We start from the raw sequence: 98,699 nt of genomic DNA on the forward strand, positions 1-98,699 counted from the left end.
TACAGTAACTTTTGAAAACATAGAACCAGCTCCTGAAGGAGCGACAGCTTATGTTACTAAAGTTTTTGATTTTGTTCCGGCTGTCGGACAATTTACTAATACATTGCCGGTATATAAAGAAGGTGATACACAGGAGGCTATGAATGAAAAAGTATTGGCAGCCATTGGCAATAATAAAAAAGGAATGATTTCGTTAGGGGGATTCGGAGGATATGTTGTAGTCGGTTTTGACCATACGATAACCAATGTTACCGGGAAACGTGATTTTCGGGTACTTGGCAATGCTTTTTATTCTGCGGCTAATCCAGACTCTGGCGCGCCAGAAGGAGGAAGTTGTGAACCGGGAGTTATCATGGTGGCTTATGATAAAAATCAGAATGGGAGACCGGATGATGATGAATGGTATGAAATTGCTGGTAGTGCTCATGAAGATGCTACATTAGAATTATGGTATGATAAGGCTGTCGCTGCCGGGAATGATGTGAAGACTTATCGAAATTATGAAATTACTTACTATCGGCCGGAAAAAGAACCGATAACTGCGGAAGAAAGAGAAATGTATATTCGCTGGGAAGATAACCAGGGAAAATCTGGATATAAAGTGAAGAATACATTTCATAATCAATGCTATTACCCGGAATGGATAAAGGAAGATAAAGTAACATTTAAGGGAACTTGTTTGCCTCAAAATGCTGTTGATGAGAGTGGACAAGGAAGTTATTTTGTTTTGTATAAATTCCGATATGGTTATGCTGATAATGAATTGAATAGTAAGGATGAATCTGCTATTGATATAGATTGGGCAGTAAATTCGAAAGGTCAAAAAGTACACCTGCCAGGAGTCGATTTCATAAAGATATATACTGGTGTCAATCAGGAAAACGGTTGGCTGGGTGAATGTTCTACTGAAATATCAGGGGTTGAGGATTTACATGTTTTAGGAGTTGATATTGATACTCGCAAATAAGCTAAGAAATAATTGAAAATAAAAGTAAGAATGAGAAAGTTTTTAGTATTGGCAACTGTTGCCTTGGGATTTGTTTTTACAGCGTGTGATGATGAAGATAATTTGAATTCGTCTGTATTAATCGGAAATAAGTCGGGAAGTAATGTGATAGTGCAATTAGATACCTTGTATCTGGATGCCCGGGCTGAAAATCTGTCCGGAACGATGGAGTATTTATGGACAGTAGATGGGAAAGAAGTCTCAACCGCTTCAACATATAAGTTTTCACAACCTAAGACTGGAGAGTATGTTATAGGGTTGACTGTGTCGGATGGCAATGGAGAAACTCTTCAAACGAATATAACTGCCAAGGTAGAAGGTCGGTTTGGAAAAGGAACTTTTATTTTGAATGAAGGAAATATGAGTAATGAAACCGGAACTTTGACCTTTGTGGATTCAAAAGGAACAGCGATGGATAGTGCATACTATCGGGTAAATCAAACTTTACTCGGTAATGTCTGCCAGGATTTGTTCATTAGTGATAGTAAAATTTATGTACTTTCTCAAAATGGAGCAAAGAATGGTGGCGAGGGATTACTGACTATTGCTAATGCGGATAATTTAGAGAAAGAAAGAATTTATGATAATGCTACTTTGTCTTGGCCTACTAATTTAGCGGTAATAAAAGAGGCTCTTTATATTCGTGATAATAAAGGTGTCTATATGCTAAATACTTCTACAGATGCTTTGACTTTTGTCGAGGGTACTGGCGGAGCCTTGAAAAATCGTATGGCTGTGGTTGGAGAAAAAGTTTTTGTGATGGGTAGTAAGAAGCTTTTTGTTATTCAGAATGGAACAGTTATACATACTATTCCTTTTGAAAGTGCCTTGTCTGGTATCGCGAAGGCATATGATGAAAACTTATGGGTATCATGTACAAATCCGGCAAGTATTAATAAAGTTAATCCTCTTGATTATACGGTTGAGTCTCATGCTTTAGATGTTAGTATTGGCGCCGGTTGGGGTGTTGCTCCTGCTTTTTCTGCGAAAGATGATATTGTTTATTTCAGTAATGCAGGCTTTAATCTGTATCGACATATTTTCTCTCAAAATAAGACGGAAAAAGTTGCTAATATCAAAGATTATGTAGAAGATGCCGGAACATATTACAATAGCTTAGGTGTTGATCCGGTAAGTGGAGAGGTTTATTTTGCGACTTTAAAGGGATTTTCAGAGTACAAAATAAATGATATTGCCATATTTGATTTTACTAAAACACCAGCTTTACAGGCTGACATTAAAAATAAGAATAGTTTTCCGGCAGGAGTTTTCTTTACGGAGAATTTTAAGTGATAGATTTAACTCTATAATCTATCATTTTTATTGATGAGGACTTTCTCATTCAATCAAAAAATGTCCTTTTAAAAAGAGTATGTTTTTTGATTGATGGGAAAGTCTTTTTTTTAGATTATACTGTGACCTTGTGTGATTGGAATGTAATAAGTTTTAATAAAATGAATAAAGTGATATACTTTCAGGAAAACTCCTTAAATTTACCTCCACAATTCTGACTCAATTAAAAAACAGACTTATACTGCTATTGACATGAAAACTTGTAGACTATGTGGACTACTTTTGCTGTTACTTTGCATACATACTATATTATATGCTCAACAAACAAGAACTGTCAAAGGCAGAGTGCAGACGTTGGAGCCTGGGAGTAATAAACGACAACCTTTACCTTCGGCTAGTGTTGTTGTTTTGCAAAAGAATGACTCTACTTTCATAAAAGGAATAACAAGCGATAAAAATGGTCGTTTTACTCTTAGTTACCAGCCGCAGAAGAAAAAACAGTATCTGTTGAAAGTCTCTTTTATGGGAATGCAATCCGTATATCATGTATTGGGGGATTCGGCATTAGTGAATGTTGGTACACTTACATTGAAGGATGATGATATTCAGATTGGGGAAGTGATAGTGACCGGGAAATTGCAAGAGGTAGTGATGGAAGGAGATACTACCGTTATTAATGCTGCAGCTTATAAAACTCCCGATGGAGCTTATTTGGAGGATTTGGTGAAGCGTGTTCCTGGATTGGTGTATAATAAGAAAGATCAATCGCTGACATATAATGGGCAACCTATCAGTGAAATCAATGTGAATGGTGAATCCTTTTTCTCCGGAGATAAAAAGACGGCACTCGAAAATCTGCCGGCAGATTTGATTAGTAAGTTGAAAGTGTACGATAAAAAATCAAAAGAAGAAGAATTTACCGGAATTAGTTCAGGAGAAAAGAAATATGTACTTGACTTGCAGACTAAGGATGAATTGAATAAAACCTGGCTGACGAATGCCACTGTGGGATATGGAAACAATCAAAAGAAGGATTTGGAAGGGCAGGTGAATTATTTTAGCAAAGACGGGGAAAATCTTTCTTTCATAGGACGTTCCACCAACCGATATCAGAATAGCACTTACAAGGATAATATTAATAATTCGGTGGGAATGAATATGACTCATAAATTCGGAAAGAAGTTTTCTTTGACCGGAAGCATGAACTATAATCTCAATCGGAACGGAAATATTTCTTCCATGTATCAGGAGCAATATTTAACTGCTGGTAACCAATATTCTGCGTCCACTAATGAAGGTAACTCTAAAAGCCGGTCGTTCAATTCTAATATCATGGGTAGTTGGGAAGTGGATAAACGTACACGCATACATTTTAACGGTGGTTTCAGCTTTTCTCCTAACCGGAATGAAAGTAATAGCCAGAATGCTTCTTTTGACGCTCCTCCTAACGTCAATCATGAAAGCTTGTTCGATGATTTTGAATCGATTTCCCAAGATATCAAAGTAAATCGTAGTGAAAACCGGTCGCGTTCGGAAGGACAATCGAACCGTTATAATTGGATGATGGGGATTATGAGGCGGCTGAATGAAAAAGGTACAACTTTAGGATTGAACATTCAAAGTTCGGATTCTTGGGGGGATAATGAAAGTTTTTCGCTTTCAAAAACTACTTATTTCCGTCTCAAAGATGAGCAAGGCAACGATTCATTGCTTTATCGTAACCAGTATTTGAAGTCACCCCAGAAAAATAATTCGTGGCGGGTAGGGATTAACTTCACCCAACCTATCGGTAAGAAAATGCATTTTCGTGCAGCGTATAACTGGAACACTCATTATGAACGCGATAACCGCGACACTTATGAATTGTCTTCTTTGGCGAAGTCGGATGTTTTTGGTGAGTTGCCTCCTGACTATGAAACGGGGTATGTAGATAGTTTGAGTAATCGAAGTCATAGTCGTACTAATGGACATGATCTGAATGTAGGCTTCAATTACTCTGATGATACATGGATGGTGAATGCATCATTAGGGATTACTCCGCAAAGGCGAACCATTGAACGAAAAATGGGGAAACTGTATGCGGATACCACTGTGCATACTATCGACTTTCAGCCTATGATATGGCTAGCCTGGAAAAAGAAAGAGGCACGAATAACTTTCAATTATGACGGTAGAACCCGGCAACCTTCTTTATCGGACTTAATGCCACTTACAGATAATAGTAATCCATTATATATTACTCGAGGGAATCCGGATTTGAAGCAAATGTTTGCTCATAGTATGCGTATAAGCTTTCAACATTCTAAAAAAGGCATATCTGCGAATCTTGGAGGACAGTTGGAACAGAATAGCGTTACACAGGTAATGATATATGATGCACAGACTGGCGGACGTGAGACATATCCTGTCAATATAAACGGTAACTGGAATATGTATGGAAGTGCTAACTGGTGGAAACGTTTAGGACATTTCTCTTTACGGTTGGATATGAACGGTAATCATAGTAATCGTGTCAGCATGATTAATGAAGATAGAAGTCTTGAGCCGGTGAAAAGTACAACGCGTGACACCGGCTTGAATTGTGAAGCGAATGTTTCTTATCAGCCTGCCTGGGGAGGTCTTGACTTCTCTACTTCCTGGAATTATCAGTATTCGCTCAACTCTGTGAATGATAACAATACATACACCCGTTATTATAATTTCCGTTTGGAAGGATATGTTGATTTTCCTTTGGGCATACAATTACGGACGGATGGGGCTTATACTTTCCGTAATGGTACAAATATCCGCAAAGGAGAAGATGATGAGATGTTATGGAATGCGAGTGCTACCTGGAGATTCTTGAAAAAGAAAGAAGCAGAACTGTCTGCTTATTGGGTAGACATTTTAGGAAAGAGGAAAAGTTATAACCGTATGGCAACTTCCGACGGCTTTTATGAGTATCGTACGCAGGAAATAAAAGGGTATTTCATCGTTACTTTCAAATATAACTTTCGTTTGATGATGTGATTTTTAGAAAAAAGTTGTATGTTTGCTACAGAACCATAAAACAAAATGTACTATGAGCGGTAATTATGTTATCAACATCGGTCGGCAACTAGGTAGCGGCGGAAAAGAAATAGGAGAGAAGTTGGCAGCCCGTTTGGGGATTGACTTCTACGATAAAGAATTGATTAATCTGGCTTCTGAAGAAAGCGGGTTGTGCAAAGAATTTTTTGAAAAAGCGGATGAGAAAGCTTCGCAAGGTATTATTGGCGGATTGTTCGGCATGCGTTTTCCTTTTATCAGTGAAGGAGCTATGCCATGTAATAACTGTTTGAGTAATGATGCCCTGTTTAAAGTGCAAAGTGATGTGATTCGTCATCTGGCGGCAGAAAAATCTTGTGTCTTTGTCGGACGCTGTGCGGACTATATTCTGCGTGAACATCCCCGTTGTGCGAATGTTTTTATTTCAGCCTCTAAGGAAGATCGTATTGCGCGATTATGCGCCATGCATCATATTGATGCGGAAGCTGCAGAAGAAATGATAGAAAAAGCGGATAAGAGACGTTCGGAGTATTATAATTATTATAGTTATAAAACGTGGGGAGCAGCTGCTACTTATCACTTATGTGTCGATTCTTCTTCTTTGGGAGTTGAAGAGACAGTTCGGTTTATAGAAGAATTTGTGGTGAAGAAACTACAGCTTATATAATAGGCGTAGAAGAAGTCTATAAGAAAAAGAAATAAAGCCGGTATATTCCATTGAAGGATATGACCGGCTTTATTATTTATAAATAAAACATGATTTACATCATCGTTAATAATATCATCTGCCCCGTCAGAATACGGAGGAACATGGATAATGGGTAAACTGTAGAATACCCTACTGCCGGAGCATCTCCGGATGTTGTTTGATTGGCATAAGCCAATGCGGGCGGGTCGGTATTACTACCGGCTATCAATCCCATCAGGGTGAAGTAGTTTACCTTATAATATAATCTTGCGATAGCACCGATTATAAGCAATGGGATAACGGTGATAAGGAAACCACAACCTACGTATAGTAATCCGTCACCTTCGACTACCGTTTGCACAAAGTTGGCTCCGGCATCTATACCGACACTAGCAAGGAAGAGCACGATACCGATTTCGCGAAGCATCAGGTTAGCGCTCATGGTTGTATAAGTCACTAAATGGAGCTTATGACCGAAACGTCCGATAAGAATAGCTACTACCAGCGGTCCGCCTGCCAAACCTAATTTCAGAGGAGTCGGCATACCGGGGAATGCTATAGGAAGGCTACCCAGAAGAATTCCTAAGAAGATACCAACGAAAATAGTCACAATGTTCGGTGTGTCCAGACGTTTTAACTGATTACCCAAAACACCTGCCACACGTTCAACTGCATCTTGCTGACCTACCACCATTACACGGTCACCTACCTGAAGTACCAGATTTGGATCGGCAAACAAGTCCATACCGGAACGGTTGATGCGGGTAACGTTCACTCCGTACATACTGCGAAAATGCATAGATCCTAAAGTCTTTCCGTTGATTTCCGGTTTAGTCACCAGAATACGGCGGGAAACCATGGGAAGGTCTTGTTTCTCCCAGTCGAGTTCCACTTCTTTACCGATAAATACGGTAATTGCAGGAGCATCTTCTTCTGAACAGACAATGAATAATTGATCCCCCATATTGAATATGGTTTCATGGTTGGGGATACTTACATGACCCTCATGACGAATACGGGAACAAACGAACTGACGGCCTAAAAACTCTTTGATTTCAATCAAAGTTTTTCCGCTGATTGATTCATTGCGTACTTCCAGACTCATCATGTGAGGTTTGTGATGTGCATCTCCACTTTGGATTTTCAGACTTTCTTCCTCTTTAGCCATATTGACACGGAAGATGTAGCGGATAGCAATGATTGAACCGATAATACCTACTACCCCTAGCGGATAAGCACACGCATATCCCAGTGCGATTTGTGGACCAGTGTAATTAAGCTGGTTCAATGCTTCATTGGCGGCACCAAGTCCCGGAGTGTTTGTGACAGCTCCATAGAGGATACCTACCATCATCGGCAGTTCTACCCGGCCATTCCAGAGGTAGTAAAGCCCCAGTGCAACGGCAATATTTAACACTACGATGCCTACAGCCAACAGGTTCAATGTCATTCCTCCTTTTTTGAAAGAAGAGAAGAAAGATGGCCCCACCTGAAGACCGATACAGAATACGAACAAGATCAATCCGAATTCACGGATGAAATGTAGGATGTGTGTATCGGCTGTGAAGCCGAAATGTCCCATTAGGATGCCGGCAAACAAAACAAATGTGACGCCCAAAGATACTCCGAATATCTTTATCTTGCCCAAATACACTCCGGCTGCCACTACAAATGCGTAGAGAAGTACGATGTGAGCTACGGAGCTGGGGTCCCACAATAAACTTTGTAACCAATCCATAATATAGCAGTTTTTATAATGTTTTTCTAAAAACGGGTGCAAAATTACTCATAACATTGGAGCAAATCAAATAAATGGAGAACTAAAAAAATAAAGAATGAAGAATTTCTATGCAGATTCTATGCGAGAGTGAGAGGTGTGCGAATTTTCTATAAAAAGAAGTTTTGTTTTAACTTATTGGTTATATTTGCATGTCGAACAACAGACAATTAGAAAGAGATAGATAAAAATAAAGACAATATTAATCTTGTTTTAATTTTAGATAAACTATGGCAGACAAAAAAGAAAAACTCTTCTCAGACTTTTCTCCTGTCTCTACCGAACAATGGATGGAGAAGGTTACAGCCGACTTGAAAGGTGCTGATTTTGAGAAGAAGCTCGTTTGGAAAACAAACGAAGGGTTTAAAGTGAAACCTTTCTACCGGATGGAAGATCTGGAGGGTTTAAAAACTACTGATGCGCTTCCCGGAGAGTTCCCTTATCTGAGAGGAACTAAAAAAGACAACAATGAGTGGTTGGTTCGCCAGGAAATCAGGGTAGAATGCCCCAAAGAGGCCAATGCAAAAGCACTGGACATCTTAAATAAGGGTGTTGATTCACTATCTTTCCATGTAAAAGCAAAAGAACTCAATGCGGAATATATCGAGACGCTGTTGAATGATATTCAGGCAGAGTGCGTTGAATTAAATTTCTCAACTTGCCAGGGGCATGTTGTGGAGTTGGCTAATTTGCTGGTGGCTTATTTCCAGAAGAAAGACTATGATGTGAAGAAGCTGAAAGGCTCTATCAATTATGATTTCTTCAATAAGATGCTGACTCGCGGTAAGGAAAAAGGGGATATGGTACAGACAGCGAAAGCGTTGATCGAAGCTATCCAGCCGCTTCCTTTTTATCGTGTATTGAATGTAAATGCAATCTCATTAAACAATGCCGGAGCTTATATCTCTCAAGAGTTGGGTTATGCATTGGCTTGGGGTAATGAATACATGAATCAGTTGACTGATGCCGGTATTCCTGCTGCCGTAGTAGCTAAAAAGATAAAATTCAACTTCGGTATCAGTTCCAATTACTTCCTTGAAATTGCGAAGTTCCGTGCCGCACGTCTGTTGTGGGCAAATATCGTAGCTTCTTATAAACCTGAATGTCTGCGTGATTGTGATAATAAGGGAGCTAACGGCGAATGTCGTTGTGCAGCAAAAATGGCGGTTCATGCTGAAACTTCTACTTTTAATCTAACTTTGTTTGACGCACACGTGAATTTGCTTCGTACACAGACTGAAGCAATGAGTGCCGCTTTGGGTGGGGTCGATTCGATGACAGTCGTTCCGTTTGATAAGACTTATGGGACTCCGGATGAGTTATCAGAACGTCTGGCTCGCAATCAACAACTATTGCTGAAAGAAGAATCTCATTTCGATAAAGTAATTGATCCGGCTGCCGGTTCTTATTATATTGAGAACCTGACTGTATCTATTGCTAAACAAGCGTGGGAACTTTTCCTTGCTACCGAAGAAGCAGGTGGTTTCTATGCCGCATTAAAGGCTGGTACAGTTCAGGCAGCAGTAAACGAAAGCAATAAAGCTCGTCATAAAGCAGTGGCACAGCGTCGTGAAATTCTGTTGGGTACTAACCAATTCCCGAATTTTAACGAAAAAGCCGGTGACAAGAAACCTGTGGAAGGAAAATGCTGCTGTGGAGGTGACTCTCATACTTGTGAGAAAGATGTGGATACATTGGTATTCGATCGTGCAGCCAGTGAGTTTGAAGCGTTACGTCTTGAAACGGAAGCATCGGGCAAACGTCCAAAAGCGTTTATGCTGACAATCGGTAATTTGGCGATGCGTCAGGCACGTGCGCAATATTCTTGTAACTTCCTGGCTTGTGCCGGTTATGAAGTAGTCGATAATCTAGGATTTGAAACAGTAGAGGCAGGAGTAGAGGCAGCGATGGCTGCGAAAGCTGATATTGTTGTCATCTGTTCCAGCGATGATGAATATGCTGAATATGCAGTTCCTGCTTTCAAGGCCTTGAATGGTCGCGCTATGTTTATCGTAGCCGGTGCTCCGGCTTGTATGGATGACTTGAAAGCCGCAGGCATCGAAAACTTCATCCATGTTCGTGTCAACGTATTGGATACCTTGAAAGAGTTTAACGCTAAACTATTGAAGTAAGATGAGAAAAGATTTTAAAAACATTGATATATATGCCGCATTTCAGCCTGCTAATGGTGCTGAATGGCAAAAGGCTAACGGTATCTCCGCTGACTGGAAAACACCGGAACACATTGAAGTGAAGCCTGTTTATACAAAAGAAGACCTCGAAGGAATGGAACATCTCGGCTATGCTGCCGGACTTCCTCCTTATTTGCGTGGTCCGTATTCAGTAATGTACACCCTTCGTCCCTGGACCATCCGTCAGTATGCCGGATTCTCTACTGCCGAAGAATCCAATGCTTTCTATCGCCGTAATCTGGCTTCCGGTCAGAAAGGTTTGTCAGTAGCATTTGACTTGGCTACTCACCGCGGTTATGACCCCGACCACGAACGTGTAGTGGGTGACGTAGGTAAAGCAGGTGTATCTATCTGTTCATTGGAAAACATGAAGGTTTTGTTCGATGGTATTCCTTTGAATAAGATGTCTGTATCCATGACGATGAATGGTGCTGTACTTCCGATTATGGCATTCTATATCAATGCCGGTTTGGAACAAGGTGCTAAACTCGAAGAAATGGCAGGTACTATCCAGAACGATATTTTGAAAGAATTCATGGTGCGTAATACCTATATTTATCCGCCTGCATTCTCTATGAAGATTATTTCTGATATTTTCGAATACACTTCACAGAAGATGCCGAAGTTCAACTCTATTTCTATCTCCGGTTATCACATGCAGGAAGCAGGTGCTACCGCAGATATTGAGTTGGCTTATACATTGGCTGACGGTTTGGAATATCTCCGTGCCGGAACAGCAGCAGGTATTGATATTGATGCATTTGCTCCGCGTCTTTCTTTCTTCTGGGCAATCGGAACCAATCACTTCATGGAAATTGCCAAGATGCGTGCCGCACGTATGCTGTGGGCGAAGATTGTGAAACAGTTTAATCCGAAGAACCCGAAATCACTGGCCTTGCGTACTCACTCACAGACTTCCGGATGGTCATTGACGGAGCAAGATCCGTTCAACAATGTAGGACGTACCTGTATTGAGGCTATGGCTGCAGCTTTGGGACATACCCAATCTTTGCATACCAATGCATTGGATGAGGCTATTGCTCTTCCGACAGATTTCTCTGCACGTATCGCACGTAACACACAGATTTATATTCAGGAAGAAACTTACATCTGCAAGAACGTTGACCCATGGGGCGGCTCTTACTATGTAGAATCTCTGACGAACGAACTGGCACACAAGGCTTGGGAACATATTCAGGAAATTGAAAAACTGGGTGGTATGGCGAAAGCTATCGAAACAGGTATTCCTAAAATGCGTATCGAAGAAGCGGCTGCACGTACACAGGCTCGTATCGACAGCGGTCAGCAGACCATTGTGGGTGTGAACAAGTATCGTTTGGAAAAAGAAGCTCCGATTGATATCCTTGAAATTGATAATACGGCAGTTCGTCTTGAACAGATTGAAAACCTGAAACGTTTGAAAGAAGGACGTAATCAGGCTGAAGTGGACAAGGCATTAGCAGCTATCACTGAATGTGTGAAGACCGGCAAGGGTAACTTGCTTGAACTGGCAGTTGAAGCAGCTCGTGTTCGTGCTACTTTGGGCGAAATTTCTTATGCGTGCGAACAGGTTGTAGGACGTTATAAAGCAATAATTAGAACTATATCAGGCGTGTATTCATCAGAAAGTAAAAACGATAGCGACTTCAAGCGTGCTTGTGAACTGGCAGAGAAGTTTGCGAAAAAAGAGGGACGTCAACCTCGTATCATGGTTGCAAAGATGGGACAGGACGGTCATGACCGTGGCGCCAAGGTAGTAGCAACGGGTTATGCGGACTGTGGTTTCGACGTGGATATGGGACCGTTGTTCCAGACTCCGGCAGAAGCTGCTCGTGAAGCGGTAGAAAACGATGTTCATGTAGTAGGTGTTTCTTCACTGGCTGCCGGTCATAAGACATTGGTTCCGCAGATTATTGAAGAACTGAAGAAACTGGGACGTGAAGACATTGTGGTGATTGCCGGTGGTGTTATTCCTGCACAGGATTATGACTTCCTGTATAAGGCAGGTGTAGCTGCTATCTTTGGTCCGGGTACTCCGGTGGCGAAGGCTGCTTGTCAGATTTTGGAAATTCTGATGGATGAAGAATAACTTCTGAGATTCTTTAGAATCTTATAATATTCCCACCTTTTAGACTTGTTTTGGTTTAAAAGGTGGGATGTTTTTTTGTTTGCATCCATTGCCTGAAATTAATTTTGCCTATATTTGCCCCGGGTTTCATAGTAAAAGACTCGACAGATGAACGAAACGATAGCAGAATTGGATATCCGTTTTGAGCAGTTTTATGCCGCTAACTTCCCTCGTGTGAAGAACTTTGCGAAGTTGTTGACCAAGTCGGAGGAGGATGCGGAAGACATTGCCCAGAATATATTTCTTAAGTTATGGACACGTCCTGCACTTTGGCAAGATCAGGAAACCATGACTGGTTATCTCTATACTGTGACTCGGAATGAAATATTCAACCTGTTCAAGCATCAGAAGGTAGAGCAGGAATATGAAGACAAAGTTTTGAAAGCCCAGTTGTTGGGTGAACTTTGTGACGAAGATTCCTCCCTGTTAGAAAATCTATACTATAAAGAAGTATTAATGCTTATTAGGATGACACTCAGTCAGTTGCCTGATCGCCGTAGACGGGTTTTTGAGATGAGCCGTTTTGAAGGACTTTCTCATAAAGAAATAGCAGATAAACTGCAAATCCCCTTGCGTACCGTAGAAGATCACATCTATAAAACATTGACGGAACTCCGCAAAGTGTTAATGTTTGTTATTCTATTCCGTCTCTTCCCGTAGTTGCCCTTGCTGAGTAGTGATATTTACGTAAGCGTTTCTAAACAGAACAATAAATATCACCTTATGAAGAATTATATTCGCGATGTAATCGACCGTTATATCAATCACGACTATCCGAAAGAAGTCGATCAGGATTTCCGTACATGGCTGACCGACGAAGAACGTGCCGATGAAAAAGATCATGAACTCAATCAACTTTGGGAAGCTACCGAATCGGCAACGACTTCCGGCTACCGTCATTCTTTGGAACGGATGCGTGAACTGACAGGCATCGGAACGAGGCGCAGGATACATTCTTTACGTACTCATCTGGTAGTGTGGCGCGTAGCGGCAGCTTTGTTGATTGCAGTTTCTTCCGTTTCTATCTATCTGGCTTTGCAGAACCGGCAGGCACCGGATTTGTTGCAAGCATATATTCCTACCGCCGAGATGCGGAACATCACTTTGCCGGATGGTACGCAGGTATTGATTAATTCCCAAAGCACTTTACTTTATCCACAGCAATTTACGGGTGATACCCGTTGTGTGTATCTTGTGGGAGAAGCCGGCTTCAAGGTGAAACGTGACGAAGAGCATCCTTTTATCGTGAAGTCTTCGGACTTTCAGGTGACGGCACTCGGAACGGAATTCAACGTGACAGCCTACCCCGACGAAGAGGAAGTGACAGCTACCCTGATTTCCGGAAAAGTGTTGGTAGAGTACAATAATCAGCAGGGGCAGGAGATCTTGAAGCCGAACGAGCAACTGGCTTATAACAAACGTACCCGCTCCGGAAACGTACTTCATCCTGATATGCAGGATGTCACTGCTTGGCAACGTGGCGAAATCGTTTTCCGCAGTATGACATTGGAAGAAATCTTCACCCGTCTCGAACGCAAATACCCTTACACCTTTGTTTATAGTTTCCGTAGTCTAAAAGAAGACCGGTTCAATCTTACTTTCGGGCAAAATGCTTCTATGGAAGAAGTGATGGATATTATCGTTCGTGTGACGGGAAATCTGGACTATAAAATAGTGGGAGACAAGTGCTATATTTCAGGCACCGGGGAAGGGCGTCTCCGGCACCGATGAAGATAGACTCCGGTACCGGGGAAGACATGCTTCGGCACCGGGGAACAAAATAGAACTTGTAAACACTGAATATTAACCTTAAAATACATTGAGCCTATGCGGAAAAAATATCCGGGAGAAGCTGCAACCTTCCCCCGGATGTGAAATCGAAATTCTTACTATTAGCGTTAACCAGACGCTACTAAATTCGAGAATCTAACTTTATCTGTATAAACTAATACTAAGAAGATGCAGCAAATTTATGAATTTATAGCCAATAAGCAGGCAATCAGTCGAGTATTTATGCTTTTTTTGTGCTGTCTGCTCCTTTCTACCCCTACTTTTGCTCAAAGTAGTAATGCCCGGATTACGATCCATAAGAAAAACATATCGGTCATCGAGGCATTGAAAGAAGTGGAAAAACAAACGAAACTGTCCGTTGGTTACAACGAGTCGCAGTTGAAAAACAAACCCTCCATCAATTTGGCGTTGGAAAAAGCCACGTTGGAGAACTCTCTCACGGAAATCCTAAAAGGTACAGGATATACGTATCAGCTCAAAGGAAAATATGTCATCATCGTTCCACAAGAACAGAAAGCAACCGAAACTGCTTCCACCAAACGTATCACCGGACGCGTACTGGATGATAGCGGAGAACCGTTGATTGGTGTCAATGTACGTTTGGAAGGTACAAGCATTGGAACTATCACAAACATAGACGGTAACTTTTCGCTCGAAGCTCCTGCAGGAAGTGTGTTGAGTATCAGTTATGTAGGTTACACTCCACAGACGGTAAAAGTAACCGGACAGAATACATATAGCGTGCAACTGGCTTCGGATACAAAACTGCTGAGTGAAGTCGTTGTAACGGCACTTGGCATCAAACGCGAGCAGAAAGCATTGAGCTACAACGTACAGCAAGTAAAGTCCGACGAACTGACCCAGATTAAGGATGCTAATTTTGTAAACAGCCTGAATGGTAAAGTTGCGGGTGTTACTATCAATACGAGCTCTTCCGGTGTCGGTGGGGCAAGTAGAGTGGTGATGCGTGGAACAAAGTCTATTGAACAGAGTAGTAACGCTTTGTACGTGATTGACGGCATTCCGATGTATAATTTCGGTGGCGGAGGAGATACGGAATTTGGTTCAAAGGGAGCTACCGAGGCCATTGCTGATATTAATCCGGAAGATATAGAAAGCATTTCCGTACTGACTGGAGCGGCAGCTGCCGCCCTTTATGGTAGTAATGCGGCAAACGGTGCGATTGTGATTACTACAAAAAAAGGACAGGTAGGTAAGCTGCAAGTAGGTGTATCAAGTGGCATCGAATGGTTGAATGCTTTTAAGATGCCCAAGTTCCAGGACCGTTATGGTACAGGTAGTAATGGTAAAACAGGAAATTCCAATATTTATAGCTGGGGACCGAAGTTGAACTCGGCTGCTCAGACAGGATATGAGCCGGATGATTTTTTTGATACGGGTGCAGTATATACAAATTCCGTTACGTTGTCTACCGGAACGGATAAAAATCAGACTTTCTTTTCTGCAGCTGCCGTCAATTCGGCAGGGATGGTTCCCAACAATAGGTATAACAGATATAATTTCACTTTCCGCAATACGACCAGTTTCTTGAATGACAAGATGAAACTGGATGTAAGTGCAAGCTATATTCTTCAGAACGACCGTAATATGACCAATCAGGGGCAGTACTCCAATCCGTTGGTTTCTGCTTATCTTTTCCCTCGTGGGGATGATTTCTCTATAGTGAAGAATTTCGAGCGTTGGGATGAAGCCCGGAAAATTAGCGTACAGTTTTGGCCGCAGGGCGAAGGTGACCTTCGTATGCAGAATCCTTATTGGATTGCTTACCGTAATCTCCGTCTCAACAATAAGAAACGCTATATGGCTTCAGCAGGTTTGAGTTACCAGATTCTTGACTGGCTGAATGTGGCAGGGCGTGTTCGCATCGACAATACTCATAGCGAATATGAAGGCAAGCTTTATGCAAGCAGTAGCAACACGCTGACTGACGGTAGTTCACAAGGCCATTATACAGTAAATAACGGACAATATTCGCAGACTTATGCCGATGTGTTGGTGAATATTAATAAACGTATTCAGGATTTTACGATTGTAGCCAATATCGGTGCCAGTTATAGTGGAGTGACTAGTAAGGAATTGGGCTATGCGGGGCCTATACGAGAAACTGGTATTCCTAATCTGTTCAATGTTTACGACCTTGACAACGCAAAAAAACGTGCTACGCAGGTGGGTTGGCGCGAAGCGACCGAATCTATTTTTGCCAGTGCCGAAGTAGGGTGGAAAAGTATGCTTTATCTCACCGTTACAGGACGTAACGACTGGGCTTCGCAGCTGACACATTCTCCGCAGGCTTCATTCTTCTATCCTTCCGTAGGGCTTTCGGCTGTCATCACTGAAATATTGAAACTGCCTGATTGGGTGGATTATCTTAAAGTACGTGGATCGTTCAGTTCCGTAGGTAATCCTTATCCTCGTTTTCTTACCTATCCTACTTACTCGTATGATGCCAATAAGCAGGACTGGAAATCGCAGACGAATTATCCCATTGGTAAACTATACCCTGAGCGTACTGACTCATGGGAAGTAGGTCTGGATGCAACCCTGTTTAAAGATTTCAAATTGAGCGGATCTTTCTATTACGCCAATACTTATAATCAGACATTTGATCCTCGGCTTCCTGTTTCGTCAGGATATGACAAATTGTATGTACAGACCGGATATGTACGCAACTATGGTTTCGAGGCTATGTTGTCTTATGGGCATCGTTGGGGAGATTTCGGCTGGGACAGCAGCTTTACTTTCTCGGCCAACAAGAATGAAATCGTCGAACTAGTGAAGGATTATGTTCACCCGGAAACGGGCAAAACTTACAACGTCGATAAACTGGAACTCAAAACCGATGAAGGTCGCGGATTCGGAAAGGCGAAATTTATCCTGAAGGAAGGTGGTACGCTGGGCGATCTTTATACCCATGCCGATTTAAAGCGTGATATTAACGGTAATGTCCTGATTGACGATAGCGGCAATGTGACAGCCATCGACAATGCCGGTGACATAAAGTTGGGAAGCGTACTTCCTAAGGCAAATTTAGCCTGGAATAATAGCTTCTCTTATAAAGGTATCAATGCCGGTTTCTTGTTGACAGCCCGTTTGGGCGGAATCGTTTATTCGGCAACACAGGCTTATCTTGATCTCTACGGAGTATCTGAAACATCTGCTGCCGCGCGTGATGCCGGAGGAGTATGGATAAACGGCCGTAGCCGCGTGAATCCGCAAAGCTTCTATGAAGTGGTAGCATCGCAGAGCGGATTGCCTACCTACTATACTTATAGTGCTACCAACCTGCGTCTGCAGGAGGCACATATCGGTTACACCGTTCCGCGCCGCTGGCTGGGCAATGTTTGTGATATCAATGTATCCCTTGTGGGCAGAAATCTCTGGATGATCTACTGTAAAGCTCCTTTCGATCCTGAAGCAGTAGCTACTACGAACAACTATTATCAGGGAATCGACTACTTCATGATGCCGAGTACCCGGAATATAGGATTTAACATAAAGATTAACTTCTAAATACTATGATGGACATGAAACGAATATATAACATTCTTCTGATAATGATCCTTTCATTATTTCTGCTTCCGTTGGGCGGTTGTTTCGACAGCGACATCAACCGGAGTATGTACGAAGCGGACGGAGAAGAAATGCAGCGTGAGAATCATATTGTAGGTGCTACGCTCAAAGGAATGCAGGGATTGGTGATTCCTACACGTGAACACCTTTACCAGTTTATGGATGCCATGGCAGGAGGAGCATACGGTGGTTATCTGGAAGGAATTGTAGACACTTGGGTGATGAAATTCTCTACTTTCAATCCCGAACAGGGATGGCTCAAATCCCCGTTTGCCGATCCGATTAAAGACATGTACCCGCAGTACCGCGATATGATGAACAAGACGGATGACCCTGTGGCTTTAGCTTTTGGTAAAATTCTCCGGGTGTGTATCATGCATCGTGTGACGGACATTTATGGTCCGATTCCTTATTCGAAGATGATGGATAATGATAATTCGGGTGAAGACCTGGCTGTCCCTTACGATTCGCAGGAGCAGGTATATACACAGATGCTGAAAGAACTGGAAGAAGCGGATAAAGTGTTGGAGGAAAACAAAGACCTGTCGTCCGAGGCTTTCCGCAAACTGGAAGACTTGTATTACGGAAATATTTCCAAATGGCGTAAGTTTGTACATTCCATGCAACTTCGTATTGCCATGCGTATGAGCTATGTCAATCCTACTGAAGCACAACGTATTGCGCAGGAGGCTGTGGAAGCCGGAGTGATTGAATCGAATGAGGACAACGCCATGCTTCATGTGGCGGAGAACCGTTCGGAGTTGCTATTTAATAACTGGAATGACTATCGTATCAGTGCCGATTTAGTTTCTATTATGAAAGGTTATGAAGATCCGCGTTTGGATAAGATGTTTGTCAAAGGTGTGCAAACAGTCGATCAGGATGGCGAGAAAGTCGATGTATACGATTATTACGGTGTACGTATCGGCATATTTACCCAGAAGAAAGACGACATGATTAACCTTTACTCAAAGCAGGTGATTTCCAGCACCGATCCTTATCTCTGGATGAATGCGGCGGAGGTGACTTTCCTTCGTGCCGAGGGCGCGTTGCGTGGTTGGAATATGGGAGGCGATGCGCAGGCATTGTATGAAAAGGCTATTGCCCTTTCATTCGAAGAGCGTGGCGGAGCCACCGGAGCGGACCAATATGTGAAGGATGCGGAGAAAAAGCCTATAGACTATGTGAACCCGATGGACGGGGCTGATATTAAGTATAGCCATCCGGCGGTAAGTACCATTACGATTGCCTGGGAACCTGGAGCGGAGTATTTCGAACGGAACCTGGAGCGTATCATTACTCAAAAATGGATTGCAATATTCCCGCTGGGGCTGGAAGCATGGGCGGAACATCGTCGTACGGGCTACCCGAAGTTGTTGCCTGCCGTGGAGAATAAAGACCCCAATAATAGTGTGAATGTAACAATCGGTCCCCGTCGTCTGCCTTTCCCTGCAGATGAATATACGGGAAATCCGAAATACATCGATCAAGCTGTAGAAATGCTGAATGGTCCCGATGCCGCAGGAACTAAACTTTGGTGGGATAAGAAAGACCATTCCATTGAGAATAGTCAATCTTCAAACTAGAACGAACCTTTAAATCAATGAGATTATGAAATATAAATCAATTTTTAAGTTATGCCTACTGACTACTTTCCTGTCGGTTGCCACCATCAGTTGCGACGACTGGACGGAAATGGAAATACACGATAGTCAGGTGAATGGGTTTAAGGAACAGAATCCGCAAGAATATGCGGCATATACGCAGAATCTTCGTGCATATAAAGCAACGAAACACGCTGTCGTTTATGCCCGGTTGGATAATGCTCCGGAAGTATCTACTAGTGAGAAGGACTTTCTCCGTGCGTTGCCGGACAGTATCGATATAGTGACGATGCGTAATGCCGACCGTCTGTCCGAATATGACCGGGAGGATATGAAGTTGGTACGTGAGGATTATGGTACGAAAGTGCTTTACTATATAGATTGCACGGCTAAAGATAAACTGAATACCTCTATTACTTCTGCTGTTGAGGCAGTGCGTACAGGGACATTTGACGGGCTTGCCCTCGGTTCGGAAGGCTCTGCGGTAGACGTCTCGGCGTTAAAGTCGCTACTGGATGCTTTGGGACAGACACCGTGTCTGTTAGTTTTTGAAGGTACCCCTTCCTTGTTGCCGGAAGCGCAGCGCAGCCTTTTCAACTATTTCGTACTTGATATTTCCGGTGCATCCGATGAATATGATATAGAAACCTCCGTATTTTATGCCACCGGATATGGCAAGGCCGCTCCGGACCGTCTGTTGTTGGCTGTCACTCCTGACGGTACATTGACCGACTATAACGGAGTGACGCGCAATGCCATCGCCGGTGCTGCTTACGGTGCTCTCAATATGGAAACACCATTGGGAGGTATTGCTATTTACAATATCTCTGCCGATTACTACGATACTGATATTATTTATAAACAGACCCGTGGAGGTATTCAATTCCTGAATCCTGCTTCGGCTCACTAAACGATGTAAGCTATGAGAATACATAAACTTTATCAGTGCTTTGCAGCCGCAGTTTTGTTATTTCTGCCGGTTGCCTGTGATAATACGGATTACAGCGAAAAGTCACCGTTCGATAATTCGGCATACTTGAATGTGGCTGCCAGTAAAAATACGGAGGCTTTCACTTTTAACCGTAAGGTGACAAGCCAAACGAAGACTTTTGCGGTGAAATTGTCTTATCCGGCGGGGGATGATGTGAAGGTCAGCTTGAAGGTAGACGCTTCGTTGACTAGTGAATATAATGCAAAGAACGACACGCATTATGAAGTGCTGCCTGAAACATATTATCAGCTGTTGAAAACAGAAGTGGTGATTCCTGCCGGAAAGACTACTTCCGAAGAAGTAGGCATTAAATTCTCCAAACTCGATGAGTTGGAGATTGACGTAACTTACCTCTGCCCGCTTTCCATTGGAGGAGCCGATGGAGTGGGAGTAATGGACGGTTCGCGCACGATGTATTATTTGGTACGCCGTTCCAGTGCCATTACTACGGCAATGAACTTAAAGAATATTTATGTTGCTGTGCCTGGGTTCGATAAAGGAAGTTCGACGTCAGATGTGGTGAATAACTTGAGTGCGGTAACAATGGAAGCTATTATACGAGTGAACAGTTTCCAGCAAGAAATATCCTCTATAATGGGCATTGAACAGTATTTTCTGATGCGTATTGGGGATAAAGAATTTCCGAACCGACAGTTACAAACACAGACTACGTTTGGTAAATTCCCCGAAATCAATAACCAGAAATTACTGTTGGCAGGTGAGTGGTATCATGTGGCATTGACATGGGATATAGCTACTGCGACTATTGCTTTCTATGTAAACGGACAATTACAAAGTATAAGTACCAGTCATGGTAAAAGTGACTTGACTAGTATCAGTTTGGGAGATAAGTTACCTGATGATGAATTTGGGAATGGGGGTGATTTTAACTTCTATTTTGGGCGTTCTTATGGAGAGTCGCACGATATAAGCCGCCAGTTTGATGGTGAGATATGTGAAGCTCGCATTTGGAATGTAGCCCGTACACAAGAACAGATTTATCAGAATATGTATGAAATCTCTAACCCGACAACCGAACCGGCTTTGTGTGCTTATTGGAAGTTCGACGAAGGGACAGGCACTGTCATGGCAGACCGAACCGGGCATGGGAACGATGCGAAGGTAGTACCTTACTGGAAAGGTAGTGACCATCTCGAAATGTACAGTAAAACCGATGCGGAATTGTGGCCGAGCGGAATCGAAGTACCGAAAGTGAATCAGGAATAAGTGTGTAGAACTTTTTAAATAATCTATATATGAAACGAATAATACGAAATATATCTTTGTGTGCGTTGCTAGCAGTGGCAATGGGAGCCTGCGAGGAAGAGGCTGCATTGGTGAACCCAAGCGTTGCGCATGACAAATCTACACAGTCACCGGAAGAAGTTGTTGAAGCCGCTTCCTTGCAAAGTGCTTCAGCACCGGGAAGTGGACTTATCTTCCGTGACTTTGTGGTACAGACAGGTGATGAACTATATGTGGAATTGGCGAAACCGGCGGAGCACGACATGACTTTTACCATAGGTTTGAATATTCCTTTAAGTAACGAGGAGTTGAAAGCTTTGCCAGCAAAGTATTATAATATATTTATAGAAAACGTGATAGAAGAACCGGGAGATAAGTTAACTATTACCAACGAGGGAAAAGTAACGATAGCTAAAGGCGAACGGAAATCGACGCGGGTAAGCTTTGCCTTATCAAGAATGACTGTTGATGCTTCAATGGCTGGGTCTCAATATCTGTTACCATTGGTAGCGATGGACGAGGATGGCAATCAATATAAGCTTTTCTATTCTATCACGGAACGAGATGAGGAATATCAGGATAGAACTAAAAAAGATTATAAAGTAGTAGCGTATATTGATACGGAAGTGATGAATCCTTTGATAGCTGACAAAACTACAGCTAAACTAGAGTATCTGAGATCTCGTAGAGACAGAGAAACGATTTATGAAAATGTACCTGTTGTTGATATTGTAAATGTGCGCAAAGCCCTTTTGGGATATGATGCTTCCTCTCGGAGAGTAATTTTGAAGTATACACCAGATATGGAATATGTGCTGAAGCACAATGTTCAGTACATTCAACCGTTGAGGCGGAATGGTCTGAAAGTGTGTCTTTCTATCGAAGGAGGTGGAACGGGAATAGGCTTCGCTAATTTGACAGATCCTCAAATAATTGATTTTGTGGCTCAAGTTAAGGTAGCTGTAGAACTGTTTCAGTTGGATGGTATTCATTTGCGTGATGAGGGAGCCGGATATGACAAGGCCGAAGCACCGACTGTCAATGAAACTTCGTATCCGAAATTAATCAAGGCTCTGCGTGAAGCAATGCCGGATATAATGCTCACTCTTGCAGATGATGGCGGTACTACAGCCACAATGAATAAAGAACAAGAGGGCATTGTAGTGGGCGATTATATTGACTTGGCTTGGAATGTAATCTGGGATTCTCCGGTAAATCCTTGGGCGGATGGTTCGGAACGCAAACCCATTGCAGGGATGACGAAAGAACGTTATGGTGGAATTGCGCTTTATATTAAAGAACGGACCCCAGAAGACATGGGATTTTTTGAAGAATTGCAGGCAAAAGCTAGAGTAATCACTATAGACGAAGGACTTGGAAAAGTTGCGGTTGTAGAAAACATTCCTTATAGGCAGTATAATTTAGAAACGATGGTTGTTGATGGATTTAAGAATCTTTTGATGTGCTTCCATGACAATAATGATGGGAATTATCCTAAATATAGTGCAGCTGTACAAGAAGCTCGAGTTGCGACGCAATTTTATGCTTTCCGCAAAGACTGGTAAGGGAATAAAATAAGGAAGAGGTTGCCCTGTAAGTCTGATAAGTATATCATTCTGTCATTCAGAATGTAGTAAAGAATCTTTTCTTTGTATATTCGAAAGAGTAGATTCTTCGCTTAGCTCTGAATGACAGAGTTAAATGATAGCAAACAATATCTTTTCGGACTGCCTCAATCCGGTAAACTTTTTATTGATATTCTTTATTTTTTCGTTTAATAATATTCATAAAACCAAGTAGAAACAACATCATAATGAAGAATGTATTGAAAATCTGGTTAGTCGACAACACTGTAACCGTCGACAACAAAGACGATAAGATCGGTCAGCTCGAATCGTCCGGTAATCTTTCGTTGCAGGATATACTCGATGAGATGCACAAGGAAGACACCGGGCTCCGTCCCGAAACCATCGAGCACGTCGTGAAGCTCTACAACCGTGTTGTGAGCGATCTCATCCTTAGCGGATATAGTGTCAACACCGGTCTTTACCACGCCGTAGCGCAACTCCGCGGTGTTATCGATGGCGGAAAATGGAATCCCGAGAAGAACTCCGTCTACGTCTCCTTCACCCAAGACAAAGAACTGCGTGAAGCTATCGCCCAAACCTCTATCAGTATTTTGGGCGAACGCCAAAGCGTGATGTACGTTGCCGGATTCTCACCTGCCACCGCCATTGCAGGCCGTCCGTTCACAGTCAATGGCCGTATGTTGAAAATTGCAGGTACGGATTCTTCCGTCGGCATCACTATCACCGACAGCAAAGAACAAACCACACCTGTCGACCTCAATATGTTGGCCGTCAACAACCCGTCACAACTCACATTCATTGTTCCTGCCGGTCTGGCCGATGGCGAATATACCCTCACCGTCACTACACAGTATGCAGGAAGCACGCTCCTGAAGACACCCCGAACCGCTATCGCTACTTTCTACGTCGGCACGAAACCCGATGCAGGAGGCGGCTCCGGTTCCGGTGGTAGCGAAGGCGGCGGAGGAGAGGCGCCCGATCCTGCGGCATAAATGTTCTCTTGGCCTGGCGGAGCAATGTCCCGCCAGGTTTATGCAGAGAGGCTGCATAGCTCTATACACGCATCATGTATAGAGTTGTGCAGCCTTCGTGTATAGGGCTATACATGCTAAATGCATAACTTTGATCTTTTTCTCTGTTTTGCCCTCTTTTTCATCAAAGACTTATGTATATAGCCATAATTGAGCTTGGTATTTATTTATCTTTTTCGCATTATCTTTTTTATGGTACTAATTTATTAGTACTTTTGTCTTTACCGAAAGAAAAGATCAACGATTATGGCAAGAATAACGATTCCATACGCAGTGGCCGACTTCGCAGAAATGCGTGAACGTGGCTTTTATTATGTTGATAAGACAAATTACATTCCGGGGCTTGAAGACTATAATGCTCCCATCTTTCTCCGTCCCCGTCGTTTCGGGAAAAGTCTGCTCATCTCCATGTTGGCCCACTACTACGACCGTACGAAAGCGAATCGTTTTGAAGAACTTTTTGGCGGCACCTGGATTGGCGAACATCCTACGGAAGAACATAATCAATATTTGGTGATTCGTTATGACTTCTCGGCTATGGTGATGGCGGATGATATGGAAGGGGTGGTACAGAACTTCAATGACCTGAATTGTGGACCCGTGGAAGTTACGGTAGAACATAACCGAGACCTGTTTGGTGATTTTCAGTTTACAACTCGAGGAAATGCTGTGCAGATGTTGGAGGAACTTTTGGGTTATATCAGCTCACATGGATTGCCTAAAGCATATATATTGATTGACGAATACGATAACTTCACCAATCAACTGCTTACTTCCTATAATGACTCACTTTATGAGGAAGTAACCACTAGTGATAGTTTTCTTCTCACCTTTTTTAAAGTTATCAAAGCGGGTATCGGCGAAGGCACGATTCGCACTTGTTTCTGCACAGGCGTATTGCCTGTCATCATGGACGACCTGACCAGCGGGTACAACATTGCGGAAATCCTCACATTCAAACCCGTTTTTTTGAATATGCTCGGCTTCACCTATGAAGAAACGAAAACATACTTGCGCTATGTACTTGATAAATATGCTCCCGGTGCAAGCGAAGAACGCTTCGAGGAAATCTGGCAGCTTATTGTGAACAACTACGACGGTTATTGTTTTAGCCCTGTCGGTGAACGTCTTTTTAACTCCACTATCTTAACTTATTTTTTTAAGAAATTTGCCGCTAATGCCGGAAGTATTCCCTCCGAACTGATCGATGAGAACCTGCGTACGGACATCAACTGGATTCGCCGCCTGACTCTTTCGCAGAACAACGCCAAAGAGATGCTCGATGCCCTGGTGATAGGCGGTGAATTGTCATACAACGTCAGAGATCTGTCCGGCAAATTCAACAAGAAGAAATTTTTTGAGAAAGAATTCTATCCCGTCAGCCTGTTCTACTTAGGTATGACTACCCTGAAGAGTGCATACCGCATGGTGCTCCCCAACATGACCATGCGCAGCATCTACATGGATTATTACAACCAACTGAACAAGATCGAAGGTAACGCCAGTCGTTACGTCCCGGTTTATGAACTTTATGATTCCAATCGTAGTTTTGAACCCCTTGTGCAGAACTATTTCGAGCAATATCTGGGACAATTCCCCGCACAGGTTTTCGATAAGATCAACGAGAACTTTATCCGTTGTTCTTTCTACGAGCTTGTCTCCCGCTATTTGAGCCATTGTTACACTTTTGCCATCGAACAAAATAACTCCGTCGGTCGTTCGGATTTTGAAATGATCGGCATCCCCGGCACGGATTATTACACGGACGATCGCGTGGTGGAATTTAAATACTATCGTTCCAAAGATGCCGACCGTATGCTTGCGCTCACCGAACCGCTGGTAGAACACGTAGAGCAAGTGAAAGGTTATGCCGCAGATACAAAAAGAAAATTCCCCAATTACCATGTTCGTTCGTACATTGTGTATATCTGTGCCAACAAAGGGTGGAAGTGTTGGGAGGTTTAATATGAATCATTTGTAGATAAATATGAGGAAGAAGTAATTATACTCTCTTATTCCTCGGGTAGCCATCGACTGACATTTCGTGTGTCAGTACTGAATTCTACTCCAACCTTTTTGACTTCCCGTTCATCTGCCTGATAAGGGATAAGATACCCTTTATCTTCGATTTGCTGTAATGCTTGCTCGGCTGTGCCATTTAGTTTGAATTCGAATACATAAATATACTTCGGTGTTTTGACAACTGCATCAGCCCGTCCTTTTGCACTGCGTACTTCTGCTTGTGTGAACTGTCCCATGAGTTTGAATATCAGATAGAAAACAGTCTGGTAATGCCGCTCTGTCTGGTCATTCAGTTCGTAAGGTATATCGGCAAAGAAGGCTTGAAGGCGGGTTAGAAAAGCATTGATATTGCCACTTTCCAACTCATGGACAAATTTGCCAATATAGAAATCTTGCTCATTATCGGGAATATTAGAGTAGAATGGCAGAAGGAAATTCATAAAGCCATATCTCACTTCATCATTGGGAAAAGCAAGTTGATAAGTCTTGAAACGAGGGTCGTATTCTTTAATCGTCAGATACCCGCTTTGATAAATCAGCGGAATAGGATTCCTGCTTTCTGCCCGGTACTCGTTGAATGACGCTGCGTTTGCTTCCACTCCGTCAATGAGCGTTCGCAGGTCATAGTTGCTATCCATCAGCATCTTGACAAGGAAAGTAGGAGTGCCTGTCTGAAACCAGTAATTCTCAAATTTATATCCATCGAACACATTTAATACACTGAACGGATTGAACATGCCTTCTGCATATTCACAGAAATGATACCCGTCGTAAAGTGAGGTCATCTTATGGATTGTATCTTCTGGTGTCATCCGGTTGTATGAGGCCAGCTTATCCAATTCCGGAGTGAATGTATCTATCAGTTCCTGCTTGGTGATGCCGCAAATGGTGGCATAAGGCGGTTTCATGCTGATATCATTCAGTTGATTCAAATCACTGAATACACTGACTTGTGAGAATTTGGTAACACCTGTCAGAAATACGAAACGCAGATAGCGGTCAGCACTTTTCAATACTCCATAGAATGCTTTTAGCATTTTGCGGTATTCTTCAAACAAGGGCAGATTATCCAGAGCTTGCAAAAGAGGTTTGTCATATTCGTCTACTAATACGACTACTTGCTTTCCGGTTTGCACACATGCGCGTTCTATAATATAGGCGAATCGTTCTTCCGGTTGTCGATCTTGCTTTTCGGTTCCGTAGATTGCTTCCCATTTTTCCAGATGTTGGTTGAGCATCGCTATCAGATCTGCCGGAGAATCATACTTGCGTGCATTCAAGTCAATATGAAAAACCGGATAGACTTGCCAGTCAACTTCCATTTGTGAGATGGCTAGTCCTTCGAATAAGTCCTTGCGTCCCAAAAAGTAAGCCTCGAAAGTGGAAATCAGCAGGCTTTTTCCGAAACGTCGGGGACGGCTAAGGAAATAGGGGATGCTTGTGGACACCATTTTTCCGACAAGGGCGGTTTTATCTACATACAGATAATTTCCTTTGCGGATTTTCTCGAAAGTTTGTATTCCGATGGGCAATTTGCGGTTTAAATCAATCATACTTGTTCTTTGTTATAAGAATTCTACTCTTGCAAAGGTAACATATTTTGTGGGATATTGTTCTTTTAGACAAATATTCGTGTAACTTTGCAAATTGATAGTTTAAAAACAAGAAGAGAAAAAATGATAGTTTGCATAGCCGAAAAGCCGTCTGTAGCACGTGATATAGCCGAAGTACTCGGCGCTCATACCAGAAAAGAAGGATATATAGAAGGAAACGGATACCAGGTGACCTGGACATTCGGGCATCTTTGTACCCTGAAGGAGCCACATGAATACACCCCTAACTGGAAATCATGGAGCTTGAGCAGTCTGCCGATGATTCCGCCACGTTTCGGTATCAAGCTGATTGGGCATGATCCGGGTATTGAGAAGCAGTTTCATGTGATAGAGTGGCTGATGCAGAATGCGGATGAAATCATCAATTGCGGTGATGCCGGGCAGGAGGGAGAATTGATTCAGCGCTGGGTGATGCAAAAAGCTGGCGCACGCTGTCCGGTGAAGCGCCTGTGGATTTCTTCGTTGACGGAAGAAGCTATTCGTGAAGGATTCTCGAAACTGAAAGACCAAGCTGAATTTCAATCACTTTACGAAGCCGGTCTTTCCCGTGCGATGGGTGATTGGCTGTTGGGAATGAACGCTACCCGTCTTTATACCCTTAAATACGGTCAAAACAAACAGGTGCTCTCTATCGGTCGTGTACAGACACCGACGCTGGCATTGATTGTCAACCGTCAATTGGAGATAGCCAATTTTGAACCCAAACAATATTGGGAACTGAAAACAAACTATCGTAATACCACTTTCTCTGCACTCATTCGCAAAAGTGATGAAGAAATTGCCGCGGAAGAGGAAAAGAACGGCGGAAAAAAGAAAATAGATAACCCGGGCATCGACCCTATTGCCAACCGGGAAGAAGGCGAAGCATTGGTAGAACGTATTAAAGACCTACCTTTTGTAGTCACCAATGTCGGCAAGAAAGACGGGAAGGAATACGCTCCACGTTTGTTCGATTTGACTTCCCTTCAGGTAGAATGTAACAAGAAATTCGCTTATTCGGCCGATGAAACACTGAAACTGATCCAGTCTCTTTATGAGAAGAAAGTGGCTACCTATCCGCGTGTGGATACCACTTTCTTGAGCGATGATATTTATCCGAAATGTCCTGCTATCCTGAAAGGACTCCGTGATTACGAAGTCTTGACAGCTCCGTTAGCTGGCACTACACTTCCTAAATCAAAAAAGGTATTTGACAACTCGAAAGTGACGGATCACCATGCCATTATCCCAACCGGAGTCTATGCTCAAAACTTGACGGATATGGAACGTCGTGTCTACGACTTGATAGCCCGTCGTTTTATAGCCGTGTTCTATCCGGACTGTAAAATTTCTACTACCACCGTAATGGGAGAAGTGGATAAGATAGAGTTTCGGGTAACCGGAAAACAAATTCTGGAACCGGGATGGCGTGTCGTGTTTGCCAAGGAAGTAAAAGACCCTACTGAAGAAAAAGAGGAAGAGGATGAAAATGTACTTCCTGCTTTTGTGAAGGGTGAAAGTGGTCCTCATATTCCGGACCTGAATGAAAAATGGACACAGCCGCCCAGACCTTATACTGAAGCAACCTTGCTTCGTGCAATGGAAACAGCCGGAAAACTGGTGGACAATGATGAACTTCGCGATGCTTTGAAAGAGAATGGTATCGGCCGTCCGTCTACCCGTGCTGCAATCATTGAGACGTTGTTCAAGCGAAATTATATCCGTAAAGAAAGAAAGAACCTGATTGCCACCCCGACAGGAGTGGAGTTGGTGCAGCTTATTCACGAAGAATTATTGAAATCGGCAGAATTGACAGGTATTTGGGAAAAGAAGTTGCGTGAGATTGAAAAGAAAACATACGATGCCCGCCAGTTCCTCGAAGAACTAAAGCAGATGGTTTCAGAGATCGTAATGAGTGTACTTTCTGATAATACGAATCGACGCATAACTATTCAGGACGCAGTTGCTGCAAAAGCCGAAGAGAAAGAAAAGAAAGAACCTAAAAAGCGTGAACGAAAACCGAGTACACCGAAAGAAAAGAAACCAAAAGCGGAAAAAACGACGAATGAAGTGAAGACTGATTCGCCCGGTTCTCCTGCTCCGGTGGCCATGGCAGCTTCAACTTCTTCTGCAGCAGGTGAGGTAGATGCGTTTGTAGGTCAACCCTGTCCACTTTGTGGTAAAGGAACCATCATTAAAGGGAAGACTGCTTACGGGTGTTCGGAATGGAGAAATGGATGTACTTTCCGGAAGAATTTCTAATTTTCCGCACAGTAACAAGGTAAAGTGTATGGCTGAAATAGTTTAGTGGAAAACTACTTGATTTATAGAAAAATACACTATATTTGTACATAAATCTATATGGACTACTATGAACCGTTTTGCAAACTACTACAAGAAGATATTCTCGCAAGAGTATATAGATCGCACCATTTCGGGCGGTATCAAGTCACAGCTCACCTTGCTACTCGTTACCATTGCTACGGCGCTGGCTATCTTTTTTATTATCGCGATGCTCTTTTCCATCCAATTGCATGGACACGAGGAATGGGGAGAAAGGCTCTGGGCAGTGTACAACAACTTTGTCGATCCCGGTAACCAAATAGAAGAGACTGCCTGGCCTAACAGGATATTAGTGGGGCTTATCAGCATTTCGGGATCCGTTTTACTGGGCGGTGTGCTCATCTCTACTATCTCTAATATTATAGAGCGGCGTGTGGGAGTGGTATACGCGGGGCGAATGACCTACCGTAATATAAAAAATCATTATGTACTGATCGGATTCAACGAATTGTCTATCAATATGATACGTGAACTGTATGACGAATGTCCTTCGGCACGTATTTTGCTGATGAGCGGTATGGAGTCGGCAACGGTGCGGCATCGTATACAGTCGGCCCTGCCTGTTGAAGTTGAGCGACAAGTGCTTGTTTACTTTGGCAACATTGAGTCGATCGAAGAACTTCAGCGGTTGAACATAGAGAGTGCTATTGAAGTATATGTGCTGGGTGATGAAGAACGTTACGGGCGCGATGCTAAAAATATAGCTATTGTGCACTTGGTAAGTACTCTGCGTGGTAAATGTTATGATGGTAAGATGATGCCTGTGTATGTACAGTTTGATAGCATCCCTTCGTATTCTAACATACAGAAAATGAATCTGCCGCCCGAAGTCTTTTGTATAGAAGGCAAGCCTAATATTTTCTTTCGGCCCTTTAATCTCCATGAAAACTTGGCCCGGCAGCTATGGAGCCTTTATGGAGCTGATTGTGAAAGGCGTTATGATCCGCTGGATTATCGCCCCATAAGCATTACACAACAACCTGATGGAAGTTGGAGTGCTACCAGTCAAGACTATGTGCATCTGGTTATCGTGGGATTCAACCGAGTGGGACGTTCGTTGCTACTCGAAGCATTGCGTATCTGCCATTATGCCAATTATGATGACCGTCTGCCTGCAGATGAACGTATACGTACCCGTATCACTTTAGTGGATCGCGAGATGGAGGCACAGAAAGACTACTTCAAAGCTCAATTCCCCTATATAGAGAGCCAAATAGATGATATTGAGGTGGAATATTGCCATGACGATATTTGCAGTACTGCTATGCGTACCCGCCTGCAGCAGTGGGCACAAAATAAGCATTGTATGCTTACAGTGGCCATTTGTGTGCATGATCCTGATTTGAGTCTTTCATTAGGACTCAACTTACCACATGAAGTTTATCAGTATCAGTGTCGTGTGCTAATCCGTCAGGAGTTTAATAATGATTTGTCGTCGATGGTGGACGACGAGAAGGGACGCTATCGCTATGTCAAGGTGTTTGGTATGGTAGACAGGGGAATAAAGAAAAACATCTTGCAAGATAAACTGGCTTTGTATGTGAACTACTTATACGATTGTTGTTATGCTGATGAAAGCCTCAAACAAAAAGAGGTATTGAAGAAGATGTATGAATCCTATGGTAACCACTCTGCCGACTTTATTTTGATGAACCACCAGGCGCAGTATTTGTGGAATAAACTAAGCGAGCCGTTGCGTTGGGCTAACCGCTATCAACTAGATGCCTATAGTGTATTTTGTCGCACACTGGGCTACGGCATCAGACGGAGTGACCACTCACCGGCACACATATCCGAATCTATGTTCAATGAAGATCTGCCAGCTCAAGTTTTGTATCTGTTAGTACGCATGGAGAAGTACCGATGGAATGCCGAGCGTACGGTGGCCGGCTGGAGACGTGCTAAGGTGAAGGATAAGGTATTTTTGCAACATCCTCTTATTATGCCTTTCAGCGAATTACTACAAAAGTATCCCGAGGAGGTAGAGAAGGATGCTGATGTAATTTATAATCTGCCCTACATACTGGCATTGGGAGGATATGAGCTTTATAGATTGGCCGATTAATAAGCCGACTTAACATTTATACATAAGTTAGAGAGACACTACTAACCGCAACCCGTAATCAATATCCCACCGTTGTGGGGTCACTCCATAACGGCTGGTGACTTTACAGTATTTCTCGAAGGTGTAATAACTGCCTCCGCGTAATACTTTATGCATATCCTTTTCATTTATTTAATATCTATCGCTAGAAATGAGTTCTGCGATGATAACTATCATGCGTCGAAAACCAAAAACTTCCTCATTCACTGAATAAATTCTTTTTTTTCATTAAAATCATCTTTCTTGTAGGCAATAATCGTGGCATATTTGTTATTTATAAAATGAGAGTATCAATTATTTAAATAGAAAGAATATGAAGAAAAGATTAGTAGGAGTTGCATTGGTGTTGGCTGCCGTCTCTTTGGGGAGTATACAGCCTGTGGAAGCATGTACGCGTGCAGTATACATAGGTCCTGATCAGATGGTGATAACGGGGCGTACCATGGACTGGAAAGAAGATATCATGACGAATATCTATGTGTTTCCACGTGGTATTCAGCGTGCGGGACATAACAAGGATAAAACGGTGAACTGGACTGCCAAATACGGAAGTGTGATTGCCACAGGATATGATATTGGTACTTGCGATGGAATGAACGAGAAAGGATTGGTGGCGAGTCTGCTTTTCTTACCGGAATCCATTTACTCTCTTCCCGGTGATACCCGTCCGGCAATGGGAATCAGTATTTGGACACAGTACGTACTCGATAACTTTGCTACGGTACGCGAAGCCGTGGATGAACTGAAAAAAGAGACTTTCCGAATTGATGCTCCCCGTATGCCGAATGGAGGACCGGAATCTACCTTGCATCTGGCTATAACCGATGAAACTGGGAATACGGCTGTATTGGAATATCTGGATGGAAAATTGAGTATTCACGAAGGGAAAGAATACCGGGTGATGACAAATTCTCCCCGATATGACTATCAATTGGCTATTAATGATTATTGGAAAGAAATTGGTGGCTTACAGATGCTACCGGGAACAAATCGTGCGAGTGACCGCTTTGTTAGGGCTTCTTTCTACATTCATGCCATTCCGCAAACTGCTGATGCAAAAATTGCAGTTCCCAGTGTATTGAGTGTGATGCGTAATGTTTCTGTGCCATTTGGTATTAACACGCCGGAGAAGCCTTATATTTCTTCTACCCGTTGGCGTTCCGTTTCCGATCAGAAGAATAAAGTGTATTATTTCGAATCTACTTTGACACCGAATATGTTTTGGCTGGACTTGAAGAAAATAGATTTTAGTCCGAAAGCAGGGATTAAGAAATTGTCTCTGACAAAGGGAGAGATTTATGCAGGTGATGCAGTGAAAGATTTGAAAGACAGTCAATCATTCACTTTCCTTTTCCAGACTCCGGTCATGTAATTTGTTGGTATCTGTAAATATATAAAAAAAAACGGTGGACAGGTTTGTAATCAAACACTTGTCCATCGCTCTTTTTATATACCGTTTATAATTAGACTTTTTGTCTGTCCGCTTTATCGTCTGGCGTATTCTTGATGAAATTCAATGACTGCCTCTATCCCTTTACGGAAAATATCCAGTGAAAAGTTTTCGTTTGGTGAATGGATGGCGTCTGATTCCAAACCGAATCCCATCAATACAGTTTTGATTCCCAATACTTGTTCAAAAGTAGAAATGATAGGAATACTACCACCACGGCGTACTGCCAGCGGTTTCTTTCCGAAAGCAATTTCAAAGCCTTTTTCGGCAGCCTGATAAGCAGAAAGCGAAATCGGGCATACGTATCCTTGTCCTCCATGCATTGGAGTTACTTTCACCTGAACAGTTTCCGGAGCAATGCTTGAAATATACTCTGCAAACATCTGCGAAATCTTATGATGATCCTGATGCGGAACCAACCGGCAGGAAACTTTGGCATACGCCTTTGAAGGAAGTACGGTTTTAGAACCTTCTCCCGTATATCCGCCCCAAATGCCACATACGTCAAAAGACGGACGACAGCTGTTACGTTCCAATGTGCTGTATCCTTTTTCTCCGAAAAGCTCTTTTACGCCGATTGCTTCTTTGTATTTCTTTTCGTCAAAAGGAATATGCGCAATCATTTCCCGTTCGGCTTGCGGAACTTCTTCCACATCGTCATAGAATCCGGGAACGGTAATCCGTCCGTCAGCATCCGTCACCTTGCTGATAATCTGGCAAAGTGTGTTGATGGGATTAGCCACCGCACCGCCGAAATGTCCGGAATGTAAGTCCCGGTTCGGTCCGGTCACTTCTATTTCCCAATAAGCCAGTCCGCGAAGACCGGTTGTTAAAGACGGAAGTTCAGCTCCCAGCATACTCGTATCCGAGACAAGGATGACATCTGCTTTCAGTAACTCTTTGTGTTCTTCGCAGAAAGCCTCCAGGCTGGGTGAGCCTATTTCTTCTTCACCTTCGAAGATGAATTTTACATTATTCTTCAGCAAATCGTTTTTAAGCAGATACTCGAACGCCTTTACCTGGATGAATGATTGTCCTTTGTTGTCATCTGCTCCACGCGCCCAAATATATCCGTCCCGTATTTCCGGTTCGAACGGCTGGCTTTTCCAAAGCTCCAGCGGTTCGGCCGGCATTACATCGTAATGAGCATAAACCAATACAGTCTTTGCGTCCGGATCGACCATCTTTTGAGCGAAAACAATCGGATTACCCTTTGAGGGCATCACCAATGCTTCATCTGCTCCGGCTTCAAGTAACAACTGCGCCCAGCGTTCCGCACAAGCCAGCATATCATCGTGATGCTCCGGCAGAGCACTGATACTGGGGATGCGGATGAGGCTGAACAGGTCATTCATCATTTCCGGTTCGTGCGCTATTATGTATTTCTGAATTTCGTTCATTACAGTTGCGTCGTTTTATCCAGTAAGTAATAATCAAGTATAGTCATGGCGGCCATTGCTTCCACGATAGGCACGGCACGGGGCAGTACACAAGCGTCATGGCGTCCGCGTGCTTTCAGGGTGGTGTCGATACCATCAATGTTGACGGTTTCCTGTTCCATCAGCAACGTTGCAATCGGTTTGAATACTACACGGAAATAAATATCCTGACCATTACTCAATCCTCCCTGGATACCTCCGGAGTGGTTGGTATGTGTCTCGATGCGTCCGTTGTTATTATAGAAAACATCGTTCTGTTCGGAACCTTTCATTTTCAATCCCTTGAATCCTTCGCCGTATTCAAATGCTTTGGCAGCGTTGATACTTAACATGGCGTTGCCCAAGGCAGCGTGAAGTTTACCGAAAACAGGTTGTCCAAGTCCGATGGGGCATCCTTTGATGACGCAGGTCAGTGTGCCACCGATGGTGTCGCCTTCTCCTTTCACCTTATATATAAGGTCTGCCATTTCTTTTGCTTTTTCCGGGTCCGGACAACGTACATCGTTTGTTTCTATCAAATCAAGATCGTAATCCGAGTAAGTACCCTCCAATTTGATAGGACCTACCTGCGAAGTATAGGCAGTGATATTGATACCCAGTTGACGAAGTGCTAACTTAGCCAATGCGCCGGCTACCACGCGCGAAATCGTTTCGCGTGCGGAAGAACGTCCGCCGCCACGGTGGTCACGGATTCCGTACTTCACTGTGTACGTGTAATCAGCGTGTGAAGGACGATATACATTTTTCAGATTGTTGTAGTCATTGGAGTGTTGGTTTTCATTCCAAACGATAAAACCAATAGGGCATCCGGTGGATTTCCCTTCAAAAATACCTGAAAGAAACTCAACTTTATCAGCTTCTTTACGTGCAGTGGTAAGAATGGATTGTCCCGGACGGCGACGATTAAGTTCTTGTTGTACAAATTCTTCGTCGATGACAATTCCTGCCGGAAATCCGTCAATCACTCCTCCAACTCCTTTTCCATGAGACTCACCGAAACTTGTGAGCCGAAAGATATTGCCAAATGAATTAAACATAGTTGTGGCTTTTTTAAAATTACTATATGCAAATATAACAAAGTTTTCGATAAGAAAGTTGTGAACTCGAAATATCTTCGAAAAAGGAAGCATATTGAACCTTTTTTCTTCTTTTTAGTTTATAAGGGACGAAATTTATTATAATAACTAAACCAAAGACGTATGAAAAAGAATCTATTGTATTTATTGGCATTGGTCTGCTCTCTTACTTTCTTTGCTGCTTGTAGCAGTGACGATGACGACAGTGATAACAAGGATAATGGGAATCCTCCTGAAGAGGAAGCTGTGATAACGGCTCCGGATGTAGTCGGAACGTATTGGGGAAATCTGGATATATCCATGATACCGGATGGTTCTGACCAGGAAATTGTCATAGGAGATGGAATAGAGAAGTTTATTACCCTATCGCAGGTCAGCAATACGGAAGTGAAGATTGAACTGAAGGAGTTTGAATTGTTCATCAATCAACAGATTCTGAAGTTTGGAGATATTGTTGTTGATAAGTGTGAAGTGAAGAAAGGGGAAGGTGTGTCTACATTTACCGGACAGCAAGACCTTACGTTTGAGGGAAATGCCGCTGCTTTGGGTACTTGTCCTGTAACTGTTACAGGAACGGTAGAAGATGGAAATGCAGACATGACCATTAACGTGAAAGTGCCTACATTGCAACAGACTGTAAAGGTGACCTACTCCGGAGTGAAACAGGTGGCGGAGTCTGGTGGAAATTAATTTCTTGTTCACCACAGATTACACAGATTATTTATATTGATAGTCTATGACTTATAAATCAATCTGTGTTAATCTGTGTAATCTGTGGTGAGACTTAAAATGCGTACCCAAAACCTATATTCAAATAGATAGGATACATTGCAAAAGTGATTGTATTAAAATCGCTTTTAAATATATCGTTCAATCCCCAGGTGAGATCAGCATACACATTGAGGTGCTTGAAAGCTCGCCATCCGGCTCCCACCTGTAATCCCCACTGGAAATGTCTCAAGTCGTCCGAGAAATCGTAGGTTGCAATTTTGCCGTCGGTAAATTCTACTTTCGGACCGGTGGGATCATCTTCCCGCAAATATCCTTCGTACACATGACCTGAAAATTCTCTTGAAAGCAGATACGAGAAATAAGGTCCGGCTTTGATGTTCCATCGGTTACTTAGTTTGTAGGTAGCCATTAGAGGTATAGTCAGTCCGGCGGTATGTACTTTGGTTTTCACTCCGCCCGTCCATACTCCGCTGATTCTTTCACCTCCTTGTCCGAGAATTTCCATATTGTAATTTTTTACGGTGGCTTCGGTGATCATTGCTTTGTTTTCGAGCCGGAGTCCGACTATGATTCCGAGTTTGTTCTGAACGGCAATCCATTTGGTTACTTCGCCCCCTATGCTGATGGCCAGTGTCGGGTTATATCCGTCAATCGAACGGATTTCTACCGGAAGGGGAAGCGGGGCTGTGCCGCCAATGCTGAAACCTGCTTTAATCTCATATTCCAGTCCGTGAAGGGCGGAACGGATCAGTGTTTCATTTCGGTCTACCTGTGAATAGCCGGGGAGAGCTATTCCTATACAGGCTAGTAAACTGAATATATACGGATAGATTTTTATCATTATGATTGTTATAAAGTTATTTAATTCCGTTTGTTTGATAATGTGTACGTTTTGTATGAGTACATTGTTTGAGCGCATTATCAGCGTATTGCTATGGAAAATTCTTCTTCGAAATTCCGCTAATTTTCCGAGCGATAGATTAACTCTGCCTCGTCGATCAGTAATGTACTTCCGATTGCTCCGTTAAACTGATCTCCTTCCAGGCTTGAGGTGAACACGATGGCTATATTATATTTCCCATCCCTTAGCTTCTCCTTATCTATGAATTTTCCGGGGAGAGTGATGAAAGGAAGTTTAAAGTAAGTCCATTCGTTCGTTTCTTTGGCATTATTAATCCGTGCTGTTGAAATCAGGTTCGGACTGGTGAATGCATTCGTTCCGTCAAGAGTAGGAACAGATTCGCTGGTTTCGTACATGATGGCATATATGTCACAGATATCCCGTTTCCCGTTCACAGGTTTTCCTCCTTCTGTAAACTGATCTCCCGCTTTGTATTTATAATAACCTGCCAGATAAGTGGGTACATGCCGGAAAGGGAGGCCGAATTTAGTTGCTTTCAGAGGATTGCTCATAGCGTTATTCACATCGAAAGAGCCGATAAACAGATTTCCTGCCGCAATAGGCATTCCTGCTATCTGGCCGAAGAATCCGGTACTGCGTGTCACTAAGGAGAGGCATTTGCCGGCTTTTCCGTCTGTTATTTGGAAAGTGGGATAATCATCGGCTGTTTTAGCTACTCCGGTCATGGCATAACCCGCATTTCCGCTGGCCCATTCCATGACGACCTTATCTCCTTCGCGTTCCACAAATATGTAGTACTTCTTTCCGCCCAGTGTATCTTCGAAATTATAGTTTGTGGCAAGTTCCGTGTCGATCACTGATACGGTATACGTTTTCTTCCAAACACCATCGGCAGCTGTAACAGTATATTCCTGTGGGGTATTGAAGTTTCGCTCCGTGCCGCTAAGCGGACTGATCGCAGCTCCCGGAGTCAGTGTAAATTCAGGCTTGAGTTCTGAAATATCAGTTCCCGGACCAACAAAGATAGTTATGGAATTATTGTTAATAATAGGACTGGTTGTCATGGCTACTCCCGGTAGTATACAACTTAATATGTCTGCTTCTGCATTGAGAGCTTCTTCGCGGATACATGAAGAGGAAACAATAGCTAGTAGCAAATAAACAACTATGTGTTTTGCTTTCATTTTTCTATCAATTCTTTCTGTTAAAGTTTGGTGTATGGGAGATTTTATAACAATATGAGATTTTATTTGTTCATTATAGAATGTTGGAAAAGAAAGAATTTCTTATTTTTGTGGAACCAAAACTTATAAGTCCATGACTGAATCAGAAAGAAGGCAAATTATAGAATTGATTAAGAAGGAGGTCATTCCGGCTATCGGATGTACGGAACCTATCGCAGTAGCGCTTTGTGTAGCTAAAGCTGCCGAAACACTGGGAGCGAAACCGGAAAAGATAGAAGTCCTGTTAAGTGCTAATATATTAAAGAATGCCATGGGAGTCGGAATACCGGGAACGGGTATGGTCGGGCTTCCCATAGCGGTTGCTTTGGGGGCGTTGATTGGCAAATCAGATTATCAGTTGGAGGTGTTGAGGGATTGTACGCCGGAAGCGGTGGAACAGGGAAAACAATTCATCGCAGAAAAACGGATTTGTATTTCTCTAAAAGAAGATATTACGGAAAAGCTTTATATCGAAGTGATCTGTAAAACGGAAGATAAAACGGCTAAAGCCATCATTGCCGGTGGACATACTACCTTTATATATATAGCCAAAGATGAACAAACGTTGCTCGACAAGCAACAAACAGTCAGCGAGGAAGAGGAAGAGGCTTCGCCCGAACTAAACTTGCGTAAAGTATATGACTTTGCACTGACTGCTCCGCTGGATGAAATCCGTTTCATCCTTGACACAGCCCGTTTGAACAAAGCTGCTGCCGAGCAAGCCTTTAAAGGTAACTACGGACATTCTTTAGGGAAAATGCTTCGGGGAACTTATGAGCATAAAGTGATGGGGGATAGCGTGTTTTCTCATATCCTCTCTTATACGTCGGCTGCCTGTGACGCTCGTATGGCCGGTGCTATGATTCCTGTAATGAGTAATTCCGGCAGTGGTAATCAGGGAATATCCGCTACACTTCCTGTCGTTGTCTTTGCAGAAGAAAACGGAAAAAGTGAAGAAGAACTGATCCGTGCTTTAATACTTAGCCATCTCACTGTTATATATATCAAACAAAGTTTGGGACGTCTGTCTGCTTTGTGTGGTTGTGTGGTAGCTGCCACAGGTTCCAGTTGTGGAATCACCTGGTTAATGGGAGGAAACTACAATCAGGTTGCTTTCGCTGTTCAAAACATGATTGCCAATTTGACAGGAATGATTTGTGACGGTGCAAAACCGAGTTGTGCCTTGAAGGTAACCACCGGAGTTTCGACAGCCGTACTGTCTGCCATGATGGCAATGGAAGACCGTTGTGTGACTTCCGTAGAAGGAATTATAGATGAAGATGTAGACCAAAGTATCCGTAACCTGACAAGAATCGGCTCGCAAGCCATGAACGAAACGGATAAAATGGTACTTGACATCATGACGCACAAAGGATGCTGATTTTAAGTATTAAGTATCAAGTATTAAGTATCAAGTATTAGGCATTAAGTATTAGCCGGAATGACGGCATAAAAAAAGTATTAAGTATTAAAACTCCGGCTATATCCGCACGGAATTAATACTTAATACTTTATACTTAATACTTCAATTAATGACAGTGTCCGCCTTCGCAACCGCAGTCGTCGCCACAGCCATCACCGCAGCTGTCGCATCCGCAACCGCAACCACCTTCGCCACTCATCATTTTCACCAATTCCTGGATTTCTTCGTTGGTAGCAGGACGGCTTTCCAGTATTTCACCTTCGAAAATCAGGTCGGCACCAGCCAACGGGTGATTGAGGTCAACTACTACAACATCCGGTTTAATTTCTACTACGCTGGCATTCACGCGCTGACCGTCGCCAGTCATCAAAGGTACGATGTTACCTTCTTTAATACGTTCGCTGTCAAACTTGCCATCTATTTCAAAAATATTTTTGGGGAGGTCAATAACGTGTTGTTCATCATATTGTCCGTAAGCCTTATCTGCCGGAATGGTAAAATCAAATTTATCACCTTTAGAAAGAGCAGTTATCTGATTTTCGAAATCTTCGAGTGTTGTTCCTAATCCTGAAATGAATTGAAAGGGATGTTCTGCTTTTGCTTCTTCGAACAACTCTTTTTCACCATCTTCCATTGTATATAGTTTGTATGCAACGGTAATGTACTTGTTTTCTACTGTTTCCATCTGATCTTTTTTGTTTCTGATTAATAATTCCCGTAAATACGGGTCTACAAAGATACGAATTATTTGCTTGTACTCCGGTATAGGGAGGGTAAATTTCAGATTATTAAGTGCTTTTGTCAGAAAAAGGAAGTGAGGTGCGCAGTTAGATAATAGTTGTAAATTCAACCTTTAAGTGATAAAATAGAGAAATAATACCTCTCTTTTCTTACAATTATTCGCTTTTAAGTGATTTTTTTCTTCGATTTGTTTGGATATAATAAAAAAGCCCTTACCTTTGCAGCACGAAAATAAAGAAAAGAAGATATGAATATGTTACATACATCTATTAACCTAGCAGTCCTGCATATTATTCGCGTCGTGGTGGTCCCATCAAGAGCGTGAGAAAGGTTTTTGTGTTGTATGTGTTCGTACCATAAAAGATAGAATTTAGAGCCTTTCTCACTTGTGTGAGGAAGGCTCTTTAATTAAAAGATAGATTGAAATGAAAAAGCAATTACGCAGTTCGTTTAGTACACAAGGCCGTCGGATGGCGGGAGCCCGTGCATTGTGGGCAGCCAACGGCATGAAGAAGAATCAGATGGGTAAACCCATTATCGCTATCGTCAATTCGTTCACACAGTTTGTCCCGGGGCATGTACACCTACATGAAATCGGTCAGCTGGTGAAGGCAGAGATTGAGAAGCTGGGATGCTTCGCTGCGGAATTCAATACAATAGCTATCGACGATGGTATAGCAATGGGACATGACGGTATGCTTTATTCGCTTCCTTCACGTGACATCATTGCAGACAGCGTAGAATATATGGTCAATGCGCACAAGGCAGATGCAATGGTATGTATCAGCAATTGCGATAAGATCACTCCCGGAATGTTGATGGCGGCTATGCGTCTGAATATCCCTGCCGTATTTGTATCGGGTGGTCCAATGGAAGCGGGAGAATGGAATGGTCAGCACCTGGATTTGATCGATGCGATGATTAAATCGGCCGACGAAAGTGTTAGCGATCAGGAAGTAGCGAATATCGAGCAAAATGCTTGTCCTACTTGCGGATGCTGCTCCGGTATGTTTACCGCCAACTCGATGAACTGCCTGAATGAAGCAATCGGACTGGCTCTTCCCGGCAACGGAACCATTGTAGCGACACACGAAAACCGTACGCAACTTTTCAAAGACGCTGCGGAACTGATCGTGAAAAATGCAAAATTATATTATGAAGAAGGAGACGAAAGTGTACTTCCCCGTAGCATCGCTACCCGTCAGGCTTTCCTGAACGCCATGACGCTGGATATAGCAATGGGGGGATCTACCAATACGGTTCTTCACTTGTTGGCCGTTGCGCACGAAGCAGAGGTAGACTTCAAGATGGATGATATCGACATGCTTTCCCGCAAGGCTCCTTGTCTCTGCAAGGTGGCTCCCAATACACAGAAATATCATATTCAAGATGTAAACCGTGCCGGTGGTATCATTGCCATTATGGACGAACTGGCAAAGGGAGGTTTGATAGATACATCCGTTCGCCGGGTAGACGGAATGTCACTGGCAGAAGCCATTAACGAATATTCAATCACCAGCCCGAATGTGAGCGAAAAAGCAATTAAGAAATATTCGAGCGCAGCCGGAAATAAATTCAATCTCGTACTTGGTTCACAAGGTATGTACTATAAGGAACTGGATAAGGACCGTGCAAACGGATGTATCCGTGACTTGGAACATGCTTACAGTAAAGACGGCGGACTGGCCGTATTGAAAGGCAATATTGCTCAAGATGGTTGTGTAGTAAAAACAGCAGGTGTAGACGAAAGTATCTGGAAGTTTACCGGACCTGCCAAAGTATTTGATTCGCAAGAAGCAGCCTGTGAAGGCATCCTCGGAGGTCGAGTCGTCAGTGGCGACATCGTCGTCATCACGCACGAAGGTCCGAAGGGTGGTCCCGGTATGCAGGAAATGCTTTATCCTACCTCTTATATAAAATCCCGTCATCTCGGAAAAGAATGTGCTTTGATTACCGACGGACGTTTCAGCGGTGGAACTTCCGGATTGAGTATCGGACATATTTCTCCTGAAGCGGCAGCTGGAGGCAATATCGGAAAAATTGTAGACGGAGACATTATCGAAATCGATATTCCGGCCCGGAAGATTAACGTGCGACTGACGGATGAAGAACTGGCGGCCCGTCCGATGACTCCTGTCACTCGTGATCGTTATGTACCGAAGAGCCTGAAGGCGTATGCCAGCATGGTAAGCTCTGCCGATAAGGGAGCAGTGAGAATTATATAATATAGTTGGTGATAGTTGATAGGTAATAGTTAGCTGCGCAGCACTTAGCGCAATGATTGTAAACCATTCATTTTCAACTGTCATTTCTCAACTATCATTTATCATTTATCAACTATCAACTAATATGAAAGATTTAATAACAGGTGCAGAGGCTTTGATGCGCTCCTTGGAACATCAGGGAGTGACTACCATCTTTGGTTACCCCGGTGGTTCTATTATGCCGGTATTCGATGCCTTGTACGATCATCAAAATATATTGAACCATATCTTGGTTCGTCACGAACAGGGAGCCGCCCATGCCGCACAAGGTTATGCCCGTGTATCGGGTGATGTAGGTGTTTGCCTGGTGACGAGCGGGCCCGGAGCAACCAATACGGTAACAGGCATTGCGGATGCGATGATCGATAGTACGCCTATCGTAGTGATTGCCGGACAGGTAGGAACAGGCTTTCTTGGGACCGATGCTTTTCAGGAAGTTGACTTGGTAGGTATCACCCAGCCAATCACTAAATGGAGTTATCAGATTCGCCGTGCGGAAGATGTAGCCTGGGCGGTAGCACGTGCGTTTTACATTGCTCGTAGTGGTCGTCCGGGGCCGGTGGTACTGGACTTTGCTAAAAATGCGCAAGTAGAGAAAACGAAATACGAACCGACGAAAGTCGATTTTATCCGTAGTTATGTTCCTGTTCCCGATACGGATGAGGAGTCTGTACAGGCTGCTGCCGAACTGATTAATAACGCTGAACGTCCGCTTGTATTGGTTGGACAAGGTGTTGAACTGGGAAATGCACAGAGCGAATTGCGTGAGTTTATCGAAAAAGCGGATATGCCTGCGGGTTGTACGCTGCTCGGGCTTTCGGCTTTGCCGACAGAACATCCGTTGAATAAAGGTATGTTGGGTATGCACGGCAATCTGGGACCGAATATCAATACCAATAAATGCGATGTGCTGATTGCTGTCGGTATGCGTTTTGACGACCGTGTGACCGGTAATTTGGCTACTTACGCCAAACAGGCAAAAGTGATTCATTTTGATATCGATCCTGCGGAAGTTAATAAGAATGTAAAGGTAGATGTAGCTGTATTGGGAGATTGCAAGGAAACACTGGCTTCTGTGACGAAACTTCTGAAAAAGAACACTCATACCGAATGGATTGATAGCTTCAAAGAATATGAGAAAGTAGAGGAGGAAAAAGTAATCCGTCCTGAACTTCATCCTGCCACAAACTCTTTGAGTATGGGGGAAGTGGTACGTGCGGTAAGCAATGCCACTCAACATGAAGCAGTTTTGGTAACAGATGTAGGTCAAAATCAGATGATATCTGCACGTTACTTCAAATATACGAAAGAACGCAGTATCATCACTTCCGGAGGACTTGGAACTATGGGCTTCGGTCTTCCCGCAGCTATCGGGGCAACTTTTGGAGCACCGGAACGTACCGTATGCGTATTTATGGGAGATGGTGGACTGCAAATGAATATTCAGGAGTTGGGTACGATTATGGAGCAGAAAGCTCCGGTGAAAATTATCTGCCTGAATAATAATTACCTCGGAAACGTACGCCAGTGGCAAGCTATGTTCTTCAATCGCCGCTATTCGTTTACTCCGATGTTGAATCCGGATTATATGAAGGTTGCTTCGGCTTATGATATTCCTTCCAAACGTGCTTTCACCCGTGAAGAACTGAAAGAAGCTATTGCAGAAATGCTGGCGACAGATGGTCCGTTCCTGCTCGAAGCGTGCGTAGTGGAAGAAGGCAATGTTTTGCCAATGACTCCTCCGGGTGGTTCGGTCAATCAGATGCTGTTGGAATGCTAGGAGAAGTTGAATATTGAGAATGGAAGATTGAAAGTTCGCAATTAAAATTTAGGATTATGAGTGACAAGACATTATATACGATAATAGTTCATTCCGAAAATATAGCCGGATTGCTGAATCAGGTAACTGCTGTATTTACTCGTCGGCAAATCAACATCGAGAGTCTGAATGTATCTGCTTCTTCTATTAAAGGTGTACACAAGTATACGATTACAGCTTTGACGGATAAGGACACCATTGAGAAGGTAGTGAAACAGATCGAAAAGAAGATCGATGTGATTCAGGCACATTATTTCACCGAGGATGAAATATACTTCCATGAGATTGCACTATATAAGGTATCTACTCCTGCTTTTCAGGAAACTCCGGAAGCATCCAAGCTGATTCGTAGATACAATGCACGTATAGTGGAAGTCAATCCGGTATTTTCTATTGTCGAGAAAAATGGAATGAGCGAAGATATAACTTCGCTCTATGGTGAACTGAAGGCTTTGAATTGTGTTTTGCAGTTTGTTCGTTCGGGACGTGTAGCGATTACTACCAGCTGCTTTGAACGGGTGAATGAGTTTCTCGATGGACGGGAAGCTATGTATAACCAAAGTAAGAACCAATAAGAATAATGAGTGAAGAAAATAGAATAGGGACTTATCAGTTTGTGGCAGAACCGTTCCATGTTGACTTCAACGGACGTCTGACTATGGGGGTACTGGGAAATCATCTGCTGAATTGTGCAGGTTTTCACGCCAATGACCGTGGTTTTGGTATTGCAACGCTGAATGAGGACAATTATACATGGGTGCTTTCACGTCTGGCTATTGAGTTGGATGAAATGCCTTATCAGTATGAGAATTTCTCGGTTCAGACGTGGGTGGAAAATGTCTACCGTTTGTTTACGGACCGTAATTTTGCTATCCTCGATAAGGATGGAAAGAAGATTGGTTACGCCCGTTCCGTATGGGCAATGATTAATCTCAATACCCGCAAGCCGGCCGACTTGCTGACCTTGCACGGAGGAAGTATCGTAGACTATGTTTGTGATGAACCTTGCCCTATTGAAAAGCCTTCACGCATCAAAGTGACAAGCGATCAGCCGATAGCTACCCTGACGGCAAAATACAGTGATATAGATATTAACGGTCATGTGAACAGCATCCGTTACATCGAGCATATCCTTGATTTGTTCCCGATTGAGCTGTATAAGACCAAACGTATCCGTCGTTTTGAAATGGCGTATGTGGCGGAAAGCTATTTTGGTGATGAACTCTCTTTCTTCTGCGATGAAGTGAACGCAAGCGAGTTTCATGTAGAAGTGAAGAAGAATGGCAGCGAAGTTGTTTGCCGCTCGAAAGTGATATTTGAATAAATGTGAGAATATAAAATCAATTAATAACGGATGGCGTAAGTCATCAAAAACTAAAAACAAAAAGAAAATGGCACAGTTGAATTTTGGAGGTACTACTGAAACTGTAGTAATCCGTGACGAATTTCCATTGGAAAAAGCTCGTGAAGTATTGAAAAATGAAACAATCGCTGTAATCGGTTATGGCGTACAGGGTCCTGGACAGGCACTGAACTTGCGTGATAACGGTTTCAATGTAATCGTTGGTCAACGTGAAGGAAAAACATACGATAAAGCAGTAGCAGACGGATGGGTTCCGGGTGAAACTTTGTTCGGCATCGAAGAAGCTTGCGAGAAAGGTACTATTGTAATGTGTCTGTTGTCTGACGCAGCAGTAATGTCAGTATGGCCTACTATCAAGCCTTACCTGACTGCCGGAAAAGCTCTTTATTTCTCACACGGTTTTGCTATCACTTGGAACGACCGTACAGGTGTAGTTCCTCCTGCTGATATCGACGTTATCATGGTTGCTCCTAAAGGGTCGGGTACATCTTTGCGTACTATGTTCCTCGAAGGACGTGGCTTGAACTCTTCTTATGCTATCTATCAGGATGCTACAGGCAAGGCTTACGAAAGAACCATCGCACTGGGTATCGGTATCGGTTCTGGTTATCTGTTCGAAACAACTTTCCAACGTGAAGCTACTTCTGACTTGACAGGTGAACGTGGTTCATTGATGGGGGCTATCCAAGGTTTGTTGCTGGCACAGTACGAAGTATTGCGTGAAAACGGTCATACTCCTTCTGAAGCATTCAATGAAACAGTGGAAGAACTGACACAGTCGTTGATGCCGTTGTTCGCAAAGAACGGTATGGACTGGATGTACGCTAACTGCTCTACTACTGCTCAACGTGGTGCTCTCGATTGGATGGGCCCATTCCACGATGCTATCAAACCGGTAGTTGAAAAGTTGTATAACAGTGTGAAGACTGGTAACGAAGCACAGATTTCTATCGACAGTAATTCACAACCTGATTATCGTGAAAAATTGAACGAAGAACTCCGTCAATTACGCGAGAGCGAAATGTGGCAGACTGCTGTAACTGTTCGTAAACTTCGTCCGGAGAATAATTAAACTGGATAAATTATACAAGTTTTAAGAGGGGAGAGAGCAAATAGTTCTCTCCTTTTTTATTGGAAATACATTGTATAAAAGGAGGAGTGAATCCTTTAAATTGCTTTTTTTAGAAAAATATATCTATAATATGACTAAAATATGCAAGTTTATGTTTATATTTGCACCATCAAATAAAATAAACGAGAAGTATGATGTATTTTAACTTGCCCAAAAGAATGATTAACATTACTAAATTAGTATGTGTTATTGGTGTTGTTTCTGTTGCTTTCTCCAGCTGTTTGCAGAAAGATGTATATGATCCTGCTAATTCAGGAGATAAAGAAGAGGAGGTTACTTTAGATAACTATTTCGACTTTGCTACTACTAAAAATATTCAATTGAATATTGATTATGGAAAAGGAATGTCCTAGAGCTTATTTTGAAGTTTATGCTGAAAATCCGCTTTCTTATGTGGCAGAAGGCGGTCAGATTATAAAGAAAGCAGGGGTGTCACACATTGCAACCGGATTTACAGATATACAAGGACGTTATATCAAACCGGCTTCTTTCCCGACAGCTGTTTCAGAAGTTTATATTTATTCTCCGGATTTTGGTGTGCCGACTTTGTATAAAACTAAAGTTGTCGGTTCGGATGTCAGCGCAAAAATAACCTTCGAGAATGCTCTTGATGTTACTCCTGTGGATTCATCAACGAGAAGTGCACAAACAAGATCCTCTTTGAAATTTATTACAAATGTAATTCCGAATGTATTAGGAACTTGGAATGTAAATACTGGTAGACCTAACTATCTGGATGCTTCCAAAAAAATAAATGTGGACGCAACTCTCAAGAGTTATATAACGACATATTTTCCGGAAGGAAAGAATAATGTAGGAACTAATTTAGTCTCTGATGATGCTGATATTCTGATAAAAGAAGATGCGAATGTCGTTGTCAACTATTTCGGAGGAGATACAGGTGCGCAAAGTGTGTTTGCTTACTATTGTTATTCGGAAAATGCCAGTATTGATAAAATAAGACAAGCTGCAAAGCATGCATGTGTAATCTTCCCTAATGTACATAAAAGTAGTCTGGGTAATTATAGTGGGGTTGCGGTGAATTTGAAATATATTGATGAGACAGGCAGCTTTCCGGAAGAAGAACCGGAACGTATCCCAGCAGGTACAAAGATTGGTTTCCTAATTTGGAATGACGGTTGGAGAGGTGTTAAGGCTAATGGGAATATGTTCTACTCAACCAAATCTTTGAATAGTGACAAAATTTCTCACACTGCAATTTTTGCAGCAAAAAATAAAGCAGGTGATAGAGTGAATGTTATCACTATGGAAGACTGGAAAAACGGTGAAAATGACTATAATGATGTTGCTTTCGTTATCTCTTCTAATCCTATTGCTGCTATTGAAGTTCCGGATGTTCCTAATCCGGGTGATCGACAAGGAACAGAAAAGTATTCTGGAGTGCTTGGCTTTGAAGATAACTGGCCTGAACAAGGAGATTATGACTTGAATGATGTAGTCATGAAATATCAGTCAAGTGTTGATTATAATATAGATAATAAAGTTCTTAATATTATTGATAAGTTCACATTGGCTTGGACGGGAGCTAATTATAAAAACTCGTTTGCGTATGAGGTTCCTTTCGATTTGAGTAAAGCGTCCCAAGTAATAATCAATGGCGATGAAATTACTTCCTATTCAGGTAATGTGATAACATTATTCAAGGATGCTAAAGCTGAATTGGGAGTATCCAATGTGGATATGATTAATCAGAATATTCAAGAGAAGACATATACGGTATCCATACAATTTAATAACCCTACTCTTGATAAATCAGTGGTGGTAGCTCCTTATAACCCTTTTATAAAAGTATTCAACTCTGCCACAGAAGTCCATCTGACAGATCATAAGCCGACGACTGGTGCGAATAATCGTTTCCCTTCCGGAGCTGATATTTCTCGTGGTGATGTAGATGGTGCCTATTTCATTTGCAAAGATGGTTTTCCGTTTGCAATTCATGTAGATGCTCGTTTGGACGCTTCTATTTTGAATTTAGATCTTAAAAAGGAGAATCAGCGCATTGATAAAACATATCCTAAATTTGCAGAATGGGCAAAAACGCGCGATCCGCAAATAAAATGGTGGAAATAGTTGGAGTGCATTGGAATAATCGACTATCTTTGAGGGTGAAAAATTAAGAATAGTACTGATGTAAAATATTGTTTGTTTTGTTTGTGTTAAAAAAAGTGTGGTTTCGGGAGAAAGTGTGCTTTGTTAAAAGGAGGATTAAGTATTTAATCCTCCTTTTTAATGAATAACATCAACCTTTTATAGAAAGGATGCTTGGCAAGGGTGGAGGTATCTCCTAATATAACAAGTTTCATTCGTGCCCGCGTAATCGCTACATTCATTCTTCGCAAGTCATTTAGAAACCCGATTTGTCCGTCCTCGTTGGCACGTACGAGACTGATGAAAATAACGTCTCGCTCCTGTCCCTGAAAGCCGTCTACCGTATTCACGGTGATGAGGCTGCGGAAAGGGCGTAAAAAGCTGCTTCCTTTTATTTTTCCTCTCAAATATTGCACTTGTGCCTTGTATGGCGAAATCAGACCGAAATCAATTCTTTCATCCAGTATTCGCTCTTTGCCGATACGTTCGATGTAAGTTTCCAGTTCTTGCAGTAGTAGGTTGGCTTCCTGCTTATTGATGCGTCCGAAGCTTTCTCCTACAAAATCTTCGTGAAAGTCCATCTCTGAAGTATCGATCCAGTTCATGGGAGTGTCGAAATCAAGAATCCCCCGATAGCGTACTTCCGGAGCAGCTTCCAGTTCTCCGTGATAAAACCAGTCGGAGGGAAACTGCATGATGGTTTCATGCATTCTGTACTGTACTTTTAATAGAGAGACCGCGGAAGGTTTTTGTTGAACGACTTTTTCCATTAATGTATGATCCAATCCTCCACGGGAAGCTTCTATACATTTGATAGTCGGCGGAAGCTGACAATGATCTCCTGCAAGGATGACCCGGTCTGCTTTGCGGATAGCGATCCAGCAGGCAGCTTCGAGGGCTTGTGCAGCTTCGTCGATGAATAAAGTCGAAAAACGACGTCCGTTGAGCAGGCGGTGGTTGCTGCTGACTAGGGTAGAAGCAATCACACGGGCACTGTCGAAAAGATCGGCATTGATTTGTATTTCCAACTCCGTGGCACGGTCGCGGAGACGACTCATGCGATTACGCATTCCTTCCCGTTCAGAATAACTACCCCGGCGCATCCGGCTACCCATTTCGCGGATAGATTTACGGATTCCCCAAAGCTCCGGATAGGCAGGATGACTTTCAAACCGGCGTTCGTAGGTGGATGAAAGCATTTTGTCGTTGACTCGGGTCGGATTTCCAATGCGGAGCACGGGTACTCCCCGGTCTACCAGTTTCTCACAAATCCAGTCGACAGCCGTGTTGCTTTGTGCACAGACAAGCACTTGTGGTTCCCGGTGTAACGTTTCGTAAATCGCTTCGACAAGAGTCGTTGTCTTTCCGGTTCCCGGAGGACCGTGAACAATAGATACGTCACGCGTACATAGCACCTTGTTGACTGCTGTTTCCTGTGTACTGTTCAGCCATGGAAAGCGGACAGGATATAATTCGCGGAATCCCGGTTTTTGGGTACCCAACAAAATGTCGCGCAGTTCCGCCAGGCGGTTGTCTTTGGCGCGTATCGTGTCTTCCAGTGCCTCGAACATGGCCCGGTACGATGTTTCGTCAAAATAAAGTTGTACCCCCAGTATACCGTCAGTTTGCAGTTCCGCTAAAGCTCCCGCTCCGGGGAGTACAACGACCATTCGTTCTTCGTCGGCAAAGCTGACGGTAGCGATGAAATCCATATACTTCACTTTTCCTTCGAATGACTGGTGGAAAAAGCAAACAGGACGGCCGAACTCAAAGGAATGCTCTATTTCTTTATTTTCGGTCCGTGTAATATCTATTACAAGCTGATTCAGCGAATTGTAGTAACTTCGGCCAAGAGAGACAGGATACCAGCAGAGACCGCGCTTCACTTTACGGGCAACGCCCATTGTTTCGGTCTGCCGCTTAAATTCTTCCTTCTCATATTCATACTCCATCCGCAGGAGGAGTTGCTGCTGCTGAAGGTCTATAATGGGACTTTTCGGATTATTACTCATAATAGGCGCAAAGGTAACAAATCTTCGTTCCGGGTAGAAAAAATATTTCATTTTGTTAAACATTACTCGAACGTCGTTCGTTATTTTAATAGATAGACTAAAAAAACAAAAAGCAATATGGTATATGATGTGACTATGTTAGAAGCTTTCTACGCTGCTTATAAAGGAAAGGTAGAACACGTACGGGCTATACTGAAACGCCCTTTGACGTTGGCCGAGAAGATTTTGTATGCTCATCTGTATGATGTAGCCGATTTGAAAGATTACAAACGGGGGGAGGATTATGTGAATTTCCGTCCCGACCGTGTGGCTATGCAGGATGCAACTGCGCAGATGGCATTGCTTCAATTTATGAATGCAGGTAAGGATCAGGTGGCTGTGCCTTCAACAGTGCATTGCGATCACTTGATACAGGCGTATAAAGGTGCAAAGGCGGATATTGCTACGGCAAGACTAACCAATGAAGAAGTATACGACTTCCTCCGTGATGTATCTTCCCGTTATGGTATCGGCTTCTGGAAACCGGGAGCAGGAATTATCCATCAGGTAGTGCTCGAAAACTATGCTTTCCCCGGCGGTATGATGGTGGGAACAGACTCTCATACGCCTAATGCAGGCGGACTGGGCATGGTGGCTATCGGTGTTGGTGGTGCGGATGCCGTGGATGTGATGACAGGAATGGAATGGGAGCTGAAAATGCCGAAGATTATCGGTGTCCGTCTGACCGGAAAACTAAGCGGTTGGACCTCTCCGAAAGACGTGATTCTGAAACTGGCCGGCATCCTTACCGTAAAAGGAGGAACGAATGCTATTATCGAATATTTTGGTCCCGGAACCGAATCCCTTTCTGCTACCGGGAAAGCTACCATTTGCAATATGGGTGCCGAAGTTGGAGCTACTACCTCTTTATTCCCGTTTGACGGACGCATGGCTACTTATTTGAGAGCTACCGGAAGAGATTGTGTAGTCGATTGGGCTGAATCTGTTGGTGCAGACCTTCGTGCAGACGACATTGTGACCGACGAACCATCCAACTATTACGACCGTGTGATTGAAATTGACTTGTCAGAACTCGAACCTTATATAAACGGGCCGTTTACACCGGATGCCGCTACTCCCATCTCTGAATTTGCAGAAAAAGTGTTATTGAACGGCTACCCCCGTAAAATGGAGGTAGGCTTGATAGGTTCATGTACCAATTCTTCTTATCAGGATTTGAGCCGTGCAGCTTCTTTGGCAAAGCAGGTGACAGAAAAGAATTTGAGCGTTGCTTCTCCGCTGATCGTCAATCCGGGTTCGGAGCAAATCCGGGCTACTGCCGAAAGAGACGGTATGATTGAGGCTTTTGAACGGCTGGGAGCCACGATTATGGCAAATGCTTGTGGACCTTGTATCGGTCAGTGGAAACGTCAGACGGACGATCCGACACGAAAAAACTCAATCGTCACCTCTTTCAATCGTAATTTTGCCAAACGCGCTGACGGTAATCCCAACACATACGCGTTTGTAGCTTCTCCGGAACTAACGATGGCGTTAACAATAGCCGGTGATCTCTGTTTCAACCCGTTGAAAGACAGACTGGTGAATCATAACGGAGAAAAAGTGAAACTCTCCGAGCCTGTAGGAGATGAACTCCCTTTGAAAGGTTTTGAACAGGGAAATGAAGGGTATATTGCCCCGCACGGAGCAAAAACGGAAATCAGGGTAAAACCGGATTCCCAACGTCTCCAGCTTCTGACTCCTTTCCCGGCATGGGACGGACAAGACTTGCTGAACATGCCTTTATTGATTAAAGCACAGGGAAAATGTACTACCGACCATATCTCTATGGCAGGTCCGTGGCTCCGTTTCCGGGGACATTTGGAGAATATTTCCGACAATATGCTGATGGGAGCTGTCAATGCTTTCAATGGTGAAACGAACCGTGTTTGGAATCGTTCGACAAATACTTATGGAACAGTTTCCGGTACGGCAAAGATGTATAAATCCGAAGGTATTCCGTCTATTGTTGTTGCCGAAGAGAATTATGGAGAAGGTTCCAGCCGTGAACATGCAGCCATGGAACCACGCTTCCTCAATGTACGTGTCATTTTGGCTAAGAGTTTTGCCCGTATCCACGAAACAAATCTGAAAAAACAAGGAATGCTTGCTCTTACTTTTGTAGATAAAGTAGACTATGACAAGATTCGGGAACACGATCTTTTGTCCGTATCAGGCTTAGTCCATTTCGCACCGGGGCGCAATCTGACGATTATTCTTCATCACGAAGACGGAACGAAAGAAAGTTTTGAAGTGCAACATACCTATAATGAACAGCAGATAGCTTGGTTCCGTGCCGGTTCTGCCTTAAATACAAGATAAAAAATGAGCAAAATAACCATGCAAACAGATGGTACGCTGTTGGTACCCGATGTGCCTACCGTACCTTATATTACCGGCGATGGAGTAGGAGCCGAAGTAACTCCTGCCATGCAAGCCGTAGTGGACGCAGCTATCCGGAAAGCATACGGCGGCAAACGTCGGATCGAATGGAAAGAAGTGTTGGCGGGAGAACGTGCCTTCAACGCGACTGGTTCCTGGTTGCCGGATGAAACAATGGAAACCTTTCAGGAATACCTGGTAGGAATCAAAGGTCCGTTGACAACTCCTGTCGGAGGTGGAATCCGTTCGTTGAACGTAGCACTGCGTCAGACACTTGATTTATACGTCTGTCTTCGTCCGGTTCGTTGGTATCAGGGAGTACAGTCGCCTGTCAAATCACCGGAGAAAGTGAATATGTGTGTGTTCCGTGAAAATACGGAAGATATTTATGCAGGTATCGAATGGGAAGCCGGAACTCCGGAAGCTGAAAAGTTCTATCAATTCTTGAAAGACGAAATGGGCGTGACAAAAGTCCGTTTCCCGGAAACCTCTTCTTTCGGTGTGAAACCTGTATCACGTGAGGGCACGGAGCGTCTTGTACGTGCTGCCTGCCAGTATGCGCTCGACCATCATTTGCCTTCCGTAACACTGGTGCATAAAGGGAATATCATGAAGTTTACCGAAGGTGGTTTCAAAAAATGGGGCTACGAACTGGCGCAACGTGAATTTGGCGATGCTTTGGCAGATGGCAGACTGGTGATAAAAGATTGCATTGCAGATGCTTTCTTACAAAATACACTCCTGATTCCCGAAGAATATTCCGTAATAGCCACCTTAAACCTCAATGGAGACTACGTTTCCGACCAACTGGCGGCCATGGTAGGCGGTATCGGCATCGCTCCGGGAGCAAACATCAACTACCAGACAGGTCATGCCATCTTTGAAGCGACTCACGGAACAGCCCCCAATATTGCGGGAAAAGATGTGGTGAACCCTTGTTCTATTATCCTTTCGGCAGTAATGATGCTCGAATATTTTGACTGGAAAGAAGCGGCTGCTCTGATAGAGAAAGCCTTGGAACAAAGCTTCTTGGACGCTCGTGCTACACACGATTTAGCCCGTTTTATGCCGAATGGAACCTCCCTCTCTACTTCCGCTTTCACTCGTGAGATCGTGGAAAGAATTGAAAAACAAAAGTAACGAATAAAAAACGAAGAAAGATGAAAAAAGAGTACTTGATTTACAAGCTTTCCGAGGAAATGAAGGAAGCTACCCGGATTGATACAGAATTGTTCTCCAAGTTTGATGTGAAGCGCGGATTGCGTAATGAAGACGGCACAGGTGTATTGGTAGGTTTAACCAGAATCGGTAATGTAGTAGGATATGAACGTGTTCCGGGGGGGGGACTGAAACCCATACCGGGAAAACTGTTCTATCGCGGTTATGATGTAGAAGATATTTCTCACGCTATAATCAAAGAGAAACGCTTTGGCTTCGAAGAAGTGGCTTACCTATTGCTTTCCGGACGTCTGCCGGATAAAGAAGAATTGCTTTCTTTCCGTGAGTTGATTAATGACAATATGCCGTTGGAACAGAAAACGAAAATGAACATCATCGAGTTGGAAGGAAACAACATCATGAATATTCTTTCACGCAGCGTATTGGAAATGTATCGTTTTGACGCAAATGCGGATGATACCTCCCGGGATAACCTGATGCGTCAGAGTATTGAACTGATTTCAAAGTTCCCCACTATCATCGCTTATGCTTATAATATGCTTCGTCATGCTACTTTCGGACGTTCTCTGCATATCCGCCATCCGCAGGAAAAGCTCTCTATTGCCGAGAATTTCCTGTATATGCTGAAAAAAGACTATACCGAACTGGATGCACGTACCCTCGATTTGTTATTGATTCTTCAGGCAGAGCACGGTGGTGGTAATAACTCCACTTTCACCGTTCGCGTTACTTCTTCTACCGGAACAGATACTTATTCGGCCATCGCCGCAGGTATCGGTTCGCTGAAAGGCCCGCTTCACGGAGGTGCCAATATTCAGGTTGCTGACATGTTCCAGCACCTGAAGGAAAATATCAAAGACTGGACAAGTGTAGATGAGATAGACACTTACTACACCCGAATGTTGAACAAAGAAGTGTATAACAAAACCGGATTGATCTATGGTATCGGACATGCCGTTTATACCATCTCCGACCCTCGTGCTCTTCTATTGAAAGAACTGGCTCGCGACCTTGCCCGTGAAAAAGGCAGAGAAAGCGAATTTGCTTTCCTCGAACTGTTGGAAGAACGTGCCATCGCTACTTTCGGACGGGTTAAAAACAACGGAAAGACAGTGTCCAGCAATATCGATTTCTATTCGGGCTTCGTGTATGAAATGATCGGTTTGCCGCAGGAAATCTTCACTCCACTGTTTGCCATGGCACGTATCGTAGGCTGGTGTGCACACCGCAATGAAGAATTGACCTTCGACGGTAAACGGATTATCCGCCCGGCTTATAAAAATGTACTTGATGATTTGGCTTATATCCCAATTAAGAAACGCTGATAAGAATCAATCCTTTTATTAAATAGATAAGTAATCCCGGATGTGTGCCTGATCATTTCAGAAGCGCATCCGGGAAATTTTATATTTTCTCCTTTTTTATGTTCGTAAAAGAATGTACTTCAGATTCTTTCTATTTTTTGTATCGTCGTTTATCTCATTTTTGTTATTTTTGCGTGTTACAAAATAGATCGGTATGAGTATAGATACTTTTAATCTGTTTCTGGGGGTGATGAGCCTGATTGCTTTGTTTGTTTTTATCGCCCTTTACTTTGTGAAAGCCGGATATGGTATTTTCCGCACAGCATCGTGGGGAGTAGCTATCTCCAATAAGCTAGCCTGGATATTGATGGAAGCTCCGGTTTTTGTGGTGATGTGCGTGATGTGGATCTATTCCGAACGTCGGTTTGAACCGGTGATTTTCACTTTCTTCCTCTTCTTTCAAATTCACTATTTTCAGCGTGCTTTCATCTTCCCTTTGCTATTGAAAGGGAAAAGTAAGATGCCACTGGCAATCATGTCGATGGGAGTTCTTTTTAATTTGCTGAATGGTTATATGCAAGGGAAATGGATTTTCTATCTTGCTCCCGAAACGATGTATCAAGCCGGCTGGTTCACTTCACCGTGGTTTATTTTCGGCACACTGCTCTTTTTCGCAGGTATGCTGTTGAACTGGCAGTCGGATTATATCATCCGTCATTTGCGCAAACCGGGAGACACCCGGCATTATCTGCCTCAAAAAGGAATGTACCGTTATGTCACTTCCGCCAACTATTTCGGTGAGATAGTAGAATGGGCAGGTTGGGCGATACTCACTTGTTCACTTTCCGGTCTGGTCTTCCTTTGGTGGACGATTGCTAACCTTGTTCCCCGTGCCAACGCTATTTGGTGCCGTTACCGGGAAGAATTCGGAGACGCAGTGGGAGAACGGAAACGAGTGTTCCCTTTCCTTTATTAGGGGCGCTTTTTATCATGACTTACGTATGACTTAAATAAAATATCAACTACTATGGAATCTAAACTTTTTAGCCCGGTCACCTTTGGCCCTTTGACGCTGCGGAATCGAACGATCCGTTCGGCAGCTTTTGAGAGCATGTGTCCGGAGAATACTCCCACGCAAATGTTGCTGGATTACCATCGGTCGGTAGCTGCGGGGGGAGTGGGTATGACAACAGTGGCTTATGCTGCCGTGACACAAAGCGGACTTTCTTTCGACCGTCAGTTGTGGTTGCGTCCGTCCATTATTCCCCGTTTACACGAATTGACAAAAGCCGTGCACGATGAAGGTGCCGCAGTAGGTATACAAATCGGGCATTGTGGAAATATGTCCCATAAAAATATATGTGGTGTCACTCCTATATCCGCATCTTCAGGCTTCAACCTCTATTCTCCTACGTTTGTGCGTGGAATGGAAAAAGAGGAGCTTCCGGAAATGGCGAAAGCGTATGGAAATGCAGTCAATCTGGCGAGGAAAGCCGGGTTTGACGCCGTTGAAGTACATGCGGGGCACGGCTATTTGATTAGTCAATTCCTGTCTCCCTACACCAATCATCGGAAAGATGAATACGGCGGTTCGCTCGAAAACCGGATGCGTTTTATGGATATGGTGATGGAAGAAGTGATGAAAGCGGCGGGCAATGATATGGCAGTTTTCGTAAAAATGAATATGCGCGACGGCTTCAAAGGAGGAATGGAGATAGACGAATCCATACAAGTGGCCAAACGTCTGTTGGAACTTGGCGCTCATGGATTGGTGTTGAGTGGTGGTTTTGTCAGCAAAGCGCCGATGTATGTGATGAGAGGTGCCATGCCGATTCGTTCGATGTCTTACTATATGAATTGTTGGTGGCTGAAATACGGAGTCCGTATGTTTGGCAAATGGATGATCCCCTCTGTACCCTTCAAAGAGGCCTATTTCCTTGAAGATGCACTGAAATTCCGTGCGGCTCTTCCGGATGCGCCGTTGATTTATGTCGGTGGTCTTGTTTCCCGTCAGAAAATAGATGAAGTGCTCGATTCCGGTTTTGATGCCGTGCAGATGGCGAGAGCATTACTGAACGAACCGGGATTCGTGAACCGGATGAAACAGGAGCAACAAGCACGCTGCAACTGTGGACACAGTAATTATTGCATAGGACGTATGTATACGATAGAAATGGCTTGTCATCAACATTTGAAAGAACAATTACCTTCCTCTTTACAAAAGGAAATTGATAAACTGGAGAAAAAATGAGTGAAATGAAATGGGCAATCATCACCGGTGCGGACGGAGGAATGGGAACAGAAATAACACGTGCCGTAGCCAAAGCCGGTTATCGAATCATTATGGCTTGTTATCATCCGAAGAAAGCGGAGGTTGTTCGTGAATGTTTGAGCAAGGAAACCGGAAACCCGGATTTGGAGGTTATGGCTATTGACTTATCTTCCATGCAATCCGTAGTTGCTTTTGCCAGTCAGATCTTAGAAAGGAATCTTCCCATCTCTTTGTTGATGAATAATGCCGGAACGATGGAGACAGGTTTTCATACTACTTCCGAAGGATTCGAACGAACGGTAAGTGTGAACTACATGGGACCTTATCTGCTTACCCGGAAATTAATTCCGCTGATGGTGCGTGGAGCGCGTATCGTAAATATGGTTTCCTGTACATACGCAATCGGCAAGCTCGACTTCCCGGATTTCTTTCATAGAGGGAAAACGGGAACGTTTTGGCGGATTCCTGTTTACAGTAACACGAAGTTGGCTTTATTATTGTTTACTTTCGAGCTTTCCGAGCAACTTCGAGAGAAGGGGATTACCGTCAATGCTGCCGATCCGGGAATTGTTTCTACTGATATCATCACTATGCACAAGTGGTTCGATCCGTTAACGGATATTTTTTTCCGTCCTTTTATCCGTAAACCCAAGAAAGGGGCTTCTACGGCAATCGGTTTACTGTTGGACGAAAAGGAAGCCGGTGTGACAGGACAACTGTATGTCAATAACCACCGGAAAAACTTGTCTGATAAATACACGAATCATGTGCAAAAAGAGCAGTTGTGGGAGGTAACGGAACGTGCGTTGGCGAGTTGGCTGAAGTAGGTTTTCTTTTCTTTTTTTATTTAAATTATCCAGTATTTACTTATATATAGGTATTGTACATATCTATATATCTCATTTTTGTTGTCTTATTTTTACCAATAGATAGGGATTGTTTGGCATCCCTCTTTCTGCTTACCTTTGCATCGCTTTTAGAGCAATGAAAAGGTATAAAGTAAAAAGGTAAAAAGGAGATGAGCAATAAATATTTTTTGGTTTTTCTGGCATTCTTGTTTTCCGTATCCGTATATTCACAACATGGGCGTCACCGTAGTAGTTTAATTTCGGGCAGAGTGATGTCTACAGAGAAAGAAGTGGTGGATTTTGCGACAGTTTATCTGAAAGGAACCAACCAAGGATGCTATACAGATGAAAAAGGTATATATCATTTGAAAACTACAGCAGGTGAATATACACTTGTCGTTTCGGCTATCGGTTATCAAACGGTAGAAAAGAAAGTTAAATTAGCCAAGGGAGAAAGAATAAAAGTAAACGTCACTATCGCACCGGCGGTAAAAGAACTGGGAGAGGTGCTGGTCACGACATCCGGAGTCGGTCGTGTGAATCAATCTGCTTTTAATGCGGTAGCCATTGATGCGAAGAAATTGCATAACAGTACGCAGACTTTGGCGGGTGCACTGACTAAAGTGCCCGGTGTAAAACTCCGCGAATCAGGTGGAGTGGGATCGGATATGCAATTGTATATCGATGGCTTTAGCGGGAAACATGTGAAAATCTTCATTGACGGCATACCACAGGAGGGAGCCGGTGCCGCATTCGATTTGAACAATGTTCCTATTAATTTTGCCGACCGTATAGAAGTCTATAAAGGAGTGGTTCCTGTAGGATTCGGAACCGATGCTATTGGGGGAGTGGTTAATATTGTCACCAACAAGCAACCCGGAAAGTGGTTTATGGACGCTTCCTATTCTTACGGGTCATTTAATACTCATAAATCATACGTGCGCTTCGGACAAACGTTCAAGAATGGTTTTATGTATGAGGTCAATGCTTTTCAAAACTTTTCGGATAATGATTATTATGTAGACACTTACGTACGCGAATTTGAGATTAAAGAAGATGGAAGCGTACGTTTTCCGCCACTTGATAAAAATAAGATTTATCATCTGAAACGTTTTAATGACCAGTATCATAATGAAGCCGTGATTGGAAAAATCGGCCTGGTAGGAAAGAAATGGGCAGACCGTTTGGCGTTGAGTTTCAATTATTCCCATTTCTATAAAGAGATACAAACAGGCGTTTATCAAGATGTCGTGTTCGGTGAAAAATTCCGCAAAGGACATTCGTTGGTCCCTTCTTTAGAATATTACAAAAAGAACTTATTGGTGAAAAACCTGGATCTGCTGTTGACTGCCAATTACAATCATAATATCACCAACAATGTCGATACCGCTTCGCGGGCTTACAACTGGCGTGGAGATTTTTATGAAAAAGGTAGCCGGGGAGAACAGTCTTACCAGAACAGTGAATCTAAAAATAGAAACTGGAATGGGACGCTGAAGATGAATTATCATATCGGACAGGCGCATACGTTTACTTTCAGTCATGTAATCAGTGATTTTGAACGTACGAGCCGTTCTACCATCGGTGCTTCTTCCAAATTCACGGACTTTTCTATTCCTAAAATCACTCGTAAAAACGTCAGCGGGCTTTCTTACCGTCTGATGCCGTCGGACAGATGGAATGTGTCGGCATTTGCCAAATATTATCGGCAATACAACAAGGGACCGGTATCGCAGAATACGGATGGAATAGGCAATTATATCAATCTGTCCAATACGGCAAGCGCTCTTGGATATGGAGCGGCAGGTACCTATTTTATATGGAAAGATCTTCAGGTGAAACTTTCGTACGAAAAGGCTTTCCGCCTGCCGACCACGGACGAACTCTTTGGAGATGAAGACCTTGAAGCTGGCAAAATGAATCTGAAACCGGAGAAAAGTGATAATGTCAATTTGAGTTTTAGCTATAATCATCAGTTTGGCAAGCATGGATTGTATGCCGAGGCCGGTTTGATATATCGGGATACGAAAGATTATATAAAAAGAGGACTGGACGTATTGGGAGGAACAAGCTACGGATATTATGAGAACCACGGTCACGTAAGGACCAAAGGGTATAATTTGTCATTGCTTTATAGCTTCTCGCATTGGTTTGATATAGGAGGAACATTCAATAGCATCGATACTCGTGATTACGAAAAGTTTCTGGCGGGTTCCTCTTTGCAGGAAAGCATGCACTATAAAGTGCGTATGCCGAATCTGCCCTATCGTTATGCTAATATCAATGCAAATTTTTATTGGAATGACCTGTTTGTCAAAGGAAATGTGTTGAGCATCGGCTATGATAGCTACTGGCAGCACGATTTTCCTCTTTATTGGGAAAATCTCGGAGATAAAGATTCAAAGAATATGGTGCCGGAACAGTTTTCTCATAATCTGTCTTTGTCCTACACCATGAAGAATGGACGTTATAATGTATCCTTTGAATGTCGGAATTTCACCGATGCCCAACTGTTTGACAATTTTAGCCTGCAAAAAGCGGGGCGCGCATTCTATGGAAAGTTCAGAGTGTTTTTCGGTAAATAATAAGAGTAAGTTTTTAGTATCAATCAATAATAAAGAATATATGAAGAAGTTTTTATTACAGGCTTTTGCCGTAGCTTTTTGTTTGAGTAGCGGTGTGTTTGTGGCATCTTGCGACGATGATAATAATCCGGTGGATAACCCGCCGATTGATGGAGAAACGGCTTATGTGGTGGCTTCCACAACTGGTGAAGCAAGTTATTTGGTAGTAGCCAATTCTTTGGATGAAGGAACAGTGTCGACTCAAGGGAATGGAACCGAAGTGATTGGCGGTACCTATTGGGTATATAAAGGATTGGATTATGTGTTTGCTTTAGTTTATAATAAAGGTGGCGCAGGTACAGGAGCTTCCTATTATCTGGGGGCAGATGGTAAAATGAAAGAAAAGTACACATACACTTATAATCGTATCACGTCATACGGTACTTGGGGGGATAAAGTAGTGACTGTTTCCACCGGGGACTCGAAAATAACGGATGAGGATCAGAATGTGGCTCAAGCATTGTTGTTCAACTATCTGGATGCAACCGATGGTAGCCAGGAAGAGGGTACCTTGCTTGCCGAAAATTACTTGGGTAATGGTGAAAAAGTTTCATGGGCAGGTCTGGTTGAAGCTAACAATAAGATTTATACATCTGTCATCCCAATGGGAATGAGTAAGTACGGTATTAAAAAATGGCCGGAAGCTGTGACAGATCAGGAACTTGTGACTAAGACTGACGGTGGTAGCGGCAGCGGTGCATATACAGCCGGTGTTATTCCTTCTACACAATACCCGGATAATGCTTACGTGGCAATTTATAGTGGCACGAACTTCAATGAGACTCCGGTGATTGCCAAGACTGATAAAATAGGCTATGCATGTGGTCGTATGCGTTCACAATATTATCAGACCATTTGGGCCGCTGATAATGGTGACGTCTATGTGTTCTCTCCCGGATATGGACGTACGGCAGTTTCATCTTCAGATTTGAAGAAGGTAACAGGACAGAAGCCTTCGGGCGCAATGCGTATCAAAGCAGGCGCAACAGATTTCGATCCGGATTACTATGTGAACTTTGAAGAGATAGGCACTAAACATCCTATTTTCCGTTGCTGGCACATCTCTGAAGATTACTTCCTGCTTCAATTGTATAAAAAGGGAGCGGAAGATATGATTAATGGCGGTACAAGTGCAGATGTCAGCGAATTAGCTGTTTTCAAGGCGGAAGATCAGACGATTATGCCTGTTACAGGTCTGCCGGCTGACGGAAAGTTTGGTGGCGAGCCTTATGGAGAAAAAGGGTATGCTTATATGGCTGTCACTGTGACTACGGGCGAGAAACCGGCCTTCTATAAAATAGACGCAAAAACAGGCAAGGCAGTCAAAGGTTTAACGGTAGAAGCTGACGCTATCACTACGGTAGGTAAGATGGAATATCTTTCAAAATAATACAGTCGGTTAAATAGAGAATCTTTTGTATATAAAAGCCTGCCGAGCGGAAAGCTTTGCAGGCTTTTTCAAGAAATAGGATTGAAAACATGAAAAAAATATTCAGAAAGATACATTTGTGGCTTTCCGTCCCTTTCGGACTGATAATAACTCTTGTCTGCTTCTCCGGTGCCATGCTGGTATTTGAAAATGAGGTGAATGAGTGGTTTCGACGCGATCTTTACTACGTAGAAACGGTAAAGGAGTCTCCTCTTCCTATGGATAAGTTGCTTGAAAAAGTGGCGACGACATTGCCTGACAGTGTATCGGTGACCGGTGTCAGCATATCTTCTGATCCCGGACGTGCGTATCAGGTTAGTCTTTCCAAACCACGTCGTGCATCTTTGTATGTAGACCAGTATACGGGCGAAGTAAAAGGAAAAAGCGAGCGTAGCGGCTTTTTTATGTTTATGTTCCGAATGCATCGCTGGCTGCTGGATAGTATGAATCCGGGAAATGAAGGGATCTTTTGGGGTAAAATGATTGTAGGTGTCAGTACACTTTTACTTGTTTTTGTACTGATTTCGGGAATTGTCATTTGGTGGCCGCGTACACGTAAAGCATTGAAAAATAGCCTGAAAATAACAGCAACAAAAGGTTGGAAACGGTTTTGGTATGACTTGCATGTGGCAGGTGGAATGTATGCTCTGATCTTTCTACTGGCTATGGCACTGACGGGATTGACCTGGTCTTTTCCGTGGTATCGGACGGCTTTCTATAAGGTCTTCGGGGTGGAAGTACAGCAACGTGCCGCCCAAGGACATGAACAGAAAAGTGATGCTCAAAAGAGGGATACCAAACTGGCAGCCCATCGGGAAAAGAAAAGAGAAGGAAATGAGGTTCGAAAGGGTGAAAGAGGCGGACGTCCGGAAAACAATCACAGTGATATGTACTCGGTAACTTCACCATTCGTTTATTGGCAGGAGATTTATGATAAACTAAGACGTCAGAATCCGGAGTATAAGCAAATCAGTATTTCTTCTGGTACGGCAAGCGTGTCTTTCAACCGTTTCGGGAATCAGCGGGCATCTGACCGTTATTCTTTCAATACGGATAATGGTGAATTTACAGAAACAAGTCTTTATCAACATCAAGACAAGTCGGGAAAGATTCGTGGTTGGATTTATTCTGTGCATGTTGGTAACTGGGGAGGAATGTTTACTCGCATACTTACCTTTATTGCTGCCTTATTGGGGGCTGCACTACCACTGACTGGATATTATTTATGGATAAAAAGACTCATAAAGGTACGGAAATGAATGAAATTTTTTCCTACTATAAAGTTGAAAAACATAAAAACATCTGCCACCTGCAACGAAACGCGTGTAATGCACTAGTTAATAGATAGTTGTAACGTTGCAGATACCTGTGGCAGATAGGTTGCAGATAAAGTATCTGCAACACGTTATATAATCAAAGAAAAAGCCTTGATTCCTTTGTGCAAAGCTATGGGATAATTGGGGTGACTCTATGGAGAAATTGTGGTCTCTACGGGGAAACGACAGTATCCTTACGTAGAAACTGTAGTGTCCCGCCTTAGAAACTCTCGTTTCCTGCCGTGGAAATTGTAATTTCTAATGCCGGAAACGACAGTTCCCCGCCTGGAAACGGGAAGTTAATGTATACAATAAACTTTTGTACCCATAGAGAATTGGCTTTGCAAGGCTTATACTGTGTGGCAGATACTTTGATCTGCAACCTATCTGCAACAGTATCTGCAACGTTATAACTATCTATTAACTAGTGAATTACACGCGTTTGGTTGCAGGTGGCAGATGTTTTTATGTTTTTCAACTTTATAGTAGGAGGATTACGCATCAAAATTAGGGTCGCAACCGTAAGTCATAAAACAAATTCACCTCTGTGTCCTCCGTGTCCTCTGTGGTGAAAAGAAGCATTGAATAAATGAAAGAAGAGCGGTGAATGATAAGGAAATCTCCCGTTCATCCACCGCTCTTTATCTTATCTTATATACTGATATAAGCTGAACTCCTAAAAATAAAAAGATTAGATTGAAAGCTCTTTCAATACAGTGACAAGATCTCTCTTGATTGGTTTGTCATTCTTAATAGCCTTACTGAACGGTACGTAAACGATTTCATCATGTTCGATTCCGATCATTACGTTACGTTGATCTTCCATAATAGCATCGATAGCAGCAGCACCGAGGCGGCTTGCCAGGATACGGTCGTGGGCAGTCGGGCTACCACCACGTTGCAAGTGACCTAAGATCGTCACACGTACATCGTATTGCGGGTATTCGTTTTTCACACGTTCGGCATAATGCATGGCTCCTCCGGTCAGTTCGCTTTCGGCTACCAATACAATACTACTGTTTTTTGATTTACGGAATCCGTTCTTGATAAACTCTTCCAGTTGGTCGACTTCCGTACTGAATTCCGGAATAATAGCAGCTTCCGCTCCCGAAGCGATGGCTCCGTTCAGTGCAAGGAAACCGGCATCACGTCCCATCACTTCAACAAAAAACAAACGTTCGTGTGAAGTGGCCGTGTCGCGAATCTTATCCACAGCGTCCAATATCGTATTTAATGCAGTGTCATATCCGATGGTAGTGTCTGTACCGTAAAGGTCATTATCAATAGTTCCCGGCAGTCCGATACACGGAACATCAAATTCCTGTGCAAAGATGCGTGCACCTGTCAGTGAACCGTCTCCACCAATGATAACCAAGGCATCAATGCCTTCTTTTTTCATATTATCATAAGCCAACTGGCGACCTTCCGGAGTCGTGAACTCTTTACAACGGGCTGTTTTCAGGATAGTACCACCCAACTGGATGATATTACTCACATTCTGACTCTTAAATTCTTTGATTTCACCTGTGACCAGACCTTTATAGCCTCTGTATATACCTTTGACTTGCAATCCATTGTAGATAGCTGCACGTGTCACTGCACGTATAGCAGCGTTCATTCCCGGAGCATCACCTCCGGAGGTCAAAATTCCGATACACTTAACTGTTCCCATATAACAATCTCTCATTAATTAGTTTGACGCGGCAAATGTACAATAAAAAGTTGAAAGCAGTGGTTATGAAGTTTTTTTTCGTATGAAGAAAACATTAAAAATGTTCAAATAGCCCTTTCTTGCTTTCTTTTTATTCATTCGTGTTACTTTGCCGTTTTTTCTTATGTTGCTTTGCTATTATTCTTTATATGAATAAAGCAATTATTCTTTGATAAGCGTCCGAATGTGATTGTAAATCTTCTCCATCAACCATTTCGGAGTAGAAGTCGCCCCACATACACCAATCGATTTTACGTTTTGAAGAAGAGAAGGATCGATTTCTTTCTCGTTATCTATCAAATGCGAATTAGCGTTCACCTTCAAACATTCTTCAAACAGCATCTTTCCGTTCGAACTCTTTTTGCCACTGACGAAGAAGATCAAATCGTGTGTAGCCGCAAACTCCCGGAGCTTAGGCATACGGTTGGCAACCTGACGGCAGATCGTATCATAATATTCGAAAGTCGCCTCCGGTGAAATATGTTGTTTGAAGTATTCTACGATTTCCTGAAATTCGTCCAGTGACTTGGTTGTCTGTGAGAAAAGGCGGATACTTTTATTTAAATCCAGCTTTTTGGCTTCCTCTGCCTTTTCAATCACAATTGCTTTTCCGTCTGTCTGCCCTACCAGTCCCAGCACTTCTGCGTGTCCGCTCTTGCCGTAGATGACAATTTGTTTTTCTTCGTCACTGTCTGCCAGATACCCTTGTCGGATGCGTTTCTGCAAACGTAATACAACCGGACAGGTCGCATCGATAATCTCGATCTTATTTTCACGGGCAATCATATAAGTTTCCGGTGGCTCTCCATGCGCCCGGAGCAATACTTTTGCATTTTTCAATTGCTTGAATTCTTCCCGATTGATAGTGATTAATCCCATCGTTTTCAGCCTGTCCACTTCCCGGCTATTATGCACAATGTCTCCGAGGCAATAGAGTGTTTCTCCCTTTGCCAACTCTTCTTCTGCCTTATGAATGGCTGTCACCACACCAAAGCAGAAGCCGGAACCTTCGTCTATCTCTACCTTGATCATAAAACAAACTATTTACTTACCTTATTAAATTGTTCGAAAAGCCATTTTTTCTGCTCTTCAATCGATAAGTCGGTATTATCCAGGAGCAGCGCATCTTCTGCTTTGCGCAACGGACTTACTTCACGGTTTTGATCGATATAATCCCGTTGTTTCACATTTTCCAGAATCTCGTCGAAGCTGGCTTCCTGTCCCTTTGCTTTCAGCTCGTCATAACGGCGTTGAGCACGGATTTCGGGAGTGGCGGTTACAAATATTTTCAGTTCCGCATCCGGGAAAACAGTGGTACCTATGTCCCGGCCATCCATGACAATCCCCTTCTCATTTCCCATTGCTTGTTGTTGAGCTACCATTGCTTCACGTACGAAGTCGAGCGTACTGATAGGACTCACTTTGGAAGAAACCTCCATCGAACGGATTTTATTCTCTACATTCACACCGTTGAGATAAGTGTCGGGACGTCCGGTTTCCTTATTCAGCCGGAACGATATATGAATGTCCTTAATTTCTTTTTTCAGCCTCTCCGTATCGATAACGTCTCCGTCGAAAATTCCGTTTTCTATACTATATAAGGTGACCGCACGATACATGGCTCCGCTGTCAATGTAAATGTAGCCCACTTCACGGGCCAGATCTTTAGCCATTGTGCTTTTTCCGCAAGAGGAAAAACCATCGATTGCAATTGTTATCTTTTTCATATTCAGTTCATCTGATTTGTCCGCCAAAGATACGGTAAATTTGAAAATCAACCATAAGTTTGCCGTTAAAAGGAGCAAGACAAGTACGAAAGAATTAAAAAAGTTAAAAAGCCGGATAAAAAGAGGCAAAGAGGGGAACGAATACATGAAAATGTACTATATTTGCCCGGAGACACATGAAAGGACACTTTTTTTTTATCATTATATTAATAAATTTATGGAAGTTAAAAAATCACCCAAAGCAGACCTGGAAGGCAAGAAGTCTACATGGTTGCTCGTTGGTTACGTGGTAGTTCTAGCTTTCATGTTCGTGGCGTTCGAATGGACCCAGCGTGACGTGAAGATTGATACAAGCCAGGCAGTAGCTGATGTCGTGTTTGAAGAGGAAATTATTCCTATTACCGAAACCCCTGAACAAGCAGCTCCACCACCACCTGAAGCTCCAAAAGTAGCAGAATTGCTGGAGATTGTGGATGATAAAGCTGATATTGAGGAAACAACAACTATTATCAATGAAGATAACCAAGCTCGGGTAGAAGTAAAATATGTGCCTGTACAAGTTGTTGAAGAAGAACCGGAAGAACAGACTATTTTCGAGGTTGTAGAAAACATGCCGGACTTCCCAGGCGGACAAGCAGCTTTGATGCAGTATCTGGCAAAGAATATTAAATATCCGACTATCGCACAGGAAAACGGAACTCAAGGACGTGTTATCGTACAGTTCGTTGTTAACAAAGACGGTAGTATCGTAGATGCGAAGGTTGTACGTAGCGTTGACCCGTATCTGGATAAAGAAGCCCTCCGTGTGATTAATACCATGCCGAAGTGGAAACCAGGTATGCAGCGCGGAAAACCGGTACGTGTTAAATTTACGGTTCCTGTGATGTTTAGATTGCAGTAATTTGTAATAATATAAATTAGGAGGCTGCTTTCGGCAGCCTCTTTTTATTCATTAATTTTTTTATTCATCATGTTTACAGCTTCTCAATTACTTGATAAGATAAATCATCATATTTTTGAAATTCAGTTTACCCGGACGCCGAAAGGACTTTATGAACCGATTGAATATATCCTTTCTCTGGGTGGGAAGCGGATACGTCCTGTGTTAATGTTGATGGGATATAACTTGTATCGGGAGGATGTAGCGTCTATATACGATCCAGCCACTGCAATTGAAGTTTACCACAACCACACCTTGTTGCATGATGATTTGATGGATCGTTCGGATGTGCGCAGAGGCAAACCTACTGTACACAAAGTATGGAACGATAACACTGCTGTTCTTTCGGGAGATGCTATGTTGATTCTGGCATTTCGCTATATGACGGGATGTCCGCAGGAACATCTGAAAGAAGTGATGGATTTATTCAGTCTGACTACACTTGAGATCTGTGAAGGGCAGCAGCTGGATATGGAATTTGAGTCCCGCTGTGATGTGACAGAAGACGAATACATTGAAATGATTCGTTTGAAAACGGCAGTGTTGCTTGCTGCTAGTCTTAAAATCGGTGCAATTTTGGCAGGAGCGACTGCTGAAGATGCAGAGAATCTTTATCATTTTGGAATGCATATCGGAGTCGCGTTCCAATTGCAGGATGATTTGTTGGATGTATATGGAGACCCGGAAGTGTTCGGGAAGAAGATAGGCGGAGACATTCTTTGCAATAAAAAAACATATATGCTTATCAAAGCACTGAACCGTGCAGATGAAAAGCAGCAGGAAGAATTGAATCGTTGGTTGAATGCAGAAACTTTTCAACCAGCAGAAAAAATAGAAGCGGTAACTGAAATCTATAATCAGTTGAATATCCGTAATGTCTGCGAAAACAAAATGCGCGAATATTACACCCTTGCTATGGAAAGTCTGGCTGCAGTCGCCGTTGCAGAAGACAGGAAAAAAGAATTGAAGAATCTTGTGAAATTATTAATGTATCGTGAAATGTAGCTAAGTGTCAGAGATATGCCTTACAGACGATTACCAAATACAGATCAAGCAAGAGTTCGGGCGTTGAAAGCGGCAGTCGAAAAGGGGGAGATGTATAACGTACGTGACTTGGCTATTACATTAAAGACATTATTTGAGGCACGTAATTTCTTACATCGGTTCGAGGCTGCGCAAATTTATTATACACAGTGTTACAACAACCAGTCGCGTGCCAGCCGTAAGCATCAGATGAACGTGAAGACCGCCCGGTTGTATATCTCTCATTTTATCCAAGTACTCAATTTGGCAGTACTTCGCGATGAAATCAAAGTGGCGCATAAAGAATTATATGGCCTGCCTGCTTCAAACACAGTGCCGGACCTGTTGAGTGAAGCCGCACTGGTAGAGTGGGGGAAGAAAATAATTGAAGGCGAACAACAAAGAACAACTCAAGGCGGCATACCTATTTATAATCCGACTATTGCACGTGTAAAAGTGCATTATGATATTTTTCTGGAAAGTTACGAACGACAGAAAAACTATCAGGCATTAACCAACCGCAGTCTTGATGAACTGGCATCCATGCGTGGGCGTGCAGATGAATTGATTCTGGATATCTGGAACCAGGTAGAAGCTAAATATCAGGATGTCACTCCCAATGATACCAGGTTAGAAAAATGTCGCGACTACGGACTGATATATTATTATCGCTCCAGCGAGAAAGTAAAAGAAGAAAAAGAAATATCATGCTGATAGATACTCATTCTCACCTTTTTGTTGAAGAATTTACCGAAGACCTGCCGCAAGTGATGGAACGTGCACGGAAAGCGGGAGTTTCCTATATTTTCATGCCCAATATAGATAGTACCACCATTGATGCTATGTTGTCAGTGTGTAGGGATTATCCGGGTTTTTGCTATCCGATGATCGGGCTGCACCCGACTTCCGTCAATGAATCCTATGAACAGGAATTAGCAGTTGTACACAAGTACTTGTCGACTTCTAATGAATTTGTGGCTATCGGAGAAATAGGCCTTGACCTTTATTGGGACAAGACTTTTCTGAAAGAACAAATTTTGGCTTTTGAAAAGCAAATAGAGTGGGCATTAGAGTATGACCTTCCGATTGTAATTCATTCAAGAGAAGCATTTGAATATATATATAAGGTAATGGAGCCCTATAAAAAGACGCCATTGACCGGCATTTTTCATAGTTTCACCGGGACATCGGAAGAAGCGGCGAAATTGTTGGAATTCGAAGGATTTATGTTAGGTATTAACGGAGTCGTTACTTTTAAGAAATCGACTTTACCGGAAACACTGACGACAGTTCCTTTGGAACGCATTGTGCTCGAAACCGACTCCCCTTATTTAGCTCCTGTGCCGAACCGGGGGAAGAGAAATGAGAGCGCCAATGTAAAAGACACACTTATGAAGGTGGCGGAGATTTATCAGATAACTCCAGAGCACGTAGCAGAGGTCACTTCTGTTAATGCGCTAAAAGTGTTTGGAATCCGCAAATAAGGTTCGAAAGGTTTTAAATTATATTAATTTGCAGTATTTATTCAAGATAAAAGAGGGAGAATGCTTCAAGAAAAGAAAAAAAAGAATACATTTGTAGCTGAAAATGCAGAAAACATGCAGGGAGAGATGCTCGAGTGGTTGAAGAGGCACGCCTGGAAAGCGTGTATACGCCAAAAGTGTATCCGGGGTTCGAATCCCCGTCTCTCCGCAGACATGAAAAAGAGAAGAGAAGTAAATACAATAATAATAATCAATTAATTAATCTTAAAAATTAGACACACAATGAAAAAGTTATTTGCAATTGTTGCTGTGATTGGGGCCTTCACTTTTGGCTCAATTCAACTTGCTCAGGCTCAAGATGCTCCTGCAGCAGAACAAACTGAACAACAAGCTGCTCCTGCCGCTGAAGCTACTACTGCTGCTGCTCCTGCTGCAGAAGAAGGTGGTATTCACAAGGAAATCAAAGTTAAATTCATCGAAGGTACTGCATCTTTCATGAGTTTGGTAGCTATCGCTTTGGTGATCGGTTTGGCTTTCTGTATCGAACGTATCATTTATTTGAGTTTGGCTGAAATCAACACAAAAAAATTCATGGCATCTATCGAAGCTGCTTTGGAAAAAGGTGATGTTGAAGCTGCTAAAGACATTGCTCGTAACACCAGAGGTCCGGTTGCTTCTATCTACTATCAAGGTCTGATGAGAATTGATCAGGGTATTGATGTAGTTGAGAAGTCAGTTGTATCTTACGGTGGTGTACAGGCTGGTTACCTTGAAAAAGGATGTTCTTGGATCACACTGTTTATCGCAATGGCTCCGTCACTCGGATTCTTGGGTACTGTAATCGGTATGGTGCAGGCATTTGATAAAATCCAGCAGGTAGGTGATATCTCTCCGACGGTTGTTGCAGGTGGTATGAAAGTTGCCTTGATTACAACTATCTTCGGTTTGATCGTAGCATTGATCCTTCAGGTATTCTACAACTATGTACTTGCTAAGATTGAAGCTCTGACTAGCGAAATGGAAGATTCTTCTATCTCTTTGTTAGACATGGTAATCAAATATAACTTGAAATACAAAAAATAATCGAAGATGAGTAAGTTAACATATAGAGCATCGTATTATGCACTTTATGCGATGTTTGCCATCATCCTGATCGTATTGTGCCTTTTCTTCTTGGGAGGAGATGCAACAGGCGATGCAGTGATTGCGGGAGTAGATCCCGAGATGTGGCAGCCGGCTCAAACAGACGCCTTACTTTATTTGATGTATGCTTTGTTTGGCATTGCCATTGCAGCTACTATACTTGGTGCAATATTCCAATTTGGAGCAGCCTTGAAAGATAATCCGGCAAATGCTATCAAATCTTTACTTGGTTTGGTTCTTTTAGTTGTTGTTTTAGTTGTTGCTTGGTCTATGGGTGACGGAACACCAATGCAGATTCAGGGCTATAGCGGTACAGACAACGTTCCTTTTTGGCTGAAAATAACTGATATGTTCCTTTATTCTATTTACATCCTGTTGTTTGTAACAGTTGTTGCAATCATCGTGAGTGGCATAAAGAAGAAATTATCCTAATCAATTGAGTAATTCTCAATTAAATAAGTAATAACAATGGCAAGAGGAAAAAGAAAAGTTCCTGATATTAACTCAAGTTCTACGGCGGATATCGCTTTCTTGTTGCTGATCTTCTTCTTGATTACAACATCAATGGATACGGACCGTGGTTTGGCAAGACTTTTGCCTCCACCGCCCGAAGATCAAGATCAGGATAATACTGATAAAATCAAAGAACGTAACGTATTGCAGGTATACTTGAATAAAGATGATGCTTTGATGTGCGGTAATGATTATATCGGTGTTGATCAGTTGAGAGAGAAAGCTAAAGAATTTATTGCTAACGTTGCTAACGCAGAACATATGCCTGAAAAAACACAAAAGAATGTAGAATTCTTTGGCACATATCTGGTTAATGACAAGCACGTAATTTCTTTGCAGAATGACCGTGGATCTTCTTATCAGGCTTATATCAGCGTGCAGAACGAATTGGTGGCTGCATACAATGAATTGAGAGACGAGTTGGCTGAACAGAAATTTGGAACTACATATGCGGAATTGAATGACGATCAGCAAAAAGCGATTCGTGAAATTTATCCGCAACGAATTTCTGAAGCAGAACCTAAAAAATACGGAGAAAAAAAGAAGTAAGTAATGGGAAAATTTAATAAGACTGGTAAACGTGAAATGCCGGCATTGAATACTTCTTCGTTGCCTGACCTTATCTTTACCTTGTTGTTCTTCTTTATGATTGTAACAACAATGCGTGAGGTAACGTTAAAGGTACAGTTTACACTTCCGCAAGGTACTGAACTCGAAAAACTGGAGAAGAAATCGCTGGTAACATTCATCTATGTAGGAGAACCTACGCAGGAATATCGCGCAAAAATGGGTACTGAAAGTCGTATTCAGCTCAACGACAGCTATGCTGAAGTTGGTGAAGTACAGGACTTCATTTTCCAGGAACGTGCAAGCATGAATGAAGGTGATGCAGCTAAAATGACTGTATCTCTGAAAGTAGACCAAAAGACAAAGATGGGTATTATTACTGACGTAAAAAATGCTCTTAGAAAATCTTATGCTTTGAAGATTAACTATTCAGCTACTAAACGTGGTGAAAAGTAATTAGTTAATTTGATATATAAAAAGGAAGGGTGTCCAAATCGGTTTGGACACCCTTCTTTTTTATATATTAATATTACACATTTGTACAACTCTTTCTATCGGGATTCTTTTTTAATTGTCTTTTACTCCATATACTTCTTTATGTATTCTCTTTTTGATTGTTTCAAAATCCTTTTCACAATCCAGCTCTCCGTGTACCATTAAATACATGGGAAGAAAATCATCTCCAGGTTTGTAAGGAGGTTGACAGTAGTCTTTTTCCCATAGTGTAAAGCCCTGGCGTTGATAAAAGCTGATACGTCGTTTGGCCATTTCTTCCACCGGACGTTCTACTTCCAATACGATTGGGCGTTTTAAATAATTGCACAAGTATTCCAGTGTACGTTTTCCATAACCTCCATTTCGCAGGGCAGGATTGGTTGCAAAGTGTTCTACATAGTAGAAACTGTCAAAATCCCAATAAGTAATGAAGCCGACTGGCAGGTCATCGTCGAAGATGATGTTATTATGAAAGTTGCCCGTACGGTCAGTGTACTCGCGCAGTTGTTCCAACTGACGGTACTCTTCCGGTGGAAATGCGTCAATTAAGAGCTCTTCCATAAATTTGTAATGTTGCAGATCCGACGTACTGATTGGTTGAAGTCTAATCATGAGGTTTGGGTTTTAAGTTTGACAATAATATGATTGTATATTGATTTTGTTTTTGGATGAGTATTTACCATTGGTTACCATCGATGATTGTTATTCAATTAAGGAACATAAAACTCAATCATTCGGCGGATGGCACGTTGACAAACCGGGCAAAACTCCGGGTATCCGTTTGTTTTCATGCGACAGTCGTAGGCAGGACGGTAAATACCTTTAGCGGAATAGCCGCCTCCTTCATATACTCCTACCGGATATTTCTTTCTTTCAGCAATAGGAGTAGGGATCGGAGTGCCTAGTGGAAGCATATCTTTCCATTTGGAAGCAAAGTTCACCTGTGTTGAAATATTCTGTTCCCACGGTTCGACATCCAGTGGATAAGTATCCGTCATCACATCATCCTCATAAAAATACTCGTCGGCCAATCCGCCAAAGCTGTGCCCGAATTCGTGCACTACCACCGGTTTGAACATAGGGTGATGAGCTGTGGTTAGCGTATAAGAATTGTATATTCCTCCTCCGCCGTATACATCTGTGTTAGCGAGGATAATGATATGCTCGTAAGGGATACCAGCCAATGCATTGTGGATAGACTTTACCCGGCTGGTAGTCAGATAGCGATCTGAATAAAAGGTATCGAAATGAGAATGAACCGCCGTTTCTTTCCACAGATTTTCGCGGGGAACACTGACACCACTATCCGTTGAAGGACTGGCTACGGCAACAATATTAAATTTACCCTTCATGGAACGGAACGGCTCGTACGAAAACAAACTTTCGCAGGTACGTTGTGCATCCTGATAGAATATATCCATTTCTTTTTCTGTATATCCCTCTGCCAGAATAGCAACATCTATGCAGTCTTTTTCATTGCCACTTTGCAGCATATACCGGTGTGGAGTAACATGTGATACTCCCCGTTTATGAATCAGTATGTCATCCGGACGCACGATATGTTTGTAAGTAGCCATTGTTTTCTTTCGCGGAGAATATAAAGTCACTTCTATTTCTACAGGCTGTTTGGGATAGGGAAGAAGAAAGGTATTCTCAAACCCTTTAGCTGTTTCTTTGGCTTCGTCTGTTGACAGCCATTCTTGAAATAAAGAAGAGAAAGAAGTTTTGTAGATACACTGTTTGCTGGCAAGGTCTTTCACAATAATTTGTCCGTTGCCTTCCAAGGGAAGTTCGGAGAGATGATGTTGACGCCCTGCCCAGGTAGGGAGCTGTGAAAGCTCATCCAGATAAATAGCCTGTTGTGTAGCATCCCCGGTAAAGATATAATCCACTCGCAATGTTTTGTTCTGAAAATAATCAGCGAAATTCTGGGCATAACTTCCTATAGAAGTGCAGAAACACAGAATGATACAGCAAATATGTTTCATATAAATGGTATATTTATGTTTTTCGCAAAGGTACGAACTATTGTTGACTTATCCGCTTTCTGCAAATAAAAGTAATAGATTATAGTATTTGTTGTCGAAAAATCGCTAACTTTGCATAAAAGATTCATTGATAAAAACAATTTGATTCAAAAATGGGACATCATCAATTAGATGCATTAGATGAGCAAATTCTGAGACTGATTGCAGGGAATGCGCGTATTCCTTTTTTAGAAGTGGCAAGAGCATGTAATGTTTCCGGTGCTGCGATCCATCAGCGTATTCAGAAGCTTACTAATCTAGGAATATTAAAAGGTTCGGAGTATGTTATCGACCCCGAGAAAATCGGATATGAGACTTGCGCTTATATTGGTATATATCTAAAAGACCCCGAATCCTTTGACTCGGTAACAAAAGCTTTAGAGGCTATCCCCGAAGTGGTGGAATGTCATTTCACTACCGGAAAATACGATATGTTTATCAAAATTTACGCGAAGAATAACCACCACTTATTGAGTATTATTCACGATAAGTTGCAACCATTGGGCTTGGCGCGTACCGAAACATTAATCTCCTTCCATGAAGCCATTAAGCGGCAGATGCCGATTATGGTCGACATAGAAGATGAAGATTAATCATTAGTCAGTATTCGTGGTTGGATCACAGTAAGAAACAATTTTCTTACTTTCTTACGTAATCAACGAAAGCATAAGAGCAGAGATGTTTCTCATCCGCAGGATGGGCTTCTCTGCTTTTTTCCTGCCATACCTTTGAAGATACTTCCGGAAAATAGGCATCAGCTTCGGGGGCCGTACTGTCTATCTCTGTCAGGCAAAGTTCGTCAGCGAAGGAAAGAGCCTGCTGATAAATGCTTGCCCCTCCTATAATATAAATATGTTCATCCTCCCGGCAACTTTTCAAAGCCGTTTCGAGTGAAGGAAACACTTCCGCACCGGAACATACCGTGTCCGGATTGGAAGATAAAACGATATTTCTTCGATTGGGCAATGCGCCTTTCGGTAATGACTCGAAAGTTTTGCGTCCCATAAGTATGGTGTTTCCGGTAGTTAATGCTTTGAAACGTTTCAAATCATTCGGTAACCAGAAAAGAAGCTTATTCTCAAAGCCTATAGCCATGCGGCGATCTACGGCAGCAATGATGGATACTTTACTCATATTTTTTACACGGCTACTGCTCCTGCAATATGCGGATGCGGATCATAGTTCACTAATTCGAAGTCCTCAAATTTAAAATCGAAGATGTTTTTTACGTCCGGATTGATTTTCATTTGCGGCAATGGACGAGGCTCCCGTGATAATTGGAGCTTCACTTGTTCCAGATGGTTCAGGTAGATATGAGCATCACCGAAAGTATGAACGAAATCGCCGGCTTTCAAACCTGTCACTTGTGCCATCATTTGCAGTAATAATGCGTATGAAGCAATGTTGAAGGGAACACCGAGAAATATATCGGCACTGCGTTGATATAGTTGCAGGCTCAACCGCCCGTCTGCTACGTAAAACTGAAAGAATGCATGGCAGGGAGGTAAATTCATATTGTTCAAATCTGCTACATTCCACGCACTAACGATGATACGGCGTGAATCCGGATTGTGTTTGAGTGTCTCCACTACTTCGCTGATCTGGTCGATGAAGCCGCCGTTGTAATCAGGCCATGAACGCCATTGATAACCATAGACATGACCCAAATCACCGTTTTCGTCCGCCCATTCGTTCCAAATACGTACTCCATGTTCCTGCAGGTATTTCACGTTTGTATCTCCTTGCAGAAACCAAAGCAATTCGTATATGATTGATTTCAGATGCAGTTTTTTGGTTGTCAGGCACGGGAAACCGTCATCAAGGTTAAAACGCATCTGATGACCGAAGATACTGATCGTTCCGGTTCCGGTACGATCACTTTTTTCCGTGCCTTCGGTTAGCACGCGATTGAGTAAATCCAGGTATTGTTTCATAATGAATAATTTGCAGTGAAAATGATTCTCCGTACAAAATTACAAAAATGGAGTGAATAAATTAGCAAACCAGCCGACGAACTTCTTCCAGGGAGAACGCTTTTTCCAAAACTCCGGTGTCAGCTGGGTGCAATGCTCGATATCGTTTCGGAACATATTATTTAATTCCCCCGTTATTCTTTTATCAAAAATAAAGGCATTTGTTTCGTAGTCATATCGTAGGCTGCGGCTGTTCAGGTTGGCAGTACCGACTGTGCAGAACAAGTCGTCCACCATCATAATTTTCGAGTGATGGAATCCCCCGTTGTACATGTAGACAGTAGCTCCCCTTTTCATCAGTTTATGTAACTTATAAAGTGCGGCATCCGGAGTAAAAGGGATATCGGAAGCAGAGGAAACCATGATGGTTACATCTACTCCCCGGTCAATTGTCCGGTTCAACGCCTTTTTGATGGAAGAAGTCGGTACAAAATAAGGATTGACGATATGAACATTCTTTTGTGCCGAATAAATGCTCATGGCATAGGCATGGCTCAACATACGGCTATTCTTTTTCGGGGTACGGTCTACAATTGCTACAACGATATTTGTGCTGTCTGTCTGTTCCTCATGTTGAGGAAAATAAGCTTCTCCTCCTATATTCTGTTTAGTCTCTTTGTTCCAGATCGTCAGGAAAATCTCCTGCAAATCGTTGACTGCATCCCCTTCGATACGCATGTGCATATCACGCCAGGTTCCGATTTTGGGTAGTCCGTTGATATAATAATCGGCGATATTCATTCCGCCTGTATATGCCACTTTTCCGTCGATAACAGCAATTTTGCGATGGTCGCGGTGGGCGGCATGATTGATATAAGGGAAGGTGAACGGGTCAAACTTGACGATTTCGATTCCTTGTTCACGTATTTTCTTGAGGTGTTTCTTTTTAAGGGGCTTGTTGTTCGACCAGTTTCCGAAAGCGTCAAACATAGCTCGTACTTCAACGCCTTCTTTCACTTTTTCGGCTAATAGAGTGAACAAAGCATTGGCAATGGAGTCATTTCGGAAGTTGAAATATTCCAGATGAACATGATGTTTAGCTTCCCGGATGGCTTCAAATAAATCGATAAACTTCTCCCGTCCGCTTTTTAGCAGTTTGACTTTATTATTATCAGATATAGGGATTCCCGACTCTTCCAAGAAATGCAGTACTAGGGAATCGCTTGTTAGTCTGATTGAGTCTCTGGGCTGCGTCATCAGACTGTCGATGACATCTGCCTGAACATGTAATAAAGGCAGGAATAGAAATAAAATAAATATACGTAGTTTCAAAACTCTTCTCTCTATTTTAGTTTACAGAGCAACAAATATACAACATCTATGTTTGGGCTTACTTGGAGTAAAGGGTAGATTTATTATTGTTTAACACTAAAAGAGAGGGATAAAGAGTTCTTTGACTCATAAAGATAAAAATCCGGGAAACTTATGCTTTGGACTTTTAATCTGTATTTATTTTGTTTATGCCATAGAAGCAACCTTTCGTGTAGCCATAAATAATAATACGACAGCCGCGATAATAATTGACTTTGGATCAAGGCCGGTAGTACCATGATTAATCATACTGATAAATACTTCTCTTATTGTTCCCCAAGCTGCTTCCAATCCGCCTAACCATACAAAAAGTACGGCAGCCACAGTCATTACGAAGGCACTCCAGATACGAGCCAGATGGTTGCTACGACCGGGTAAATGGTGCATGGCACGGCGACTGAATCCGTTGTCTGCTATTTCCTGCTTGTTTTCTGCGAAGAAATCGCGCAAGAGCTTATCATTGTCTATTTCTGTCATAACCGTTTTGTTTTAAATACGTTGCTAATTTTTCTTTTCCACGTGACAGGTGGCTTTTCACCGTTCCTGACGGTACTCCTACAATTCCTGCTATTTTGTCGATACTAATGTCCTCCATATAGAACAACATAATGCAGGTTCTTTCCACTTCCTTAAGCATTTTGAGTGACTGATAAACATCCATTTTCTGTCCTACATTCTCTTGTTCGGTACTGTTGATGGCGTCTATTTCTTTTGTATCCAAGTCGGCTGTCTCTTTCCGGCTGCGAATATAATCATAAAAAACATTATAAGCAATACGGTACAGCCACGTAGAGAAACTTGACAAGTTTCGGAAAGAGGTAATGTTTGTATATGCTTTGATAAATGTATCTTGTGCAAGGTCGTCACTCAATTCGCTGTCGCCGCAAGTCAGGTTCAGGAAGAATCGCCGGATGGGCGACTGGTACTTCTCCACCAACTGGTCGAAGGCCCTGGTGTTCTTGAACACCACGACCTGCGCGACTAACGATATATCATTGAGTTGGCTCATTTATTCTCGTCGTTCTTTTCTTCGTTTACTTCATTATGTTTCTCTCCGGATTCGGAAGGGATAATTTCGAAGCTATCGTTTTTGACGTTATCCTGATTCTTTTTTTCATCTTTATGGGTAGTATACGTCCGGGGAGCATCTGTACCTTGAGCCTGTTGTTTACTACCGATGATCCATTGTCCGATACCCATAAATGTAACGAGTAAACCGATCGCTCCAATTCCGAATTCACCGGTGATTGCCCAAAGGAAGATGAAAAGACCGATACCTGTAAAGGTGTTTTTGATGCCTTGTGAACGTGAGTCAACCGTTTTGTTTTCACGAATAAATTCTGCTGGCAATGGCTGACCTGCAGCGAGTGCCTGTTCGGCAAGACGATAGCGTGCTTTCCGATTTTTATAACGGAAGAAGAAGATTACAAACAGAATGAATACCGGAAATCCGAAAACGGCAATGATTGATATGATTGCTACGAGAATTCCTCCGTTGATACCAAAGCCGTGGAATGGGAAATCGTCGTCATCCGATTCGAATGTAAAACTGGCCTTACCATGACCAGTACTGACATTACTTGAGTTTGCATCTACTTCTGTGGAATCAGTGTCCGCTGTATCTACACCGATGACTGTGACAGCAGTATTGTTTGTTTTTGCTTTATTGTCTTTGGTCACAGTTACCTTTACTTTTCCGACGGAATCGCGGACAACAGTAGTTTGGTTTTGGGCAATAGCCAGTGTGCAAGTGGTCAGTACAACCATCAATGCTAATAGAAAATTTTTCATATCAATAGTTTTTTTATTTATTTCTTTGTTTGTTAGACGTAGTTAATATCATAGAAAGTTGCAAAGAGACGAAATATTTTTGATATTTGCGGAAATTAATAACGAAAAATGGAATTACCCGCTTCTTTCATAGATTATACCCGTGCCCTGTTGGGCGATGAAGAATACGACAAATTAGCTGTTGCTATCCAACAAGAACCACCTGTCAGCATCCGGTTGAATGATGGGAAATTAAAAATTGAAAATGGAAAATGCAGAATTGTACCGCAAGCAGGCTGTATTACTGATTTTCAACTTTCAGCTTTCAATTTTGAATTTAATCAAGTCCCTTGGTCTTCCGAAGGATTTTACTTGGATGAGCGTCTCACTTTCACGTTTGATCCATTGTTTCATGCAGGTTGTTATTATGTTCAGGAGGCTTCTTCTATGTTTGTGGAGCAGGTGCTCCGGCAGTATGTCACCGGACCGGTAAAGATGCTGGATCTTTGTGCAGCTCCCGGTGGAAAGTCTACTCATGCCCGTAGTGTGCTTCCTGAAGGGAGTTTACTGGTGGCTAATGAAGTCATCCGGAATCGTTCGCAGATTCTTGCGGAGAATTTAACGAAGTGGGGACATCCGGATGTGGTAGTAACCAATAATGATCCGGCAGATTTTGCGGCTTTGCCGTCTTTCTTTGACGTGATTCTTACAGATGTCCCTTGCTCCGGTGAAGGTATGTTCCGTAAAGACCCTGTTGCTGTAGAAGAGTGGAGTTCCGAGAATGTAGAAATCTGTTGGCAGCGGCAGCGGCGGATTATTGGAGATATTTGGGACACGTTGAAGCCTGGGGGAGTTCTTATATATAGTACGTGTACATTTAATACAAAAGAGGACGAAGAGAATGCACGTTGGATTCAACAAGAGTATGGAGCCGAACCGTTAACTGTGCAAGTACAGGAAAACTGGAATATAACAGGAGATCTTTTACCGGATAATTGTGATGGTTCTAAATCTTCTATTCCTGTCTATCATTTTTTCCCTCATAAGACGAAAGGCGAAGGCTTTTTCCTGGTAGCTTTTCGGAAGCCGGAGACAGGAGACGAGATTCCGGTATCTTCTTTCGCCAAGGAGAAGACTTCTAAAAAGAAAGATAAGAAAGGAGGAGCAGCATCTTCTCCTGTTTCGAAAGAACAGCTGAATATTGCAAAAAGCTGGCTGAATGATGAAAATTCGGACAAGTATATATTGTCGGCAGAAGGAACAAGTATTCGGGCTTTTTCAAAGCATTATGCTGATGAATTAATGGCAATGAAACAATGCCTGAAAATCGTATCGGCAGGAGTGGAGATAGGAGAAGTGAAAGGAAAGGATTTGATACCTGACCATGCATTGGCGATGTGTAGTTCACTTTTATGCCGGGAAGCTTTCGCTACGGAAGAAATAAGTTATAAACAGGCTATCACTTATTTACGAAAAGAGGCCATTACCTTGCCGGTAACAGCCCCTCGTGGATATGTTTTGCTTACGTACCGGCATATTCCTCTCGGATTTGTGAAGAACATCGGTAATCGTGCCAATAATCTTTATCCGCAAGAATGGCGTATTCGTAGCGGATACTTGCCGGAAAATATACGCATATTATCGGAAAGTACAGTTGATTAAAGAAGACACTGCTGATTAAGGCAGTATTCCGGCAGGTATTTCCTGTTCGGAAAGGGTAAAACTAATTTGTTTGCCTGTGCCTGGTTCACCTCCAGCGATTTCTTCCAGCGTGTAGGAAGGAGGTGGTGCAGGTGATGTCCGCGTTTCTCCGATGGGTGGAGTATTCCAATTCAGATTCAAGCTTTTATCCAAGCGGTGAAATACGTATGCATTTCCCCACAAGATGAATTTATGATTGGAAATAGGTGTTGCCACATCTTCCGAAAAGGTGAGAGTCAGTATAGCTTTCTCATTATTTCCTTCTTCTTTTTCCAGTTTGTAACTTCCTCGAGTTATTAAGGTTAGTCCGGATGAAAAAGCTGTTTGTTCTCCCTGTTTGAAAAAATAAGCATCCCGTGCGTGATTGTTAATTAGAAAAATGTCGGAAATGCCGGGCAGAAGATTTGCGTCTCCGTTTGGTAAGTTAGACAAGTAGCTGCGGAGCAACTTTATATCCTCGTAATTGTCGACAACCTTGATTGGCAGGGTGCAGGTTTCTTGTGTGGCGTTGTCCGTTACTGTCAGATAAGTTTGCCCGGTGAGAATACCGGTAACATAAATCATACGTCCGGCAGGTACTCCGCTCCAGCCGGTTTCGGTTCCTGCGCTTGCGATGCGTGTGTCTTTAACTTCAAGTGAGTAATCACCATTTCCGCTTTCCAGTCCAAGGTAACGTCTGCCACCCATGGGCACTTCATATTCACTGTTGTAAAAACGAAGTGGATTTTCTTCATCCTCTTTACATCCACTGAATAGTGTAAGGATGCAACATAACATGAATAGATAGAATTGTTTAGGTCTCATAATCTGTATTTTATGTTCGTTGCAAATGTAACATATTATTTTGAAATATTTAGTTGGAACTTGAAGAAAATGAGAGGGGAGATATATTTAGACACGGATTATATAAACATACTTACATCACTTAAAATAGAAATTAGTATGTTCGGCGTAATCCATGTCTAAAGGATTTTATGTACTATTTATAGTTTACTCTTGTAAATCCGTGCCATTGCTTTCTGGTACTGATTTTCCAGTTGCAGATAATTTTGATGGCTTTGATAGATGACAGAAACTTCAACGAAATATTCAATCATACTAATCTGTCCACCTGTCAGAGCCTGTTTCAGCAGTGACAGATCTTGTTGCGACTGGAAAGTCTTGCTGTATTCTTCCATCGAAGCGTGCAGTGTTTTCGCTTCCCGGTAAAGCTGTGCCAATTCGGACTCTACTTGCAGGGTAGCATTATCCTTTTGCAAGTCAATGTTAAGAGCCTGTGCTTTAGCGATTTTTACCTTATTCCGGTTTTCGAAAAGTGGGAAAGAGAAACCTACCACTACACCGTTGAAAGGTACGCCTGTTTCTGTGTTCCGGCGGTAGCCGAGTTCCAGTTTGGGTAGCCATTGTGATTTATTGACAGCAATCTGTTTACGGGCAACAAGACTTTCGTTGCCGAGTGCCATAAGAGTACGGTCCGTTGCCATGACTTCCGACTTCAATATTTGATAATCAGTAGGGAAAGGTATAGCCGGATATTGGTTTTCCTCGAAAACTACCGGAATATTACCATTCAGCGTATTCAGCTCCTGCTGTTTGTTGCGGAGTGCTGTTTCGTTCAGAGACGCTTCTGTTCTGACATTCAACAGTTCCAGATTGATTTTGTTGGTTTCGAGAGCATTTGCATCTCCTGTTTGAAGACGCTTGGCATACATCTTTGCAAGTTCTTCCGCATTGCGGAGGCGTTCTTCCAGAATATGCTTTTGCTGACGAAGCATGATAATATCCAGGCAAAGTTCTTTCGCCTGTAACAGCTTCTCTTGACGGAAAACATCCGACTGACTGTCAAAAGCTCCGGCTTTGAGACGATTCAACTTGTTGCGTGTAGTATATAAACTAGGGAAATCAAAGCTTTGTGAAACAACCAGTTCGCCGATTGTTTCGCTTTTATCTTTCGCTCCCCATAGATGTGCGTAAGAAAGAGTAGGATCAGGCAGGTTATTATCCGTTTTAGCTTCCAGCTTCTGCGAAGTAATCAGTTGCTCGTTTGCCTGCAACTCCTTATTGTTCGTTTCGATATTCTTCAATACCTGTTCAATTCCGTTTTGGGCTTGCACTTTGCCTATGGTTAAGAAAAGAAGTGCAGCGCTTATGGTCATGATTTGTTTCATTTCTAATTTCTTTATTTATTACAAGCTATTGTTGATAGATACTTTATGATAAGACATCTATTTGTTTGGCACCGAGGAACGACCCGTTTCTCACCGAGAAACACTTGGTTCCTCACCGGGGAACGATGGTTTCCTCACCGAGGAAAAACATCACCCGCTACAGGCTTTCCTGGGCCTTTTTCCGATGCATCATCAGATAAACAATCGGAACGATAAAACCGTTCAAAAAAGTAGACGTTAATAACCCTCCTAAAATCACTTTTGCCATCGGACTTTGAATTTCGTTACCGGGCAAGTCGCCGCCGAGTGCCAATGGAATCAGTGCCAGTGCAGAAGACAATGCCGTCATCAAAATCGGATTCAGACGGTCGAGAGAACCTCGGATCACACTATCATACACATTCAAACCTTCTTCCTTTTGCAGATGATTGTAGTGGCTGATGAGCAACATACCGTTACGCGTTGCAATACCGAACAAGGAAATGAAACCGATGATAGCCGGAATACTGACTTCTCCTGTTGTAATCACCAAAGCAAATACACCACCGATCAGTGCCAGCGGAAGATTCAGCAAGATGACGCCCGACTCTTTCACGCTGCGGAACTCATTATACAATAACAAGAAGATTACTACAATGCTGATAAATGAAGTCAACGCCAGTGTCCGGCTGGCAGCCTGCTCACTTTCAAACTGTCCGCCATACTCGATGTGATAGCCTTCGGGCAGTTGCACCGATGTGTCGATGCGTTTCTGAATATCATTTACAACACTACGCAAATCGCGGTCGGCCACATTGGCAGAAATCACAATTTTACGTTTTACATTCTCGCGGTTGATCGTATTTGGTCCCATGGCCGATACCACTTCTGCTACATAGCTCAAAGGAACTTTGCGACCGTCATTCGTGTCTACCATCAAGTTGCGGATTTTTTCTATTTCATCCCGGGCATCATCCTTCACTTTCACGATCAGATCGAAACTCTTGCCTTGCTCATAAACCTGCGAGATCACTTTTCCAGCCAAAGCTACGTTCACATATTCCGAGAACTCCGGCAGAGTAATACCGAACTTAGCCAGCATTTCCCGTTTAGGCTGTATTTTCAGCTGCGGACGCTCAATCTGTTGTTCCACGTTCAGGTCGGCAACACCGGGAATATCACTGATAGCTCCTTTAATTTGATTACCGAGTGAGAACATTTTATTCAGATCGTCTCCGAATAGCTTGATAGCGATATTCGCTTTCGTACCCGATAACATAGCGTCGATACGGTGGCTGATTGGTTGTCCGATTTCTATATTTGCCCCGGTGATAGTACCCAACTTTTCACGTACATCAGCTACCAGTTCACTGCGCGAACGATCTTTCAGTTCAAACGGAGCTTCTATTTCAGAAACGTTTACCCCTAACGCGTGCTCGTCCAGTTCGGCACGTCCCGTTTTCCGGGCTACGGTTTGTATTTCGGGAATCGTCATCAATAATTCTTCTGCCCGCTGTCCCATTTTATTGCTTTCTTCCAGTGAAATACCCGGTAGAGAACTGATATTGATGGTGAACGATCCTTCATTAAAGGAAGGAAGGAAGCTGCGTCCGAGGGTAAAGAACACTCCGAGCGCAACTACAAAGAGTGCGATTGTACTTCCAAGTGTCACTCGTTTGTGTGCCAGCACCCAAGTCAGTGCCTTTTCGTAAACCCCTTTCATCCAACGGGCAAGGGGAGCTTCTTTCAGTTCCTTGTTTGTCTTATTGCTTCCTAATAGATAAGAACAAAGCACCGGAGTCAGCGTCAGAGCAACTACTGTCGACGCGAACAATGCCACGATAAAGGCAACGCCCAGCGGAACCAACATTCTGCCTTCCATTCCGCTAAGGAAGAACAACGGTACAAAGCTGACAACGATAATCAGCGTAGAATTAAGTATAGGCATCCGCACCTCTTTCGAAGCATTGAATACCACCTCGAGTGTACTTAACCTTTCCGCTTTTGCTTTCTGACGGTTCTCCCGCAGTCGTTTATACACGTTTTCCACATCGACGATGGCGTCGTCTACCAATGATCCGATGGCTATCGCCATACCTCCGAGGCTCATGGTGTTGATTGTCAGTCCCATGTAGTGTAGTGTCAGAATCGAAACAAGCAGGGAAAGAGGCAGTGTTACCAATGAAATCAATGTAGTGCGCACATTTGCTAGGAACAGGAAGAGTACGATTACTACAAAAATACCTCCTTCAAAGAGTGATTTCTTCACATTGCCGATGGAACTTTCGATAAAGCGGCTTTGACGGAATATGTCCGTTGAAACTTTTACGTCCGGTGGCAGATTCTTTTGCAGGTCTTTCAAAGATGCTTCCAATTTATCCGTCAGTTCCAGCGTACTGGTAGCCGGCTGTTTGGTAATAGTCATCAGTACGGCAGATTTTCCACGCTCTGAAGCAGTTCCCAGTTTCGGGGCTTTCGGTCCGATGGTTACGTCCGCAATATCTTCCAGCGTGACAGGGAAGTTGTTCACTGTCTTTACTACCGCTTTGCCAAGTTGTTCTGTTTTAGAAGTAGAAAGTACACCGCGTACAATATATTCATTTCCAAATTCATAGAGCACACCTCCGTTTGCGTTCAGGTTCATATCCTGTGTCACAGCCATCACTTCTCCCATTGAAATGCCGTAATGACGCATCCGTTCGGGATCCAGCTGAATCTGATATTCTTTGATATCTCCTCCGAGCACGGCAACCTGTGCCACTCCTCCGGTAGACAATAGACGGGGACGGATAGTCCAGTCCGCAATCGTACGAAGATCGAGCATCGAAGTGGAGTCGGCAGTCAGACCGACGATGAGCATTTCGCCCAAGATGGAAGATTGTGGGCCGAGTGTCGGTTTACCAACGTTGACCGGCAGTGATTCACTGACCACTGCTAACTTCTCGCTAACAATCTGGCGAGCGAGATAAATATCGGTTCCCCAATCAAATTCTACCCAGACAACGGAAAATCCGTTGGTAGAAGAAGAGCGGACACGGCGTACACCCGTAGCTCCGTTTACGGCAGTTTCAACAGGAAAAGTGACGAGCTGTTCAACTTCTTCCGCAGCCATACCGTTGGCCTCGGTCATGATGACTACCGTAGGTGCGTTCAGGTCGGGGAATACGTCTACTTCCGTATGCATGGCGGTATACGTTCCCGCAATTAGCAGGAGGATGGCCGCGCAGACTACAACCAACCGGTTGTGTAGGGAGTAATGTATAATTTTGTTAAGCATTTCTTTAAGAATTAAGAATTAAGAATGAAGAATTAGAAATGAAGAATTAGAAATGAAGAATTAAGAATGACTATGCAGCACGTGCAATAAACATATACCAATTATTGCGCAGCCAAATTCTTCATTCTTCATTTCTAATTCTTCATTTAATCAATGTTCGTGACTATGTGCCGGGATGGCATTGCTTGCACTTGCCAGTCGAACCTGATAAGCACCTTCGGTCACTACACGGTCGCCAGCCTTCACTCCGGTCAGGATCTGAACACTTTTACCGTTGTCGGCTCCTATCGTTACTTCCTGTTTTTTATAACCCTCTTCGTCCAGTTGCAGGTAGATAAAGAAGATACCTTGTTCTTCTGTCAGTGCCGTGCGTGGGAGAGACAGTACGTTTTCCATCGTTGAAGAAAGCAAGAACACCTCTACGAATGAGCCGGGGATCACTTCCCCTTTATTGTCGAACTCAAAAGTGACAGGCACATAAAAAGAGTTGTCTCCGGCAGCTTTTCCAAAAGAGAGAAGTTTGCCGTTCAATGTTTTCAGCTCGTACACCTGATTATTATAAGGAGTCTGGAAATTGGCGGAACTGATTGTACGGAGGTATGGATAATACTTTTCCGACACTTCGGCACGGAGGAAAAGACGACGATTCTGCGTCACGCTCACCAGCGGTTGTCCGATGGTCACGTAGTCGCCTTCTTTCACAAGAATGCTTTTCACATATCCTGCAATAGGAGCTGTAATACTTTGGCCGATAGCCGAATGATTCTTGGAAAGGGCTTCGTAACTAAGGCGGGCATTTTCATAACTTTGTTCTGCCTGTGCAAAATCCTTGTCAGATACAATCTTGTTTTTAACAAGCTCTTTCATACGTTCGTACTCCTTCTTAGATACCTCGTAGGCAATGCGGGCACGTTGTACCGGATCACCGTCGGCGATATTTTTTGAAGAAATCGTGACTAGCGGCGTGCCGCTGCCGACGCTCATTCCTTCCGTTACTTTTCCACGGAAAGATACAACGCCGGCCACTGTAGCTACGGCAACCGATTCATCACCTTGGGCAGCCAGCACCTGTCCGCTGGTTTTAATCACTTGCTGGAAAGATGCAGGTTCGATAACGCTCACCTTGACACCGGCTGCTTCAGCTTTTGCCTTCGGAAGGATGATTTCATCACTGTGCGCTTCGGCAGACTCGTTATGTCCATCGGCCGCTTCATGGTTGTGTTCTCCGCTACATTCGCCTTCATGAGAATGATTGGAACCCTCTGCCTCGTGATTATGTCCTTCCGTGGCATGATCGTGTTCATTGTGTGTGTGTGTGACGGTACTATTATTACAGGAACCCAGCACGAATAAGCCTAGGATTCCTACGAAAATAAATTTTTTCATAATGATATTTTCCTACTAAATTTTACTGTTTTTTTACGCTACAAAGATAAGGTAACGCAAATGCAACTGATTTGCATTTACGCTTTTACGCAAAAACAGAGTAGGGAGGGGCACGAAGAGGAGTGGCACGGTGTATATCCGTGCCATGCAGAGAGTCTCGGTAGACGTAATAGTTCTTAATCCGTCTCTCTTGTGGCCGTAATAGATGTTCGATGATTACATCCGTGAACAGGGTAGCGATGAATACATAATCCGGTCCGCTATCCGTATGTACGGATGGAGTGGGAGAGTAGAAACGAGTCATACATTCGCTGCTGCAACATGAATCGTTTCCCGGGTGATGATGATGCGTGGGACATTGTTGTTCTACAGGCAAGTCCTGCTTCATGCAAATCATTCCGTTGGGGTGATGATGATGGGGAATAACGGCTGCCACCAACATTATAATGTTGATTAAAAATAGCAGAGTTACTATTATTCGTTTCTTCCCTTTCATCCTTTCTTTTAGAGAATTTATTTTTTTATTGATTCCTTTTCTTTTTCTTGCAAACGTTCCAGCAATTCTGTTGCTGATACATAAATTACTTTTCCATCTGGTGTTCCCTGACTAAGGAGTTTACCATTGCGAGCATTTTTTTCCAGCAATCGCTTTTCTGCCAGCTGAAGACCGCGTCGTAATTTATCGCTCAATTCTTGCATTTCATTATTTGACATAATTCTTGATGCATTTAAAAAGTTCAAGTTCATATATTCGATCCTCGCCATGTTGGTAACCTTCGGCTACAATTACTCGAGGAGAAATACTGTTATCGGCTAACAGCCAATAGTCTACACGCGGCATATAAATCTGAAACAGATTGTTAATGCCTGCCTGATATCGGCGGTAGATAACGTCCATCGGTACATTATGTCCCCCTTCATTGACCCGTTGTAACACACGGTTGACGGCAAGTTCCGGAGAATTCAGCCAGAAATAAATCAAGCTGACTTTATATCCGGCATTTTGTGCTCTTTGAATGAGCCGGGTGTATGAACGGGTTGCCAATGTTGTTTCAATAGAGAAACTTACTTTAGCAGCTAATAGTTCATTAATACGTTTCAACATCAGACGGCCGGCTTCTATAGCCATACTTTCCGGATTGAACGGTGATAAACCTTTGGCGATTTCATCCGCATTAACGAACTCTTTGCATAATAAAATTTCAGGCAGTACAGTGTAGGAAGCTGTTGTTTTACCAGCTCCGTTACATCCGCTTATAATGTATAACTGCCTTGTTTCATCCATTTTTTTCTAACTGCCTGTTATAAATGATGTTGCAAATATACAAATACTTTTATTCCGCCTGCAGCCGATACCCTCTTTTTATTATTTATTATTTCTTTTCCAGTTCTTGCAACGAATCCATTTTTTTCTTTTCGAGGAACTCGTAGATGCCGCAAAGATGTTCCGTCACCTTTTGATTACCGAACTCATACACCTTGCTTACCAGTCCGTCGAGGAAGTCACGGTCGTGTGAAACAACAATCAGTGTGCCGTCAAAATCCAGCAATGCCTGTTTCAGGATATCTTTCGTTTTCATGTCCAGATGATTCGTCGGCTCATCCAGGATCAGGAGGTTGACAGGTTCCAACAGCAATTTAATCATGGCAAGGCGGGTACGCTCCCCACCCGAAAGTACTTTCACCTTCTTCATTGATTCCTCGGGACCACCAAACATGAAAGCACCCAGTAAATCACGAATCTTGTTTCGGATATCCCCCTTGGCTACATCGTCAATTGTTTGGAAAACCGTCAGGTTTTCATCCATCAACGAAGCCTGATTTTGAGCGAAATATCCGATTTGTACATTATGTCCTAGAGTCAGTGTACCGTCATGTTCGATTTCCTTCATGATACATTTCACGAGTGTAGATTTACCTTCACCGTTTTTACCGACAAAAGCTACTTTATCACCACGCTCAATCGTCAGGTTAGCGTTGCGGAACACCACTTTCTCTCCGTATGCCTTTCCAACACCCTCCATGATAACCGGATAACTGCCCGAACGGGGGGAAGGCGGGAATTTCAGTCGCAATGCAGAAGTATCCTCCTCATCGACTTCGAGCAATTCCAGCTTTTCCAGCATTTTGACGCGGCTCTGTACCTGCAACGTCTTTGAATATGTTCCTTTGAATCGTTCGATGAACTCCTTCGTTTCAGCAATAAACTTCTGCTGCTCGTCGTATGCCTTCTGCTGCTGTTCGCGGCGATCCTTACGCAGTTGCAGATATTGGGAATAGTTCACTTTATAATCATAAATACGTCCCATCGTCACTTCGATGGTGCGTGTTGTAATATTATCCACGAATTTGCGGTCGTGGCTGATTACGATAACTGCTTTCCCGTTATTAATAAGGAAATCTTCCAACCATTGAATAGATTCAATATCCAGATGATTCGTCGGCTCATCGAGCAAGAGTACGTCCGGTTTCTGCAACAGCAACTTAGCGAGCTCGATGCGCATCCGCCATCCACCGCTGAAATCACTCGTCTGGCGTTGAAAATCGCTCCGGGTGAACCCTAATCCGAGCAATGCCTTTTCCACATCCTCTTCATAATTAGTTGCGTCAATCGAATAAAACTTCTCGCTCAAGGCAGACACTTCTTCAATCAGCGCCATGTAACTGTCGCTCTCGTAGTCCGTCCGTGTCTCGAGCTCTTTGTTCAGTTTTTCAATCTGCGCTTCCATTTCATGCAGATGTGAAAAAGCCTGTGCCGTTTCGTCAAACACTGTTCTTCCGTCTTCCGTCATCAGATGTTGAGGCAGATAGGCTACTACGCAATCTTTGGGCGCGGAAACTTTTCCACGTGTCGGTTGTCGTGCGCCTGCCAAAATTTTCAGCAGCGTACTTTTTCCCGCCCCATTTTTACCCATCAGTGCGATGCGGTCTTTTTCATTAATTACGAAAGAAATATCACTAAATAAAGTAGTGCCGCCAAACTCTACGGCTAGTCCGTCAACAGAAATCATACTATTCTTTTAAATTGAGGCGCAAAGATAGCGAAATATATGAATCTTTTTTATAACTTGCGGGCTGAAAAGGGAGATTAATCCCAAAAAACAGATAAAAAAACAATATATAAGCGATATGGAAAGCGAACAAATGAATGAATTCAGACCCTTAATTTTAGTAGCTGAAGACGATGACAGCAACTTTAAATTAATCAAGGCTATCATAGGCAAAAAGTGTGATATCGAGTGGGCTAAAAATGGGCAGGAAATGGTGGAGTTGTTTCAACAGCATCAGGAAAGAACCAAAGCAATGCTGATGGATATCAAGATGCCGGTGATGAACGGGTTGGAGGCAACGAAGATAATTCGTGAGTCTAATACTGAAATTCCTATTATCATGCAGACAGCTTATGCTTTCAGCTCGGATAAGGAAAACGCAATGAACGCAGGAGCAACTGAAGTGTTGGTGAAACCTATTACTTTGAGTATTCTCCGCACTACTTTAAGCAAATATCTACCCGATTTGCAGTGGTGAAATTGATTCGTACGGGAATTTTTTTAATTTATTTAAAAGATGCTTAAACGTTAAATACGGAATAGCGTAGAAAAAGAGTATGATTGGGTAGAAAAATGGTATGTAAAAGATGCCGTTGAATATTCCTTTTTCTCTATTATATTTGAGCATTCATCTGATGAAATTGGATAAAATAAAATAGGCGAACCTCACGGTTGGCCTATTTTTGTTCGCCTCTGTTAATTTGTTAGAGTACAGAAACGACTCTATGTAAAGTCTCTCCTTTGAGAGATTTTAAGTTCATTATTTGTTTCCGCCGGCCCACCAGACAGCTTCGCTATATACATACTGGCCATCACCGAAAGCAGCTTTCACTTCAGGATTTGCCAATACGTCGTCTGCTCCATAACCGAAGCGCAATGGGAACTTATTGTTGTTCAGCGGGTTCTTCAGTACAATGAAGTTTTCTCCTGCACCTTTCAAACGACGGTAGTCGTTATAGGCTTCCAGTGATTCGCCGGATGCACCGAAGAAGGCGAGATACTTCTGTATCATTGTCTCTTGCAGAGGGTTGGCATCGAATAACGGTTCTACTTCATCCGTGAAATAGGTTTCTGCTACATCTGCACCCAAATCACTGTCGCCATCAGCTACCCAAGTGTCAGCGGCATCTATAATTGAGTTTTCCAGATTCTCGAATCCGGCAGTGATTGCAGCTTTTAAAGCACTCTTAGCTTCATCCAGTCTGCCTCCCAAGCGGCATAATGCTTCTGCTTCGAGGAATTTCACTTCGTGATAACTGATTAAAAGAGTAGGAGCCGACATTGCCCATGATATCATTGACATACCATAATTGTTCTGCAACTCTTGCGGAGTTCCGTTAGGAGCCGCTTTGATACCTGCGATGTCTGTAGCTTGCGTACCTCCGTATCCATAAGCAATATAGCCGGTGGGATCGGGCTCCAGAAATGCTTGCGGTGCTCTGGGGTCATTGCGCTCAACAAACTTTTCAATCAGACTGGCACTGGCTGCCAAACTGTTACGGCTATAGCTGAATGACCAAAGCGGATTCAACTGCGAATCAGCGTCATAAACAGCCAGTTTACATTCTTCACTTGCATTAGCAAATGATTTGCTCACATAAGTAAGAATGTTCTGAAGATCAGTTGTCTTATTGGCACTTTTATTGAGCAGACGCATTGTATAGCGTGCTTTTAACGCATAAGCTGTCTTGAGCCACATACTTGCTTGAGTACTGGTGTTTGAACCGTAGATCAAGTCTTTAGAACCGACTGCGCCGGACAGACCTGCATCTTTGGCAGTACCGTTATTCAGCAGAGTGATGGCATCATCCAGATTCTGCATCACTTCCTGATAAATGCTTTCCTGCGTATCTATTTTGGGCTGCATATACATTGGTGTGCCGTCCGGATTGAGGATACCAGTCTGGCTGTACGGTGTATTTCCAAATACATCGGCAGCCACTGCTCCGTTGTAAGCGAGCAGGATTTTAGCAATTGCTTCCGTCACTACGTTTCCTTTTTCCGAAGGATCTTCTTCACACTTCTTGATAACGATTTTAGCGTTCTTGATATTTGAATACACGTTGATCCATGCGTTGTTGTAGGTAGTAGCCGTTGTAGGCTCTCCGCTACGTACTTCCGCCCGGTAAAGCTGGTTGGATATACCCGTTTCGTGTTCAATGTAAACAGAAGAATAGAGCGAGAAATCCCCTCCCACAGTGCTGAATGCAGTGCTTACCCCTAAGTCTGTAATCAAAAATTTAGCAGGCGCATCCAGAGGATTGTTAGGGTTTTCATTGATTTTATCCATTGCGTCTTCCGTACAAGCAGAAGCAATGGCAGCAGTCAAGAAAGAAACTGCCAGCAATTTTCCTATTGATTTATATTTTTTCATTGTCTTGCAGATTAAAATTTAATGTTGAAACCAAAGCCGAAACTAGCTGTCTGCGGCATTGAATAATCTTCAAATGCTCCTGCCATGTTGTTGTTACCCTGACTGGCTTCCGGATCGAGGTCAGGCAATTGAGCCCAGATCAGGATATTTCTGGCAAATGCGTTTACAGAAAGTTCTATCGAACGTTTTTGAAGAATTTTGTAGTTGACAGCCACTTCACGCAGTTTGATGAAAGAATTGTCATATACAGAAGATTCGTCAATATCGTTCAGGCGGCTGTAAAATACCTGTTGTGCGTTTGCACCTGTGATAGCGATATCATTTTTAGTTCCATCGGTTTTGTATCCGTCGAAGATGATGGTACCTTCGCGGTTTTCCGTTCTCTTGCTGACACCGTAGTAGTCTGCCAGTCCGGTTGTTCTGCTGTACATCTGGCCACCCTGTTTCCAGTCGAGTACTGCGCTGATTGTACACTTCCATAAACGTAATGTGGTGTTGAAACCCATCAGGAAGTCCGGAGAAACCTTTCCGATTACCTGTGCTTCACCAGCGATAGGAAGACCGTTTTCGTCTACCAGACGATTACCATTTTCATCTCTCTTGAAGCCTACACCATAGATAACAGGGAATTTCTCACCTGCCGAAGCACGTACCTGCGGAGTAACATAACCACCCAGAGAGATATTTTCTACACCCGGTGCCAGTTCATCTACGTAGTTATCGATTTTCGTCCAGTTGAATGCAAAATCCCAGTTGATATTCTTCGTCCGGATGGGGTTGAAGCCAAGAGTGAATTCGTGCGTGTTGGTATGAATCTTACCACCGTTGGTGAGCAGTTTGCTGGCACCGGTAGAAGAAGCCAAAGGCACTTCAAAAATCTGGTCTTTTACATTCTGGCGTGAGTACGTATAACTGAATGTGATTAAGTTATCGAGGAAGTTCACGTCAGTACCCACTTCATACGAACGTGTGTTCTGCGGTTTCAGTTTCGGGTCGAAAATCGTGTAGTACGGAGTATAGGCAGTAGTACCTTTCATCGGATACATAATCGGAGTCAGTGTGTAAAAGCCACCTCCATAGGTCGGAGTTGAGTAGTAGTTTTCGAGGAAATCCCCTGCTTGTCCTACTTCCGCATAAGATACTCTCAATTTAGCGTGATTAACAACATTGTTTTTCAATGCATCCAGTTCCGTCAGGATGAAGCCTGCCGAAATAGAAGGGTAGAAGAACGAACGGTTGTTACGTGGCATATTAGATACGTAGTCCTGACGTCCGGTGAGGGTCAGATAAAGCATATTTTTGTAAGAAGCCGATACGTTACCAAAGAATCCCACTGTACGGTTTTTCCACGTCTCTTCCTCTGTCTGTTGAGTAGTGGCGTTGTTGATGTGGTTCCATCCTGGGAAGTTGTAGTTCGTACCATATTCATAATACTTCTTTCTGTTACTTTGGATAATTTCGTTACCCAATACAGCATTCAATCCCCAGTCCTCGTTGATGCGCCAGTCATAGTTGATGGTCAGCAAAGAGTTGTATGTAGCGTTTGTCCAGCCGTAGTTTTCGATCTGTCCGCGACCGCCACCGGTGTTACTACCGTATCCGTAGCTGTCTACATAGTGAGTGGTGTAAGCATCTACGCCGACCATGTATTTTGCGTTCAACTTGTGGTTGGTTGTACCAAAATCAGTCTGATAGCTTGCGTATACATTTCCGAAGAAACGGTTGGTATCTTCTGTGAATTTGTTGTTGTCCATTGCCCAATAAGCGTTGTCAAAGCTACCACGGAAAGAATTCTGTGTGTACGGGTTACCGTCTACGTGACTTGGAATACCGGCAAGATCATAGCTGGGAGGAGCTGCGTAAACCGTTCTCAACAGACCGTTACCGGAAGTCACCGCCTTGTCGATAGAAGTAGTGATATAGTTAGCTGTAAATCCGGAACTCCAGTTGTTGGTCAGTTTCGTGTCAGCACTAACCTTTACATTATATCTGTCCATACCAGTGCTTGAGATAATACCGTCCTGATGTGTATTTCCCAATGAGATAGAGTAGGAGCTCTTGTCGAGCATCTGCGCTACATTCAATGAATTGCTCCAGGTGATTCCTGTGTCGAAGAAGTCTTTTGCATTGTCATACGCCTGTGGAGTAGCCCACGGGTCAAGACCGGCTGCTGCACGCTGGGGAACATAATATTTTCCCTGTTGCTTACCGAACTTCTGCGTGTATTCGTTATCCGTGTTACCTCCATACGTTGCGTCGTTTGGAAGTTCGGAAATCTTAGGTCCCCAAGACGTTCCCGAAGTAGTGCTGAATACTCCACCCGAACCTTGTGCGTATGTTTTCTGGAACTCCGGCAGACGACCGACTACATCGAAGCTGACATTAGACGAGAAGCTAACCTGCGGTTTGCCTTTTTCCAGACCTTTACCACTTTTGGTTGTGATGATAATCACACCATTGGAAGCACGGATACCATAAAGTGCAGAAGCAGCCTGTCCTTTCAAAATATTGATACTTTCAATATCATTAGGGTCGATATCTACCGCACGGTTGGCGAAGTCGGCTCCGCTCACACTACCATTGTTCTGTATGTCTGTACTAACGTCCGGCGTACTGGTTACCGGCATTCCGTCGATAACGTAAAGCGGAGTGTTGTCACCCGAGAAGGAACGTGCACCACGGATGGTGATCTGTGAAGAAGCTCCTGGCATACCACTTGAAGGCTTAACGTCCAAACCGGATACTTTACCTTGCAGTGCTCCTGCCAGATTGGAGTTGGCAGCCTGCGTCAGCTGATCTGATTTTACGTCCTGAACGGCGTAACCCAGTGCTTTCTTTTCACGCGAGATACCCATGGCTGTCACTACAACCTCATCCAGTGCTTTCGCGTCACTTTTTAATACGACTTTTATTACTCCCGGTTTGATGGAAACGTCCTGCGAAATCATTCCTACATAAGAAATGCGCAAAGTTTTAGCAGAACTTGGTACATGGTCGTTTCAGTTTTCATCATTGTTAATAGTTCTTT

73 protein-coding genes, 1 tRNA gene and 3 pseudogenes (1 of these 77 only partly in view) are annotated in these 98,699 nt (G+C 43.0%); 47 read left to right on the forward strand and 30 right to left on the reverse strand.

What is annotated here, in order from left to right:
- The 4 genes from KTR06_RS06330 to KTR06_RS06345 form a co-directional block, all read left to right on the forward strand.
- On the forward strand, window positions 1-967 hold the 3' portion of the coding sequence (locus KTR06_RS06330) for a PKD-like domain-containing protein (protein WP_120068980.1). 350 nt of this gene lie to the left of the window's left edge; the window shows 967 of its 1,317 coding nt (coding positions 351-1,317); the start codon falls outside the window, past its left edge; it ends in the stop codon at window positions 965-967.
- Between the two features lie 30 nt (window positions 968-997).
- The gene (locus KTR06_RS06335) at window positions 998-2,299 is read left to right on the forward strand and encodes a DUF5074 domain-containing protein (protein WP_004313554.1); all 1,302 of its coding nucleotides are present in this window, start codon (window positions 998-1,000) and stop codon (window positions 2,297-2,299) included.
- Between the two features lie 252 nt (window positions 2,300-2,551).
- A complete protein-coding gene (locus KTR06_RS06340; RefSeq protein WP_217290077.1) occupies window positions 2,552-5,308 on the forward strand; it encodes an outer membrane beta-barrel protein in 2,757 nt (918 codons plus the stop codon).
- A 52-nt stretch (window positions 5,309-5,360) separates the two neighbouring features.
- Window positions 5,361-5,993, forward strand: a complete 633-nt coding sequence (locus KTR06_RS06345) for an AAA family ATPase (protein WP_004313556.1) — start codon at window positions 5,361-5,363, stop codon at window positions 5,991-5,993.
- 94 nt (window positions 5,994-6,087) lie between these two features.
- Here the strand turns inward: KTR06_RS06345 and KTR06_RS06350 are convergent, their stop codons facing one another.
- On the reverse strand, window positions 6,088-7,752 hold the full coding sequence (locus tag KTR06_RS06350; protein WP_008641106.1) for a putative transporter: 1,665 nt from the start codon (window positions 7,750-7,752) through the stop codon (window positions 6,088-6,090).
- 269 nt (window positions 7,753-8,021) lie between these two features.
- On the opposite strand from KTR06_RS06350, the gene mutA reads away from it, so the two are divergent.
- The 11 genes from mutA to KTR06_RS06405 all read left to right on the forward strand — a co-directional run bounded on the left by mutA (window position 8,022) and on the right by KTR06_RS06405 (window position 25,918).
- Entirely contained in the window at window positions 8,022-9,923 is a 1,902-nt protein-coding gene (mutA, locus tag KTR06_RS06355) for a methylmalonyl-CoA mutase small subunit (RefSeq protein ID WP_008770738.1), read from the forward strand.
- A 1-nt stretch (window position 9,924) separates the two neighbouring features.
- The gene (gene scpA, locus KTR06_RS06360; protein ID WP_008641116.1) at window positions 9,925-12,072 is read left to right on the forward strand and encodes a methylmalonyl-CoA mutase; all 2,148 of its coding nucleotides are present in this window, start codon (window positions 9,925-9,927) and stop codon (window positions 12,070-12,072) included.
- A gap of 147 nt (window positions 12,073-12,219) precedes the next feature.
- Complete coding sequence (locus KTR06_RS06365) at window positions 12,220-12,771, forward strand: RNA polymerase sigma-70 factor (RefSeq protein WP_217290078.1); 552 nt, start codon at window positions 12,220-12,222, stop codon at window positions 12,769-12,771.
- Window positions 12,772-12,834: 63 nt separating this feature from the next.
- Complete coding sequence (locus tag KTR06_RS06370; RefSeq protein ID WP_217290079.1) at window positions 12,835-13,842, forward strand: FecR family protein; 1,008 nt, start codon at window positions 12,835-12,837, stop codon at window positions 13,840-13,842.
- Between the two features lie 228 nt (window positions 13,843-14,070).
- Complete coding sequence (locus KTR06_RS06375) at window positions 14,071-17,433, forward strand: TonB-dependent receptor (protein ID WP_217290080.1); 3,363 nt, start codon at window positions 14,071-14,073, stop codon at window positions 17,431-17,433.
- A gap of 5 nt (window positions 17,434-17,438) precedes the next feature.
- Window positions 17,439-19,079: a SusD/RagB family nutrient-binding outer membrane lipoprotein gene (locus KTR06_RS06380; RefSeq protein WP_008641124.1), complete on the forward strand. Its 1,641-nt coding sequence runs from the start codon at window positions 17,439-17,441 to the stop codon at window positions 19,077-19,079.
- A 25-nt stretch (window positions 19,080-19,104) separates the two neighbouring features.
- The gene (locus KTR06_RS06385; RefSeq protein ID WP_008641125.1) at window positions 19,105-20,007 is read left to right on the forward strand and encodes a glycoside hydrolase family 18; all 903 of its coding nucleotides are present in this window, start codon (window positions 19,105-19,107) and stop codon (window positions 20,005-20,007) included.
- Window positions 20,008-20,019: 12 nt separating this feature from the next.
- The gene (locus KTR06_RS06390; RefSeq protein WP_217290081.1) at window positions 20,020-21,315 is read left to right on the forward strand and encodes a DUF1735 and LamG domain-containing protein; all 1,296 of its coding nucleotides are present in this window, start codon (window positions 20,020-20,022) and stop codon (window positions 21,313-21,315) included.
- Window positions 21,316-21,344: 29 nt separating this feature from the next.
- Entirely contained in the window at window positions 21,345-22,898 is a 1,554-nt protein-coding gene (locus KTR06_RS06395) for a glycosyl hydrolase family 18 protein (RefSeq protein ID WP_008024822.1), read from the forward strand.
- 248 nt (window positions 22,899-23,146) lie between these two features.
- A complete protein-coding gene (locus KTR06_RS06400; protein WP_008024820.1) occupies window positions 23,147-23,914 on the forward strand; it encodes a DNA-binding domain-containing protein in 768 nt (255 codons plus the stop codon).
- Window positions 23,915-24,199: 285 nt separating this feature from the next.
- Window positions 24,200-25,918, forward strand: a complete 1,719-nt coding sequence (locus KTR06_RS06405) for an ATP-binding protein (RefSeq protein ID WP_217290082.1) — start codon at window positions 24,200-24,202, stop codon at window positions 25,916-25,918.
- Window positions 25,919-25,965: 47 nt separating this feature from the next.
- Here KTR06_RS06405 and KTR06_RS06410 read toward each other — a convergent pair whose 3' ends face one another.
- Window positions 25,966-27,528 carry an ATP-binding protein gene (locus KTR06_RS06410; protein WP_004313570.1) on the reverse strand — a complete coding sequence of 521 codons (1,563 nt, stop codon included), beginning with the start codon at window positions 27,526-27,528 and terminating at the stop codon, window positions 25,966-25,968.
- A 123-nt stretch (window positions 27,529-27,651) separates the two neighbouring features.
- Here KTR06_RS06410 and KTR06_RS06415 point away from each other — a divergent pair, with 123 nt between their 5' ends.
- Both KTR06_RS06415 and KTR06_RS06420 read left to right on the forward strand, forming a co-directional pair.
- Complete coding sequence (locus tag KTR06_RS06415; protein WP_217290083.1) at window positions 27,652-29,829, forward strand: DNA topoisomerase 3; 2,178 nt, start codon at window positions 27,652-27,654, stop codon at window positions 29,827-29,829.
- A 109-nt stretch (window positions 29,830-29,938) separates the two neighbouring features.
- Window positions 29,939-31,975, forward strand: coding sequence for a hypothetical protein (locus KTR06_RS06420; RefSeq protein ID WP_004313572.1), 2,037 nt, complete (start codon window positions 29,939-29,941; stop codon window positions 31,973-31,975).
- 27 nt (window positions 31,976-32,002) lie between these two features.
- Here the strand turns inward: KTR06_RS06420 and KTR06_RS24655 are convergent.
- Window positions 32,003-32,146: pseudogene (locus KTR06_RS24655) on the reverse strand (formylglycine-generating enzyme family protein); the annotation flags it as partial.
- Window positions 32,147-32,327: 181 nt separating this feature from the next.
- Between KTR06_RS24655 and KTR06_RS06430 the strand changes: the two are divergent.
- A complete protein-coding gene (locus tag KTR06_RS06430; RefSeq protein ID WP_008024815.1) occupies window positions 32,328-33,386 on the forward strand; it encodes a linear amide C-N hydrolase in 1,059 nt (352 codons plus the stop codon).
- A 113-nt stretch (window positions 33,387-33,499) separates the two neighbouring features.
- Here the strand turns inward: KTR06_RS06430 and KTR06_RS06435 are convergent, their stop codons facing one another.
- Window positions 33,500-34,864, reverse strand: coding sequence for a dipeptidase (locus KTR06_RS06435; RefSeq protein ID WP_087318873.1), 1,365 nt, complete (start codon window positions 34,862-34,864; stop codon window positions 33,500-33,502).
- Window positions 34,864-35,940 (reverse strand): chorismate synthase, encoded by a 1,077-nt coding sequence (gene aroC, locus KTR06_RS06440; protein WP_008024813.1) that lies wholly within the window; start codon window positions 35,938-35,940, stop codon window positions 34,864-34,866. Before aroC ends, KTR06_RS06435 begins: the two co-directional genes overlap by 1 nt.
- A gap of 162 nt (window positions 35,941-36,102) precedes the next feature.
- Between aroC and KTR06_RS06445 the strand changes: the two genes are divergently transcribed.
- A complete protein-coding gene (locus KTR06_RS06445; protein WP_004299469.1) occupies window positions 36,103-36,669 on the forward strand; it encodes a calycin-like domain-containing protein in 567 nt (188 codons plus the stop codon).
- Window positions 36,670-36,763: 94 nt separating this feature from the next.
- On the opposite strand, the gene KTR06_RS06450 is transcribed toward KTR06_RS06445, so the two are convergent.
- Entirely contained in the window at window positions 36,764-37,552 is a 789-nt protein-coding gene (locus tag KTR06_RS06450) for a porin family protein (protein ID WP_162613006.1), read from the reverse strand.
- Between the two features lie 119 nt (window positions 37,553-37,671).
- Entirely contained in the window at window positions 37,672-38,757 is a 1,086-nt protein-coding gene (locus KTR06_RS06455; protein WP_032843984.1) for a PCMD domain-containing protein, read from the reverse strand.
- Between the two features lie 133 nt (window positions 38,758-38,890).
- Between KTR06_RS06455 and KTR06_RS06460 the strand changes: the two genes are divergently transcribed.
- Window positions 38,891-40,177 (forward strand): serine dehydratase subunit alpha family protein, encoded by a 1,287-nt coding sequence (locus tag KTR06_RS06460; RefSeq protein ID WP_087318875.1) that lies wholly within the window; start codon window positions 38,891-38,893, stop codon window positions 40,175-40,177.
- A gap of 148 nt (window positions 40,178-40,325) precedes the next feature.
- Here KTR06_RS06460 and KTR06_RS06465 read toward each other — a convergent pair whose 3' ends face one another.
- Window positions 40,326-40,904, reverse strand: coding sequence for a peptidylprolyl isomerase (locus KTR06_RS06465; protein WP_004313581.1), 579 nt, complete (start codon window positions 40,902-40,904; stop codon window positions 40,326-40,328).
- Window positions 40,905-41,385: 481 nt separating this feature from the next.
- Here KTR06_RS06465 and ilvD point away from each other — a divergent pair, with 481 nt between their 5' ends.
- The 6 genes and pseudogenes from ilvD (at window position 41,386) to KTR06_RS06495 (ending at window position 49,629) form a co-directional block, all read left to right on the forward strand.
- Complete coding sequence (ilvD, locus tag KTR06_RS06470) at window positions 41,386-43,185, forward strand: dihydroxy-acid dehydratase (protein ID WP_217290084.1); 1,800 nt, start codon at window positions 41,386-41,388, stop codon at window positions 43,183-43,185.
- A gap of 124 nt (window positions 43,186-43,309) precedes the next feature.
- Entirely contained in the window at window positions 43,310-45,004 is a 1,695-nt protein-coding gene (ilvB, locus tag KTR06_RS06475; RefSeq protein WP_008641137.1) for a biosynthetic-type acetolactate synthase large subunit, read from the forward strand.
- A gap of 56 nt (window positions 45,005-45,060) precedes the next feature.
- Complete coding sequence (gene ilvN / locus KTR06_RS06480) at window positions 45,061-45,618, forward strand: acetolactate synthase small subunit (RefSeq protein WP_008641138.1); 558 nt, start codon at window positions 45,061-45,063, stop codon at window positions 45,616-45,618.
- Window positions 45,619-45,623: 5 nt separating this feature from the next.
- Window positions 45,624-46,367 (forward strand): acyl-[acyl-carrier-protein] thioesterase, encoded by a 744-nt coding sequence (locus KTR06_RS06485; RefSeq protein WP_008641143.1) that lies wholly within the window; start codon window positions 45,624-45,626, stop codon window positions 46,365-46,367.
- Between the two features lie 67 nt (window positions 46,368-46,434).
- Complete coding sequence (gene ilvC, locus KTR06_RS06490; RefSeq protein ID WP_008024804.1) at window positions 46,435-47,478, forward strand: ketol-acid reductoisomerase; 1,044 nt, start codon at window positions 46,435-46,437, stop codon at window positions 47,476-47,478.
- A 191-nt stretch (window positions 47,479-47,669) separates the two neighbouring features.
- Window positions 47,670-49,629 (forward strand): annotated as a pseudogene (locus KTR06_RS06495) (LruC domain-containing protein).
- Between the two features lie 143 nt (window positions 49,630-49,772).
- On the opposite strand, the gene KTR06_RS06500 reads toward KTR06_RS06495, so the two are convergent.
- Window positions 49,773-51,710: an AAA domain-containing protein gene (locus tag KTR06_RS06500; RefSeq protein WP_055236385.1), complete on the reverse strand. Its 1,938-nt coding sequence runs from the start codon at window positions 51,708-51,710 to the stop codon at window positions 49,773-49,775.
- Between the two features lie 66 nt (window positions 51,711-51,776).
- On the opposite strand from KTR06_RS06500, the gene KTR06_RS06505 reads away from it, so the two are divergent.
- The 9 genes from KTR06_RS06505 to KTR06_RS06545 all read left to right on the forward strand — a co-directional run bounded on the left by KTR06_RS06505 (window position 51,777) and on the right by KTR06_RS06545 (window position 64,995).
- On the forward strand, window positions 51,777-54,020 hold the full coding sequence (locus tag KTR06_RS06505; protein WP_008641147.1) for an aconitate hydratase: 2,244 nt from the start codon (window positions 51,777-51,779) through the stop codon (window positions 54,018-54,020).
- A gap of 3 nt (window positions 54,021-54,023) precedes the next feature.
- Complete coding sequence (icd, locus tag KTR06_RS06510) at window positions 54,024-55,220, forward strand: NADP-dependent isocitrate dehydrogenase (RefSeq protein WP_008650282.1); 1,197 nt, start codon at window positions 54,024-54,026, stop codon at window positions 55,218-55,220.
- A 20-nt stretch (window positions 55,221-55,240) separates the two neighbouring features.
- Window positions 55,241-56,584: a citrate/2-methylcitrate synthase gene (locus tag KTR06_RS06515; RefSeq protein ID WP_004299485.1), complete on the forward strand. Its 1,344-nt coding sequence runs from the start codon at window positions 55,241-55,243 to the stop codon at window positions 56,582-56,584.
- Between the two features lie 193 nt (window positions 56,585-56,777).
- A complete protein-coding gene (locus KTR06_RS06520; protein ID WP_008024796.1) occupies window positions 56,778-57,539 on the forward strand; it encodes a DUF1295 domain-containing protein in 762 nt (253 codons plus the stop codon).
- 51 nt (window positions 57,540-57,590) lie between these two features.
- Window positions 57,591-58,814: an NADH:flavin oxidoreductase gene (locus KTR06_RS06525; RefSeq protein ID WP_004327313.1), complete on the forward strand. Its 1,224-nt coding sequence runs from the start codon at window positions 57,591-57,593 to the stop codon at window positions 58,812-58,814.
- Window positions 58,811-59,662 (forward strand): SDR family oxidoreductase, encoded by an 852-nt coding sequence (locus tag KTR06_RS06530; RefSeq protein ID WP_008024795.1) that lies wholly within the window; start codon window positions 58,811-58,813, stop codon window positions 59,660-59,662. The genes KTR06_RS06525 and KTR06_RS06530 overlap by 4 nt, the downstream gene beginning before the upstream one ends.
- 191 nt (window positions 59,663-59,853) lie before the next feature.
- Window positions 59,854-62,268 (forward strand): TonB-dependent receptor, encoded by a 2,415-nt coding sequence (locus KTR06_RS06535; RefSeq protein WP_195651309.1) that lies wholly within the window; start codon window positions 59,854-59,856, stop codon window positions 62,266-62,268.
- Between the two features lie 40 nt (window positions 62,269-62,308).
- Window positions 62,309-63,697 (forward strand): DUF4374 domain-containing protein, encoded by a 1,389-nt coding sequence (locus KTR06_RS06540; protein ID WP_151934140.1) that lies wholly within the window; start codon window positions 62,309-62,311, stop codon window positions 63,695-63,697.
- Window positions 63,698-63,786: 89 nt separating this feature from the next.
- Complete coding sequence (locus KTR06_RS06545; RefSeq protein ID WP_217290085.1) at window positions 63,787-64,995, forward strand: PepSY domain-containing protein; 1,209 nt, start codon at window positions 63,787-63,789, stop codon at window positions 64,993-64,995.
- Between the two features lie 748 nt (window positions 64,996-65,743).
- Here KTR06_RS06545 and pfkA read toward each other — a convergent pair.
- The 3 genes from pfkA to cmk form a co-directional block, all read right to left on the reverse strand.
- Window positions 65,744-66,724: a 6-phosphofructokinase gene (pfkA, locus tag KTR06_RS06550; protein ID WP_004297914.1), complete on the reverse strand. Its 981-nt coding sequence runs from the start codon at window positions 66,722-66,724 to the stop codon at window positions 65,744-65,746.
- Between the two features lie 201 nt (window positions 66,725-66,925).
- Window positions 66,926-67,795: a 4-hydroxy-3-methylbut-2-enyl diphosphate reductase gene (locus KTR06_RS06555; protein ID WP_004306786.1), complete on the reverse strand. Its 870-nt coding sequence runs from the start codon at window positions 67,793-67,795 to the stop codon at window positions 66,926-66,928.
- 8 nt (window positions 67,796-67,803) lie between these two features.
- A complete protein-coding gene (cmk, locus tag KTR06_RS06560) occupies window positions 67,804-68,637 on the reverse strand; it encodes a (d)CMP kinase (protein WP_170849010.1) in 834 nt (277 codons plus the stop codon).
- A 70-nt stretch (window positions 68,638-68,707) separates the two neighbouring features.
- On the opposite strand from cmk, the gene KTR06_RS06565 reads away from it, so the two are divergent.
- The 9 genes from KTR06_RS06565 (at window position 68,708) to KTR06_RS06605 (ending at window position 74,616) form a co-directional block, all read left to right on the forward strand.
- Entirely contained in the window at window positions 68,708-69,391 is a 684-nt protein-coding gene (locus tag KTR06_RS06565; RefSeq protein ID WP_004321840.1) for an energy transducer TonB, read from the forward strand.
- 69 nt (window positions 69,392-69,460) lie between these two features.
- Complete coding sequence (locus KTR06_RS06570; protein ID WP_217290086.1) at window positions 69,461-70,435, forward strand: polyprenyl synthetase family protein; 975 nt, start codon at window positions 69,461-69,463, stop codon at window positions 70,433-70,435.
- Window positions 70,436-70,450: 15 nt separating this feature from the next.
- Window positions 70,451-71,167 (forward strand): hypothetical protein, encoded by a 717-nt coding sequence (locus KTR06_RS06575; RefSeq protein ID WP_074708366.1) that lies wholly within the window; start codon window positions 70,451-70,453, stop codon window positions 71,165-71,167.
- The gene (locus KTR06_RS06580) at window positions 71,161-71,937 is read left to right on the forward strand and encodes a TatD family hydrolase (protein ID WP_004315776.1); all 777 of its coding nucleotides are present in this window, start codon (window positions 71,161-71,163) and stop codon (window positions 71,935-71,937) included. The genes KTR06_RS06575 and KTR06_RS06580 overlap by 7 nt, the downstream gene beginning before the upstream one ends.
- 120 nt (window positions 71,938-72,057) lie before the next feature.
- Window positions 72,058-72,145 (forward strand) — tRNA-Ser (locus KTR06_RS06585).
- Window positions 72,146-72,219: 74 nt separating this feature from the next.
- On the forward strand, window positions 72,220-73,020 hold the full coding sequence (locus KTR06_RS06590) for a MotA/TolQ/ExbB proton channel family protein (RefSeq protein ID WP_004315775.1): 801 nt from the start codon (window positions 72,220-72,222) through the stop codon (window positions 73,018-73,020).
- A gap of 6 nt (window positions 73,021-73,026) precedes the next feature.
- Window positions 73,027-73,512, forward strand: a complete 486-nt coding sequence (locus tag KTR06_RS06595; RefSeq protein ID WP_008019454.1) for a hypothetical protein — start codon at window positions 73,027-73,029, stop codon at window positions 73,510-73,512.
- A gap of 36 nt (window positions 73,513-73,548) precedes the next feature.
- Window positions 73,549-74,142, forward strand: a complete 594-nt coding sequence (locus tag KTR06_RS06600) for a biopolymer transporter ExbD (protein ID WP_004315773.1) — start codon at window positions 73,549-73,551, stop codon at window positions 74,140-74,142.
- Window positions 74,143-74,145: 3 nt separating this feature from the next.
- Window positions 74,146-74,616: a biopolymer transporter ExbD gene (locus KTR06_RS06605; protein ID WP_004315772.1), complete on the forward strand. Its 471-nt coding sequence runs from the start codon at window positions 74,146-74,148 to the stop codon at window positions 74,614-74,616.
- A 111-nt stretch (window positions 74,617-74,727) separates the two neighbouring features.
- Here KTR06_RS06605 and KTR06_RS06610 read toward each other — a convergent pair whose 3' ends face one another.
- Window positions 74,728-75,267, reverse strand: a complete 540-nt coding sequence (locus KTR06_RS06610; protein ID WP_008024780.1) for a GNAT family N-acetyltransferase — start codon at window positions 75,265-75,267, stop codon at window positions 74,728-74,730.
- 98 nt (window positions 75,268-75,365) lie between these two features.
- Window positions 75,366-76,643, reverse strand: a complete 1,278-nt coding sequence (locus tag KTR06_RS06615) for an IgA Peptidase M64 (RefSeq protein WP_008024777.1) — start codon at window positions 76,641-76,643, stop codon at window positions 75,366-75,368.
- Window positions 76,644-76,795: 152 nt separating this feature from the next.
- Between KTR06_RS06615 and KTR06_RS06620 the strand changes: the two genes are divergently transcribed.
- Window positions 76,796-77,275 (forward strand): Lrp/AsnC family transcriptional regulator, encoded by a 480-nt coding sequence (locus tag KTR06_RS06620; RefSeq protein WP_004315769.1) that lies wholly within the window; start codon window positions 76,796-76,798, stop codon window positions 77,273-77,275.
- A 46-nt stretch (window positions 77,276-77,321) separates the two neighbouring features.
- Here KTR06_RS06620 and KTR06_RS06625 read toward each other — a convergent pair whose 3' ends face one another.
- The 6 genes from KTR06_RS06625 to KTR06_RS06650 all read right to left on the reverse strand — a co-directional run bounded on the left by KTR06_RS06625 (window position 77,322) and on the right by KTR06_RS06650 (window position 81,757).
- Entirely contained in the window at window positions 77,322-77,816 is a 495-nt protein-coding gene (locus KTR06_RS06625; RefSeq protein ID WP_008024774.1) for a dihydrofolate reductase, read from the reverse strand.
- 5 nt (window positions 77,817-77,821) lie between these two features.
- A complete protein-coding gene (locus tag KTR06_RS06630; protein ID WP_008019458.1) occupies window positions 77,822-78,616 on the reverse strand; it encodes a thymidylate synthase in 795 nt (264 codons plus the stop codon).
- A 39-nt stretch (window positions 78,617-78,655) separates the two neighbouring features.
- Entirely contained in the window at window positions 78,656-79,927 is a 1,272-nt protein-coding gene (gene cls / locus KTR06_RS06635) for a cardiolipin synthase (protein WP_008024771.1), read from the reverse strand.
- A gap of 186 nt (window positions 79,928-80,113) precedes the next feature.
- Window positions 80,114-80,443, reverse strand: a complete 330-nt coding sequence (locus KTR06_RS06640; protein WP_217290087.1) for a DUF5056 domain-containing protein — start codon at window positions 80,441-80,443, stop codon at window positions 80,114-80,116.
- A complete protein-coding gene (locus KTR06_RS06645) occupies window positions 80,424-80,975 on the reverse strand; it encodes an RNA polymerase sigma factor (RefSeq protein ID WP_049702123.1) in 552 nt (183 codons plus the stop codon). The genes KTR06_RS06640 and KTR06_RS06645 overlap by 20 nt, the downstream gene beginning before the upstream one ends.
- Entirely contained in the window at window positions 80,972-81,757 is a 786-nt protein-coding gene (locus tag KTR06_RS06650) for a DUF6249 domain-containing protein (protein ID WP_217290088.1), read from the reverse strand. The genes KTR06_RS06645 and KTR06_RS06650 overlap by 4 nt, the downstream gene beginning before the upstream one ends.
- Window positions 81,758-81,865: 108 nt before the next feature.
- Here KTR06_RS06650 and KTR06_RS06655 point away from each other — a divergent pair, with 108 nt between their 5' ends.
- Entirely contained in the window at window positions 81,866-83,398 is a 1,533-nt protein-coding gene (locus tag KTR06_RS06655; RefSeq protein WP_217290089.1) for an RsmB/NOP family class I SAM-dependent RNA methyltransferase, read from the forward strand.
- A gap of 15 nt (window positions 83,399-83,413) precedes the next feature.
- On the opposite strand, the gene KTR06_RS06660 is transcribed toward KTR06_RS06655, so the two are convergent.
- From KTR06_RS06660 to KTR06_RS06695, 8 genes are all read right to left on the reverse strand, one after another.
- Entirely contained in the window at window positions 83,414-84,241 is an 828-nt protein-coding gene (locus tag KTR06_RS06660) for a hypothetical protein (RefSeq protein WP_217290090.1), read from the reverse strand.
- 179 nt (window positions 84,242-84,420) lie between these two features.
- Window positions 84,421-85,605 (reverse strand): TolC family protein, encoded by a 1,185-nt coding sequence (locus KTR06_RS06665; protein ID WP_217290092.1) that lies wholly within the window; start codon window positions 85,603-85,605, stop codon window positions 84,421-84,423.
- A gap of 157 nt (window positions 85,606-85,762) precedes the next feature.
- Window positions 85,763-88,861 (reverse strand): efflux RND transporter permease subunit, encoded by a 3,099-nt coding sequence (locus tag KTR06_RS06670; RefSeq protein WP_217290093.1) that lies wholly within the window; start codon window positions 88,859-88,861, stop codon window positions 85,763-85,765.
- Between the two features lie 150 nt (window positions 88,862-89,011).
- Window positions 89,012-90,247, reverse strand: a complete 1,236-nt coding sequence (locus tag KTR06_RS06675) for an efflux RND transporter periplasmic adaptor subunit (RefSeq protein WP_217290094.1) — start codon at window positions 90,245-90,247, stop codon at window positions 89,012-89,014.
- A gap of 85 nt (window positions 90,248-90,332) precedes the next feature.
- Window positions 90,333-90,743, reverse strand: coding sequence for a DUF6769 family protein (locus tag KTR06_RS06680; RefSeq protein ID WP_008024755.1), 411 nt, complete (start codon window positions 90,741-90,743; stop codon window positions 90,333-90,335).
- Window positions 90,744-90,760: 17 nt separating this feature from the next.
- Window positions 90,761-90,961, reverse strand: a complete 201-nt coding sequence (locus KTR06_RS06685) for a hypothetical protein (protein ID WP_004314140.1) — start codon at window positions 90,959-90,961, stop codon at window positions 90,761-90,763.
- Window positions 90,951-91,532, reverse strand: coding sequence for a zeta toxin family protein (locus KTR06_RS06690; protein WP_004314141.1), 582 nt, complete (start codon window positions 91,530-91,532; stop codon window positions 90,951-90,953). Before KTR06_RS06690 ends, KTR06_RS06685 begins: the two co-directional genes overlap by 11 nt.
- 88 nt (window positions 91,533-91,620) lie before the next feature.
- Complete coding sequence (locus KTR06_RS06695) at window positions 91,621-93,258, reverse strand: ABC-F family ATP-binding cassette domain-containing protein (RefSeq protein ID WP_015531460.1); 1,638 nt, start codon at window positions 93,256-93,258, stop codon at window positions 91,621-91,623.
- Window positions 93,259-93,376: 118 nt separating this feature from the next.
- On the opposite strand from KTR06_RS06695, the gene KTR06_RS06700 reads away from it, so the two are divergent.
- Window positions 93,377-93,775, forward strand: a complete 399-nt coding sequence (locus tag KTR06_RS06700; protein WP_004314143.1) for a response regulator — start codon at window positions 93,377-93,379, stop codon at window positions 93,773-93,775.
- A gap of 282 nt (window positions 93,776-94,057) precedes the next feature.
- On the opposite strand, the gene KTR06_RS06705 is transcribed toward KTR06_RS06700, so the two are convergent.
- Window positions 94,058-95,671, reverse strand: coding sequence for a SusD/RagB family nutrient-binding outer membrane lipoprotein (locus KTR06_RS06705; protein WP_118218458.1), 1,614 nt, complete (start codon window positions 95,669-95,671; stop codon window positions 94,058-94,060).
- Window positions 95,672-95,682: 11 nt separating this feature from the next.
- Window positions 95,683-98,652, reverse strand: a pseudogene (locus tag KTR06_RS06710) (SusC/RagA family TonB-linked outer membrane protein); the annotation flags it as partial.
- Between the last annotated feature and the right edge of the window lie 47 nt (window positions 98,653-98,699).

Source organism: Bacteroides sp. MSK.20.12, from assembly GCF_019052435.1.
Classification (GTDB): domain Bacteria; phylum Bacteroidota; class Bacteroidia; order Bacteroidales; family Bacteroidaceae; genus Bacteroides; species Bacteroides xylanisolvens.

Coding starts and splice junctions, on each gene's coding strand:
- KTR06_RS06695 (WP_015531460.1), bottom strand. CDS start 93,258: ATGATTTCTGTTGACGGACTAGCCGTAGAGTTTGGCGGCACTACTTTA.
- KTR06_RS06625 (WP_008024774.1), bottom strand. CDS start 77,816: ATGAGTAAAGTATCCATCATTGCTGCCGTAGATCGCCGCATGGCTATA.
- KTR06_RS06350 (WP_008641106.1), bottom strand. CDS start 7,752: ATGGATTGGTTACAAAGTTTATTGTGGGACCCCAGCTCCGTAGCTCAC.
- KTR06_RS06565 (WP_004321840.1), top strand. CDS start 68,708: ATGGAAGTTAAAAAATCACCCAAAGCAGACCTGGAAGGCAAGAAGTCT.
- KTR06_RS06380 (WP_008641124.1), top strand. CDS start 17,439: ATGATGGACATGAAACGAATATATAACATTCTTCTGATAATGATCCTT.
- KTR06_RS06430 (WP_008024815.1), top strand. CDS start 32,328: ATGAAGAAAAGATTAGTAGGAGTTGCATTGGTGTTGGCTGCCGTCTCT.
- ilvB (WP_008641137.1), top strand. CDS start 43,310: ATGAAAGATTTAATAACAGGTGCAGAGGCTTTGATGCGCTCCTTGGAA.
- cmk (WP_170849010.1), bottom strand. CDS start 68,637: ATGTATTCGTTCCCCTCTTTGCCTCTTTTTATCCGGCTTTTTAACTTT.
- KTR06_RS06500 (WP_055236385.1), bottom strand. CDS start 51,710: ATGAAATATTTTTTCTACCCGGAACGAAGATTTGTTACCTTTGCGCCT.
- KTR06_RS06605 (WP_004315772.1), top strand. CDS start 74,146: ATGGGAAAATTTAATAAGACTGGTAAACGTGAAATGCCGGCATTGAAT.
- KTR06_RS06485 (WP_008641143.1), top strand. CDS start 45,624: ATGAGTGAAGAAAATAGAATAGGGACTTATCAGTTTGTGGCAGAACCG.
- KTR06_RS06405 (WP_217290082.1), top strand. CDS start 24,200: ATGGCAAGAATAACGATTCCATACGCAGTGGCCGACTTCGCAGAAATG.
- KTR06_RS06690 (WP_004314141.1), bottom strand. CDS start 91,532: ATGGATGAAACAAGGCAGTTATACATTATAAGCGGATGTAACGGAGCT.
- KTR06_RS06400 (WP_008024820.1), top strand. CDS start 23,147: ATGAAGAATGTATTGAAAATCTGGTTAGTCGACAACACTGTAACCGTC.
- KTR06_RS06660 (WP_217290090.1), bottom strand. CDS start 84,241: ATGAGACCTAAACAATTCTATCTATTCATGTTATGTTGCATCCTTACA.
- KTR06_RS06590 (WP_004315775.1), top strand. CDS start 72,220: ATGAAAAAGTTATTTGCAATTGTTGCTGTGATTGGGGCCTTCACTTTT.
- KTR06_RS06515 (WP_004299485.1), top strand. CDS start 55,241: ATGAAAAAAGAGTACTTGATTTACAAGCTTTCCGAGGAAATGAAGGAA.
- KTR06_RS06670 (WP_217290093.1), bottom strand. CDS start 88,861: ATGCTTAACAAAATTATACATTACTCCCTACACAACCGGTTGGTTGTA.
- KTR06_RS06685 (WP_004314140.1), bottom strand. CDS start 90,961: ATGTCAAATAATGAAATGCAAGAATTGAGCGATAAATTACGACGCGGT.
- KTR06_RS06570 (WP_217290086.1), top strand. CDS start 69,461: ATGTTTACAGCTTCTCAATTACTTGATAAGATAAATCATCATATTTTT.
- KTR06_RS06530 (WP_008024795.1), top strand. CDS start 58,811: ATGAGTGAAATGAAATGGGCAATCATCACCGGTGCGGACGGAGGAATG.
- KTR06_RS06370 (WP_217290079.1), top strand. CDS start 12,835: ATGAAGAATTATATTCGCGATGTAATCGACCGTTATATCAATCACGAC.
- KTR06_RS06575 (WP_074708366.1), top strand. CDS start 70,451: ATGCCTTACAGACGATTACCAAATACAGATCAAGCAAGAGTTCGGGCG.
- KTR06_RS06365 (WP_217290078.1), top strand. CDS start 12,220: ATGAACGAAACGATAGCAGAATTGGATATCCGTTTTGAGCAGTTTTAT.
- KTR06_RS06505 (WP_008641147.1), top strand. CDS start 51,777: ATGGTATATGATGTGACTATGTTAGAAGCTTTCTACGCTGCTTATAAA.
- KTR06_RS06435 (WP_087318873.1), bottom strand. CDS start 34,864: ATGAACGAAATTCAGAAATACATAATAGCGCACGAACCGGAAATGATG.
- pfkA (WP_004297914.1), bottom strand. CDS start 66,724: ATGGGAACAGTTAAGTGTATCGGAATTTTGACCTCCGGAGGTGATGCT.
- ilvD (WP_217290084.1), top strand. CDS start 41,386: ATGAAAAAGCAATTACGCAGTTCGTTTAGTACACAAGGCCGTCGGATG.
- KTR06_RS06620 (WP_004315769.1), top strand. CDS start 76,796: ATGGGACATCATCAATTAGATGCATTAGATGAGCAAATTCTGAGACTG.
- mutA (WP_008770738.1), top strand. CDS start 8,022: ATGGCAGACAAAAAAGAAAAACTCTTCTCAGACTTTTCTCCTGTCTCT.
- KTR06_RS06630 (WP_008019458.1), bottom strand. CDS start 78,616: ATGAAACAATACCTGGATTTACTCAATCGCGTGCTAACCGAAGGCACG.
- KTR06_RS06395 (WP_008024822.1), top strand. CDS start 21,345: ATGAAACGAATAATACGAAATATATCTTTGTGTGCGTTGCTAGCAGTG.
- KTR06_RS06545 (WP_217290085.1), top strand. CDS start 63,787: ATGAAAAAAATATTCAGAAAGATACATTTGTGGCTTTCCGTCCCTTTC.
- KTR06_RS06555 (WP_004306786.1), bottom strand. CDS start 67,795: ATGATCAAGGTAGAGATAGACGAAGGTTCCGGCTTCTGCTTTGGTGTG.
- KTR06_RS06680 (WP_008024755.1), bottom strand. CDS start 90,743: ATGAAAGGGAAGAAACGAATAATAGTAACTCTGCTATTTTTAATCAAC.
- KTR06_RS06665 (WP_217290092.1), bottom strand. CDS start 85,605: ATGAAACAAATCATGACCATAAGCGCTGCACTTCTTTTCTTAACCATA.
- KTR06_RS06535 (WP_195651309.1), top strand. CDS start 59,854: ATGAGCAATAAATATTTTTTGGTTTTTCTGGCATTCTTGTTTTCCGTA.
- KTR06_RS06465 (WP_004313581.1), bottom strand. CDS start 40,904: ATGGAAACAGTAGAAAACAAGTACATTACCGTTGCATACAAACTATAT.
- ilvC (WP_008024804.1), top strand. CDS start 46,435: ATGGCACAGTTGAATTTTGGAGGTACTACTGAAACTGTAGTAATCCGT.
- KTR06_RS06445 (WP_004299469.1), top strand. CDS start 36,103: ATGAAAAAGAATCTATTGTATTTATTGGCATTGGTCTGCTCTCTTACT.
- KTR06_RS06410 (WP_004313570.1), bottom strand. CDS start 27,528: ATGATTGATTTAAACCGCAAATTGCCCATCGGAATACAAACTTTCGAG.
- KTR06_RS06705 (WP_118218458.1), bottom strand. CDS start 95,671: ATGAAAAAATATAAATCAATAGGAAAATTGCTGGCAGTTTCTTTCTTG.
- KTR06_RS06675 (WP_217290094.1), bottom strand. CDS start 90,247: ATGAAAAAATTTATTTTCGTAGGAATCCTAGGCTTATTCGTGCTGGGT.
- KTR06_RS06580 (WP_004315776.1), top strand. CDS start 71,161: ATGCTGATAGATACTCATTCTCACCTTTTTGTTGAAGAATTTACCGAA.
- icd (WP_008650282.1), top strand. CDS start 54,024: ATGAGCAAAATAACCATGCAAACAGATGGTACGCTGTTGGTACCCGAT.
- scpA (WP_008641116.1), top strand. CDS start 9,925: ATGAGAAAAGATTTTAAAAACATTGATATATATGCCGCATTTCAGCCT.
- KTR06_RS06645 (WP_049702123.1), bottom strand. CDS start 80,975: ATGAGCCAACTCAATGATATATCGTTAGTCGCGCAGGTCGTGGTGTTC.
- KTR06_RS06335 (WP_004313554.1), top strand. CDS start 998: ATGAGAAAGTTTTTAGTATTGGCAACTGTTGCCTTGGGATTTGTTTTT.
- ilvN (WP_008641138.1), top strand. CDS start 45,061: ATGAGTGACAAGACATTATATACGATAATAGTTCATTCCGAAAATATA.
- KTR06_RS06650 (WP_217290088.1), bottom strand. CDS start 81,757: ATGAAAAATTTTCTATTAGCATTGATGGTTGTACTGACCACTTGCACA.
- KTR06_RS06345 (WP_004313556.1), top strand. CDS start 5,361: ATGAGCGGTAATTATGTTATCAACATCGGTCGGCAACTAGGTAGCGGC.
- KTR06_RS06700 (WP_004314143.1), top strand. CDS start 93,377: ATGGAAAGCGAACAAATGAATGAATTCAGACCCTTAATTTTAGTAGCT.
- KTR06_RS06340 (WP_217290077.1), top strand. CDS start 2,552: ATGAAAACTTGTAGACTATGTGGACTACTTTTGCTGTTACTTTGCATA.
- KTR06_RS06640 (WP_217290087.1), bottom strand. CDS start 80,443: ATGACAGAAATAGACAATGATAAGCTCTTGCGCGATTTCTTCGCAGAA.
- KTR06_RS06455 (WP_032843984.1), bottom strand. CDS start 38,757: ATGAAAGCAAAACACATAGTTGTTTATTTGCTACTAGCTATTGTTTCC.
- KTR06_RS06375 (WP_217290080.1), top strand. CDS start 14,071: ATGCAGCAAATTTATGAATTTATAGCCAATAAGCAGGCAATCAGTCGA.
- KTR06_RS06460 (WP_087318875.1), top strand. CDS start 38,891: ATGACTGAATCAGAAAGAAGGCAAATTATAGAATTGATTAAGAAGGAG.
- KTR06_RS06610 (WP_008024780.1), bottom strand. CDS start 75,267: ATGATTAGACTTCAACCAATCAGTACGTCGGATCTGCAACATTACAAA.
- aroC (WP_008024813.1), bottom strand. CDS start 35,940: ATGTTTAATTCATTTGGCAATATCTTTCGGCTCACAAGTTTCGGTGAG.
- KTR06_RS06655 (WP_217290089.1), top strand. CDS start 81,866: ATGGAATTACCCGCTTCTTTCATAGATTATACCCGTGCCCTGTTGGGC.
- KTR06_RS06420 (WP_004313572.1), top strand. CDS start 29,939: ATGAACCGTTTTGCAAACTACTACAAGAAGATATTCTCGCAAGAGTAT.
- KTR06_RS06520 (WP_008024796.1), top strand. CDS start 56,778: ATGAGTATAGATACTTTTAATCTGTTTCTGGGGGTGATGAGCCTGATT.
- KTR06_RS06385 (WP_008641125.1), top strand. CDS start 19,105: ATGAAATATAAATCAATTTTTAAGTTATGCCTACTGACTACTTTCCTG.
- KTR06_RS06415 (WP_217290083.1), top strand. CDS start 27,652: ATGATAGTTTGCATAGCCGAAAAGCCGTCTGTAGCACGTGATATAGCC.
- KTR06_RS06615 (WP_008024777.1), bottom strand. CDS start 76,643: ATGAAACATATTTGCTGTATCATTCTGTGTTTCTGCACTTCTATAGGA.
- KTR06_RS06525 (WP_004327313.1), top strand. CDS start 57,591: ATGGAATCTAAACTTTTTAGCCCGGTCACCTTTGGCCCTTTGACGCTG.
- KTR06_RS06540 (WP_151934140.1), top strand. CDS start 62,309: ATGAAGAAGTTTTTATTACAGGCTTTTGCCGTAGCTTTTTGTTTGAGT.
- KTR06_RS06595 (WP_008019454.1), top strand. CDS start 73,027: ATGAGTAAGTTAACATATAGAGCATCGTATTATGCACTTTATGCGATG.
- KTR06_RS06450 (WP_162613006.1), bottom strand. CDS start 37,552: ATGATAAAAATCTATCCGTATATATTCAGTTTACTAGCCTGTATAGGA.
- KTR06_RS06600 (WP_004315773.1), top strand. CDS start 73,549: ATGGCAAGAGGAAAAAGAAAAGTTCCTGATATTAACTCAAGTTCTACG.
- KTR06_RS06390 (WP_217290081.1), top strand. CDS start 20,020: ATGAGAATACATAAACTTTATCAGTGCTTTGCAGCCGCAGTTTTGTTA.